This window comes from Coprococcus sp. AF19-8AC (genome assembly GCF_003603115.1).
GTDB lineage: Bacteria > Bacillota > Clostridia > Lachnospirales > Lachnospiraceae > Coprococcus > Coprococcus aceti.
On the sequence record NZ_QTMI01000003.1, the window covers coordinates 115,344 to 230,686 of the forward strand.

The 115,343-nt window shown below is 39.3% G+C and carries 94 protein-coding genes and 6 pseudogenes (2 of these 100 cut by a window edge); 92 read left to right on the forward strand and 8 right to left on the reverse strand.

The features are described 5' to 3' along the window. The 36 genes from DWX57_RS08710 to DWX57_RS08880 form a co-directional block, all read left to right on the forward strand. Positions 1-1,804 carry the 3' portion of an alpha-galactosidase gene (locus DWX57_RS08710; RefSeq protein WP_118758457.1) on the forward strand. 521 nt of this gene lie to the left of the window's left edge, so only the last 1,804 of its 2,325 coding nucleotides appear in the window; its start codon lies beyond the left edge, outside the window; it ends in the stop codon at positions 1,802-1,804. Positions 1,805-2,239: 435 nt separating this feature from the next. Beyond that, positions 2,240-6,049, forward strand: a complete 3,810-nt coding sequence (locus DWX57_RS08715) for an EAL domain-containing protein (protein ID WP_117550416.1) — start codon at positions 2,240-2,242, stop codon at positions 6,047-6,049. A gap of 21 nt (positions 6,050-6,070) precedes the next feature. Continuing rightward, the gene (locus DWX57_RS08720; protein ID WP_015534752.1) at positions 6,071-7,351 is read left to right on the forward strand and encodes an O-acetylhomoserine aminocarboxypropyltransferase/cysteine synthase family protein; all 1,281 of its coding nucleotides are present in this window, start codon (positions 6,071-6,073) and stop codon (positions 7,349-7,351) included. Beyond that, entirely contained in the window at positions 7,348-8,205 is an 858-nt protein-coding gene (locus DWX57_RS08725; RefSeq protein ID WP_118758456.1) for a TrmH family RNA methyltransferase, read from the forward strand. The genes DWX57_RS08720 and DWX57_RS08725 overlap by 4 nt, the downstream gene beginning before the upstream one ends. Positions 8,206-8,336: 131 nt before the next feature. Further along, positions 8,337-9,092 carry a hypothetical protein gene (locus DWX57_RS08730; RefSeq protein WP_120123695.1) on the forward strand — a complete coding sequence of 252 codons (756 nt, stop codon included), beginning with the start codon at positions 8,337-8,339 and terminating at the stop codon, positions 9,090-9,092. Positions 9,093-9,355: 263 nt separating this feature from the next. Continuing rightward, the gene (locus DWX57_RS08735; RefSeq protein ID WP_118016843.1) at positions 9,356-10,069 is read left to right on the forward strand and encodes a CpsB/CapC family capsule biosynthesis tyrosine phosphatase; all 714 of its coding nucleotides are present in this window, start codon (positions 9,356-9,358) and stop codon (positions 10,067-10,069) included. A gap of 55 nt (positions 10,070-10,124) precedes the next feature. Continuing rightward, positions 10,125-10,250: a hypothetical protein gene (locus DWX57_RS14540; RefSeq protein WP_015534756.1), complete on the forward strand. Its 126-nt coding sequence runs from the start codon at positions 10,125-10,127 to the stop codon at positions 10,248-10,250. 28 nt (positions 10,251-10,278) lie between these two features. Then, complete coding sequence (locus tag DWX57_RS08740) at positions 10,279-11,289, forward strand: LCP family protein (RefSeq protein ID WP_120123697.1); 1,011 nt, start codon at positions 10,279-10,281, stop codon at positions 11,287-11,289. Positions 11,290-11,343: 54 nt separating this feature from the next. Next, positions 11,344-12,162, forward strand: a complete 819-nt coding sequence (locus tag DWX57_RS08745) for a YveK family protein (protein WP_118016842.1) — start codon at positions 11,344-11,346, stop codon at positions 12,160-12,162. Further along, positions 12,159-12,911, forward strand: coding sequence for a CpsD/CapB family tyrosine-protein kinase (locus tag DWX57_RS08750; RefSeq protein ID WP_120123700.1), 753 nt, complete (start codon positions 12,159-12,161; stop codon positions 12,909-12,911). Before DWX57_RS08745 ends, DWX57_RS08750 begins: the two co-directional genes overlap by 4 nt. A gap of 93 nt (positions 12,912-13,004) precedes the next feature. Further along, a complete protein-coding gene (locus tag DWX57_RS08755; RefSeq protein WP_055145518.1) occupies positions 13,005-13,775 on the forward strand; it encodes a hypothetical protein in 771 nt (256 codons plus the stop codon). A 246-nt stretch (positions 13,776-14,021) separates the two neighbouring features. Beyond that, positions 14,022-15,473: a sugar transferase gene (locus tag DWX57_RS08760; RefSeq protein ID WP_120123702.1), complete on the forward strand. Its 1,452-nt coding sequence runs from the start codon at positions 14,022-14,024 to the stop codon at positions 15,471-15,473. A gap of 42 nt (positions 15,474-15,515) precedes the next feature. Beyond that, on the forward strand, positions 15,516-16,283 hold the full coding sequence (locus DWX57_RS08765; RefSeq protein ID WP_165852786.1) for a WecB/TagA/CpsF family glycosyltransferase: 768 nt from the start codon (positions 15,516-15,518) through the stop codon (positions 16,281-16,283). A gap of 4 nt (positions 16,284-16,287) precedes the next feature. Then, entirely contained in the window at positions 16,288-17,196 is a 909-nt protein-coding gene (locus DWX57_RS08770; protein ID WP_120123704.1) for a hypothetical protein, read from the forward strand. Next, entirely contained in the window at positions 17,196-17,732 is a 537-nt protein-coding gene (locus tag DWX57_RS08775; protein ID WP_120123707.1) for an acyltransferase, read from the forward strand. Before DWX57_RS08770 ends, DWX57_RS08775 begins: the two co-directional genes overlap by 1 nt. Before the next feature lie 18 nt (positions 17,733-17,750). Then, positions 17,751-18,551 carry a glycosyltransferase family 2 protein gene (locus DWX57_RS08780; RefSeq protein ID WP_120123709.1) on the forward strand — a complete coding sequence of 267 codons (801 nt, stop codon included), beginning with the start codon at positions 17,751-17,753 and terminating at the stop codon, positions 18,549-18,551. Between the two features lie 30 nt (positions 18,552-18,581). Next, positions 18,582-19,733 (forward strand): glycosyltransferase family 4 protein, encoded by a 1,152-nt coding sequence (locus tag DWX57_RS08785; protein ID WP_120123711.1) that lies wholly within the window; start codon positions 18,582-18,584, stop codon positions 19,731-19,733. Between the two features lie 199 nt (positions 19,734-19,932). Next, positions 19,933-21,186 carry a hypothetical protein gene (locus DWX57_RS08790; RefSeq protein ID WP_120123713.1) on the forward strand — a complete coding sequence of 418 codons (1,254 nt, stop codon included), beginning with the start codon at positions 19,933-19,935 and terminating at the stop codon, positions 21,184-21,186. After that, a complete protein-coding gene (locus DWX57_RS08795) occupies positions 21,183-22,391 on the forward strand; it encodes a CDP-glycerol glycerophosphotransferase family protein (protein ID WP_120123716.1) in 1,209 nt (402 codons plus the stop codon). Before DWX57_RS08790 ends, DWX57_RS08795 begins: the two co-directional genes overlap by 4 nt. After that, complete coding sequence (locus tag DWX57_RS08800; protein ID WP_165852787.1) at positions 22,351-23,880, forward strand: lipopolysaccharide biosynthesis protein; 1,530 nt, start codon at positions 22,351-22,353, stop codon at positions 23,878-23,880. The genes DWX57_RS08795 and DWX57_RS08800 overlap by 41 nt, the downstream gene beginning before the upstream one ends. 18 nt (positions 23,881-23,898) lie before the next feature. Beyond that, positions 23,899-24,720, forward strand: a complete 822-nt coding sequence (locus DWX57_RS08805) for a glycosyltransferase family 2 protein (protein ID WP_120123721.1) — start codon at positions 23,899-23,901, stop codon at positions 24,718-24,720. A 48-nt stretch (positions 24,721-24,768) separates the two neighbouring features. Then, a complete protein-coding gene (locus tag DWX57_RS08810; protein ID WP_120123723.1) occupies positions 24,769-25,500 on the forward strand; it encodes an IspD/TarI family cytidylyltransferase in 732 nt (243 codons plus the stop codon). Between the two features lie 10 nt (positions 25,501-25,510). Beyond that, positions 25,511-26,578, forward strand: a complete 1,068-nt coding sequence (locus DWX57_RS08815) for an NAD-dependent epimerase/dehydratase family protein (RefSeq protein ID WP_243106206.1) — start codon at positions 25,511-25,513, stop codon at positions 26,576-26,578. Positions 26,579-26,590: 12 nt separating this feature from the next. Beyond that, positions 26,591-27,709: a polysaccharide pyruvyl transferase family protein gene (locus DWX57_RS08820; RefSeq protein WP_120123726.1), complete on the forward strand. Its 1,119-nt coding sequence runs from the start codon at positions 26,591-26,593 to the stop codon at positions 27,707-27,709. Between the two features lie 180 nt (positions 27,710-27,889). Beyond that, complete coding sequence (locus DWX57_RS08825) at positions 27,890-29,272, forward strand: site-specific integrase (RefSeq protein WP_120123728.1); 1,383 nt, start codon at positions 27,890-27,892, stop codon at positions 29,270-29,272. A 6-nt stretch (positions 29,273-29,278) separates the two neighbouring features. Beyond that, positions 29,279-30,970: a hypothetical protein gene (locus DWX57_RS08830; protein WP_120123730.1), complete on the forward strand. Its 1,692-nt coding sequence runs from the start codon at positions 29,279-29,281 to the stop codon at positions 30,968-30,970. Between the two features lie 174 nt (positions 30,971-31,144). Beyond that, a complete protein-coding gene (locus DWX57_RS08835) occupies positions 31,145-32,806 on the forward strand; it encodes an ATP-dependent nuclease (RefSeq protein WP_120123733.1) in 1,662 nt (553 codons plus the stop codon). A gap of 45 nt (positions 32,807-32,851) precedes the next feature. After that, on the forward strand, positions 32,852-33,934 hold the full coding sequence (locus tag DWX57_RS08840) for a hypothetical protein (RefSeq protein ID WP_120123735.1): 1,083 nt from the start codon (positions 32,852-32,854) through the stop codon (positions 33,932-33,934). Between the two features lie 53 nt (positions 33,935-33,987). Further along, positions 33,988-34,515, forward strand: a complete 528-nt coding sequence (locus DWX57_RS08845; RefSeq protein WP_120123738.1) for a dTDP-4-dehydrorhamnose 3,5-epimerase family protein — start codon at positions 33,988-33,990, stop codon at positions 34,513-34,515. 28 nt (positions 34,516-34,543) lie between these two features. Then, on the forward strand, positions 34,544-35,404 hold the full coding sequence (locus DWX57_RS08850) for a helix-turn-helix domain-containing protein (RefSeq protein ID WP_120123740.1): 861 nt from the start codon (positions 34,544-34,546) through the stop codon (positions 35,402-35,404). Positions 35,405-35,580: 176 nt separating this feature from the next. Further along, complete coding sequence (gene gmd / locus DWX57_RS08855) at positions 35,581-36,633, forward strand: GDP-mannose 4,6-dehydratase (RefSeq protein ID WP_120123742.1); 1,053 nt, start codon at positions 35,581-35,583, stop codon at positions 36,631-36,633. Between the two features lie 66 nt (positions 36,634-36,699). Next, positions 36,700-37,641 (forward strand): GDP-L-fucose synthase family protein, encoded by a 942-nt coding sequence (locus DWX57_RS08860; RefSeq protein WP_334295118.1) that lies wholly within the window; start codon positions 36,700-36,702, stop codon positions 37,639-37,641. Between the two features lie 167 nt (positions 37,642-37,808). Continuing rightward, on the forward strand, positions 37,809-39,119 hold the full coding sequence (locus DWX57_RS08865) for a sugar phosphate nucleotidyltransferase (protein ID WP_120123747.1): 1,311 nt from the start codon (positions 37,809-37,811) through the stop codon (positions 39,117-39,119). Between the two features lie 99 nt (positions 39,120-39,218). Further along, on the forward strand, positions 39,219-40,940 hold the full coding sequence (locus tag DWX57_RS08870) for a phospho-sugar mutase (protein WP_120123749.1): 1,722 nt from the start codon (positions 39,219-39,221) through the stop codon (positions 40,938-40,940). Between the two features lie 64 nt (positions 40,941-41,004). After that, positions 41,005-42,825 carry a phospho-sugar mutase gene (locus DWX57_RS08875; protein ID WP_120123751.1) on the forward strand — a complete coding sequence of 607 codons (1,821 nt, stop codon included), beginning with the start codon at positions 41,005-41,007 and terminating at the stop codon, positions 42,823-42,825. A gap of 65 nt (positions 42,826-42,890) precedes the next feature. Next, positions 42,891-43,820: a type I phosphomannose isomerase catalytic subunit gene (locus DWX57_RS08880; RefSeq protein WP_243106207.1), complete on the forward strand. Its 930-nt coding sequence runs from the start codon at positions 42,891-42,893 to the stop codon at positions 43,818-43,820. Between the two features lie 58 nt (positions 43,821-43,878). Here the strand turns inward: DWX57_RS08880 and DWX57_RS14700 are convergent. Together DWX57_RS14700 and DWX57_RS08890 are read right to left on the reverse strand one after the other, a co-directional pair. After that, positions 43,879-44,734: pseudogene (locus DWX57_RS14700) on the reverse strand (Mu transposase domain-containing protein); the annotation flags it as partial. A 488-nt stretch (positions 44,735-45,222) separates the two neighbouring features. Next, positions 45,223-46,959 carry a hypothetical protein gene (locus DWX57_RS08890; protein ID WP_120123755.1) on the reverse strand — a complete coding sequence of 579 codons (1,737 nt, stop codon included), beginning with the start codon at positions 46,957-46,959 and terminating at the stop codon, positions 45,223-45,225. Between the two features lie 221 nt (positions 46,960-47,180). On the opposite strand from DWX57_RS08890, the gene tnpA reads away from it, so the two are divergent. The 12 genes and pseudogenes from tnpA (at position 47,181) to DWX57_RS08950 (ending at position 60,903) form a co-directional block, all read left to right on the forward strand. Continuing rightward, entirely contained in the window at positions 47,181-47,558 is a 378-nt protein-coding gene (gene tnpA / locus DWX57_RS08895; RefSeq protein ID WP_120123757.1) for an IS66 family insertion sequence element accessory protein TnpA, read from the forward strand. Further along, positions 47,548-47,841 (forward strand): IS66 family insertion sequence element accessory protein TnpB, encoded by a 294-nt coding sequence (gene tnpB / locus DWX57_RS08900; protein WP_120123759.1) that lies wholly within the window; start codon positions 47,548-47,550, stop codon positions 47,839-47,841. The genes tnpA and tnpB overlap by 11 nt, the downstream gene beginning before the upstream one ends. Before the next feature lie 130 nt (positions 47,842-47,971). After that, positions 47,972-48,143, forward strand: a pseudogene (locus DWX57_RS08905) (TnpV protein); the annotation flags it as partial. A gap of 185 nt (positions 48,144-48,328) precedes the next feature. Next, on the forward strand, positions 48,329-51,592 hold the full coding sequence (locus DWX57_RS08910) for a serine/threonine-protein kinase (RefSeq protein WP_120123761.1): 3,264 nt from the start codon (positions 48,329-48,331) through the stop codon (positions 51,590-51,592). Between the two features lie 10 nt (positions 51,593-51,602). Continuing rightward, positions 51,603-53,048: a hypothetical protein gene (locus tag DWX57_RS08915; protein ID WP_120123764.1), complete on the forward strand. Its 1,446-nt coding sequence runs from the start codon at positions 51,603-51,605 to the stop codon at positions 53,046-53,048. Between the two features lie 237 nt (positions 53,049-53,285). After that, positions 53,286-54,248, forward strand: a complete 963-nt coding sequence (gene rfbB / locus DWX57_RS08920) for a dTDP-glucose 4,6-dehydratase (protein WP_120123766.1) — start codon at positions 53,286-53,288, stop codon at positions 54,246-54,248. A 360-nt stretch (positions 54,249-54,608) separates the two neighbouring features. After that, on the forward strand, positions 54,609-54,809 hold the full coding sequence (locus DWX57_RS08925; RefSeq protein ID WP_133300881.1) for a hypothetical protein: 201 nt from the start codon (positions 54,609-54,611) through the stop codon (positions 54,807-54,809). A gap of 705 nt (positions 54,810-55,514) precedes the next feature. Beyond that, positions 55,515-55,736, forward strand: coding sequence for a hypothetical protein (locus DWX57_RS08930; protein ID WP_120123770.1), 222 nt, complete (start codon positions 55,515-55,517; stop codon positions 55,734-55,736). Between the two features lie 27 nt (positions 55,737-55,763). Continuing rightward, positions 55,764-57,857 (forward strand): AAA family ATPase, encoded by a 2,094-nt coding sequence (locus DWX57_RS08935; RefSeq protein WP_120123773.1) that lies wholly within the window; start codon positions 55,764-55,766, stop codon positions 57,855-57,857. A gap of 28 nt (positions 57,858-57,885) precedes the next feature. Next, on the forward strand, positions 57,886-58,377 hold the full coding sequence (locus DWX57_RS08940; protein WP_120123775.1) for a hypothetical protein: 492 nt from the start codon (positions 57,886-57,888) through the stop codon (positions 58,375-58,377). 24 nt (positions 58,378-58,401) lie between these two features. Continuing rightward, entirely contained in the window at positions 58,402-59,874 is a 1,473-nt protein-coding gene (locus tag DWX57_RS08945; RefSeq protein ID WP_120123777.1) for a hypothetical protein, read from the forward strand. Positions 59,875-60,171: 297 nt separating this feature from the next. Then, the gene (locus tag DWX57_RS08950; RefSeq protein ID WP_165852788.1) at positions 60,172-60,903 is read left to right on the forward strand and encodes a toll/interleukin-1 receptor domain-containing protein; all 732 of its coding nucleotides are present in this window, start codon (positions 60,172-60,174) and stop codon (positions 60,901-60,903) included. Here the strand turns inward: DWX57_RS08950 and DWX57_RS08955 are convergent. Next, on the reverse strand, positions 60,890-62,344 hold the full coding sequence (locus tag DWX57_RS08955) for an SIR2 family protein (RefSeq protein ID WP_120123782.1): 1,455 nt from the start codon (positions 62,342-62,344) through the stop codon (positions 60,890-60,892). The genes DWX57_RS08950 and DWX57_RS08955 overlap by 14 nt on opposite strands. Before the next feature lie 606 nt (positions 62,345-62,950). Here DWX57_RS08955 and DWX57_RS08960 point away from each other — a divergent pair. The 4 genes from DWX57_RS08960 (at position 62,951) to DWX57_RS08975 (ending at position 68,661) form a co-directional block, all read left to right on the forward strand. Continuing rightward, entirely contained in the window at positions 62,951-64,519 is a 1,569-nt protein-coding gene (locus DWX57_RS08960) for an ABC-three component system protein (RefSeq protein ID WP_120123784.1), read from the forward strand. A gap of 16 nt (positions 64,520-64,535) precedes the next feature. After that, complete coding sequence (locus DWX57_RS08965) at positions 64,536-65,297, forward strand: ABC-three component system middle component 1 (protein ID WP_120123786.1); 762 nt, start codon at positions 64,536-64,538, stop codon at positions 65,295-65,297. 2 nt (positions 65,298-65,299) lie between these two features. Next, positions 65,300-67,603, forward strand: coding sequence for an ATP-binding protein (locus DWX57_RS08970; protein WP_120123789.1), 2,304 nt, complete (start codon positions 65,300-65,302; stop codon positions 67,601-67,603). 137 nt (positions 67,604-67,740) lie between these two features. Beyond that, a complete protein-coding gene (locus tag DWX57_RS08975; protein WP_055223542.1) occupies positions 67,741-68,661 on the forward strand; it encodes a hypothetical protein in 921 nt (306 codons plus the stop codon). A 99-nt stretch (positions 68,662-68,760) separates the two neighbouring features. Here the strand turns inward: DWX57_RS08975 and DWX57_RS08980 are convergent, their stop codons facing one another. Beyond that, the gene (locus DWX57_RS08980; protein ID WP_120123791.1) at positions 68,761-70,242 is read right to left on the reverse strand and encodes a nucleotide sugar dehydrogenase; all 1,482 of its coding nucleotides are present in this window, start codon (positions 70,240-70,242) and stop codon (positions 68,761-68,763) included. A gap of 209 nt (positions 70,243-70,451) precedes the next feature. After that, entirely contained in the window at positions 70,452-71,555 is a 1,104-nt protein-coding gene (locus DWX57_RS08985; protein WP_120123793.1) for an endonuclease/exonuclease/phosphatase family protein, read from the reverse strand. Between the two features lie 195 nt (positions 71,556-71,750). Here DWX57_RS08985 and DWX57_RS08990 point away from each other — a divergent pair, with 195 nt between their 5' ends. From DWX57_RS08990 to DWX57_RS09000, 3 genes are read left to right on the forward strand one after another with little or no spacing between them, the layout of a single operon-like run. Continuing rightward, positions 71,751-73,385: a hypothetical protein gene (locus DWX57_RS08990; RefSeq protein ID WP_118758432.1), complete on the forward strand. Its 1,635-nt coding sequence runs from the start codon at positions 71,751-71,753 to the stop codon at positions 73,383-73,385. 24 nt (positions 73,386-73,409) lie between these two features. Continuing rightward, positions 73,410-73,982 carry a VanZ family protein gene (locus DWX57_RS08995; protein WP_120123796.1) on the forward strand — a complete coding sequence of 191 codons (573 nt, stop codon included), beginning with the start codon at positions 73,410-73,412 and terminating at the stop codon, positions 73,980-73,982. Between the two features lie 3 nt (positions 73,983-73,985). Continuing rightward, complete coding sequence (locus DWX57_RS09000) at positions 73,986-75,464, forward strand: C69 family dipeptidase (protein WP_120123798.1); 1,479 nt, start codon at positions 73,986-73,988, stop codon at positions 75,462-75,464. A gap of 18 nt (positions 75,465-75,482) precedes the next feature. Here the strand turns inward: DWX57_RS09000 and DWX57_RS09005 are convergent, their stop codons facing one another. Continuing rightward, positions 75,483-76,370 carry an AraC family transcriptional regulator gene (locus tag DWX57_RS09005; protein WP_120123800.1) on the reverse strand — a complete coding sequence of 296 codons (888 nt, stop codon included), beginning with the start codon at positions 76,368-76,370 and terminating at the stop codon, positions 75,483-75,485. Positions 76,371-76,545: 175 nt separating this feature from the next. On the opposite strand from DWX57_RS09005, the pseudogene malQ reads away from it, so the two are divergent. From malQ to DWX57_RS09120, 24 genes and pseudogenes are all read left to right on the forward strand, one after another. Then, positions 76,546-78,024: pseudogene (malQ, locus tag DWX57_RS14705) on the forward strand (4-alpha-glucanotransferase); the annotation flags it as partial. A gap of 48 nt (positions 78,025-78,072) precedes the next feature. Next, positions 78,073-80,322: a glycogen/starch/alpha-glucan phosphorylase gene (locus DWX57_RS14710; RefSeq protein WP_243106216.1), complete on the forward strand. Its 2,250-nt coding sequence runs from the start codon at positions 78,073-78,075 to the stop codon at positions 80,320-80,322. 172 nt (positions 80,323-80,494) lie between these two features. Continuing rightward, positions 80,495-82,012, forward strand: a complete 1,518-nt coding sequence (locus tag DWX57_RS09015; RefSeq protein WP_120124054.1) for a response regulator transcription factor — start codon at positions 80,495-80,497, stop codon at positions 82,010-82,012. A 58-nt stretch (positions 82,013-82,070) separates the two neighbouring features. Further along, the gene (locus DWX57_RS09020; RefSeq protein ID WP_120123805.1) at positions 82,071-83,783 is read left to right on the forward strand and encodes a sensor histidine kinase; all 1,713 of its coding nucleotides are present in this window, start codon (positions 82,071-82,073) and stop codon (positions 83,781-83,783) included. Positions 83,784-84,359: 576 nt separating this feature from the next. Next, positions 84,360-85,661: an extracellular solute-binding protein gene (locus DWX57_RS09025; RefSeq protein WP_120123807.1), complete on the forward strand. Its 1,302-nt coding sequence runs from the start codon at positions 84,360-84,362 to the stop codon at positions 85,659-85,661. Positions 85,662-85,768: 107 nt separating this feature from the next. After that, positions 85,769-87,163 carry a carbohydrate ABC transporter permease gene (locus tag DWX57_RS09030; RefSeq protein WP_120123811.1) on the forward strand — a complete coding sequence of 465 codons (1,395 nt, stop codon included), beginning with the start codon at positions 85,769-85,771 and terminating at the stop codon, positions 87,161-87,163. Further along, complete coding sequence (locus tag DWX57_RS09035) at positions 87,163-88,041, forward strand: sugar ABC transporter permease (RefSeq protein WP_117550505.1); 879 nt, start codon at positions 87,163-87,165, stop codon at positions 88,039-88,041. Before DWX57_RS09030 ends, DWX57_RS09035 begins: the two co-directional genes overlap by 1 nt. Positions 88,042-88,091: 50 nt before the next feature. Continuing rightward, a complete protein-coding gene (locus DWX57_RS09040; RefSeq protein ID WP_120123813.1) occupies positions 88,092-89,789 on the forward strand; it encodes an extracellular solute-binding protein in 1,698 nt (565 codons plus the stop codon). A gap of 2 nt (positions 89,790-89,791) precedes the next feature. Further along, positions 89,792-90,490, forward strand: coding sequence for an HAD family hydrolase (locus DWX57_RS09045; protein ID WP_120123815.1), 699 nt, complete (start codon positions 89,792-89,794; stop codon positions 90,488-90,490). A 266-nt stretch (positions 90,491-90,756) separates the two neighbouring features. After that, positions 90,757-91,557, forward strand: a complete 801-nt coding sequence (locus tag DWX57_RS09050; RefSeq protein WP_004851555.1) for an SDR family NAD(P)-dependent oxidoreductase — start codon at positions 90,757-90,759, stop codon at positions 91,555-91,557. Between the two features lie 375 nt (positions 91,558-91,932). Beyond that, entirely contained in the window at positions 91,933-94,452 is a 2,520-nt protein-coding gene (locus DWX57_RS09055; protein ID WP_120123816.1) for a cation-translocating P-type ATPase, read from the forward strand. Positions 94,453-94,573: 121 nt separating this feature from the next. Continuing rightward, entirely contained in the window at positions 94,574-95,134 is a 561-nt protein-coding gene (locus tag DWX57_RS09060) for a TetR/AcrR family transcriptional regulator (RefSeq protein WP_117550511.1), read from the forward strand. Between the two features lie 61 nt (positions 95,135-95,195). Further along, a complete protein-coding gene (locus DWX57_RS09065; protein WP_120123818.1) occupies positions 95,196-97,046 on the forward strand; it encodes a GGDEF domain-containing protein in 1,851 nt (616 codons plus the stop codon). Between the two features lie 150 nt (positions 97,047-97,196). Next, complete coding sequence (locus DWX57_RS09070) at positions 97,197-99,161, forward strand: oleate hydratase (protein ID WP_120123820.1); 1,965 nt, start codon at positions 97,197-97,199, stop codon at positions 99,159-99,161. 198 nt (positions 99,162-99,359) lie between these two features. Further along, a complete protein-coding gene (locus tag DWX57_RS09075; protein WP_015534100.1) occupies positions 99,360-99,821 on the forward strand; it encodes an NUDIX hydrolase in 462 nt (153 codons plus the stop codon). Positions 99,822-99,871: 50 nt separating this feature from the next. Further along, positions 99,872-100,147: an AAA family ATPase gene (locus DWX57_RS14415; RefSeq protein WP_243106209.1), complete on the forward strand. Its 276-nt coding sequence runs from the start codon at positions 99,872-99,874 to the stop codon at positions 100,145-100,147. A 264-nt stretch (positions 100,148-100,411) separates the two neighbouring features. Continuing rightward, positions 100,412-101,032, forward strand: coding sequence for an alpha/beta fold hydrolase (locus tag DWX57_RS09085; RefSeq protein WP_120123821.1), 621 nt, complete (start codon positions 100,412-100,414; stop codon positions 101,030-101,032). 108 nt (positions 101,033-101,140) lie between these two features. Continuing rightward, positions 101,141-101,659 (forward strand): cysteine hydrolase family protein, encoded by a 519-nt coding sequence (locus DWX57_RS09090; RefSeq protein ID WP_118235345.1) that lies wholly within the window; start codon positions 101,141-101,143, stop codon positions 101,657-101,659. A gap of 23 nt (positions 101,660-101,682) precedes the next feature. Then, positions 101,683-102,231, forward strand: coding sequence for a hypothetical protein (locus DWX57_RS09095; protein ID WP_015554548.1), 549 nt, complete (start codon positions 101,683-101,685; stop codon positions 102,229-102,231). Between the two features lie 207 nt (positions 102,232-102,438). Beyond that, positions 102,439-103,302 carry an AraC family transcriptional regulator gene (locus tag DWX57_RS09100; protein ID WP_117551434.1) on the forward strand — a complete coding sequence of 288 codons (864 nt, stop codon included), beginning with the start codon at positions 102,439-102,441 and terminating at the stop codon, positions 103,300-103,302. Positions 103,303-103,341: 39 nt separating this feature from the next. Further along, positions 103,342-103,578, forward strand: a complete 237-nt coding sequence (locus DWX57_RS09105; protein ID WP_120123823.1) for a hypothetical protein — start codon at positions 103,342-103,344, stop codon at positions 103,576-103,578. 22 nt (positions 103,579-103,600) lie between these two features. Next, the gene (locus DWX57_RS09110; protein ID WP_120123826.1) at positions 103,601-103,861 is read left to right on the forward strand and encodes a hypothetical protein; all 261 of its coding nucleotides are present in this window, start codon (positions 103,601-103,603) and stop codon (positions 103,859-103,861) included. An 81-nt stretch (positions 103,862-103,942) separates the two neighbouring features. Further along, positions 103,943-104,146 carry a hypothetical protein gene (locus tag DWX57_RS09115; RefSeq protein ID WP_120123829.1) on the forward strand — a complete coding sequence of 68 codons (204 nt, stop codon included), beginning with the start codon at positions 103,943-103,945 and terminating at the stop codon, positions 104,144-104,146. A 34-nt stretch (positions 104,147-104,180) separates the two neighbouring features. Further along, a complete protein-coding gene (locus tag DWX57_RS09120) occupies positions 104,181-104,582 on the forward strand; it encodes a hypothetical protein (protein ID WP_119203236.1) in 402 nt (133 codons plus the stop codon). A gap of 94 nt (positions 104,583-104,676) precedes the next feature. Here DWX57_RS09120 and DWX57_RS09125 read toward each other — a convergent pair whose 3' ends face one another. After that, complete coding sequence (locus tag DWX57_RS09125) at positions 104,677-105,519, reverse strand: LysR family transcriptional regulator (RefSeq protein WP_117551440.1); 843 nt, start codon at positions 105,517-105,519, stop codon at positions 104,677-104,679. Positions 105,520-105,648: 129 nt separating this feature from the next. Here DWX57_RS09125 and DWX57_RS09130 point away from each other — a divergent pair, with 129 nt between their 5' ends. Together DWX57_RS09130 and DWX57_RS09135 are read left to right on the forward strand one after the other, a co-directional pair. Then, positions 105,649-107,022, forward strand: a complete 1,374-nt coding sequence (locus tag DWX57_RS09130; protein ID WP_120123831.1) for an MATE family efflux transporter — start codon at positions 105,649-105,651, stop codon at positions 107,020-107,022. Further along, positions 107,015-107,686: a GDSL-type esterase/lipase family protein gene (locus tag DWX57_RS09135; RefSeq protein ID WP_120123834.1), complete on the forward strand. Its 672-nt coding sequence runs from the start codon at positions 107,015-107,017 to the stop codon at positions 107,684-107,686. The genes DWX57_RS09130 and DWX57_RS09135 overlap by 8 nt, the downstream gene beginning before the upstream one ends. 242 nt (positions 107,687-107,928) lie before the next feature. Here the strand turns inward: DWX57_RS09135 and DWX57_RS09140 are convergent. Beyond that, positions 107,929-108,132, reverse strand: a pseudogene (locus tag DWX57_RS09140) (IS66 family transposase); the annotation flags it as partial. Between the two features lie 49 nt (positions 108,133-108,181). Here DWX57_RS09140 and DWX57_RS09145 point away from each other — a divergent pair. The 11 genes and pseudogenes from DWX57_RS09145 to DWX57_RS09195 form a co-directional block, all read left to right on the forward strand. Then, positions 108,182-108,403: pseudogene (locus DWX57_RS09145) on the forward strand (tyrosine-type recombinase/integrase); the annotation flags it as partial. Between the two features lie 68 nt (positions 108,404-108,471). Continuing rightward, positions 108,472-108,774, forward strand: coding sequence for a type II toxin-antitoxin system RelB/DinJ family antitoxin (locus DWX57_RS09150; protein ID WP_015553867.1), 303 nt, complete (start codon positions 108,472-108,474; stop codon positions 108,772-108,774). Next, positions 108,774-109,093: pseudogene (locus DWX57_RS09155) on the forward strand (type II toxin-antitoxin system RelE/ParE family toxin). Before DWX57_RS09150 ends, DWX57_RS09155 begins: the two are co-directional and overlap by 1 nt. A gap of 39 nt (positions 109,094-109,132) precedes the next feature. Then, complete coding sequence (locus tag DWX57_RS09160) at positions 109,133-109,744, forward strand: hypothetical protein (RefSeq protein WP_147323117.1); 612 nt, start codon at positions 109,133-109,135, stop codon at positions 109,742-109,744. A 46-nt stretch (positions 109,745-109,790) separates the two neighbouring features. Beyond that, positions 109,791-111,302 (forward strand): SMI1/KNR4 family protein, encoded by a 1,512-nt coding sequence (locus tag DWX57_RS09165; RefSeq protein WP_117551463.1) that lies wholly within the window; start codon positions 109,791-109,793, stop codon positions 111,300-111,302. Positions 111,303-111,456: 154 nt separating this feature from the next. Further along, positions 111,457-111,885, forward strand: coding sequence for a contact-dependent growth inhibition system immunity protein (locus tag DWX57_RS09170; RefSeq protein ID WP_117551459.1), 429 nt, complete (start codon positions 111,457-111,459; stop codon positions 111,883-111,885). 80 nt (positions 111,886-111,965) lie between these two features. Beyond that, complete coding sequence (locus tag DWX57_RS09175; protein WP_117874922.1) at positions 111,966-112,382, forward strand: hypothetical protein; 417 nt, start codon at positions 111,966-111,968, stop codon at positions 112,380-112,382. Between the two features lie 112 nt (positions 112,383-112,494). Continuing rightward, on the forward strand, positions 112,495-113,229 hold the full coding sequence (locus DWX57_RS09180) for a MerR family transcriptional regulator (RefSeq protein WP_117551455.1): 735 nt from the start codon (positions 112,495-112,497) through the stop codon (positions 113,227-113,229). Between the two features lie 115 nt (positions 113,230-113,344). Then, positions 113,345-113,782 carry a radical SAM mobile pair system MarR family transcriptional regulator gene (locus tag DWX57_RS09185; protein WP_055274716.1) on the forward strand — a complete coding sequence of 146 codons (438 nt, stop codon included), beginning with the start codon at positions 113,345-113,347 and terminating at the stop codon, positions 113,780-113,782. Continuing rightward, positions 113,779-114,468 carry a radical SAM mobile pair protein A gene (locus DWX57_RS09190; protein ID WP_117551453.1) on the forward strand — a complete coding sequence of 230 codons (690 nt, stop codon included), beginning with the start codon at positions 113,779-113,781 and terminating at the stop codon, positions 114,466-114,468. Before DWX57_RS09185 ends, DWX57_RS09190 begins: the two co-directional genes overlap by 4 nt. Continuing rightward, a protein-coding gene (locus tag DWX57_RS09195) for a radical SAM mobile pair protein B (protein WP_118758417.1) crosses the window boundary here: on the forward strand, positions 114,456-115,343 show its 5' portion. 21 nt of this gene lie beyond the right edge of the window; the window shows 888 of its 909 coding nt (coding positions 1-888); the start codon lies at positions 114,456-114,458; the stop codon falls past the right edge of the window. Before DWX57_RS09190 ends, DWX57_RS09195 begins: the two co-directional genes overlap by 13 nt.

Sequence of the window (115,343 nt, forward strand, 5' to 3'; positions counted from 1 at the left end):
ACATCTCACCACTGCTTACAGCATGTGCCTGGATCTCCCTGATCCTGATTACCAGTGGATGCAGCTCTCGGGCGCATGGGCAAGGGAGCGCCACATAATAACAAGAGACCTCGAGCAGGGCTTACAGTCGATAGGCAGCAACCGTGGTCATTCATCCCATGAGCACAATCCGTTCATCGCATTGAAGAGAGAGACAACGGACGAGAACCAGGGAGAGGCGATTGGAATAAGCCTTGTATATAGCGGCAATTTTAAGATACAGGCTGAGGTTGACACGAGAAATACAGCCCGTATTCTGGCCGGAATAAATCCGGATACATTTGACTGGAAGCTCGATGTAGGAGAGCATTTCCAGACTCCTGAGGCAGTTATTGTGTATTCAGACCAGGGACTCAACAAGATGAGCCAGACATTCCACAAGCTGTACCAGAAGAGACTTGCGAGAGGCGAGTGGAGAGACAAGCCAAGACCGATTCTCATCAACAACTGGGAGGCTACATATTTTGATTTCACCAGAGAGAAGCTCATAGCCATCGCACAGAAGGCAAAGGAGTGCGGAGTTGAGCTGTTTGTCCTTGACGACGGCTGGTTTGGAGCCAGAACCACAGACCATGCAGGTCTTGGAGACTGGGTTGCAAATCCAGACAGACTCCCGGAGGGAATCACAGGAATTGCAGAGGATATAGAGAAGGTAGGTCTGAAGTTCGGACTGTGGTTCGAGCCTGAGATGACAAATAAAGACTCAGACCTCTACAGAGAGCACCCAGACTGGATACTTTCAGTTCCAGGAAGACATGACTCACACGGAAGATTCCAGTACGTTCTGGATTTCTCCAGAAAAGAGGTCGTTGACAGAATATATGAGATGATGGCAAAGATACTCAGCACGGCAAAGGTGTCATATGTGAAGTGGGATATGAACAGAAGTATCACCGAGTGTTATAGTGCGGCTCTTCCGGCTGACAGACAGGGCGAGGTGTTCCACAGATACATACTTGGTGTGTACGATCTGTATGAGAGACTTACGAGCACATTTCCACATGTACTCTTTGAGTCATGTGCCAGCGGCGGCGGACGTTTTGATCCGGGTATCCTCTACTATGCACCACAGGGCTGGACAAGCGATGACACGGATGCCATAGAGAGAGTCAAGATCCAGTATGGAACGTCCATGTGTTACCCGATCAGCAGCATGGGAAGCCACGTGTCGGTTGTGCCAAATCACCAGACAAGGCGAGAGGCTCCGCTGAGAACCCGTGCAAATGCTGCATACTTCGGAACATTTGGCTATGAGCTGGATCTAGGCAAGCTTACCGCTGATGAGATAGAGGAAGTCAAGGAGCAGGTCAGGTTCATGAAGGTATACCGTGAGCTGATCCAGTACGGAACATTCTACAGACTTGCAAGTCCATTTGAAGATGAGGAGTGCGGCTGGATGGTCGTGTCAGACGATAAGAAGACCGCCATAGTTGCGTGGTTCAGAACGCTCTACACACCTAACAAATGTTTCACAAGAATGAAGCTTCACGGTCTTGATCCGGATGCGTTATATAGCTGCAATGTGCTCGGAGGACAGGCACTCACAGTGAGCAAGACACCGGATGGAAAGCTGATATATGAGAAAGTGTCAGGAGACAAAGGAGAGGATTCTGCAGTCAATGTCATCGCAGGCCCTTCATGCTATGGCGATGAGCTGATGAACCTCGGACTCATCACCAGCGACACATCGGCGGGAGAGATAGTCGGAGAGGATATGCCTTGCGGAGACTATGATTCCAGACTCTATGTGCTCAAGGCAGAGTAAGCGGGTTTGCGAAAAAAATTTCCTGGATATAGTCCAAAATAATAGAAAGCGTACAAGATTTTTGGATTTTGTACGCTTTCCTGCTTTTTCGGGCAGAAAAAGAAAAAAGGCAGTTAAGATGTGCCTGCGTAAATCGGAGGAGAAAACACAGTATGAATATATTTGACATAATGGGGCCTGTAATGGTTGGACCGTCGAGCTCACACACGGCAGGGGGTGAAGGTGTGTATCGGTGCAGACATGTCCGATACACTGAAGGAGACTGCGCGTGGAGGCCTTGCAACCACTCGCACGGCGCTTGAGGTGAAAAATAGACTAAAAATGTAGATAGAAACTATGGCATTTGTCAAATTGCATAAATAAGGTTTTTTTTAGCCTGCAAACATGATATAATTGCATAAAGAATGTTTAAAAAATGCAGTTGGGGATGATCAGATGAGCAACAGGAAGAGAATATGCGTTATAACAGCACAGGTTGAAGAGAGTACACAGAATCGCTTCATGCAGGGATTTCTGAAGCAGGCATATGATATGAATTACGATGTCTGCATATTTTCCATGTTTTTGAAGTACCAGGATTCAACAGACAGGGAGGTTGGAGATTCAAACATCTACAACCTTATTAATTTTAACCTTTTTGATGCTGTGGTATTGTGTCAGGACACCATACAGACTCCGGGAGTCGTAGAAAAGCTGGAGAAGCGCCTGCAGTCAGAATTTGCAAATGGTGTGGTAGTGGTAGTCGACAAAGAGAATAACATATTCCCAACGGTCATGATGGATCATTATACCCCTATAGTAAAACTCGTGGATCACCTTATAGAGGTTCACGGCCACAAGAACATATATTTCCTGGGCGGACTCAAGGAGCACATACACTCCAAGCAGCGACTCGCCGGTTACATAGACAGCATGAAGGCGCACAACCTGCCGGTTACGGACGACATGATATATTATGGAACATACTGGTACGACAGCGGCGACTACATGGTGGACGAGCTTGTGAAGGATATGGAGCATCTGCCGGATGCCATCGTATGTGCAAATGACTGTATGGCCATCGGAGTGTGCACCGCATTTGACAGATATGGAATAAGAGTTCCCGAGGACATAGCCGTGGTGGGCTATGACTCCATAGAAGACGGAAGAAACAGTCCTGTTCCGATCACATCTGCGGACATACCGGCGGATGACTGCGGGCACTACTGTATGAAATATATAGATGCAAAGCTCAACGGACATGACGTACCGGAATTCAAGTCCAATGTGGAGCTGTACATAGGTGGAACCTGTGGCTGTGAGGGCTGGGAACGAGAGACAGTCAGGATCAGAAGAGACAAATGGGAGACAGACCTCTCAGAGACCGGCTTCTACTCTTGCTTCAACAACATGGCGGATGACCTTGTGGCGCAGACGAGCGTGGAGTCATTCTTTGACACCGTGTCGGAATACGTGTACCAGATAAGACCATTTGAGAGCTTCCATCTGTGCCTGAACGACTACTGGAGAAATCCGGAGGTCATGACCGGTGATGAGGCACTTCGCCATGGTTACACAGATCATGTATACAGACTGATAAAGTGCGGCCCGGATGAAAAAGAAGAGAGACACATACGCTACGACGACGTATTCGAGTCTGCGAAGCTGTTGCCGGAGCTGTACGAGGACAGGGATTATCCTACAGCGTTCATATTTACACCATTGTTCTTCCAGGACAGAAGCTTTGGCTATGCAGTGGTGAACTACGGTGCAGAGCCGAGGGTGTACGAAGATGTATACAGATCCTGGATCAAGACGGTTGCCAGGGACATGGAGTCATTTGCAAGACATCAGGGACTCAATGTACTTCTAAACAAGCTTGAGGCGGATCAGATAAGAGACGGTCTCACCGGAATGTACAACTACAGAGGCTTCATAGGCAGGGCAAATGACATGATAATCCAGGCCGCTGAAGAGAAGTCTGAGATACTTGTGTTGGCGGTGGATCTGAAGAATACACGCCAGATAAACAGCAATTACGGAAGAACAGAGGGTGACAGAGTCCTAAGCTATGTTGCCCAGTCGATAAATGAGATACTTACCCCATACGAGATATCCATGAGGATGGGAAATGACGAGTTCGTCATAGCCACAGTGGCAAAGAGTGGCGATATCTCAAGGGGAGAATATATAGCCGAGGAACTCAAGAAGAAGCTTGAGGCGGCAAACAGTGGCGGAAAGGACGATTACGAGCTCGGTATATATTACGGATGTAAGAAGGCTCTGGTCAAGTCATCTGCCGAGCTGGAGACCCTCATCAACGATACGGTCAACCAGAAGAACCGCATAAAAGAACAGAACAATGCCAAGGGACGCAACAAAGCGACGATAACGAACAGGGATCTGGAGAGAGATGAGATAGTAGCTATGATACTGGACAACAACATGCTCACATATCATTTCCAGCCTATAGTAAGTGCCCGTGACGGAGGCATATTTGCATACGAGGCACTTATGAGGATACTGGTTCCTATGAGAATGTCACCCCCTGAGCTTCTGGAGAGTGCAGAGAGACTGAACAGACTGTACGATGTGGAAAAACTCACACTGTTCAACGTCGTGGAGATCGTGGCATCGAATCCTGAGATGTTCAGGGGCAAGAAGGTATTTATCAACAGCATGCCGGGGCATATGCTCAACGCACAGGACAGAAAAGAATTCCTTTCAAAGGTGAAGATGCTCCAGTGTGCAGGCATAGTCATAGAATTTACCGAGGGAGCAGAGCTGTCGGATGCGGAACTGAATGATCTCGAGGCATTCCTCAGAGGAAATGGCATGGAGATCGCTATAGACGACTACGGCGCAGGCTATTCAAATGTAAACAATCTTCTCAGGTATATGCCTGAGTATGTGAAGATAGACAGAATGCTTCTGACAGGGATCGATGCAGACCCACACAGACAGCATTTCGTCAAGGATATAATAGAATTCACCTCGACCAACGACATCAAGGCGCTGGCGGAGGGCGTTGAGACCACGAAGGAGATGAAGACCGTCATCCAGCTCGGTGCGGATCTCATTCAGGGATACTATACCGCCCATCCGAACGCGGAGGTAGTACAGCTCATATCCCCACAGGTTGTGAATGAGATAGTTCAGTACAACCAACAGGAAGAGGTGGCTGAGAACAGCAGCATATTTGTCATGGAGCATGAGAGAAATGCATCACTTCTGAAGCTCGCATCCCAGGGAATCAGGGAGATAGTTGTGGCACAGAGAGCCGGTGGCGACAACAATGTCCGCATAGTCGGCGCACAGGGCTTCAAGTCAAATATGACACTCAAGATAAAGGATGGTTTCACCGGAACCATAGTGCTGCAGAACGTAAGCTTCTCGGGCGACCGCGACAAGCCTTGTATAGACTGCGGTGAGAATACGGATCTGCACATCGTGCTTGAGGGTAAGAATTTCTGCAGGAATGGCGGAATAAAGATACCGGAGTCGTCCAGAGTGACATTTATCGGAGATGGTGATATAATGGTCCGCGTCAACGGTAACAGCTATTACGGAATAGGCAATGACATTCATTCAAAGCATGGAGTCATGAAGTTCAAGCAGGAGGGCGCCATTAATATAGAAACAAACGGTGTGAACGGAGTGGCAATAGGCGCCGGACTCGGAGGAGATATACGTATAGAGAAGGGCCGATACGACCTGTATATCAACGGCGAGAACGGAGTTGCTATTGGAAGCATAAGCACCCCGGTGAATCTGAATCTCCTGCAGGCGGACATAGACATAACCTATGAGGCTGCAAATGGAGTCGCCATCGGCTCGGTGAGCCAGCACGCAGATATCGCGATAAAGAACACATCCATATCGCTCAGAGGATCGGGCAACAGATACGTGGCGGTCGGAACCCTGGACGGAGATGGATGCAGCGTAGATATAAGCAGAGCACATGTGGACATGAACCTTAAGGGCAATTCGTGCATAGCCATGGGATCTGACCATGGAATAGCAGACATACGCATGACGGACGCCAACTCAAGGCTGGCGGTTCAGGGCGAGGCGTGCTTCGCACTTGGAAGCAGAGACGGCACAGGCATGCTGTCCAGCAATAATGCAGATCTGAATGTGGTTGTCAGGAATTCACTGAACATAGATATATCCGCGGCAGAGCAGGACATACGTCTGGTGAATGGAAGATACATGTTCATTTTGAACAATGAGAATATAGAGCGCAAGGTAGTAGAGCGCTATTAATTCAAAGGAGTATAAAGGATAATGGAAAGAGAGACTATGTGTATACAGGCTGGATACCAGCCTAAGAATGGGGAGTCAAGAATGATACCGATCGTACAGAGCACAACGTTCAAGTACGACACGAGCGAGGATATGGGTAAGCTGTTTGACCTTGAGGAGAGCGGATATTTCTACACCAGACTTGCAAATCCGACAAATGACTATGTGGCAGCCAAGATATGTGCCCTGGAGGGGGGATCGGCAGCAGTGCTCACATCGTCAGGACAGGCAGCAACATTCTTCTCGGTATTCAACATTGCCGGAGTGGGAGATCACGTTGTGGCATCATCCACCATATACGGAGGAAGCTTCAACCTTTTTGCCGTGACCATGAAGAGAATGGGTGTGGAATTCACATTTGTGGATCCTGACTGCTCGGACGAGGAACTTGAGGCAGCGTTCAGACCGAACACCAAGGCCGTGTTTGGCGAGACCATAGCCAATCCGGCACTCATAGTATTCGATATAGAGAGATTTGCAAATGCGGCACATGCACACGGAGTACCACTCATCGTGGACAACACATTTGCCACACCGATCAACTGCAGACCTATAGAGTGGGGCGCAGACATAGTCACACACTCCACCACGAAGTACATGGACGGACATGATGCAACCGTGGGTGGGGCGATCGTGGATTCAGGCAAATTCGACTGGATGGCACACGCAGACAAGTTCCCAGGACTCACCACACCTGATGAGTCATATCACGGAGTGGTATACGCAGAGAAGTTCGGCCAGGGCGGCGCATATATCAACAAGATCGTGGCACAGCTTATGAGAGATCTTGGCCCGATACCTGCACCTATGAATTCGTACATGCTCAATCTTGGACTGGAGTCGCTTCACGTGCGTATGCCACGTCACTGTGAGAACGCACTGGCGGTTGCGAAGTTCCTCGAGGCACACGATAAGATAGCTTGGGTAAATTATCCTGGACTTGAGAGCAGCAAGTATTACGAGCGTGCTAAGAAGTATATGCCGGACGGCACATGTGGAGTTGTGTCATTTGGCGTCAAGGGAGGAAGAGCTGCTGCGGAGGCCTTCATGAAGGAACTCAAGGTTGCGATGATAGCAACACATGTGGCGGATGCACATACATGCGTTCTTCATCCTGCATCAGCTACACACAGACAGATGAATGACGAGGAGCTTCTGGCGGCAGGAGTAAGTCCTGATCTTGTGAGACTGTCGGTGGGCATTGAGAATGTAAAAGACATAATAGCAGATCTTGAAAATGCACTGGATAAGGTACAGATATGAGAATAATAAATATAACCGACCTTTCGGCACCCGAGCTTGATATATATGCGCGCATGTCAGAGAATCAACTGGCGCACATATATGAACCGGCTTCCGGGCTGTTCATAGCTGAGAGTCCAAAGGTCATAGAGAGGGCACTGGATTCGGGTTACGAGCCAGTGTCCATTCTATTGGAAGACAGGCACGTGGAAGGACAGTGCGCGGATATAATAAAGCGGTGCGGAGATATACCGATATACACAGCACCATTTGATGTCCTCACGAAGCTCACGGGATTTGCCCTGACAAGGGGGATGCTGTGCGCCATGAGGAGGGCAGAGCTGCCGTCTGTTGAGAGCGTGTGTGAACATGCAGCCAGAATAGCGGTGCTTGAGGAAGTGATGAACCCGACAAATGTGGGAGCGATATTTAGAAGTGCGGCGGCACTTGGGATGGATGCTGTACTGCTCACGCCGGGCTGCAGTGACCCGCTCTACAGGAGGGCGGCAAGGGTCAGCATGGGAACGGTGTTCCAGATACCGTGGACATATATTACATTTGACACCCTGGGTCTTGCACACAATAAAGCAGATCATGGCATATGGCCGGAGTTTGGGATGGAACAACTTCACAGTATGGGCTTCAGGACGGCATCCATGGCGCTAAGAAATGACACGATAGACATACACGACCCGGAGCTGAAGCAGATCGACAGACTTGCAGTAATACTGGGAACCGAGGGAGAAGGCCTCAAGACAGAGACCATAGATTCCAGCGACTACACAGTGAAGATACCAATGTATCACGGAGTGGACAGCCTGAATGTGGCTGCAGCCAGTGCCGTGGCATTCTGGGAACTTGGCAGACGCTCGTAAAACGTCGAAAAACCTCCCTCAAAAAATACGCATACATATCTACAGGATATGGAAAATATGTTATAATAGTCAGGACGTGAACGGACAGGCTCACAGTCGGCAGAAGGAAAAGACTTAGGAGGATGATAGACATGTTTTATGCTATTTCAGGAATTAACGGGGATTATGAGGCATACAAGAGAGCACTCAAGAAACTCAAGTTTCAGAACCTTGACGATATAAAGGAAGAGGACATCATGAACGAGGAGGCAGTCATCAGCACCCTTGAGGGCGAGGATGTCCTGTATGTCCTTGGCAATATAATCGGAGCAGGTGGCGGATCCATGAAGATACTTCAGGATATGATGAGCAGAGATAATGTCATCGCAGTTGTCGGTGAGAACGAGTACAAGATCACACAGGCACTCAAGGCACTGAATGACCATATCCAGTCCACAGGTGAGGTGCCACCACAGATGCTGGTAGACAAGATAACATCCATGCTTGGAGAAGAGCTCTCAGGTGCGGTGGAGGAGTTCCTGCAGCTTGACGATGAAGAGCGTGAGGATGTCATAGAGTATATAGATGAGATTTCTGAGGAAGCGTTCCTCGAAGTGATGATGACGAGAAAGAAATTTGTGCTGGTTCACGCCGGAATAAGAAACTTCGATCCGAAGAAGGAACTGGATGAGTACGACACAGAGGACTTCATCACAGAGCCAGCAGACCTGGACAAGACATATTACAAGAACAGAACACTCGTCGTTGGACATGTGCCAACCACAGAGCTCGGCGGTGAGGGCAAGATCGTTAAGAAGAACAACAACGTTGCCATCGACTGCGGGTGCGGCAAGGGCGGACAGCTTGGAATATACTGCCTGGGCAACGGCTCGGAGATGTATGTATAATAGAATAAAGAAGAGATTGACACGGCGGGATATGAAATATCATATTCCGCTTTTTTATTATGGAAGAAATTGGATTAAGAAAATAAAGTGGTTTATACAAATTGTATAGTTAAGCAAAAAATCAACGAGGATTTTTGTCGATTTTAAATCGCAAATGGAATTGAAAAATTGTGAAGAAACTGTTAAATTAGGGGGTGAGCATGTATAAAGAATTTTCCTATATAAATATTTATAGTTTTTTATAAAGAAAACAGGAGGAAAACATGGGTGTTATAGATTTTCATTCACACATACTGCCGGGTATAGACGACGGCAGCAGGAATGTCGAGACATCTATAGGCATGCTTCGGATGTGCAAAGAGCACGGCGTTGATATTATGATAGCGACGCCGCACTTTTATGCTGATTCAAATACTGTGGAGAGGTTCATTGATTCAAGACAGAAAGCATATGATAAAGTCATGGCTGAGAATATGGACATACCGCAGATTATAATGGGGGCAGAGGTCGCGTTTTTTGCAGGAATAAGCAGAGCGGAGAAAACGGACGCACTAAAAGTAGAAGGAACTGATATCATGTTGCTGGAGATGCCGTTTGTGACATGGAGTGATTCGGTAGTGCAGGAAGTACGAGACTTAATTGAGAAGAGACATTTCCATATCATACTAGCTCATATAGAGCGATTCTTACAGATACCAGGCAACAAGCCATATGTGAGACAGATCCTTGAACTGCCAGTTACGGTGCAGGTGAATGCGGCGACACTTCTGGATTTCAGACAGAAGGGCAAAATGCTCAAGATGTTCAAGAAAGGACAGGTACACATCATAGGAAGCGACTGCCATGGTATGCATCACAGGGTGCCGAACTTGTGGCTTGGCCGCGAGGTGCTGGAGAAGAAGCTGGGACATGAATTCCTAGAGAACATGGACAGCTACGGAACAAAGCTCCTGAAAGAACATCAGATACACCCATAATCAGCAATAACAACGAAACATGTACAAGATAAACAGATAGATGGAGGACAACAACATGTCTAAGAAGACAGCGATAATCATCAGTATTGTGCTGTTCATAATACTGTGTGGTCTTATTGTGTGCGAGAAGAAGTGGCCTACAGCGGGAACAGACCTGCTTATGCTGAACGTTCTGAGATAGCACATTACATTCCGACGAGGTGATACATATGTCATACAGGAACAGAACACTATCAGAAAAAAAGAGAATATACAAGAAGCTTGGACTTGTGATTGCAGCCATACTGGTCGTATGCATTGCACTGGCGATAGCACTCAGACCGACAAAAGGAAATGCATCACACAATGCATCGGGCACACAGGCGGTCGAAGGCATGATCGAGGCGGACGGAGTTAAATACGTTCCCAAGAAGAATATAGAAACATATCTTTTTATGGGAATCGACAACATGGGCAAGGTTCAGAAAGTCACCGATTATGAGGGGGCAGGCCGATGCGATGTGGTCATGCTGATGGTCAGAGACCTGACAGATGGAACATACAAGACGCTGAGCATAGACAGAAATACCATAGTGGAGCAGGATACACTGGATCCCGACGGAACTTACGTTGCAACGAGCCCGGCACAGCTTGCTCTGGCACATGAGAATGGTGACGGAATGGAGATAAGCTGCGAGAACGTGGTCAAGGCGGTGTCAAACTTCCTTGGCGGCCAGAAGATAGACGGATACGCAGCGGTGAATATGGGGGCCATAGGAACCATCAACAATCTGGCTGGCGGAGTCACGGTTACCATAGAGGATGATTTCTCCAAGGTGGATAAGACCATGAAGCAGGGAGAGACCATCACACTGACCGATGAGCAGGCAGTACATTTTATCCATGACAGATTCGATGTGGGAGATGAATCCAACACCCAGCGAATGAAGCGTCAGGAGGTGTACAAGGCAGGACTCAAGGAGAATTTGGCGGCAAAGTGCAGCGAGGATAACACATATCCACTGACCATATATGACGCCCTGGGAGATTACATGGTGACTGACATCAGCTCACAGAAGTTCTCCAAGCTGGCACTCCTTGTTCTCAAGGAAAAGGACGCCGGAACGGTGTCGATAGCTGGAACAGAGACCGTAGATGATCTCGGATTTGTCGAGGTGGAGCCAGATGCGGATAGCCTTCAGCAGGCAATCGTAGAGCTGTTCTACAAGGAATATAACTAGCATCACACATTTGATGCAGGGGATATAGATACAAAAAACGGATGGAGGGAATATATGAATTCCAACAAGAAAATGGCTGCTGTGCAGGATAAGACCACACAGATAGCCGCAGTGAACACATACAAGAATACAGAGGATGATGAAAACGAGATCGATCTCCTGGACATGGGAATGGCGCTTCTTGAGAAGCTCCCATACATCATACTGTGCTTCCTGATCGGTGCGGTGCTGTTCAACGCATTTGCATACTTCCTGATCAAGCCGACATACCAGTCGACAGCCAAGCTGTACGTGGTATCAGCATCAGATGATTCCATAGTAAATCTCCAGGATCTGAACATCGGTTCATCCCTGACCAAGGATTACGAAGACCTGATACTCAGCTATCCGGTTCTCGACCAGGTCATCGAAAAGCTCGGCCTTGATATGGACTCAGAGGGGCTTGCCAAGATGATAACCCTTGAGAATCCTTCAGACACACGAGTCCTGAAGATCACGGTCACAAGCACTGACAAGCAGCAGGCATGTGACATTGCAAATACACTGGCAAACGTGTCGATAGAGTATCTACCGGATACCATGAGCACAAGCGCACCTAACATAGCCCAGGTTGCAAGGGTAGCAGACCAGAAGGTCGGACCAAGCTACCTTAAGTACACCGCCATAGGTGCATTGCTTGGAGCACTCATCTACTGCCTGATCGTCATTGTGGGATACCTGATGGATGACACGATCCACTCAGCAGACGACATGGAGAAGTATTTCGGAATAGTACCGCTCACGACAATACCTGAGAGCGACCAGTTCAGAACAGACGATTCAGATGAAGAGCCTGGAAAGAAACACAACAGGAAAGAGAGGGTCAGAGCATGAAGAAGCTTAACATAGAGTTTCAGGAACTCCCATATGCAGTGGAGGAGGCGATGAACCGTCTCAGGATCAACATAAAGTTCTGTGGCAAGAACACAAGAAAGATACTCATAACCAGCAGCATGCCAAATGAGGGCAAGAGCAGCGTGGCGATCAACCTGTGGAAGATGCTCGCCGAGGCAGGATTCCCTGCAGTGCTGGTGGATGTGGATCTTCGTAAGTCAGTCATAAAGGACAGACATCACATAAAGGATGCTGACAAGCTTCCGGATCTTGGATATTTCCTTTCGGGACAGTCCGAGATGGAGGATGTCATCTATGAAACACAGGTAGAAAATGCATACATCGTACCTTGTATGAACCTTCTGGAGAATCCATCGGCTCTTCTGGAGGATGCTAGATTTGCAGAGCTTCTTGACAAGCTGGCAGGGACATATAGGTATGTCATTATAGACTCGCCACCGCTTGGCAGTGTGGCGGATGCCGCTCAGATCGCATCACTGTGCGATGGCGCAGCTCTGGTAGTCAGAGCAGGTGAGACATCAAGAAGTCTCATCAAACAGTCATTCCAGCAGCTTGACCAGGTAGGTTGTACGCTGCTTGGAGTCATACTCAACAGAGCCCAGACAACGGGGAGAGCATACAAGAAATACTACGGAAAGTATGGCAAATACTATAGCCAGTACGGCTATGGTTATGGCACTTACGGCAAAGAGGCTGCAGCCTCCAGCGACAGCACCCCGTCAAAATAATTCACTTTGGATATAACGCCATGTATAGTGGCGTGCAGGGCGTTTTATCATATATTCAATACAATAGAACTTTTTTGGAAGGAGGAATTTATTGTGAAGAATTTAAAGAAGCTTTTGGCTATAGTTGTATGTATCGCAATGATGGTGCCAACAGTTGCATTTGCAGCTACATCATCACCAACTAAGGTAAACGTTAAGTCTGCTACAGCAAAGTCGCTTACATACAATGCAAAGAGCCAGACAACAACAATTGTTGTTAACGGTAAGACACTTACCCTGAACAAGGATTTCAAAGTCGTTTCAGGAAGCCTTAAGGCAACAAAGGCTGGTACATACACAGTTAAGATCAAGGGAATAGGTAACTATTCAGGCGATACAACAGTTAAGTACACAGTTAACGCACAGCAGAGCTACAAGGCTACTGCTGCTGCAAAGACATACAATGCTAAGAATCAGACAACCAAGGTTACAGTTAAGTATGGTAACACAGTTCTCAAGAGAGGTACTGATTACAAGATTACTGGTGTAACTAAGGCTAAGAACGCTGGCAAGTATAAGATTACCGTAAAGGGTATCAACAACTACAAGGGTACAAAGACAATTTACTACACAATTAACAAGGCTGCTCAGAAGTCTGTTAAGGTTAAGGTAAATGCTTCTAAGAAGAAGATCACTGTATCTGGTGTTAAGGCAAAGGCAAAGGTTACTTACAAGTCAGCCAATAAGAAGGTCAAGGTTAAGAATGGCAAGATTACTGTTGGTAAGGGTGTCAAGAAGGGCACAAAGGTAAGAATCACTGTTAAGGTTGCTGCAACAAAGAACTACAAGGCATACAGCAAGTCAATTATTTACAAGGTTAAATAATCATCCTGCTATGTTAAATAGTTCCAAGCCCTAGCCGGTGGCGCAAAACGAATGTCCATGCCACAGGACGTTCTGCGCCGCCAGTGTGGGTGATAAATAACAGGCAATTTAATGCGTATCATGGTTTACAGATGAAAAGGTTCAGCCGACAATCACACGGGCTGAGTCATTTCATGTATGAATCAACAGACCGGGTCATGCGGGCACAAATATGACCCTGACGACAGAGAATGAGGAGAGAAAATTATGTATCAGAAAGGCGCAAAAGGGTGGCTGAAGCACTTTGACTTCATGCTGCTGGATCTTATAGTACTTCAATTATCATTTCTTGCGGCATTCCAGATCAGACACGGCATGGTAAATCCGTATGCGAACAGAGACTATCTCGCGCTGGCTATCATCACGGAGCTGGCGGATATAGTAGCCATGATATTTCTGAATACATATGAGGGCGTCATCAGAAGAGGATACTTCAAGGAATTCATATCCAGCTTCAAGAACGGTTTCGTGATAGTTGCACTGCTCCTTCTGTATGTGTTTGTCCTCAAGGATACATCTATATATTCCAGAACTACTATACTGCTCATGTGGGCCATATACGTATATGCTACATTTGCAGTGAGGAGCCTGTGGAAGAAGCATCTTGCGAAATATGCAGAGCATGGCAAGGGCAAGAAGCTCCTGGTCATGACCACCAGACATGTAGCAGATGAAGTGGTGGCAGGCCTCAAGGAGAAGAACTACTCCGGGTTTGATATAGTAGGAGTCATGGTGATAGATGCCAATCTCATCGGTCAGGAGATCCAGGGAGTGCCGGTGGTGGCGGATTACAACAGTGCAGTTGATTATGTGAGAACCGCATGGGTGGACGAGATATACGTGGATGTGCGTGGAGCATACGGATATGCGAACACCCTGATAGACGCATTTATCGAGGGCGGCATCACAGTTCACATGTGCATATCATCCATCGTGAGGACCCACGGCGACAAGCAGCTCATCCAGAAGATAAATGGTGAGACCGTGGTCACGACCATGATGAACTACGCAACACCAAAGCAGATGTTGCTCAAGAGAACGGCAGATATAATAGGTGGTCTGGTAGGTAGCGTATTCACGCTCATCCTCACCATATTCATAGGACCTATCATATACATCAAGTCCCCGGGACCGATCTTCTTCAAGCAGGAGAGAGTGGGACTGAACGGCAAGATATTCAAGATGTACAAGTTCCGAAGCATGTACATGGACGCTGAGGAGCGCAAGAAGGAACTCATGGCGCAGAACACCATGAGCGATTCGAAGATGTTCAAGATGGACTTTGATCCGAGAGTCATAGGCAACAAGATACTGCCGGACGGCACCAAGAAGAAGGGAATAGGTCAGTATATCAGAGACTTCTCCATAGACGAGTTCCCACAGTTCTTCAATGTGCTTAAAGGGGATCTGTCACTGGTGGGCACAAGACCGCCGCTGATCTCTGAGGTGGAGCAGTATGAGATGCACCACAAGAGCCGCCTTGCTACGAAACCTGGAATCACCGGTATGTGGCAGGTGAGCGGTCGAAGTGACATCACGGACTTCGAGGAGGTCGTGAGACTGGATACGGAGTATATAGAGAACTGGAGCTTTGGGCTTGATGTGAAGATAGTGCTGAAGACTATCAAGGTAGTGCTTGGTAGGGAAGGGTCGAAGTAGGATTTATGGATACTTGCGCTATAAAGCGGGAAGGAACAATCTATGGCATATAACAGAAAAGTAGATAAAAAGTTAATTCCGACTTGCAACATTATGGGTGTTAATATTGCAGCGATAAATATGAAATGGCTGATAAATTATATTGAAAAAAACCTTCCGGACATAAAAGGTGATTATATATGTGTCTCAAATGTGCATACAACTGTAACCAGTTTTGAAGATGCGGATTACTGTGCGATTCAAAATGGCGGTTTGATGGCAATTCCAGATGGCGGTCCTCTTTCTACTGTTGGTCAGAAACGCGGTCATAAGAATATGGAGCGCACAACAGGTCCAAGTCTGATGGGAGAGATTTTTGAAATTTCTGCAAAGAAAGGATATCGCCATTATTTTTATGGCAGCAAGCAGGAGACACTTGATTTGCTTGAAGAGAAGTTGAATGCATCATATCCGGGAATTCAAATCGCTGGTTTGTATAGTCCTCCGTTCAGACCACTTACTGAAGAAGAGGATGCTGAGGTGGTTAAGATGATTAATGATGCTAAAGCGGATTTTGTGTGGATTGGCTTGGGTGCTCCAAAACAGGAGAGCTGGATGGCAACACATCAAGGTAAAATAGATGGCCTGATGATAGGTGTTGGAGCTGGTTTTGATTATTATGCAGGAAATATTGAGAGAGCGCCAAAGTGGATGCAAAAACACAATCTAGAGTGGATGTACCGTTTGATGCAAGATCCTAAAAGGTTATTTAAAAGATATTGGAGTACTAATACTAAATTTATTTGGAATGCAATGATTAGAGGAAAGTGATCTAATGGATAACGATAGCAAGATTATAAGAGAGCTAAAAAATGTAGTAAAAAATTTAAAATTTCACATAGACTATCGTGGGTATCATATTATGGATCCCTCAACAGGAAATGAAATTATAAAAGAAATAGTGTTGCAAAATAATCCAACCATGATAGCGCGCTGTGGCGCAACAGAGATGCGTTGTGTTGGAGAGTTTTTATCGACGGGAATCTTTTCAGAAACGATTAAGAAAGAAATATCTATGCTTTCGGGAGTGTTTCCGACTACAGATGGTTTTTTAAAACAATTCTGTGAATATTATATGGATTGTGTTGCTCAGTCCGATATTTTGGCACTTTGGGGGGTAGGCGCAGAATGTAAAGTAGTAAAGGAAAAATGTTGTGATAAAACTAGGTATACTAAATTAACCGCATTAGAACCGTATTATTTCGATAATCCTTGGTCGTCAGCGTTAAAAAATAAAAAGGTGTTAGTTATACATCCATTTGATGAGAGCATAAAAAAACAATATGAAAAAAAGGAAAAGTTGTTTTTAAATTCATTGGTTCTGCCAGATTTTGCATCACTTACATGTATCCGAGCGGTACAGTCTATTGCGGGGCAGAAAACGGAATTTGGGACATGGTTTGATGCACTTGATTACATGAAGAGCCAGATTAAGGCAATTGATTTTGATGTTGCAATAATTGGTGCTGGTGCATATAGCTTACCATTAGCAGCATTTGTGAAACAAATGGGAAAAGTAGCAATCCAGATGTCTGGGGCTACGCAAATTTTATTTGGAATTAAAGGAAAACGTTGGGAGAATATTCCAGAAGTAGCTAAGTTATTTAATGAATATTGGGTTAGACCTGCTGAAAATGAGAAACCAAATAGAAGTGAAAAGGTGGAGGGAGGAAGTTACTGGTAATGAGTTTGATAAGACAACTTAAAGTTCTTCGCTGTAAATTACTCCTTGCCCTCCATAGAAATATATCTATTGGAAATAACACCACATTTGGTAGGGGAACTGTATTTTGGGCACCGAATAGAATGTCTATTGGAAATAATGTGTATATTGGAAAGTATTGCACACTTCAAGCTGATATCGAGATTGGTAATAATATTGACATAGCAAATAGTGTTGGTTTGATTGGAAAGTATGACCACGATTATTCAAAAATTGGAGTCAATATAAAAGATGCTCCTTGGATTGGGGATGAGTCTTATGATTTCAAAGGAAAAAATCAAAAGATTATCATCGAAGACGATGTGTGGATTGGATTTGGTTCTATTGTGTTTACTGGGATACATGTTCACAGGGGTGCTATTATTGCTGCTGGTAGTATTGTTACAAAGGATGTTCCGCCATATGCAATCGTTGCAGGAAATCCAGCACAAATTAAAGGATACCGTTTTAATAGTGAGCAGATTAGTGAGCATGAGAAAGTGCTATATGGAAAGTAATTAGATGGAGGATAAGATATGCTGACAGTGTCGGTTATTATTCCAAATTATAATAATGAAAAGTATTTGAGCCAATGTATCAACAGTGTGTTGAAACAGACATTCCCTATAGAGGAAGTAATCTTATATGATGACTGTTCTACGGATGGATCAATAGATATTTTGAAGAGGTACGAGTTAAAGGATAGTCGTATTCGGGTTATTTATGGTGAATCGAATGTAGGTGTATCTGTTGCAAGAGATAGAGCTATTAAAGCAACAACATCTGATTATGTATGTATGTTAGATGCTGACGATTTCTTCTATTGCAGCACAAAAATCGAGAAAGAAATGAAGAAAGCTCAGAAAATATTTGAACAGACAGGAAAGAAAGTCATCGTTTTTTCGCAAACAGTTGATGTAGACGAGGACGGATCTGCACTTACGGAGTTAAAACCAGTGGATCTTAGTGGTAATGAAAGATTCAAAATTATTACGAGAAAATATAGCAACTATATGCCTAGAGACTTTTGTTTTCCAAGAGATTACTATGATTTATGTGGTGGTTATACAAAAGATTTGGCATTGTATGAAGACTGGGAATTAAATCTTAAATTATTGCATTTTACAAATTTTGTATATTCGGGTGGTTATGGCACAGCATACAGACACAAAGCGGGTGGATTATCATCTGTAAATTACAAAATACAATTGAAAACTAAGATAAATATTATAAAAAAGTTTCGGATTAGTATTAAAGAACGGGTATGCTTTTATGTAATAGCTTATGGCGCGTTTTTGAAAAATGAGATGAAGACTTTCGTATTTCATCATGTGTAAAATAAAGGCAGTTTCAAAGGAGCGGGAGAAATGGTTATAGGGCATTTAAGTGCGTATGATGATAAAGCGGCTAATGGGGTTGTAAAAGTAGTTTATGATTTGACCAGAGAGCAAGTTAAACAGGGACATATCGTATATGTTTATGGTTTTAAAGAGGGAATATTTGAAGTTGATACTATTCACCGACCAGAAGGAGTCATTCTTAAATATTTTCCTCGAGGAAGTAAAAAGAACGGCTTCCTATCTACAATGTTTTTGCGATATTTGAGAGAGAACCCTGATAAACTTGACTATTTTCATTTTCACTCAGTGTATATGCGGATGAATGTGGTTGCTGCAGAATATTGCAGTATGCCTTACATTGTAACACCTCATGGTGGATATGCTCTCATCAACAGAAACAGAAGTTTTTTTACAAAAATAAAGAAGGCAATTTATGAGATTGTTTCAGAGAGAAACTATCTTCGTAATGCTCTGATGATTCAAACGCTAAGTGACTTTGAAAAGAGGGAATTGCTGTCGATTTTCCCTGAACTAGAAAATCAAACTTACACTATTCCAAATGGTACGCCAGATGTTTTATATCAGGCTGAAATCAGTAATTCTAAAACATTGCGAATTGGGTTTATTGGTAGAGTAGCTGTTTATCATAAGGGACTAGATTTATTTATGAATGGGATGTCTGAATATGTGAGGCATGGAGGAAAACGTATTCAGGTAAAAATAGTTGGACCTGGTAATTACGAGGATATTGAACAGTTGGAAAAACTCATTCAAACTAATAACCTTGAAAATTATGTAAAAATAATTGGTCCGTTGTTTGGAAAAGAAAAAGAAAACTTTTTGATGAAAGAGACGGACTTGTTTATTCATACTTCACGTTGGGAGGGATTACCACTTTCTGTGCTTGAGGCATTGAGTTATGGTATACCAGTACTAGTGACGAAGGAAACGAATATGGCTGGGTATGTGAATCAATATGATGCGGGGTGGGTTCTTGAGAATAATTCTGCAGAGTGTATAAATGCTACTCTTGAGGAGATTTTGAACGAGAAAGGTTACAGACAAAAAGGAATTAATGCGAAGAGACTTGCAAATCAAGTTTTTTCATGGGGGGAAGTTACCAAGACGTTGAGTAAGCAAGTACTAATGTGTTTAAATCAAGTTAATGGAACAGAGTGAAAGTAGAGTTTGCTATTTAGTAGAAATGATATTTAAAGTAGTTGTTTTGCGTTAGAAAAAATGTTGCGCATATTTAGGGCTGAGTAAAATACATATAACGTAATGGTTTACAATATTGGAAAAATCAAATTTAGATTTCACGAAATACTTAAAATGATTTAGTTTCTTAGAAAAAAAGAAACAGGGAGAATATTTGCAAATGATCAATAAATCCGCTTTATTACAATACATAGTTATATATGTTATGCTATTAGTACAAGGTACTGCATTTGAAAATACATATCACGATCTATTTCAAGCTGCTATTTTTGTTATAGGAATAGTTTATTGTGTAAAACAGTTTCTATCAAAAAAGAAATTTATTCATATAACTGTACTGGTAATAAGTCTGTTTATTACATATATATTAACCCATGGAAGTTTAACGATTGCTTCATCTATAACATTAATCAATACCTTCCTTCTAGTAGCCTGTGTATATAAAATTTGCCCAGATAAAGTGTCCGATAGAATAATCAAGCTGATTTATGGCTTGTCTATAATTAGTTTAGTGTTTTATGCTATACAAATGATAAATCCTAGCCTGCTAAAAAGTATTTCTATTCCATATACATTTGCATCAGGAGATGCATACTGGGTAAATGGAAAGCGAGTTGACCTTATTATCTATTTCAACTTCCTTTTTTCTTTTAGTCCGTATGCCCAGAGACTGAGAAACTGTGGTATATACACCGAGCCAGGAGTATATGCTATGGTGGTGACTGCAGCTTTATTTTTATTGATTTATAATAAGAAAAAAATGCCAGCAAAAAAGTTTAACAGATATTTGTTTGTGTTTATCATAACGATGATATCTACGCAGTCAACGATGGGACTCATGTGTTTAGGCGTGATATTGCTCTATTTACTGTTCATAAATAGAGCGGATATGGGGAATGTTAAAATAATTTTGATTTTAGCTGGAGTTGTTGTTGCGGTTGTTTCTATTTCTCAAGGGTTAGACAGCTTTATATATAAAAATATACTAAAGAAGATATATGATGTTAATAAAGGTATAATTGACTTGTCTGTTTCTACAGGGGCATCCAGAATAGAATCAATAAGAGCGGATATGAAACTTGCTTTGACCCATCCGTTCGGCGTAGGATATCTTAAATATATTCCTATGTGGAACGCAATTAAGAAGAATATTCCAGATACAGCATCTTGCGTGGGGCTTACAAAAAATCTTGCAGTATTTGGTTTTATTCCAATCATATATACGATTTCCTATTATTGCAATGTGTTTCGAAATAAGAATAAATCTTTTTCAGTAAGTTATTGTGTTTGTTTGCTAATTATGTTTTTTTCACAGCCGAATTTTTTTGCTCCTGTGTTAATGTTGGTTTCTTATATGGCAGATAAGGAGATTTCCTATGAGGAAAAAGATTGTAATTGGAGAGTTGAATCATGAATAGAAAAAAATTATTAACGAAGATTATTAGAACAGGCAGTAAGGTGTTCGATATTGTACCAATAAATAATAAGCGTATATTATTTACTTCGTATAGTGGGAAACAGTTTTCGTGTAATCCCAAATATATATATGAGTACATGAAACTTCATTATCCTAATTACGAATATGTATGGGCATTCAATGATCCAGATAAATATCAGTTTTTGGTGAGCGATAATACAAAAGTTATAAAATATAACAGTTTGAAATTCGTATACGAGTCAATGACTGCAATGTGTATCATTACAAATGTGGAACTTTCTCCTTGTGTTATGTACAGAGGAAATAAACAACTTCGTTTGAACACATGGCATGGTGGAGGCTGTTATAAGCTAGCAGGATATGATACTTTGAAGGTTGGAGCTAATGAAGACCGTTTAAGGCATTCATATGGACTAATAAATACATGGGTTTCCTCATCAAAGTTTTTTTCACAGCATGTTATAGTTGGAGGATTTAGATTCCATGGAAAAATATTGGAAACTGGGATGCCGAGAAATGATATTTTAACAAATGAAATTAGCAAGAAAAAACGTGATGAAATATTAAAAAGACTTGGGCTGAAAGATTACGATAGAAAGATTATATTATATGCTCCTAGCTTTCGTGAATTGAGTGAGTTTAACTCTGTTGATAATCTTATATTTGATTATAAAAAGATACTAGAGTTGTTAAAAGATAGAGATAAAAAGGATTACTATTTTCTGTGCAGAGCGCATCACTATATGAAATCGACGTACAATTCTTTAGATTTGAGTTTAATTGATGTATCTAATTATCCTGATATGCAGGAGTTGTTGAGTGTTGCTGATATTTTGATTACAGATTATTCTTCTGTAATTTGGGACTATTCAATTAGGAATAAGGAAATTTACTTATATACGCCGGATTTGGATCAGTTTGTCGCTACAAGAAGTTTCTATAAAGAAATACATGAGTGGGGATTCCCGGTAGCTGTCAATGAGGAAAAACTTCAAGAATATGTGAGTATGAGAGCAGGTGTCGGATGCGGAAAGCGCCATATTGATATGTTAGAAGGATATGAGTGCGGAAAAGCAACAGAAATGGTAACCAGTTATATCGTTGAAACCATGGATAATCTGGATAGAAAAGGAAAATATGATGGAAAAATCAAGAACTGTTTACGCCAAACGCAACATTAATGCGGGGATTATTTCGCAAGTTATTAATGTAGTATTAAGCTTTATATGCAGGACTGTATTTGTTTATTCACTTGGTGCCAGTTATTTGGGATTGGGTGGATTATTTACGAATATATTGAATGTATTCAATATGGCTGACTTAGGCTTTTCAACTGCTATGATATATAGCTTGTATAAACCTGTAGTAGAAAAAAATGAAGAAGAAATCGTGGCATTGATGACATTTTACAAGAAAGTCTACCGGGTTATTGCTGGAGTGATTCTTGTAATCGGCTTGAGTCTGATTCCATTTTTGGATAAAATTATTAATCTGGAAACAGAAATACAGAACGTAATTTTTTATTATCTGCTTTATCTCTCAAATGCAGTGGTATCATATTTATGTGTTTATAAAACTTCGATTCTTAGGGCAAATCAGGAAGCTTATGTTCTGAATGTTGTCCAGGCTGTGATTACAGTAATCCGGTATACAGTACAAATTATTGTATTGCTTGTATTCTCAAATTATACATTATATTTAATAGTTCAGACAATTGGTACACTTTTGGTAAATATAGTGGGGGCTCACTTAGCAGAAAAAAGGTATCCTTTTATAAAACAACAAGGGGTATTATCGATTAGTAAAAAGAGAGAAATAGGTGACAACGTAAAATCCCTTATGTGTTTTAAGATAGGTTCAGTCCTACTTACGAATATTGACAATATTTTAATATCAACAATTGTAGGTACTATTTGGGTTGGACTGTATTCTAATTATGTTTTAATTGAGAATAGCATAAAGGGTTTTGTCTCCATTATTTTTAATGGATTAACAGCTTCTGTTGGAAATCTAGTCGTTAAAGAAAAAAGAGAAAAACAGGTTAAAATGTTCTATACTATGAATTTCCTGACATGGTGGTGTTACAGCTTTTGTACAATTGCTTTTATAGTTATGTTCCAGCCGTTTATCAAATTTTGGGTTGGAGAAAAGTATTTATTGCCTTTTTGTACAATGCTTGCCATCTGTATTTGTTTCTATGTACAGGGATCGGTAAAAATTGTAGAGGTATTCCGAGAAACAACAGGTGTTTTTAGACAGACGAAATATGTTTATTTACTTGCATCAATTCTAAATGTTATTTTTTCTGTTATATTGGGAAGACAGTTTGGATTGATGGGGATTCTACTAGCTACAATTATCGCAAGATTGCTTACACATGTGTGGTATGAGCCCTTTTGCTTGTTTAAGTTCTTTCAGGAAAGTGTTCGTACATATTTTGGCAAGCAATTAGTTTATCACATAATTTTTGCTATCTGTGCTATTGCGACCTACAAAGCAGCCAGTATTGTAAATCTTTCTATTAGTATTATAAATTTGTTGGTAAAAGGAGTAATTTGTCTGATTATTCCGAACGTATTGATTGTGATTGTTTTTTCGCGGAGTGAAGAATACAGGGAAGGAATTAGACTGCTTGCTGGAGGCAGGTTTTCAAAAATTATTAAAATATAAAAGGGGGGAAAAAGAAAAATGAAAAAAAAGTTGACTGTGATTTTTACATGTTTTAATAGACGAAAGTATACAGTTAGGGCTATGAAAAGCCTTGTTGAAAAAAATAAAAAATTGGACTGGAAGTTTATCATTGTAGACGATAAAAGTTCTGATGGAACAGCAGAAGCAATCAAGGCTTTGAACTACAATACAGAGTTAATTGAAGGGAATGGAAGTTTGTTCTGGTGTGGTGGAATGAGAGTCGGTATTTCACGATATTTGGAAAGCGATGATGGAACAGATTGTTTGTTAATCAATGATGATGTTGATTTTTACGATTCTGCAATTGAAAAACTGGTGAGTATTCAGGCAGGAAGAACAGATACAGTGATTGTTGGTGCTACATGTGATAGTCATGGTAAATTTACATATGGGTTGCGAAAACATAGAGATAATAATAGTATCTGGTTAAATCCGATATTACCTAATAGTGATAACATAAATGGTGACACAATGAATGCTAATTGTGTTTTAATTCCATATAAGGTTATGCATAAAATTGGAAATATGGATGTAGCATACAGCCATTCGTTAGGAGATTATGATTATGGATTTACTATTCGCAGAAGTGGTTTTAATTTGATCTCTAGTGCAGAATATGTTGGCCATTGTGAAGATAATGGATTCGAAAATACATGGAGAAATCCAAATCTAACTCGTATTCAGAGATTAAAGAAGAAAGAGTCACCAAAAGGAAGTCCATTTGGTGAGTGGTGGCATTTTTTGAAAAAGAACTATAATGTGCTTTTTGCAATTAAATATAGCGTGATCCCGTATGTTAAAATATTGATAGGAAGGTAAAGAATACACTTTGTTTTATTGTTTGTAGGCATAAAAAGGAGGAGACGTATGAATATAGCAGTTATTTTTGCAGGCGGTGTTGGCAGTAGAATGCATAGCAAAGAGAGACCAAAACAATTTCTTGAGATGTATAATAAACCGATTATTATACATACTATAGAACATTTTGAAAATCATCCAATGGTTGATGCAATTGTAGTAGTTTGTGTTGAAGATTGGATTGATTATTGTAAATCACTACTTTATAAATTCCGTATCGAAAAGGTTAAAGCTGTTGTTCCAGGAGGGGTAACAGGTCAGATGTCCATTTATAGTGGATTAAAGGCAGCTAAAATAATTTCTGGAGACGAGAAAAGCATAGTGTTAATTCATGATGGCGTTAGACCTTTGATAAATGATAAGGTAATTACGGATAATATTAATAGTGTAGAAGAAAACGGTTCTGCAATAACAACTGCAGTTGTAAAGGAAACAATTCTTGTAGTAAATGATGGAACATCAACAATAGATTATGTTCCGAGTAGAAAGAACTCTAGAGTGGCAAGAGCTCCACAGAGTTTTTGGCTTGATGACATTTTAGCGGCACACGAAAAAGCAATTTCGGAAGAGATAACAGATTATATTGATTCGTGTACAATGATGCAACATTACGGATTTAATTTATTTTTAGTAGATGGTCCGGGGGAGAATATCAAAATAACAACTCCAGAGGATTTTTATACAATGCGAGCAATTTTGGAAGCTAAAGAAAATGCTCAGATTTATGGTTTTGATGAATAGGAGAAACGGCGTGAACAGTTTTTTAAAAAGTAGAGTTTTATTGGAAGACTTGGACTACCTGGTTGATACATTTAGCAAAAAAGACGAACTGAAAAACAGCACTGTTTTGATAACAGGTGCTACAGGATTGATTGGAGTTTCAATAACAAGGGCGTTTTTATATATGAATGAAAAATATGGAACCAAAATCCAGGTGGTAGCATTGGTTCGCAATTTGGACAAGGCTAAGTTAATTTACGAGGACCTCCTTGATAAAACTGATTTATCATTGATTGTGAGTGATGTTACAGAGCAATTTGCCGTATCAAATAAGATTGATTACATAATACATTGTGCCAGTGTGACAGCTTCAAAAATGATGATAGAAAAACCTGTAGAAACCATTTTTACCGCTATAGAAGGCACCAGAAATTTGCTCGACTTGGCAGTGAAGAATAAAGTAAAATCTTTTTTATATGTTTCTTCAATGGAGATGTATGGTTCTTTTGTTAATGGAGCTGAGGACATTACAGAAAAAAAGTTGGGCTATATTGATCCGCTTAAAGTTCGAAGTAATTATCCAGAGAGTAAACGGCTTTGTGAAAATATGTGTGTAGCCTATAATAGTGAATATAGTGTTCCTATCAAAATTGCAAGATTAGCACAGACTTTTGGTGCAGGTATACTACCAGGTGAAAACAGAGTATTTGCCCAATTTGCAAGAAGTGTTATTGATAATAAAGATATTGTTCTACATACGCTTGGAAAGTCAGAGGGAAATTACTGCTATATTAGTGATGCAGTTTTGGGATTGATGGATATATTGGTTTCTGGTGAAAATGGAGAGGCTTATAATATTGTTAATCCCGCCACTCATACAACGATTTCTGATATGGCAAAAATGGTTTGTGATAAAATAGCTAGTGGATCAATAAATGTGATATATGATATTCCTGAAGACAATCAGTATGGATATGCTGCAGATACTAAATTAAAGTTAAATTCAGATAAACTTTGCAGTCTAGGATGGAAACCTCGTATTGACCTTGAAACATCTTATCGAAGATTGATTGAGTACATTAAAGAAACAGAGTGTTAGGGAAGGAGAAAAATGAATATTGGAATTATTGGAATTAATATACACACTGTAGATCTGAATCCTGGTGCTGTACTTCATGCATGGGCTTTCCAAAAGTATATTCAGCGATTTAATGGGATTAAGGATGTAGATATTATTGATTATGTTCCGCAACATGTAAAGGGGAGAATAGGATCAGATTTATTCAAACAGTATCTTAAACAAAAAGATTTAAAAAATGCAATTAAAAGTTTAGTATACAGGAGAGTTTATTTGCACAGATTCAACAAGTTTAACAGCTTTGTTGAAACTCAGATGTGTGTGGGAAAAGAAAAGTTTGATAGTTATGATGGTTGGGAAGGGATAGAAAGAAAATATCAAAGCCTTATTGTTGAAAGCGATGTGGTATGGGCGAAACATAACGGGGAGTTTAACCGTGTATTTTTCTTAAGTCTTCCTTGTATGAAAAATACCACTAGAATTGCATATGCTACAGATATTGGTAATTTGGAAATAGGAACACAGGCAGAAGAGTCGGAATTTATAGAGTTACTTAGTAGTGTAGAACATATTTCATGTAGGGGTAAACATTCGGAAGTTTTCTTAAAACAATATACAGATAAAAACGTTGTGTCATTGATTGATCCAACACTTTTATTAAATACCTCAGATTATGATAAGATTTGTACTCCACGTCGCAGAAGGTCAAAGTATTTATATTGCTATTATATAGATTATGATAAACGATTGATTCATTTTGCTAAGAAATATGCAAAAATGCACGGATTGCAATATATTGAGGCAACATCTAGAATAACAAAAGAGAATATATTCAAATTCGATAGAAAAACATACAATATTGGGGTTGAAGAGTTTATCTCTGAAATAAAATATGCAGATATTGTGATGACTAATTCATTTCACGCTTGTTGTGTGAGTATACAATATCATGTAAACTTTTACGCGTTTCCAAGACGTGATGAATATAAAGTTTTTGATTTAGTAAATCAGATGCAGATGCAAGATAGATACATAACTAGTTATACAATTGATAATGAATCAGATATTGATTATGAAAATGTTGACTTGATTTTGAATAATGAACGAGAAAAAAGTAGAATATGGTTAACCAAGGCACTTGAAATTAGCTAGGGGTATGATGCATAAGGGAACCCAGATCCACATAAATGAGGTATGAACAAAAAAGACTACTTGTTGATATTATTATTTCCTTGAAATAACGATAACTCAGTGTTAGTATAAATATATAAAGGTTATGAATTGAACCTTTATATATTTATTGTTTAAAATCAAAAGAAAGGGATATTTCGTTTGGAAACGACAGGGCGGCAGGATAAGCCATTAGCAAAATTGAAGTCGGAACTGGTAACTAAAAAAGATATAGATTTGGATTGTTATGAACACAATATTTTGCCACTATTTCTCAACAGCTTACATTACACAGATAAGAGAATAAATATAAATAAGCGAAACGGTAAAGTCTGTGATTGTATTATTGATACCAAGATTATAGTAAGGTTTTACAGGAATGAGGGTGAAAAGAAGGCTCTCAGTGAACTTGATGGGATTCTCGATAGCAAGGGGTATGAGTGGGGAATTCTATTGCACAGGAAAGGTATATGGTTATTAAATAGAGATATATACCGGGGAGATGAGTCATTTACTTGTGACAGAATAGTATTTGCAATGTCATTTACAGGCAGTAAGGATAATAACTATTTTAAATATCTGTCATATGATAACTTGGTTGGAGAATCAAGGAATGCCAAGTACTTTGCGGATATAACAGAATATAAGAATAGAAACTTTAGCAGCACGAATAAGGCGAGTTGGGCGGCATATAGTGGTGCTCTTAAGAGATTTTTTAATTACTATGCAGAGAATAGGTACAATTATTCACAAGTAACTTATATGAATATTACATTTAGTGATTTTGAGGAATATGTCAAAGCAAGCAGTAACATAAATTCCGAAACCAGTGCAAAGAATCAGTTTTCTTATATAAAGGGATTTATGATAAGTAAGACAGGTCCCGATGGGGAATTTGCAAGAGGGCGTGACGAATTGCTGGGACGTTGCCAGGATATATTGCGAAAGAAGAATGATGAGTTTGTGGATATTACAGCAGCACAGGTTCGAGAGCTCATAGATGCGCTGGCTAAGGATAGGAATGGAACAAGAAACATAACCTTATTTTTGATGATCATGGGAATGGGGATAGAACGTCGAAAGCTATGTTCACTTAGATGGGATTATGAGATAGCGAAGGATATGACGCATATACAGATGGATGCTCTATCTGTAAAGCTGCCAAGGATATTGGAACAATCCCTTAAGGAACTTCGGATGGAGGAGCCTGAGGATGCGGTATATGTATTTGGTAACTGCACAACTAAATATATGACCCCGTTGAAGGAGGGCAGTATCAATGGAATGCTTGATCGAATAAACAAAACAATTAAAAATCAAAATGGGATTAACATGATAACTCCGGCAGGATTAAGAAGATGGTTGTTTTTGCATTTGCTGGATATGAATGTAAGTCTTCAGGAGATTATGTGCATGATGAATATATCAGTCGATAATCTGAGTAGTTATATTGATGATGCAAAAATGCGGGACAGAGGTAAGACGTTGATTAATTCTTGGGACAGGCATCCTATGGATGAGTTTTTTGAGGGAGTGAAAGGGTGAGGTATAATGGGAATAATAAGTGATTGTTTGACAAATATTGGCTATGAGGCAGCAAAACAATATTCAGAAGTTAAGTTGGACGAATCAAAACTGAAAAAAGAACTAAATGAATTTGTGATTCGACAAAGAAAATACAATGATTTGTGCTTGGCTAAAGATGAATGTGATTTTGAGGGGGTGCTTGAATATATAAAGAATGATTTGATTCAAGAGGCTTATATTCGATTCTTTTCTGCAAAAACAACTGAACGAAAAAGAGCGCATGAAGAAATAATAAAAAAGGCTATACATAATTTTAATGCGACATCAGATGAATCGAAGAAAAGAGTGTCGAGGTGTATTGCAGTAAGCCTTGAAATCATACGTAATTTTTTCAAAAAAAATCTGAAATTAAAAGATTATATTTTGGCTGCGGATATAGTCGATTCAGTTAATGAAAATACTGTTGCTGTTACAAATGAACAAACAGATGTATTATCAAAAAAAATAGATGATTATCAGTCTGGAATATTAGAGGAATTACGCTTTAAAGAGATGTTAATGTTTGGAGAAGATCTGGGGATGGTGGAAAGCACAATTAAAAATGTACTTGATGTCAGATCTACAAAACATCCATTATACCCATACTTTGGATACAGTTATAATGGTAAGAGAATAGTTAGCGTTCCGCTTACAGATGAAAGTCGTGATAAATATCCTGAAAATTATTATATAAAAGGTTCTATTTTAATAAATGGTGAATATTCAAAGGATAAAAACATGGATCCATTGAATTATGCGTATAGACATCAATTAAGATTGACGATGAAAGTTGAAGAGGCGATTAAGTTATTGGGAAATAGTAAAGATCCAATTCAAGGTGAAGCTAAAGATCTTATTGGTAAAGAGATTGTTGCAGTACCACCAAAGTTTCCAGAATCTTTTGCGTGCTCTTTAAAAGTTGGGAAAGAAACTTTTTATAATTATATATTAATTCGTACGCAGGAGATATTAGATGATGGCACATACATACTTGGAAATAAAGAGCAAGAGAATGCAAAAATATATGTTGAAATACATTTGAATTTTAAGAACACCAGTAGTATAGACTTTTTGTTTCATACACAATGTATTAGTAGTGAAGAAAAGTTACAAAATGCGTTATTCAAAGAAGCATTAAGCAAGAAGAAAGATATTCATTTATTTGTATTAAGCTCTCAACAGGACATGATGGCTGGTAATGTAAGTGATTTCAGGATAGAAACGGGATTTGAATCAATAAAAGAAGAAATTGATTTCTTTGAAAGAATTTGTGATATAGAACGGTATTTTAATGTAAAGCTGAATGTCGATGGGGATATATATAAGAAAGACTTTGACACAGTATTTCATCTTTCAGAATTGATAAGAAATGAATCTGTAGAATCAACATGGGATAAATTGGAAATGAAAGGAGTGCTTGACCCAGAATTTAAAGAGTTGTTATGTAAACTGGAAAATCCGTTGCCTCCACTTGCGTGTGAAGATACATGTAAGCTGGTATTATTTAATGTGCCTATAGAATACAAGTTTCTAAGTGTATATAGAAGTCCGTTAATTGCTGATTTTGAAAAGTTTAGGAAAAAACTTGATGCGTTAGAGATTGGAGACCCAATTAAAATTCCTTTTGTGCCAGGAGATGATAATACAATGTATGAGACACTTCATATGCCAGAGTAGCCTTCGGCTACATAGTTTGGTATGGATTGGTGGTGTTAAAATACATTTGGTAGGAGAGGATTAAAAGAGGAGACTTATTGGTATAGCAAAGAAAAATTACTGGATAGATAGTTTCCATGAGCGATCACGGATGAAAAAAGGGAGTTGTTTGAAAGAAATGAGGGGGGATTGTATATGTTCGCAGGAATAAGATTTAAGGGATATAAGGCATTTGCCTCAGACGAGTATACGGAACTTGATGATTTGCCGAGAGTGTCGGTGATAATTGGTAAAAACAATAGCGGTAAGTCTAGCGTAATTGATGTTTTGGGAATGACTTATGATAAAACCTATGTTAAAAGGGAGCAAATTGAAAATTCAGCAAATGAGGTTATTGTTAAGATACCGGTTACTAGAGATATGTGTGAAAGACTGATTGGTAAAAATCAAACAGTTGGAGGATATACAAGTGGTACATTGTGGAATATCACTAAGGAAAGATATATAGGTTATAAAATTTCTTTAAATGATGTGGAAGGCGATGTAGTAGTGTGGGGTGATAAATTACCTATTTTTAATACCGAATATGGAATTTATGTGGAGAAAATGATTCATTCTGAAAGAGAAGATTATGTATTTAGACATGTTGCTGCTGAACGAAACATAATTCCTGAGCAAGGGAGAAAACTAGGGGAAAATTCAGAGAATCTAACAAGTACTGGAGAGGGGGCAAGTAATCTCATAAGGGTATTTATTACTGATAGTAAATATGATGAAACGATAATAGAGGATAAGCTTTTAAAGGCAGTTAATGAAATTATGGCTCCGGAGGCTGTGTTTGAGAGTATTCGAATTCAGCAGGTGAATGATGACAATTGGGAAGTGTTTCTTAAAGAGGAGGGCATGGACAGACGGCCATTGTCACGGATGGGAAGTGGTCTAAAGACAATTATATTAGTGCTCCTCAATCTTTTAGTTATACCTGAATTACGTGGTTACAAGGATAAATATTTGGTGTATGGTTTTGAGGAACTTGAGAATAATCTACATCCAGCCTTGCAGAGAAAACTATTTGAGTACATATATAACTTTGCAATAAAACATAATGTTAAAGTATTTATTACCACGCATTCACATGTGGCTATCAATGCTTTTTATGATAAGGATGAAGCGGGAATATTCCATGTGTATAAGCAGAATGGGAAGGCTCATATTAAGCGTATTGAGTCGTATATTGATAAGGCTCAGATACTTGATGATCTAGATGTGAAGGCCAGTGATTTGCTTCAGTCAAATGGTATTATCTGGGTTGAAGGTCCTTCGGATAGAGTGTACATACAGAGATGGCTTGAATTGTATTATCCTGATCAGTTTATTGAAGGGGTACATTATCAATTTTTATATTATGGTGGGCGGATTTTGGCACAGTATTCTGCACAAGAAGTAACGGATTTAATAAGTGTTATTAAGACGAATAGGAACGCAATCATTGTTATGGATAGTGATAAGAAAAGTAGTAGTGCTCGTCTTAATGAGACAAAAAAGAGAATGATAGAGGAGTTTGATAATCTTGGTATGATGTACTGGGTCACTAAGGGCAAGGAGATAGAGAATTATATTCCGATGGAGGTTATTGAAACTGCTATTGGAATTGAACTTGAGTCTCAGTGTGGACGGTATGAGTTGTTCCAGGATTATATTGAGTCCTATTATCATGGTTTTACATGGAAGAAGGTAAAGTTTGCAAGAATGGTTGTAGGGCATATGACATGTGGGAATATGGATGATATGTTGGATGTTCGCAAACAGGTGCTGGAGATTGGAAAGAGAATTATGGCGTGGAATGGAGAAATATAAGATTAAGAGTTTGAGATTGTATATATACAAAAGAGGTGAATGATAATGAATTCTTTATATGAGTTATTGAATAAAGAGATTATTTCTTTGGGTTTGGATAATTATAGTAATTTGGATTTTTTATCAGATAGAGCTGCATGCGCAAAATTCATAGATACATTAGCAGGACAGTATTGGGATGTGAATAATGAAATTACTGTGCCATATCATGTTGCTCAGAACAGAGCTAGTCATAGTATTATCACGTTTTTAATGGGGCGAGCGTTATGTAGAGTTAGTGGACATATAGATAAAATAAAAAATGATAAAGATGAATATAGTCGATTATGGATGCTTACTTCAATAAATCATGATCGAGGTTATTTTTCTAAGCAGCTGAATAACCCACAAAAAAGTAAAAAAGATTTTGAGAAAGACAACTTATTTTGCCAGAAATACACTGATAGTAGATTGAGTCAGTTTAATGACTTTCAAAAAAAGCATTCTGAATATTTGGCATATACAGTGCCTGAAATAGAAGCTTATGCAGAATATGCAATTTCGTTTCATGCAGAGCAAATAAATGATGATGAGAAACAAGATCATGGAATTTTAGGTGGCTTGTTAATATTTTATTATGGGAAAAATGAGTATATGAAAAACAATTGTTCATCTAAGGAACTTTTATTGATAATGAAATCGGGGTACACAATAGCTCAGCATAATATATTTAAGTCTCCAGATGAAGATACTGATAGTAAGTATCCGCATATATTATTAGAAAAATTGTCTCATGATTCCAAATTTAGAATTGGACAGAATGATACAACGCAGTTGTTGTTACTCTTGTGTTTGGTTGATACTGTTGAGTGCGTAAAAAAGATGGGTAAAGGAGAGGATAGTCATAATTATTTGGAAACAAAAACAGTGTTACAGGGAATAGGCATAGAAGTATGCAATAATGGTATAATACTTGATTATGTTAATCTATACAAAAAAATTCATAGAGATAAAAAACAGGAACAGGTAGATATACTATTTGAAAGGTTAAATAGCTGTTATAACAATGTTAGAAGTTTGCCACAATGGACAGTTTTTGATGTTACAGAAGATGGCGAGCATAGATTGAGAATAGAACTTAAGCAGTGAGTTTGTTATAATTTACTATTTAGAGTAATACGGATTAAAGAGAGAGGTTGGGTATGATACAAGCATTAGATTCAAAACCAATAGTAATGATTATGACATCTTTTGAAGACTTCCGAGGTTATCTGTCAGTACCATATGACCAATCTATGGGAGTGGACTTTCAGGTAAAGCAGATCAATCAGGGCTATAGCAAGAAGGCCTTTACACTTCGAGGACTTCATTATCAGGCTGGAGATGCTGCGCAGGCAAAACTGGTTTCCTGTTTGAGAGGTTCCATATTCAGTGTGGCGGTGGATTTGAGATTTGGCGATACCAGAGGACAGACTTATAGTGAGGTTCTTTCATGGGAGAATAGGAAGATGATGTTTGTGCCGAGAGGATTTGCCCATGGATACCTTACACTTGAGGATGATACTCTTATGCAGTGGTGTGTGGATAATGATTTTTGTGCGGAGGCAGCACGCGCAGTCCGGTATGATGATCCGGATATGATCTGGAATGGTGAGAGCTGGCCTAAAGGAGATTATATAATGTCGGACAAGGATAGGAATGCTATGTCTTTGAAGGATATTTGTATGTAGCAGTTTTATTTGGAAGGAGCGACCATATATGGATGAGCTGTTTTATAGTCATACCCCATCGGTGGAATCGAACAGAATACTTTATACACCGTCAGCATTTGCGAGAATGTCACTTTGCCATTTGCAGGAGGCGGGCTATCTGCAGGCTGTTCATCCGCATACATCTTCCAGATCGAATCTTGTGTCGTATCTGTTTTTTGTAGTATTGTCTGGCAAGGGCCGTTTGGACTATGAAGGCGTTACATATGAGCTGGCGGCGGGGGATTGCGTTTTTATAGATTGCAGGAAATCATATAGCCATTCTACAGGAGAACAGCTGTGGGCGCTCAGATGGTGCCACTTTTACGCCGCATCGCTCCCTGCTATTTATGAGAAATATAAGGAACGAGGAGGGACTTCGGTATTTCATCCGGATAATCTGGATAATTACATTTCAATACTCAGCAATATACAGGATATAGCAGCCTCCAGTGATCATGTCAGAGATATGAAGATTAATGAGCGACTAAATTCATTGCTTACGCTTTTGATGGAGGAGTCGTGGCATCCTGAGAATGGAATGCTTTCCAGAAAGCGTGTCAATCTAAGTGAGATCAAGGCATATCTTGATGAATATTATGCGGATAAGATAGTGTTGGATGATCTTGCAGAGCGCTTTTTTATAAATAAATATTACCTTACGAGAATTTTTAAGGAGACGTACGGAACTACGATTACCAGTTATGTTCAGTCGGTGAGAATCACTCATGCGAAACAGATGCTTAGATTTACTGATATGAGTGTGGACGAGATCGGCAGGGCAGTGGGAATGGATGGTGCCAATTATTTTAGCCGGATATTCCAGAAGGTTGAGGGGATAAGACCGAGTGAGTATAGGAAGAGATGGTAGGTGGGGAATAGTAAAAAATAGAGAGTAGGAAGCTCTCTATTTTTTATGTGTTACAAGTCAATATTGTGCTAATTTATAGCAATATATGTAATTCCTTTTTGAAGTGACAGGTGTTAGAATGCGGATAACAATGATAACTTTACAATACAGAGTACAAAAGGAAAGAGGTAAAAATAATGTCAAAAGTTGCACTTATTACAGGTATCACAGGACAGGATGGTTCATATCTTGCTGAGTTTCTTCTTGAGAAGGGATATGAGGTTCACGGTATAACAAGGAGAGCGTCTATATCAAACACAGCTCGTATTGACCATCTTATTGCGGATAATTCAATTACACTTCACGATGGGGATCTTTCAGATTCATCTTCACTTATCAGAATAATAGGTTTGGTTCAGCCGGATGAGATATACAACCTTGCAGCACAGTCACATGTTCAGGTTTCATTTGATGTTCCTGAGTATTCAGGTGATGTAGATGCGCTTGGTGTTCTTCGTATTCTTGAGGCATGCCGTATCCTTGGACTTACCAAGAAGACAAAGGTATATCAGGCATCGACATCTGAGCTTTTCGGAAAGGTTGAGGAGGTTCCTCAGAGAGAGACCACACCATTCCATCCATATAGCCCATATGCTGTTGCTAAGCAGTATGGTTTCTGGATCGTAAAGGAGTACAGAGAGGCATACGATATGTTTGCTGTAAATGGTATTCTGTTCAATCACGAGTCAGAGAGAAGGGGAGAGAATTTTGTAACACGTAAGATCACACTTGCTGCTGGCAGAATTGCAGAGGGACTTCAGGATCATCTTGAGCTTGGCAACATGGATTCACTCCGTGACTGGGGATATGCAAAGGATTATGTTGAGTGTATGTGGCTCATCATGCAGCAGGATAAGCCAGAGGATTTCGTTATTGCTACTGGCGAGCAGCATACAGTTCGTGATTTCACAGAGAAGGCATTTGCAGCAAATGGAATCACAGTTCGTTGGGAAGGAACAGGAATTGACGAGAAGGGATATGATGCTGAGACAGGTAAGCTCCTCGTATCAGTTAATCCACAGTGGTTCCGTCCTACAGATGTTGATAATCTTTGGGGTGATCCTACAAAGGCAAAGACGGTTCTTGGCTGGAATCCACAGAAGACAAGCTATGCAGAACTTGTAGAGATCATGGCAAAGCATGACCGTGAACTTGCAAAGCGCGAGAAGGCAATGAAATCTGTTCAGTAAGCTGATTTAAGCATTTGTGTTATAGATCATAATTTTTATTATATAGGAAGAAGGCAATTTATCATGATGGAAAAAAATGCAAAGATTTATGTGGCAGGACATAGAGGAATGGTTGGTTCTGCTATAGTTCGTGAACTTGAGAGACAGGGCTATACCAATATAATCACACGTACCCATGCGGAGCTTGACCTTTGTCGTCAGACTGATGTGGAGAAGTTCTTTGCGGAAGAGAAACCTGAGTATGTATTTCTGGCAGCCGCAAAAGTAGGAGGCATCGTTGCAAACCAGGAGGCTCTTGCAGATTTTATGTGGTTCAATATGACACTTGAGATGAATGTTATAAACTCTGCATGGAAGAATGGATGTAAGAAGCTTGAGTTCCTTGGAAGTTCATGTATATATCCACGTATGGCACCTCAGCCTATGCCTGAGAGCTGCCTGCTCACAAGCGAGCTGGAAAAGACAAATGAGGCATATGCCCTTGCCAAGATTTCCGGCCTTAAGTACTGTGAGTTCCTCAACAAGCAGTATGGAACAGATTACATAAGTGTTATGCCTACAAATCTGTATGGACCAAATGATAACTATCATCCAACACACAGTCATGTTGTGCCGGCTCTTATCAGACGTTTCCATGAGGCAAAGGAAGCTGGACTTGAGTCAGTTACATGTTGGGGAGATGGTTCACCGCTTCGTGAGTTTTTATATGTTGATGACCTTGCTAATCTCTGTGTTTTCCTGATGAACAACTATTCAGGAAATGAGACAGTGAATGCAGGTACAGGCAAGGAGCTTACGATCAAGGAACTTACTGAGCTTGTGGCAAAGGTTGTCGGTTATACAGGTGAGATCAAGTGGGATACGACAAGACCAAATGGTACACCGAGAAAGCTGCTTGATGTATCCAAGGCAACAAAACTTGGTTGGGCATACAAGACAGAGCTTGAGGAAGGACTTCGTCTTTCTTATGAGGATTTCTTAAACAACCCTATGAGAGCTGAAAGATAAATTATTGTATAAATTAAAATGGGTCGTTTCATAGCCGGACACTGCATGAAACGACCTTTATTTGAATGTGAAGTGTCAAGTTTTCTGTGAAAACTTGGCATGTAGCGTCAGCCCTTGCCGAAGGCAATTTTCATGGGCTGATGTTCAATAAGAGGAGGATAAAATAAATGAATATAGTATTGTTATCAGGTGGCTCAGGAAAGCGTCTCTGGCCACTTTCAAATGACATCAGGTCTAAGCAGTTTATTAAGATTTTCAAGGATGCTGATGGTGAGCTTGAGTCGATGGTACAGAGAGTGTACAGACAGATCAAGAAGGTTGATTCAGATGCTACAGTGACCATAGCAACATCGAGAACACAGGTGTCAGCTATCCACAATCAGCTTGGTGAAGATGTTGGAATATCAGTGGAGCCGGCAAGAAGAGATACATTTCCTGCTATAGCTTTGGCTACGGCATATCTTGTGGATGTGATGAATATTGATCCCGAGGAGTCTGTTGTTGTATGTCCGGTGGATCCATATGTAAATGATGATTATTTCGAGGCTCTTAAGAGGCTTTCAGATCAGGCTGATAAAGGTGAGGCGAATCTGGTACTTATGGGCATTGAGCCGACGTATCCATCAGAAAAGTATGGATATATCATTCCTGAGAGTGAGGAGCAGACGTCTTCTGTTATGACATTTAAGGAAAAACCAACTGCGGAGATTGCACAGCAGTATATCGATCAGGGAGCACTCTGGAATGGTGGAGTGTTTGCTTACAAACTGAAGTATGTGCTTGACAAGGCACATGAACTTATGGATTTTGTCGATTATCAGGATCTTTACGATAAGTATGAGACCTTGAACAAGATATCATTTGATTATGCGGTGGTTGAGCATGAGGACAAGATTCAGGTGCAGAGATTTGCCGGTGATTGGAAAGACTTGGGAACTTGGAACACTCTTACCGAGGCGATGGAAGACAGCGTCGTTGGAAAGGGAGTTTTGAATGACACATGTAATGGAGTACATATCGTAAATGAGATGGATGTACCTATTCTTGCGATGGGCTTACATGATGTGGTTATCTCGGCATCTCCTGATGGAATACTTGTATCCGACAAGGAACAGAGTTCATATATCAAGCCTTATGTTGATGGCTTTGAACAGCAGGTCATGTATGCGGAGAAATCCTGGGGAAGTTTTAAGGTAATAGATGTTGAGAACAAGAGCCTTACTATAAAGGTAACGCTCAATCCGGGACACTCCATGAACTACCATAGTCACAAAAACCGTGATGAGGTATGGGTAGTAATTGATGGAACTGGAAAGACCATTATAGATGGCGATGAGAGCAATATCTCAGTTGGTGATGTGATTTCGATGAAGGCTGGTTGCCGTCATACAGTGAGTGCGGATACAGAGCTTAAGCTTATAGAGGTTCAGCTTGGTTCTGAAATCACAGTTCATGATAAGGTGAAGCATGAGTTATAAATAGGGCAATTATAACAGGGCAATTATGGCTGTGCTATTCATGGTTGATAATTACTGGAAGAGAAAATAATACAATTCATAAAGAGAGGGGCAATTAATATGAGCTATAAGGATGAATATAACTATTGGCTCAGTTCGGATTATTTCGACGAAGCTACACGGGCAGAGCTTCGCGGACTTACGGACGAGAAGGAGATTGAAGACAGATTCTACAAAGGCCTTGAGTTCGGAACAGGCGGCTTGCGTGGCGTTATGGGCGCGGGCAGCAACAGGATGAATATATATACTGTGCGCAAGGCTACGCAGGGACTTGCAAATTATATATCAAAGACAGGTGTGGAGAGACCATCTGTTGTGATTTCATATGACAATAGAAATAATTCTTCGAGATTTGCACTTGAGACAGCACTGTGCCTTTGTGCATCAGGGATAAAGGTGTATTTATTTGATGAACTAAGACCAACGCCGGAGCTTTCATTTGCAGTTCGTTATCTGAATTGCCTTGCGGGAGTGAATATCACAGCAAGTCATAACCCAAAGGAATACAATGGATACAAAGTTTATTGGAGTGATGGCGCACAGATCGTATCTCCACAGGATAAGGAGATCATAGCTGAGGTAAACGCAATATCTGATTATACTTCAATTAAGACTATGAGTGAGAATGAAGCATTAGAATCGGGCTTGCTTTCATATATTGGAAGCGATGTAGACGACGCATATGCAGCAACTCTTCATAAGCTCATCATGGCTCCGGAAGAGATAGAAGCAGCAAAAGATATTAAGATCGTTTATTCGCCTCTTCACGGAACCGGACTTAAGCCGGTTAAGAGAATGCTTTCAGAGATGGGATTCTCAAATGTATATATCGTAGAGGAGCAGGCTGTTCAGGATGGAGATTTCCCAACACTCAGATCACCAAATCCAGAGTCTCCAGAAGCCTATATTCTGGGCGTAGAACTGGCAAAGAAAGTCGGAGCTGAGCTTGTGCTTGTTACTGATCCTGATGGGGATAGGCTGGGAATGTACAGCCTTGATAAGAAGTCAGGTGAATACAAAGAGTTTACCGGCAATATGTTTGGGGCACTTGTCTGTGATTATGTGCTTATGCAGAAGAAAGAAAAGGGCATTCTTTCAGAGAATCCTGCGGTTACAACGACGGTTGTAATAACCGATATGGTAAAGGATATTTGTCACAAGTATGGTGTGTTATGCGACTATAACAATCTTATAGGTTTCAAATATATAGCGACAAAGATAAGAAATTATGAGGCTGATGGCAGTCATACATATGAATTTGGACTTGAAGACAGCTTTGGCTGCCTCCCTGGAACATATTCGAGAGATAAAGATGCAGTTGGTACTGTCATGCTTCTCTGTGAGGCGGCAGCATACTATGCAAACAGGGGAATGACTTTATGGGATCGTATGTGCCAGCTTTTTGAAGACTTTGGATACTACAAAGAGAAGATCACTTCTGTGAAATTTGCCGGTAAAGAGGGCACCGAAAAGATTTCTTCTATGATCCAGAATCTTAGAGAGAATCCGGTTTCTTCTGTGGGCGATTACACTGTCACAGAAATATATGACTACAAGCTTGGAACTACAACTGATATGTCGACTGGCGCGGTTGTCGAGGGTGGACTTCCTAAGTCGAATATGATCTATTACCAGCTTTCGGATGGCGCATGGTTCCTTGTAAGACCATCAGGAACTGAGCCAAAGATAAAGTTTTATTACGGTGTTAAAGGTTTATCTGCTTCTGATTCCGCAGATAAACTGTCTGAGCTTGGTGATCTCGTTAAGGGCATGTTTGAGTAGATTGGCGTATTCAGACAGGGATCAAAAGCTATAATATAGATTGGCAAATGAGGAGAAATTAATTATGGATTATAGAAAAGAGTATGAGTTCTGGCTTCAGTCTGATTGTTTTAACGAGGAGACCAAGACGGAATTAAGGGTAATTACAGACGAGAAGGAAATAGAGGATAGATTCTACAAGAATCTCAAGTTCGGAACTGGTGGTATGCGTGGAATCATCGGTGCCGGCACAAATCGTATGAATATATATACGATTACAAAGGTTACTCAGGGACTTGCAAACTATATTCTTGAGGTTGGATCTAAGGCTTGTGAGATGGGTGTTGTTATTGCACATGATTCAAGAATTATGTCTCCAGAATTCTGTGAGGCTACAGCACTCTGCCTGAACGCAAATGGTATCAAGACATATGTATTTGATTCGCTTCGTCCAACTCCAGAGCTTTCATTTGCGGTAAGAGAGCTTGGATGTATAGCAGGTATTGTAATAACAGCAAGTCACAATCCACCTGAGTACAATGGCTATAAGGTATATTGGGAGGACGGTAGTCAGATAGTTGCCCCTCATGATAAGAATATACTTGCTCATGTGGCAGCCGTTCCAGGGTTTGATGCTGTTCGAACAATATCAAAGGAAAAAGCAGTTGCAGATGGATTGTTCAATATGGTTCCTGCTAGTGTGGACGAGCATTACTATGAGGAGCTTATCAAGCAGACTATACATGGAGAGATCATACCGGAAGTAGCGGATGATATCACGATTGTTTACACTCCGCTTCATGGAACTGGAAATGTGCCTGTGAGAGAAGTTTTAAAGCGACTCGGCTTTAAGAAGGTTTATGTGGTTGAGCCTCAGACAGTGCCGGATGGCAATTTCCCGACTGTCAAATATCCAAATCCAGAGGAACCGTCAGCATTTGCAATGGGTATTGAACTTGCAAAGCAGGTGGATGCAGATGTCATCATGGCTACAGATCCTGACGCTGACAGGCTTGGTATATATGTTAAGGATACAACAGGCGTGTGGAAGGATACTTCATTTGGACAGGATCCGGCGTATCCATATGTGCGTTTCAATGCTAATATGACAGGTTCACTCATGGCTGAGTATGTATGTAGAGAAAAACTTGCTATGGGTACTCTTCCGGCAAATGGAGCCATTTGTAACACGATAGTCAGCTCGACTCTTCCTGAAGCTATTGCTGCTGAATATAACTTGAAGTATATAGAGACACTCACTGGCTTTAAGTATATAGGTGAACAGATCAAGCTTTTTGAGGAGAATCATACATATAAGTTTGTATATGGCATGGAGGAGAGCTTTGGCTGTCTGGTAGGGGATTACACAAGAGATAAGGATGCCTGTGGTGCTGTAGTTATCCTCTGTGAGATAGCAGCATTCTACAAGAAGCAGAACAAGACTCTCTGTGATGCCATGGAAGAGGTATATAAGAAGTATGGTTATTATTTTGAGGGTGCATATGGCATGACGCTCAAGGGTGTTGACGGTGCCGCACAGATAAAGGCAATAATGACTCAGTTCAGAACTTCAGATATGAAGGAATTTGCAGGACTTAAGGTTGAGGCAGTTCGTGACTATGAGTCAGGAATAAGAACTTCGTTGATCAGTACAGAACCAGATGCTTCAGAGGATGCCAGCTGTTCAGGCACCGGTCAGTCTGGAACACAGGCACAGACTAACATGGGACTTCCGAAGTCTAATGTCATGTATTATGAGCTTGAAAATCATGCATGGTTCGCTGCCCGTCCATCTGGTAATGAACCAAAGATCAAGTTCTACTTTGGAGTTAATGAGGATTCTCTTCATGCTGCACAGGATAGGATTGCTGAGATGCAGGATACAGTAAAAGATATGCTTGCGTAGTTTTGTTGCTATGGGAATATAATGAAAGGTGAGGGATCGTATAATTGAAAAAAGAGATTGTTTTCTTGAATCCAGTATTTACGCATAATATCTGGGGAGGAACGAAACTTAGAGATGAATACGGATACGACATTGAAGGTGATGATATAGGTGAGTGCTGGGGAATAGCGGCTCATGAGAATGGTAACTGTACCGTAAAAGAAGGTATGTACAAAGGAGAGACGCTGGCGGGACTCTGGTCTGAACATAGAGATTTATTTGGCAATATTTATGGAGACAGATTCCCTCTGCTTGTGAAAATCATTGATGCCAAGGCGGATCTTAGTATTCAGGTTCATCCGGATGATGCATATGCGGCCTCACATGAGAATGGCTCTCTGGGTAAGATGGAGTGCTGGTATATTCTTGATTGTAAGGAAGATGCATCACTTGTGGTAGGCCATAATGCCAGAACTCATGAGGAACTTGTAGATATGATACAAGGAAAGCGCTGGAGTGATTTTATCAGAGAGATTCCGGTCAAGAAGGGGGATTTCATTCAGATTGACCCTGGCACAGTTCACGCTATAAAGGGCGGCATAACGCTTCTTGAGACACAGCAGAATAGTGATATCACATACAGAGTATACGATTATGACAGACTTTCTGGTGGTAAGCCAAGAGAATTGCATGTAAAGCAGAGCATGGATGTTATAACGGTTCCTGCAAAGCCAGTTTCAGATAGTGTCGTCAACGTTAGTGCAGGAAAGGCTAATGAACTATCAAAGCTGATCAGTTGTAAGTATTATGATGTGTACAAATTGGATGTTGAAGGTAAGGCAACTATAGACATATCGGATAACCCATTTACAATCATGTCGGTGGTTTCAGGTGAGGGAAGCATTGATGGACACGTTCTTACTAAGGGCGATCATTTTATTCTGCCTTGTAGATATGATACTGCTGAATTTGAAGGATGTATGGAGATTATTGCTTCGACAGTGCCGGTTGCCTGATGGTGTAGTGGTGAAGTGATAAAGGTGCTTTGCGTATAGGGTGTGTTCTCAGTTGTGGTTCCGGCATATGTTCTGTAATGGTGCTGTACTGCCCAAGGCGGCCTTTCAGACGACGGTGGGAAGCAATGCGGTTATGGTTGTAAAAAATTTCAATGGTGGTATCTGTTACCTTTACATCAACTTTCTTTTTGATGTATTCATATGGAACTGAGTATAGCATTCCATCCACAGATATGTGATAATTGAACTGGACAGTGGCTGTCTTCCAGTCACTCAGTTCAAAGCGGGTAGCAGGTAATGGAGAAAGTAATGGCTTTTCATCTTCAAGAAATAAGTCCAACCGGCTGCCCTCTTTCTTTTGAAAGAGCCTCCGATTGAATTGTTCCAGCTTTTCTCTGATTGCATGGTTTAATTCGGCAAGGGAAAAGAACTGTTCATTCCGGAGTGCTGCTGTTATCCGGGTCAATGATTGTTGCAGGATCACCTGCCCAGTCAACCTCGACCTGCTCACTGGGTTTGCGGCTGATGTGCATTGCAGCACGTCGTTTCTGCTCATCCTGTTGGATGTGGTAGCAGAACTGGGAATACATAAGTGGCTCATCGCCGTTGGCGCGGCAGTCCTCCATGTATTCAGTCCACAGGAGTTTCTTACTGACTCCATTGCGGAGCAACTCCTTACGGATGTAATCATAGTCGGGCATACACTTTTGAGAGTGGTCGTTTTGTTTTGGATAAAACAAACTTTCAAGAACTTCATCCGTTTGATTGTCTTCTAGTGGCCAAGAGATATCTAATTCTTGTGCTCGTTTTAAGACCTTTGCTACGGTAGTTCTTGAACACGGAACACTCAATGCTATGTTCCGATTACTAAATCCCAAGCTTGATAATCTTAGGATTTCACGATATTTGATCATAATGATGACCTCCTTCATAATAGATTTACACAGTAGATGTGCATAAATCTATTATAAAACAAGTGGCTCATTGTGACCGGAATGATGGCTCATAGTAAAACGGAATAGTGGCTCACGCCCGCCGGACAGATGGCTCATTTGGACGCAGATTATTCACTTTGTTTTCATACTGCTGTTTCTGCATTCCTGAATAATGGCGGTCCATGTCGCTAGCTGCTGTTCCCGAATAGCAAGGCGTGTTGCCATAATCTACCTCCCGAATATTTGGATTTTTCGCTCTTATTTTCCAACTAGTTGAGGTAATCATCGCAAAATTCGGATAAGATGGGTAGGTACTGGATATGGAGCGTTTACAGAATAACTATTGTGTAAAGTTTTCATCGCAAGTTAATTTTACCACACAAATAGGACCATTCGCTTACGCAAATGGTCCTATTTTTTTAGGAACTTATTTCACAACCCCTCCACATAAATAATATATAACCAAGTTAAAATTTTCCTGATTTAGTCCATGTCTTTGTATATTTTTTTGAATAATCTCCTGAGACAAACTTAAGATTATAAGTATAGCTTAATGCGTCGGCAAGAGAATAAACAATAACCTTATTGTCTTTATTCTTAAGTTTCGTTCCTTTTTTTAATCTGAGCTCATTATTGTATTTTACTTTTGTTTTATCACTCTTAACTTTTACACAATACAATTTCGCCAATTTATTTCCAGCAGCAAGAATACCCTTACCTACCACTCCGGCACCTATTTTTTTGAAAAATGCACCTATTCCCATTTTAAGTCCAGCACTTGTTGTATTAATTATAAATGCTTGAGCATCTTTCTTCTTATTAATTGTATTTGCATCATGCTTTGTCATTTGCTCTGAAATCTTGATGATTGCTGTAGATGGGTCTGTTTCAATCGACATGCCATTAACATCCTCAACTTCCACCCCAACCGTTTTATAGAAAGTTGAACTTGGATCAAGCATAGTTGCAGTTCTAACTGTCATATAATTAATTCTTACATTAACATCATCTACAATATATGTACATGCAGCAAACAGCAGGTTCTTATATGCTTCTGTAGCACCATAACATGTAACTACATTATTTGAAATTACGTCACCATTCAGGACTTGCTTCATATAACTTGCTGCAACATCGCCCCTCACTGGATTTCTATCTTTACTTGAAACACAAAGTTTTTTTACTATTGGATTAATAACCTTTATATAGTCTGTCTTATTGTAACCATTAAATGTATAGTCATTTCTCTGTTTAACATTAAGAGTCTTTAAAACACGCCCAAACTCGTCCTTGATAGTAATTGTGCATTTACGATTAGGCGCCTTTGAATTCAAAGGTACTTTCGCACAATAAACCATCAAGCCCAAGGAATTTGTCCCTAAAGTAATCTTCTTTGTTGCCTTGTAGATTTTTCCATCTTTTGTCTGGTTAACCAAGTATACATAATTACCAGTACACTCAACAACTAATTTATAATTACAACTCATTGGATATGCTGCAACAAATTTGTCTTTCATTCCTGAAATACTGTTACAAGTTGTGCCCCAGAGATTCTGATTTGTCACAAGAATACCTGCTGCATTAAACTCAAAACCATCACACTTATATTTCCCATTATATTTGAACTCTAACTTAGGATAAGTCTTGTCAATTAATTTTTTCTTGCATCTTTTACAATATTTCTTATGGCAGCCCTCTTTAGTTTTTGTAGGATTTTTCTTAGTTTCTGTCCAAACGTGTCCCAGCTTTTTCACTGCTGTTCGTGACAAGATTTTACCACATTTTGTGCATTTCTGAATTTTATATCCACTGCTAGTACATGTTGGTTTTGGATTATATGTGAACTGTCCATTATTAACATGTCTACATATTTTTGGATATATGATGTTTGTATCAATCTTATTACATCTTGTACAAGACTTTGTGTAATATCCTCTTTCACTTTCTGTAGCCGATTTCTGTTCTACTTTCCACTTGTGCCCTAACGCATTACCAGTAGTTTGAGTACTTAATACCTTTCCACACCTAGAACATTTTACAACTTTTTTCCCCTTTTTCGTACAAGTCGCTTTTATTGTACTAATACTTACACTACCTGCATGTGGGCAAGTTGATGCATACGCTTTTACCGGCACTATGCATGACATGATTAAAAATAACGCTGGAAAAATTCGCATTATCTTCTTTAAATAGTTGTTTTTCATATTTGCTCCCTCTTTCCTTTTTATTTGCAAACAACCTATCCGTTATAGCAAACTTTTTATAACAATTCAATAATTTTATTTTGATTTTTTGGTCAATATTAACAAGTTGTGATGTAAACGCTCCATAGCCGGTACCTACCCATATTACCCGAATTTTGCGATAATTACCTCAACTAGTTGGAAAATAAGAGCGAAAAATCCAAATATTCGGGAGGTAGATTATGGCAACACGCCTTGCTATTCGGGAAAAGCAGCTTGCGACTTGGACCACGATTATTCAGGAATGTAGGAACAGTGGCATGAAAACAAAGGACTGGCTTGCTGAAAATAACATATCAAAGGATCAGTATTACTACTGGTTCAAGCAGCTGAGACCTGCGGCGTGCATGCAGGCATCAGGTTCTCAACCAGAATTGCCAGTTGAATCGGAGAAGCCACAGATAGTCAAGTTGGAATGCGCTGATTATCAGAATGACCTTGATTCGTGCAGCAGTTCAAAGATAAGGATAGACCGTGGTAGCAAACACATAGAGATCGCTGGCGGTGCTTCTCCCGCAGTGATCCGCTCCATCGTGGAGGTCCTTGTAGATGCTGAATGACACAATTGGGTTTTCTGAAATATACATAGTATGTGGCAGAACAGATCTGAGGTATGGTATAGACAGTCTTGTTGGAGTTCTCAGATCCCTTGGTATAGAAAACCCTGCAACAGCGGGTACGCTTTATCTATTCTGCGGAAGAAGATCTGACAGGATCAAGGGGCTTGTATGGGAAGGTGATGGATTTCTCCTCCTGTACAAGAAACTTGCAAATGGTTCATTTCAGTGGCCGCGCAATGCAAGCGAAGTTAAAAGTCTAACACCAGGATATCCTAGTAGTTGAATAGTCTTTCTCATACTATTCACTTGTAAGTATACATCAATTGCTTCTTGTTTTTGTTCAAGAGTGTACATAGTGGTACAGGATTTTGTCCGCACCCTCACTGGTAAAATTTTTCATTGACATTTACAACATGAAAAGCACATTTGAAAAATGGGTGGGCCTACACGCTTTGCGCAGACGGAATTTACTATCCAAATCTTGTCAGTACAGATGAAGAACCGCACTATGGGAAATATGGAATGATGCGGAAAACATATCTGAAAGAGCATTGCCCGGCAATGTATTCACTGTATATGTTGGAATACTGACATAACATCTGAATGCTGCGGAAGAGATGGTGTTGGAAGAATTGATTTACAGATAACAACAAGAGCTGGACAGGTGCAGAGACTAATCTGAAATGTTCAGCTTTTATAATATATGATATTATAAGTGAGAGTGATATAATATATATATGTTCATAATTTTTCTTTTAAGGAGCGTAACGATGAGTACATTTAGAGATTGGAAAGTATATAAGAGATTAAAGGATCGAGCGGATACAAATTCTGTAGTGGATGTATTGAAAAATAATAGCACAGGGGATTTAATTGTTAGGAAAATAATATATGGAATCGAACAGCCTTTGTATCAAGCTGTATTTACAAGGGAAATGCGTGCTTTGTATAAACTGAATAAATGTTCGAATATTGTTAATATATTGGGAGATGATTATTTAGCTGTATCAACAACCAAGGAAAAGGTTGGAGTAATATATTTAGAATATATAAACGGAATAGAATTAGGAAAATCATCTATTGAAAATTTTTCTGCAAAAGAGCGATTTTCAATAATAAAACAATTATTAGATGCCATTGAAATATCACATTCAAATGGGATTATCCATCGAGATATTAATCCTAATAATATCATGCTTACCGACGATAAACAGGTCAAGTTAATTGATTTTGGCATATGTAAAATCAATGATATGATCAATTCAGCAACAGTATATAAACTGGGGACTAATGCATACTCAGCTCCTGAAGTTCATCAACATAGTGAAAATGCAACTGAAAAAAGTGATTTATATTCGCTTGGTGCGGTAATTTATTTCCTTTTTACCGGTCAGCAACCTCCATTAGCAGTACAGTTTCAGGATGTATTGAATAGAACTAGTGGAATGGATGTTTCATTAAAGCCGATATTAAAAAAATTAATTGCAGAAAATCCTGATGACAGATATGAAAATATTTTTGAACTGAGAGCTGATTTTTCAAAGCTATTTACACGCTTTTTGAATTTAGATAAAACAATTATTTTGACAGCGGCATACGAACGAATAAAGGAATTGAGAAACCTTAAATTATTACCACAGTCAATAAACATTAAAATGGCAACCGAAACGTATATGCCAGAGAACTTTTTAGATTTGTATGCATTTTGTAGAAAAGAAGAATCAAATGAGAATGAAGAAACGATGATTTACATCTTTTTAGGATTTAATTTCCAGGCAGAATGTGTGTTTGATGATGAGCAAAGCGTGTTTGACGTTGTAAAATTTAGAAAGATTCCTCCAATTGATCGTGATAGACTTAAGAAAAGATTTGCTAAAATTGAGGGTGAAATAAGATTTGTAGATAAAAGAATTGCACATAGAGAATTGAAAAACGATAGTTTCGAAATGAAAAACATTATCTATGATTATTACGAAAATTATATGTCGAACAATAATGTTGATTGTGAATATAAGGAAAAGTATGGAGTGTGGAGAGATTTATTAGAATTAATAAGAGAAGATATCGAGAAAAATGTTATAAGATTACCATATGATTCTTATGAAGTAAAGAATAATCTTTTAAGATTTAAGCTAAAAAAAGGCACTTTTATAGATGAAGAACGTTTGAATAAAGAACAAGTATTTGTTTATGAAAAAAAAGTCGGAAAGAAGAAAGATAAAATAAAGCCTGTGACAGTAGGTACTTATGAAAATGATATTTATGAGAAAAATCATGTAGTTTTAGAAATAAATAAGCAGGGAACAATAGGATTGCCAGCGAGCGGTTTTATTTGTTTAGATTATAGGAAAGATAAAATTAATGTTGAAAGACAGATAGATGCTTTAAATATTCTGGAAAAAGAAGATTATCAGTGCTCTTTTAATTTGAAGAGAATAATTTCAGGTGTGGAGCCCCCGTCTGTAAATGTTATTTCGAAACCGATACATATGTTTAATGAGAAATTAGATTTTCCACAAAGGACTGCGATAAAAAAAGCATTAGATGCAGATTCTATAGCAATTATTCAAGGCCCTCCAGGAACAGGAAAAACGAATGTTATTATAGAAATTATTTTACAAATACTGAAAGCAAATAAAAGGAATCCAGATGTTGAACCTAAGAAAGTGTTACTAGTTTCTCAATCGCATCCGGCAGTAGATAAAATGTTAGAAGATTTAATTAGGGAAAGTGCTGAAAGACCTGATTTGCTTCGTATTGGAAGAGATGAAAAATTAAATGAGGAAATAAGAGAAGAGTATTCTATTAATGATGTGAAAGAAAAATGGTATCAAAATGTTAGAAGAATATGTAATAATTATACTAAAAATGCACTTGAGGAAATTGGAATTCCAGAAGAGGAGTTTGACAAATATTTTTTGAAATTGGAAAATTCAAAGGTGGAAAACACGGATTTTTCTGTAGAAGACAAATTGTTTGTTGAAAATTTTATAAAAAAAACAAAAGGGGTAAAGTCAGAAAGGACAAGAAAAATACTGGAGATTCAGAGAGAATGGACAGAACAATTAAAAAAATGTGATGAAGTAGAACTTTATATCATTAAAAGTACGGTAATTATTGCTGGTACATGTACAGGATTTGTGTCAAACAGGATCATACGTGATGTTGAATTTGACTATGTTATTGTAGATGAAGCAGCTAAGGCAACGTTTCCTGAATTAGCAGTTTCGTTAAATAAGGCATATAAAATTATATTGGTAGGTGATCATCAACAACTACCACCTGTTTTAGATACTGAAATAATTAGAAATAATAAGGAAAAACTTGATGAAGAGGGTTTGGCGCAAGGTATTTTTGAAAGAATGTATAATATGTTTCCAGAGGATAATAAGCATCGTCTTACTATACAATATAGAATGCACCCAACTATTGGTACGTTGATTAGTCATGTGTTTTATAATGATGAGATCCAAAATGGGGTAGAAGCGCAGGATAGAGAGTTGTGTATAGAAGGATATGAGGGAATTGCAATCGAGTGGATTAGTACATCGAAGTATTCGACAAAAGAGCGGTATGAAAAGGAATTTGATAATAATGGAAAAAAATCATATCAAAATTATCTTGAGCGAAATATTATTGAACGAAAACTATTGGAATTAGATTCTAAACTTGTCAAAAAGACTAAGGTTGCAGTAATTACAGGATATGGATCGCAAAAGTACATTTTGCAAACAATGGTAAAACAACATTCCTTTAAGCATATTGAGGTTGACGTAGATACAGTAGATGCATTTCAAGGTAGCCAAAAAGATATTATTCTGTATTCTACTGTTAGAAGTAGTGGAAACAAATATGGTATTGGCTTTTTGAAATCAGAAGCTAGAATTAATGTTGCATTTTCTAGAGCGAGATGCTTGTTGATTATTGTTGGAGATATGAAATTCCTTGATAATTATAAAATCAGAGGAAACAAATTCCCTGAAATCATCAAATATATTACAGAATCTGAAGGGTGTCGCATTATAGAAAAGTAGGAGAAAAGAAATGAAACAATTAGTAGCAGCAGTATCGAGAAAACTCCCCCGGGAGTTAAAAAATTTTCATTTAATTAAAAGACAGAGTATATTTATTCCTTATTGTGAAATAGGTATTACCTGTTTAACAAAGGAAGTAACAGAAATAAATTTGTTTTTTGAAACAATATTAAAATTAATTGATATTGAAGTGGTTGATGTATATGAGATATCTGCAATTATGGGGGTGGAGTTTAAATTATTAAAAGAAACCATAGTAGATATGATTGAACAGAAGTATATTATTACTTCACAGAATAAATTGATTATGACACCTAGGGGGCGAAAAGCTTTAGCGGATAGAAAACAGGTTACTATTCGTAAAAGAAATATAAATGAACTTTCTGTAAATATGATTACGGGTAATATTGAAGAAAGTGGAAAAAATGCATTTGTAAAGCCTTCTAAGAGGGATCTTTGTTTAAGTGAAGAACAAACAATTACAAAAGATTATTTAGAAAGCAATTATGCAATTATAAATGAGATATATCAGCGAAATCAGATTGAATCAAATATTTTTAACACGAAAATTTTACAGAGAGAGTTGTATAAGATATTAGATATTGCTTATGAGAAACTGTATTATGTGAAAGATGAACTTTTTATTTATAAAAATGATAATTCAGAAGATTATGAGTTTATTATTAAAGGTGACATTGGGGAAAGATACCAGAATAGCTTTTATCGTCAAGTACGTGACGTGGTATATTCAGGGATGGAAAACTTTTTTGAAAGAGATTGGGATTTTTCGAAGAATCACTGTGATAAAGGATTTGTCACTCAGGAAGATAGGCAATATACAAAGAGTTTAATTGAAAAATTAAATGTAAGTGAAATTATTTCAGATGAATTAGTAGACCAATACATACACACCCGAGCATTAATTGATGAGACAGAATTAGAAACTATATTTTCATGTAATCAAGAATTTGATTATCAAGGAATAGTTATTTCTTGTGAAAGATTGAAAAAATTGCTAAATCCAGAGATTGTTTCTGCATTAAATGCAATATCTAAGAAAAGAATTTGGTTGTTATATGATCCAAAAGAATATAATGTAAATAAAATTCTTGAACAAAATTTTGGAGATAAAATAAAGAAAAGAGAAGTGTCTGTATCGGAAAAAGAGAGAATAAGTGAGCAATTTATATGCTTCTATCCTAATATTCTGGTTGAGTTTGTAGAGAAGACGGAAAAAGTTTTTGATAGACCAATTACAACTTTTGAAGGTCGAATAGAATTTGATTCAGATGTTATTAAGAACAAGATAGATAAAATAATAGATGAATATGAAATATCGTTTTCGTTATCTGAACCAGAACCGGAGAAAACTGGAAAGAACAAATATAATAGACATACAAAGAAAGGTATAGCTCATACTTATAAAAAGTATAAATATAAAGAGAAAAATAAATAATATACAGTACATAAAAATGCGTATACCTGATCATCCATAGAAGGAAGGTTTAGTTAGAAACAGTCGCGTGTGAACGTTTGATGAATATGTGCGTCTGCTGTTCCAAAATATAATTATTGATGCGTGTTATAAATCTATTTGGAAATTAACATAATTTACTTGAAAAAGTACCCTTTATCCATCTTTATGTTATACTTATACCAAACACAACTTGTTTTGCATAAAGAGGTATAACATATGAAGATTCTTATCACCGGCGGAGCTGGTTTTATTGGTAGTAATTTTATTTTTTATATGATGGACAGATATCCTGAGTATGAGTTTGTGTGCGTGGACAAACTTACATATGCGGGAAGTCTGGATACGATTAGACCTGTCTTGGACAGGTCTAATTTTGTTTTTTATAAGGCGGATATATGCGATAGAGGTGAGATGTATCGTATATTTGAGGCGGAGAGGCCGGATGTGGTCGTGAATTTTGCAGCAGAGTCGCATGTAGACAGATCTATAGATAACCCGGAGGTGTTCCTTGATTCTAATATCAAGGGTGTGTCCGTGTTGATGGATGCATGTATGCGATATGATGTCGGCAGATTTCATCAGATTAGTACGGATGAGGTGTATGGAGATCTGCCCCTTGACAGGTCGGATCTGTTATTCACTGAAGAATCGCCGATTTGTCCGAGCTCGCCGTATAGCAGCTCGAAGGCGGCAGCAGATCTTTTGGTTATGGCTTATCATAGAACGTATGGCTTACCGGTTACCATCAGCAGGTGTTCAAATAATTATGGACCATACCAGTACCCTGAGAAACTTATCCCTTTGATGGTGACAAATGCATTGTCAGACAGACCGCTGCCTGTTTATGGACAGGGGATAAATGTCAGGGATTGGATACATGTGGATGACCATTGCCGTGCCATAGATGCGATATTGACTCAGGGAAAAGTTGGTGAGATATACAATGTGGGCGGTCATTGTGAACGGACAAATATTGAAATTGTAAGGATGATTTGCAGGGAATTGTGTAAGCCCGAGTCACTCATAACATTTGTCGCCGATAGGAAAGGCCATGATCTGCGGTATGCTATCGATTCAACTAAGATTGAACAGACTCTTGGCTGGCGGCCGGAAGTGAATTTTGATGATGGAATACGGAGAACTATCAGGTGGTACGCAGATAGGTTGAGGGGAATGTAGGTTAAGGGAGAGTGAATGGATGACTGTGCTTTCTAATAGTGATAAGTTACGAATTGACAGGTGATTATTGAATCGCAAAAGCTATGCAAAATAGCTGGATAAAACCTAATGTAGCATTTTTGAATTCAGTTCCTTCGGGTGTTCAGACAATGGTTATGCTGCTCATTACAGAGATCGTTACTTCGCTCATGACGAGGAGCTATATAATTGAAAATATGGCGTTGTCTACAGAAATGTATATAACATGATGGTGGTAGACCCGATACGCAAAGGTGATAATGGGTTTATGGATATGCGAGAGTCTTGCCAAATGGAAAAGATGGTGTAATGATTCTGGTGAAGCGCAATGGAAAATATATTTTGTTGAAACAGTTTAGACATGCAATCAGAAGAGACCAGTATGCATGCCCTCGTGGTTTTTCTGATCCAAATTGTACATCGGTTGAAGATGTACGCCGTGAGATCCAAGAGGAACTGGAAGCCGATATCATAGGAGCACCAATAGAATTTGGCCGTATAGCCGACTACAGTGGCCTCACAGGGGGCTATGGCCATGTATAATTCCAAATAAGTATAGGAAATTGAAAGATGTATAGAGATTTAATATGTATCCAGAATCCTGGACATATATTTATGAACTAAGTTGGGCACATGGATGTTATCCTGTATTATTCAGGTGGCATCCAGTTTTTTTCTGAATTCTTCTAAAGGAGAATAGTCTTTTCTGCATCCATAATATTTACCATAACAATTACATTCTCGTGACATGGATTATATAATGAAATGTTCCTGTAAGTCTCATTAAAGATACTTTTTATTTCTTTTAGTTTTTTGATTACGTTCGGCAACTATCGTTCTCGGTATACCTGCAATAACCTTTGAAACCAGTTCAAGCATTTCTTCTTGTTACGTTTAAAAAATTCTGGGCTATGTAAATCAATCATTCTCGTATATGGCTTTTGAGGAAATTTGGAATCAGCCCTTCTGGGATATCGGGATAGAAACCCAGATAATACAATGCAATACACATGTCATATCACATTTAGGTATAGGTGGCTTTTTGTGAAATAAGAACATTAGCGTAAGTGATAATATGAAATGTTTTATAGATGATTATAAAATATTGAAATATATATCAGGAGATGATAATATAGATTTACTATTATATACAGAAAACAGAGAACGAAAATGCAATAATATGTAATTATGTAAAATACATTCAGTAAAGAGGATTATCTAGTTTAGATTTTATGGGAGGAGAAAGATATGGAACAATATAGAAATTATGGGGGCGGCTCAAATGTTAAGTCATATTCTATAGGAGACACATATATAAAAGTTTCATTTAATAAAAGTACAAAGGTGTATACGTATTCTTATAAAAGTGCAGGTGTAGAGAATGTTGAGCAAATGAAAAAACTTGCCAGACAAGGTTATGGTCTAAATTCATTTATAAATAAAAATGTTAAATATGATTATGAGAGATGATTGATTTTACAATTGAGAGGATAAAAGATGCGGTTAAAGATTAGTAATTGTAATAATATTGATAATGGTGAATTTGATATTGTTGAAGGTCGGCTTAATATTAAATATGCTATAAATGGAACGGGAAAGTCAACAATTTCAAAAACAATAGAAGCTTTTGTAACAAATGATCAAGAAAAAAAGCATTCGTTGTTGCCTTTTAAATATTATACTAATGGGGAGGAGAATTCTCCTAAATTAGAAGGATATGATCAATTTACAAAGGTTGCTATTTTTAATGAGAAGTATATTGAAGATTATGTGTATCAAAGTGATGAGCTGATTAAGAATAGCTTTGAGATATTTGTAAAATCTCCAGATTATGATAAGCATTTGAATGAAATAGAAAAATTGCTGGAAGGGATAAATATTACATTTCAAAATCATCCAGAATTAGAGGAACTGATAAAAAAATTCCAGCTATTTATCGATGGATTTGGAAAGGCAAAAAGTGGTTATTCAGCGGCGGGCGCTATAGGAAAGGGAATAGCTAAAGGCAATAAAATTACTAACATTCCTGTTGGATTGGAAGTGTATGAACCATACTTGAAAAATACTGAAAATGTAAAGTGGATTAAATGGCAATTGGAAGGAAGACAATATTTGGACATGGCAGAACAGTGTCCATATTGTACGGGCTCAATAGAGAAAACGAAAGATATAATTTTGAAAGTGGGTGAGGAATATGATGCAAGAGCAGTAGAGCAGTTAACAAAGATGCTGGATGTATTTAAAGACTTGATGCCATATTTTACGATTGATACTGCAAATAAGATAAAAGAAATAATAAATAATGTTTCGGGAATTACGAGTGCTCAAAAAACTTTTTTGTTAGAGATAAAAGCTCAGGTAGATAGTTGCATGCAGCAATTATATGGTTTGAAGGGGATGAGTTTTCACTCATTAAAAAATGCAGAAAAGATTGCTGACGAAATAAAAAAGTATAAAATAGATTTATCATATTATTCACATTTGAATTCAGCTCTGTCTAATGAAAAAGTAAAACTGATTAACAAAACGCTAGATGAGGTCTTGGAAAAGGCAGGAAAATTGCAAGGCGAAATTGCTCAGCAGAAAAAACTGATTAAGAAAACCATTGAAATGTATAGTACAGAAATAAATGATTTTTTATATTATGCAGGTTATAAATATTGCGTTGATATACAGGAAGAAGAAAATAAAACAGATTATCATTTAGTATTAAAACATATTGAAGGTGATAATAATATTCAAATGGCAAATGAACATCTAAGTTATGGAGAAAAAAACGCATTTGCATTAGTCCTATTTATGTATAGCGTCTTGAAGGATAATCCGGATTTAATCGTTTTGGATGATCCTATTTCTTCATTTGATGGAAATAAAAAGTTTGCCATTATTAATATGCTTTTTATGGGGAAACATAGTTTGAAGAACCGTACTGTATTGTTGCTGACACATGAATTTAATACTGTGATTGATGCGATATACAATCTCCCAAGTAAATTTAACCCAAAACCCACGGCGGCATTTTTAACAACTAAGCAAGGTGTATTGAGTGAAAAACAAATTACAAAGGCTGATATAAAATCATTTGGAGATATTGCTCGTACTAATATAAGATCAGATATGGATTTGTTAAATAAGCTAGTATATTTGCGAAGACTATTAGAGCTTGAAAATAAGGATAGTTTAGCATGGCAGTTATTGTCGAATGTATTTCATAAAAGAGAAATTCCAGAATATCATTATCCAGATGATACGCCGGATCGCTTGATGACTCCAGAAGAAATACAGGAAGCAACTGATGAAATAAGAACAAACTATATTTCCAATTTTGACTATGATGCAGTATATCAGAAGACACAAAATACGACATTAATGAAGGAATTATATCATAATAGTGCAAGTAATTATGAAAAGCTACAAATATATCGTATTATGTTTAATGATAATAATTCAAATAGTGTGATTAGGAAGTTTGTAAATGAGACATTTCACATTGAGAATGATTATTTGTTTCAGTTAAATCCGTGTGAATATGATACCGTGCCACAATATATTATTGATGAATGTAATAAAGAAATTTTGGAACTGACATAATGGCAGAGAGTGTGTAAGTAATCTATTTATGATGGATAAAACAAAAAAATGTGTGGTAGAAAACATTAGTAAGGTTTCTAAAAAAAATATATGTAAACTAGTTACAGTGACTGTTATTACAATAATAGTCACAATAGTTCTATTTGTAAGTCCGATATTAAATAGTTCAGATATTTTGGCACTTGGAAATGATTTTCAATTTAATGTATTGAGTTTCTCTGGGGTGATAGCTGGATTTATGTTTACGGGGATAGGTATTTTAATTTCGGCTATTGATAAGGAGCGAATCAGAAGATTATGGGACCATCATTATTTAGATAATTTGTATTATTGCTCTATATTGGGGATATTTTCAAATATAATTGACGTTATATTTGTTTTTGTTATAGTTGGTTTTAATTTATCTTATGAATTGAAAAAATATATTATATATGCTCAAACATTATTTATGATATTGGGATTAGTATATTTTATATGGTGTACATTGAAGCTTGCGAAATTAGTTTCAAGAATGCGATGATATAGTTCGCTGGGGGGAAGAATTATGGAAGTAACATATATGGGATTATTAGAATATTTTCAAGGCTGTATTCCAAGGGCGAAAGATAGGGGATATATATTGATTGTTTCATTAGTTGCAAGATATTCGGATGCAGAAAAGGCATATAGGAAATTGGAGCACGATTGGGCCGCCTTGAATGATCTTACAGGGAACAATATATTATTTTTATTTTCAACTCCTAAAGTAAAAAAAAGAGCTTCCTTTCTGCATATACCGGGACAGCCTGCATATGTAGGTGGAATGTGCCCGTTTGTTGAACTGTTAGATGGAAAAGGGGTCGAAGATAATAGGGGGGAGTTTGAATATGTATACTATGATTATAAAAAGATAGATTGGAAGAAAAAATATGCACAAACTATTGGCGAATTTGCAGCAGAATATGGTATTCCTGAGAAAGATATTCCGTGTTTATTTATATACGATTTGATTCGGGATAGATATATGATAATACCGGTGAGACATGATGCGGACATTTACGCTATGATCAAGAATATTGTTGTTAGAATTTCTGAGTATAGGAAAAAGAAAATGGCTATTGATGCTGAGCTAGAGAGATATAGTGATATTGACAGATATTATACATTATATAGAAAATTGGATGACGAAGCACATAAAGACGATTCCGCACAATCAATAGCAATTTGTAAGATTCTTCAGAATATGGATCTATTTAAAAGTTTAAAAAATGATATTGCTGATCCAACTGTAAAAAGAAATCTAAAAAGAATAGGACAATGGAGAAGGCAATATTTTGATAGGTTTTACAATGATTCTTCAGATAGAAAAAAGTATTTAGAACTGAAAGAAGCAGAAAAAAATGCAGAGAAAATGTTAAACCAAATCTGGGATAGTATGACAGCTGAAATTAAAGTAATTGAAACATGTCAAAAAAAGGATTGTGAGGATAGTATAATCTATGACCTGTTGGCAGTGTGTGTAAAGCTGCAGGCGAACCCTATGTACTATTTAGCAAAGGAGAACAACAGGAATGATTATATAAGAGATATGCTTGAAAGATCAAATTATGAAGTGCTTGATCAGACTAGGCGAGGATTGGCATTAGCTGGAAAGGAGGCTGGAGAAGTTGACTTGCTCATCAAAATAGAGGGGATGCCAGGTACAATAATCGAAGCTTTGAATCTTGATAGTTTGAAAAAAGAATATTTGAGTAGACATATAGATAAGATTTTTTTGTATGATACAGCAGGAAATACGTTTAATATAGTATTAGTGTATGCAAATGTAGTAGATCTGGATGGATTTTGCTATCGTTATTTGCAATATATAAAAGAGCGTGATTATATTTATCAATTAATTAAAGTCGAAGATAAAATTAAAGTTGAAGATCTTGAGTATTCGGATATACGAATAATGAAAACTTTTCATAATAGAAATAGTAGTGTTACTACTCTTTACCATATAATTGTTAAAATGGGTAATAAACCACGCGATTAGAATTGACGAGATTGTGATAAAAAAAGGAGTACATATATAACATTGTAAAGAACAACAATGTAAAAAAGTTTGTAACAAATGCAGAGGACTATAAAAGTTTCTCTGCATTTATTATTGTTTATATATAGAGATATAGATTATATGGACAATGATAAGAAAAACTAAAATAAATGTTGAAATATATGTGTATATAGTATAGTATTTAGTATACGAGTAACAAGAAAATACGAATGGATGATAATTATTAGTTATCTATCACTTATAGTCTAATCAGACAAGAAGTAAATGGAGAGTGTTATGCCACAGGATGATTTTTTTATTTCATATTCTAAAAGTATTTACAACAATTTTGTAAAGAATTTTGTAAAAAAAATTAAAAGCTATGGAATCAATTTATGGTTAGATCAAATAAATGTTCATTTAGGAGATGAAATATTAAGCAATTTATTTAATGTACTTGATTCATTTAAAAAAATAAACTATGGGGTAATTATTATTTTCGATTCAACTTTTTTTAAAAAAAAGTGGTGTATTACGGAACTCGAATATATCAAGCAAAATAAAATAAGTTTTTTCCCAATACTGTTTCATATGGAAAAGACTAATATACCTGAAAAATACAAATATTTAAGAAATTACAATATGGTAACAATTAGAGATGAAAAACTAGATATCGAGAATGCAATTAGCAAAATATTAGATATATATATACAACGAAAAGACTATAAAAAAGTTACTATTCAGACAACTATTTTTGAAGCACTTATTAGAAACTATTACTATGCAGATAAGACAAATGAAATGGTTGTCTTATCTGCAGACAATATTGGACTCTATATTAAAATATGGCATCAAAATAACAATTTATATATTGATAACTTTACCCAAGTATTAATCACTATTATTCATTCTAAACTACTAGCTTATTATAAGACATCATGTATTAGTAACTACGATATTTCATTAGTATGTAATGCTACTAATAAACTCATAATTATGTACGGTGATAATTATTTTACAAAGATTTAATGTATTTAATAATAGCAATTATCAATTCTACCAATTTTTTAGGATTTCTTTCAATCTTTAATTGGTGCAAATAGGGTTTTAAATATGTATACTCGTTAATATTTTTTTCTATTTCAGAAAGAATATATTCAGCACAATAACCTGTTGAACCAACGGGAATTATATACTTATGTTGCTGTTGAGCACGTTGGAAATCATGCAAAACCCCCTGAGATAACTTTAATTCACCATTATAATAATTGTTGCCAAAAAGGAAAATAATTATTCCAGCATTCTCTATCATATTATTTTGAAACATTTTTTTTGAAGATGCATTCATATATTTATCGCTACCTTCAATTAAGGGCAATGGTTTTATAACAATAGTTTTTTCAATATTTAAATTATAATCATTAATTGCATTTAATGCACCATTTATAACTTGGGGACCAACACCCTCAACAAATCCAGAAGATATATGATATCCATTTTTTATTAATTGATAACCTAATTGCGATAAAAACTGGTATGCCACTTCCTTTTTCCATATACCATAATTCCGGCAACTTCCTGCAACAAAAATTCGACTCGTGATATAGTTTTTTTTAATTTTTGATAAAATGAGTGGAATATCACTATAGCTATCAACTAATACAGTTTGTATTCCATACCTTCTCAAATCTTTAATCATGAGTTCTTGATGAATTTTGTCATATAAAAAATCTTCGGTATTTCTTCTCTTTCGCTTTCCTTTATTTGTAACATAATCATCTTCTTTTAGTTCTTTTATAAAACAAAAATGTTCTCTTTGGTTTTCTCCAATTAGTATACGAATTCTACTAAGAATTTGCCATAAATTAGGATCATTAAAGCTATAACCTATAAAAACAAATGTTTTAGAAATCAAATCAGCTTGTAATGCCGTAGTGAATAGTTTGTGAGTTTTTTCAAACAATTCATAGTCGTCTTTTGTGATTATAGCCTTATTGGGTTCGTCAATATCACCATGTATTTTATACACAATAACATCACTATCTTGCCTATTAATGGTAAGACTTTCTTCATTTCTTTTACAATCTACTTTATATTTTGCTTTTTGCTCTAATGTATCTTCGATTAAATGATCGTAGTTAGTTGTCCAATAAGTAGAAATAGGTAATTGAGAAAGTACGTTTAATGTTGAATTATAGTTTATATTTTTAGTAAATTGATTTAATATTTCTTGATTTAATCCATTTCGATTTCCTCCCATTTCATTTTTATAATATTGTGCAACTGAAATAAGATCCGTTTCTTTATCAATATCAAGTCTGATATCAGTTGCAAAATCACGTAATAATTCTTTCCAATTAACAAAGCCTGATTCTCGAGATAATCCAGCACCTCCAAATACGGCTGCATTTCCTTGGCCAATTGCAATTCCAAATTTACGTATAAACCTATCTATAGCCAGTTTATCCATAGAATTATTCTCCCACCCCCAATACTACAATATAAGTGATAGATAACTAATAATTATCGGTAAAAATATATTTGTGGTGATGTAAGGCTGTTTTTATCACAATATAATTTCAGGGATTGGATACAAAAGTCCTTTTGTGTTGCCCCGGTGTCTTAAATATAAAATATGGAATTATTATAATACAGTGTTTATGTGGTTCTTAGAAATCGACATCAGCAGTTGATCGATATATAGAAAAAATTGGGTTAGAATAAGAAAAAATAAGAGGTTTTCTTTAGTAATATCATTGAAAATGATGCATCTGCTTACATTTGTGAGCAGACGTTTTTAATATGGGGGGGGCTATTGAAAATATCCGGATTACATAAACTATATATGCAATTAAATATGACCGAAGCAATATAACGCCTGCCGTACATGATACACAAATTAGAAATATAATGAAAAACTATAATATATAGACCTAAATATAATAAGATGATATAATGCTATGTAAAAATGTAAATAATAAAATAATGATGGTTTTGGTCACCTTGAGCGGATAAATAATTTGAAAAAAGACAATATATTTTAAGTGTATTAGGGATTGATTAAAGGAGTGGAAATATGTCAAAAGATAATCCTGGAGTAATTTTTGATGCATCCAATAGTTGGAACGGATATAACCATCAAGGAAAGTTGGCTATTTGGATCGCTGTTAAACAAATATTACAAGTATATAATAATTCGATTTCAGAGCAAGAAAATAAAGATATTTTAAAAAAATATTTTATTGAAATAGAGTATCTGGAAGATTTTTCACTAGGGGAAATAGTAAATGGCAAAGAGAAATATTATTTTGTTCATCAAGTGAAGAATCAGGTTAAATGTAGTCCCAAGGATTATGATAGCGCATTACTCGGACTTGCTTATCATGTAAAAAATATGCCTGATTTAAAAGGTGCCTATTTGCATGTTACAACTAACATAGATTTCAAAGAAAAAGACTTTCATGATTATGTGAAAGAATTGATCAATTCACCCAAAGACTTGGCTAATATATTAGCCGGGATAGAACGGGTTAGAGAAAATGAAGACGAAAAAAAGGCGTTATATGAGAAAAAGGTAGGACGACCAGAAAGTTTTATTGTGGAATTAAAAAAAGCATTAAGAAAAGTGGATGATAATGAGAGAACTTTAAATACAAATAATATAGATTTAGCGCTTGATGCTTTGGAGGTACAAACAAAAAAACGATTAGATGATATTCGGCATTTAGATGACTATAAAATAAGGAAAATAAATCTGTTTTTGTATAATATTCATGGATGTGAACAGTATTTTTGTAAGGTGGATCAAATTGAAGAATTAATTAAGAGTGAAATAAAGCATAGTATTAATGTTTTTAATTTACCAAAGTTATGGGGGCAAGATAGATATGTAAATAATCGGTATTTGTATCTCCTTGGTAAGTTGGATGAACATATTATAGATAGAAATTTGAACTATCCACTTTATAATAATAATGAAATGGATAGAAAGATTTTGTTGAGCGAAATATTTGACTGGCTTACAAGCGATGAAATTGAGACAGTGGATGAAGAGTTTTATCAATATCATTTAAAAAATAATTTTTTTATGTATGCGCTTGATTATTGTCAAAAATGTAGATTGGGGGAATGCGATACTTGTCTGCTTTTGTCAGCGATAAATAAAATAGGTCAATTGACTAAACAAGAGATGAAAGAATTTCTTATTCTTACCTGTCCTAGTAATTATAAAGGAATTTCCATGGAAACTATTCCCACTTATTTAAGTAAACGTAGAATACAGAATCCTTTTTTTGCGGGATTGAAGGAAATTAAAATTCCGTTTGAAGAGGATAAGCAAGCAATTACATATATTGATGGTGAAACGCAACAATATATTTTGACAACACTTGAAAAGGATGATGAGGAGGATAATGGAGACATATGTACTGATATTTTAAGAAATAAAGAATTATATGAGATGTTGATGGATTATGATTGTTTTATTAGTAAAAATATAAAATGTTCTTCAATTCAGGGCGAGGCAAAGAAACTGGGAAAGAGTATGTATGAAGATATTGATTCAGAAGAGCTGAGTAAGGAACATATTGCACACCTGAAAGATGTAAGCATTATTAAATTGGGTGAGTTTGAGCAGATAATTTGATAGAAGAGGATGAGAAATGGAAATTTTATTAAAAGTTTTAAAAGAATTGAATTTTGATTTTAGAGAAAAATTCAATGTGTATTGTAATCTTAGTGATGATAGGAAAATGACAGTTAGTGTGAATTTGTTGATTTCAAACAAAAACAATACTCAGACATTTCTGGTTATAAATTGTGATAACTCTCAATTGGCGGATTATGTAGATGGCGAAATCATAAAACAAATCGCATCTAAATTTAGAAAGAGGGAATGTCATAGGGCAGATATGGATAAGAATACATCTTTACTTCTGGTTTGTAAGTATCAGGATGATATGGTAGACACTTCTTCAAAGATTATAATTGAAGATGATCCATATTATTTTAAAAAATATGTATTTTCGTATAACGAGAAGGAATTAGAGAGTGCTGCTTGTTGGTTGAAGCAGAATGAAGGAAAAGGCTCTATAATCTCTTTGGTTCAGGATTACATTACGGATACGAGCAATTTTTCGAAATATAAAGAAAATTATTTAAATGAGCCAATCTATGCTTTTTTTATTGAACTTGTTACAAAACTTCATTGTTTTCCTATGAAGGCAGCAGAATCGAAAAACATAAAAACTGTTAACGATTATCTAAAGAAGGAGTTAGATGATCTTAGAAATAAACCGAGAAGGCCCGTTGATATTGATTCAAAAAGAGTAGAATCTTTCATAGAATTGAAGATGGATATCACGAGTGTGGACGATGTGTGTCAAAAGTGGAATTTGCTGTTGGAAGAAGGGAGTGAGAGCTAAATATGATTATAATTAAGAGATTATATGTTGAGAATTACAAGTTATTTTCCAGGAAGGAAATTGATTTTAGTAATGCACTTCTTTCTGTATTTGATGGACCTAATGGTTATGGAAAAACAAGTATTTTCGATGCTGTTGAATTATTGGTTACTGGGAAGATAAGTAGGGTAAAAGATTGTGAGTCAATTGATGGGAAACTGGCATATCAAACTATTTTCTTTGCCCAAAATAGTGAAAAAGATGTAATTATAAAGGCGGAATTTGAAGATGATGAGGTTGATAGGTATTTTGTGTTGGGTGCTAGGGTGAGACCTGCTAATATAAGTGGAAAATTTGCTAATCCTAAGAACATATTTGAATGTATAGAGTTTGGATATTTACCTTCTTATGATATTCCATTTGAGGCGTGGGATGAATACATTCAAAGTAACGATGCAATAGCTACAATTAGAAACCGTGAGTTTGGAAAGCATAATATAGAACAATTTACATTGTTTCATTATATTAGACAAGAAGATAGACTGGCATATTTTAAACAGAGCGAAACGTCAAGATCAACGACTATTGAGGATCTTCTAGGCGTTGCAGCAGAGAGAGAAAAGCAGAAAAACATAAAAGAAAAAAGAAGAGCGGTGGAGAAGCTATTCAAACAGCTTGATGAAGAGATTCAGAGAAAAAGGAAGCGCTTGATCAAAGCAGATACTCCAAATGAGCAGACAGTAGAATATGAATCACTTATAGACGGTAAACAGATGTGGGATCGGGAGGTAATTTATTTTGGAGATTATAATCAAGATAAAGTGTTATCTCAATATCTTTTTGAACTTGAGAAATTAGAATCTTATGTAAAGCATAATGATTATCATGAGAATTACTTCTCGTATGAAAAATTTATGAGTATTTCTGAGAAGATGAGAAGCAATGCACTATTAGCGTTGCTGTTGCTTCAAAAAGATTCGTTATCAATAGATGATATTGATATATATTATCAGAATTTGATTTTCTTAAAACAACAACAAGAAAAGATTGATTTGCAGGAGTATAGTTCTGTTAATTTTTCTAAAGTATGTAATATTATAGGAGTATCAGAGGATGAAAATTTATTATCTGCAATTGATGTATTAAGTAATATATCAAGAAATCAGAGCGAACTACAAAAAGCAGTTAACAATGTACTTCAGATTAGGGAGAATCTTCATAATAACCATTCGCAGATATTGGAAAACGGTGTTTGTCCATATTGTGGTCATGATTGGAATACTTCCAAAGAGTTGGAAACACAGTTTGTTTCCACTAAAAATATACTTTACAATCTCTTGGCTCAGGACGGGGAGTTGTATGCCAAACAATTGGAGATTGTCAAATCCCAAATAGATGAAAAAATTATAGATGGATTAAAATGTAAGATAACCGAATTATCGAATAATGATATTTTAATGGTTTATTCTGAGTTTGACTCCAAAGCAAAATTTGCGAATGCATTAGAAAGCGCAAGACCTTTATATAACATTTGCTTTAATAGTATGGTCGACAGCGGTTTTAGTGCAGAAGATATTAATGAATATTGGGTACAGCTATTAGAAATGTGTTTAAATATTGGGAATTCGATTCCAGCAGAATATTTAGCAGCTAATATGAAATATTCATTTGCTGAAATAAGAAAAAAGTACGCATTAGATTTACTTGATGCTAGTAAATTGAGTAAGGAAAAATTCGCTCTTAAAAGACAATATTTACAAGAGCAGTTTTATAGATCATTTGATAAACTTAAAGAAGAAATTCATAATTTAGAAACAAAGAAGGATACAATAGAAGTAATAAAGTCACAATTAAAAGAATACGAGAATGCATTGGGAAACTCTATTGAAGCATATAAAAAACAAATAATTGATGAAATCGAAATCCCATTTTTTGTTTATTCATCAAGATTGCTTCAATCGTATCAAGGAGGGCAAGGAGTTTTACTAAAAAATGATGGCGAATCAATAAGATTTACGTCTCCTGGAAATGAGCATGATGTTTTATATACGATGAGTTCTGGTCAACTGTCTGCAGTGTTATTGTCATTTTCTCTTGCATTAAATAAAATATACTCAGGACGGGGAATAAAGACTATTTTAATTGATGATCCTATTCAATGTATGGATGATATTAATATGATTTCTTTTGTTGAATTATTGCGAAGAGAATTTTCGGAATGCCAGATAATTTTGTCTACACATGAAGAGAGCTTTTCAAATTTTGTAAGATATAAATTTAAAAAATATGGATTGAATACGCAGGTTATAACATTAAAGGATGCATAATGAAAATACTTATGGAAAATACAACCTTGAAATACCCCACCCGCTTCTATATAATTAAAATATATTATTTATTGCGGAAAATGAACTATTCAGCCCGGTTTTACAGGGCTTAAGTTCAATACCAGGGAGGATTTACTATGAGGTTGGTTACAAGATCGGATTTTGATGGACTTGCGTGTGGCGCACTGCTGAAGGAAGCGGGAATTATTGATCATTGGAAGTTTGCGCATCCGAAGGATCTTCAGGACGGATTGATCGAGGTTACGGAGGATGACTGCCTTGCAAATGTGCCATTTGTTGAGGGCTGTGGACTTTGGTTCGATCATCATTCAAGTGAGCATGAGAGATTGGCACTTGAGGGTAAATACAAGGGGGAGAGTCGTATAACTCCATCGTGCGCTAGAATAATCTATGAGTATTATGGAGGCAGAGAGAGATTCCCACAGTTTGATGATATGATGGAGGCTGTTGATAAGGTTGATTCAGGTAATCTTACCATCGATGAGGTACAGAATCCAAAGGGATGGATACTTATTGGATTCCTTATGGACCCTAGAACCGGACTTGGAAGATTCAGAAATTTCACCATATCAAACTATCAGCTCATGGAGAAGCTTATAGATGCATGTCGTACCATGACCACTGATGAGATACTTGCCATGCCGGACATACAGGAGAGAATAGTTCTGTATAATGAGCAGACAGAGAAGTTCAAGGAGATGGTCAAGGCACATACCATAGTGGACGGTAATCTTATCATAAGCGATCTTCGCGGAGTGGATCCGATATACACCGGCAATCGTTTCATGATATACAGTATGTATCCTGAACAGAATGTGTCAGCGTGGATAGTAAGCGGACGTGGTGGACAGGGATGTTCGGCAGCAGTTGGATACAGTATCCTGAACCGCACAGCGACCATGGATGTTGGAAGCCTTATGCTCAAGTATGGTGGCGGTGGACACAGGAAGGTTGGTACATGTCAGTTCAAGGATGACGAGATGGATACAAGACTTCCTCAGATGCTTGAGGAGCTCAAGGCTCAGGCTAATTCATAAGAAATATTGACAAAAAATAACCGAATGATACAAGTTTTAATTCGTATCATTCGGTTATTTTTTATGTTATAAAAATGTTCTTAAAGGTCTTCTTGAAGATTAGTCTCTCTGGAACAGATCTCTTGTGTATACCTTGTCTTTGATGTCGTCGAGGCATGAATTGTACCTGTTGGCGATGACAGCGTCGGACATGGATTTGAATTTGTCTAGGTCATTTACAACTTTGCTTCCGAAGAATGTGGTTCCGTCTTCAAGGGTTGGCTCGTATACAACGACGGTTGCGCCCTTGGCTTTGATACGCTTCATGACACCCTGTATACTGCTCTGGCGGAAGTTGTCGGAGTTGCTCTTCATCGTCAGTCTGTATACACCTATGACACATTCCTTCTCCTGGGCTGCTGAGTAATCACCGTTATTGTTGTAGTCGTAGTAGCCTGCGATGGAGAGAACGCGGTCTGCGATGAAGTCCTTTCTCGTTCTGTTGCTCTCAACGATGGCGCTCATCATATTCTGAGGCACGTCGTTGTAGTTGGCAAGGAGCTGCTTTGTATCCTTTGGCAGACAGTATCCGCCGTATCCAAATGATGGGTTGTTGTAGTGTGTTCCGATTCTTGGGTCGAGACATACGCCGTTTATGATGTCCTGTGTGTTAAGTCCCTTCATCTCTGCGTATGTGTCAAGCTCGTTGAAGTAGGACACGCGGAGTGCGAGATAGGTATTTGCAAATAACTTTACAGCCTCAGCTTCGGTGAATCCCATGAACAGAGTGTCTATATCTTCCTTGAGGGCGCCCTCCTGAAGCAGTGCGGCAAATGTATGGGATGCCTTAACTATCTTCTCGTCATTCTTGTCTGTGCTGACAATTATCCTTGATGGATAGAGGTTGTCGTACAGTGCCTTGGATTCACGAAGAAACTCTGGGCTGAAAATGATATTTGACGTGTTGTATTTCTTCCTTACGGACTCGGTATATCCAACTGGTATAGTTGATTTGATGACCATGATGGCATCCGGGTTGACCATGAGGACGAGCTCGATAACGGCCTCAACGGCTGATGTGTCGAAATAGTTCTTGTTGCTGTCGTAGTTTGTCGGAGCAGCTATGATTACGAAATCTGCATCCTTGTATGCTGATTTGCCATCGAGAGTTGCTGTGAGATCAAGCTCCTTCTCGGCGAGATATTTCTCAATATAGTCGTCCTGTATAGGGGATTTCTTGTTGTTGATGAGATCAACCTTTTCAGGGATGATGTCAACTGCCGTTACATGGTTGTGCTGTGCCAGCAGGGTCGCAATGGACAGACCAACGTAACCGGTTCCTGCCACTGCAATGTTCAGTGGGGATGGAGACTCGAGCTTGTGTGCGCCAGCATTGATGAACATTTCTGTGAGGTCGAAGTTCAAAACCTCTGACAAACTTTCGAGCTGCTCTATAGAAGGAACAAAATCCTTCTGCTCTATTCTGGAAATGAGTGCTCTGTTGATACCGGTTGCATCGGCGAGCTGAGCCTGGGTCATACCCTTTTCTTTTCTTCCGTTCATGACAGTGTCGGCGAGACGTGACTGTGATAATTTCTTCATGATCAAAATTCCTTTCTCTGATGAGTATTCTCTATTATTCTTAGAAGTATTATTCAAAACTAGCAACAAATGTTAATATTTATAACATTTACAATGCCATAATACATGTAAAAACGGCATAAATCAAGAGAAAAATGTATTTTAAACATAAAGCCATACACAATTAATGTTAATTAAAATAACATGCATAAAACAACTGAAAATATAGTTTATTTCAACGCAACATCGAGTCTTATCGGATTGTGATCGCTGTTTTTAAAATCCAGATCTATGGTCTCTGTGGAGTTGATCTGCAAATTGCTCGATACTATGAATCCGTCGATGACATAATATTGGAAACTCTCGTGGTCATGTCCTTCGTATGGTTTGTCCAGGGATCGGCATGTCGGAGCTGAGGAATCGGTGATGCAGGTGAAGGAATCTCCAAATTCAGATACATCTATACTTCCTGGTGCCCACAGGTCAGCGGATTGCTGAGGGTATGCGGACAGATCCACATTTGAAAAAGTCTGGTTGAAGTCGCCTCCTGCGATAACGTAGTTCCCTGCTGCCGCCTCATTTTGGAGAATGTCGGCGAGCATCCTGGTCTGGGCGGCTTTGCCCTCGCCTGAGTCATAAGCCTCCAGGTGTAGATTTACTATGACGAGTTCGTGTTCACTTCCGGCGATCGGTATTCTGGACACGATCAGGCATCTTTTCAGGTTGCACAGTCTGATCGGATAGGTAAATGGACATGGAAGTTGTATTCTTTCTGCATCCGATACTTCAAATGTGCTGAGAGTCATTATCCCCGATGTCACTCTGCCGATCGGTGGAAGTGGATATGGAACCATGAGTGTTTTGTAGTTGTAGGCGTATGAGCTTGTGTATGACGGCAGCTTTTCCCTCAAAATATCGGCTTCGTTTATCTTGTGGCTTCTGGATGATCGTTCATCGACCTCCTGGAGAAGAAAGATGTCAGCGGCAAGTGAATTCAGCTCTGATGTGATGGCCTCCATATTGTCATTTACCTGCTTTGCGGTGGAAGTGTACACACTGTCTCCTCCGTCCATGAAAAAGTCAGCATTTGCACCGAGGGATCCGTAGCCGAGATTCCATGTCACGATGGATATGGAGTCGCCGACAGATGGTGAAAGCTTGGCTGAGTCGGTTGCATTTTTGCCAAATGTGCTTCCGGATGTGACCTCAAGGGATTCGGAATCGTCTGGCTTGTATTCTGTTATAGTGAGAACTCCTACAAATATTATGGCGGCCGCAAGGATTACGCCGAGGACGATACAAGTTATTTTTAGAATCTTTTTTGCTATTATCATGTTGGATATTTCCTGTTCTATATTTGTTCAGCCCGTCCAAATGGTTAGTTGGACTGACATGTAAAGTATATCAGACGCGGTGGGTGTAAACAATGTGTAAAATGACTGTCAGTTGCAACTGTGATATAATAATTAGTGGAACGTAACGTAATTACCGCAGGGGCGGGAGAATTGTTTTGGGAGTGGGTGATACATATGAAGAAATCTATTAGAATAACACATAGGTTGCGAAATTCAGATTATCCGATAGCAGAATATTTCGTGCCATATAAACCTGATGTCTTACAGAAAATTGTTAAAAGTAAATTGGTAAGTGAAGAATTGGATATAGTGGCAAGTAAATATGGTAGTTTTGAAGAGTATGCGAAATCGAAATCATTAGAAGCGCTTGACTTAAATTTGGAATCAGTGGAGGATGAAGGTGTCTGGATAAATGATGAGTACAATTTAAGTGAAAATAATATGTGGGATTATCTGGCAGATGTGACACTTATTAATGATACGGTCATGCAGGATAATAGTGATAGCGTTGAGGCACTAAATATGGAAGCACTGCAGACATTTGCCAGCAGGATAAAATATGATTACAGGCGTATCGCAATCTCTATTATGATTTATACAGAGAGATATGTGCATGAAGACTACGTAGATTTTAGTGAAAATAAAAAAACTATATTGACAGATATATACAGATTGATAGATAGGGCGAGCAAATGTAAGGTGCATGATATAGGAGAAATAGATGATATACACGAGAAGTTCCTAACAAGTTATAATAAATTTACTGCTACGAGCTGGAATGAAAATTTAGAGTTTGTACTGGAAAGAGCGGATTCCATAATGAAAAGTATGGTCTCAGATATTGGACAGGAAGAGAAAATAGGCTACTATACAAAGACGCTTAATATTATAAAAAAAGAAATTTTGAAAAGTAGCGGAGAGAAAGTGACGTTAAAAAAGAGATATATTAGGTTTATTTCTAATATAGCCCATGCGTTTAACATCGAAACACATGATATGCCAAAAGATGACAGTGCTATTTTTGAAGCTTGTATTTGGAAAGATAAATTAACAGAAATATATAGACATTTTTTTATTTCTCTGTCTCAAATAAATACAAATGATGAATTAGTGTCAACGGGATCAAACAATTTTGAAAGTATGACAAAACAGTTTACGGAAGAGATTGCAAAAATAAAGTCAGCGTTGAAATTAAAAAAGGATTTTAATCTGGTTAATAAATATTCGGGTAAAAAACAAGGCTGTTATACAATATTTGTATTGCCAAATGGAGAAAAGTATTGGGCATTGAGTGGGACAGATTCGTGGGATAGAAACAAAAGATTGCAGATGGAGATGCTGGTAAAATACATATTTGATAACACGTTTGGATTGCATCATGTTACCAATATTTATACAAAAAATCATGGCATCAGATACTGTCCTATTAGGAAGAAAACTATGCGTTATACAGAGGTAATAGAGCCTGATAGTAACAGCAAGATAAAGTATGTGAGTAAAAAAGAGAAGCTGGGGGACGATCTGAAGACGAGAAGAATCGATAAAAGGAAAGATGATTATTTGAGAAAGATTGGACTTACATATGGATGCTGCGAAAGAAAGATAATGTCATATTTATCGGATTTTAATGGTATAACGATATATTCAAGATGGGCTCCATGTGAAAAGTGTATGCCGGCTATATTCGAGTTAGGGAAATATACATATTATGCATATGCAAAGAATTATATGGAATGGATAAATGGTGGAAAACCAATGAAGTTGGAAAAGTACACTGTCGAGAAATCGTATTTGGTTTCAATAGAATAAATATAAAATTACTGAGGGGAATTTATGTTTGAACTTATTATAAAAGATATAATGGAGGTCGCGGGCTACCTTCCGATAGGGATTCTATGCGGATGCATAGCAGTCGTGGTCTATCTCGTGTATACAGTGATCCATGCGGGGAAAAAGGTTAGTGCCGGCGGACGTGTGAAGAAGTCAATAGTGTGGTTCCTGCTGGTGGTGTATCTGGCGGTGATGGCAGTTACTGTGTTCCTGTCCAGAGAGCCGGGCTCAAGGCAAGGCATTGACATGACGCTGTTTCAGACGTGGGGAGTGACGCCCCAGGAGCACGCATTTGTCATAGAAAATATATTGCTCTTTGTGCCGTTCGGCGTGCTTTTCCCGCTGGCGGTGGCTGGAAGTAAGAATGGCGATGGCAGGGCGGTAGACAGGTTGTCCAAATGCACTGTACTGTTTGGATTTTTGTGCAGTGTCTGCATAGAGACGGTTCAGCTTATAACGGAGCGCGGTTACTGCCAGCTCGATGATGTAGTTATGAATACCCTCGGAAGCCTTGCGGGATATATTATATTTTTAATTATAAAAAAGATGAAAAATATTAAAAAAATGGAGGAATAGATCATGCCATGTACAACAATATTGGTAGGAAAAAATGCGTCTTATGACGGTTCAACAATAATAGCGAGAAATGACGATTCGGGTGCCGGTTCGTACACGCCGAAGAAATATGTGGTTGTGAAGCCGGAGGAGCAGCCAAGAATATACAAGTCGGAGATATCCCATGTGGAGATTGAACTTCCGGATGATCCGATGCGTTACACCTGTGTTCCAAATGCGCTGGCGGGCGAAGGAATCTGGGCGGCAAGCGGAGTGAATTCTGCAAATGTGGCTATGACGGCGACGGAGACTATAACCTCAAATCCAAGAGTGCTCGGCGCGGATCCACTGGTGTGCTATGAGCCTGCGGAGGGAGATAAGCCTGAGAAGACTGGAGGTATCGGCGAGGAGGATATAGTCAGCATTACACTTCCATATATAAAGAGCGCAAGAGAGGGCGTGAAGAGGCTTGGCAGCCTGCTTGAACGATATGGAACCTATGAGATGAACGGAATTGCATTTCAGGATGTAGACGAGATCTGGTGGCTTGAGACCATCGGAGGACATCATTGGATCGCGAGAAAAGTTCCTGATGATGTGTATGTTGTCATGCCAAACCAGTTTGGTATGGACGAATTTGATATGGCAGATGCAATGGGAGCGCAGAGCGAGTTCATGTGCTCGGCAGATCTTCCAGCATTTATAGAGAAGTATCATCTGAACGTGGAGAATATGGAGGACACGATCTGTCCACGGGATATATTCGGCAGTCACGACGATGCGGATCACGTGTACAACACCCCGAGGGCATGGTTCATGGAGCGGACGCTCAACCCGAATTCGGCAGTCTGGGACGGACCGGATGCGGACTTTACGCCGGTTTCGGATGACATTCCATGGTGCATGATACCAGAGAAGAAGATAACCATGGAGGATGTGAAGTATGTGCTTTCTTCGCATTATCAGGGAACTCCGTATGATCCGTACGGCAATTACGGCGACAATAAGATGCGCGGGGCATATAGATCGATAGGTGTGAACAGGACGGATTTCATGTCGGCGATCCAGATGAGACCATATGTTGGAGAGGATATCTGCGCTGTACAGTGGATAGCATTTGCATCGAATGCATTCAATGTCATGGTTCCTTTCTATGCAAATGTAGACACGACTCCTGAGTATCTGGCAAATACAGGGGCGGATGCTTCCACGGACAACTTCTACTGGACCAGCCGTATGATCGCGGCGATGGCGGATGCATCTTATGCGAAGTCGGTGTTCCATATCGAAAGGTACGAGGAGAAAGTCATGTCCAAGGCACATGAGATAATATACAGATATGATGATATTATGAATGAACAGCCATTGGGCGAGAAACTCCGCCAGCAGGCCAACCAGGAGACCACAGACATGGTGAGACGTGAGGCAAATGCAACCCTTGGCAGGGTTCTCTATGAACTCAGCAATCAGATGAAGAACTCGTATTCAAGATCTGATGCGTAGTAGGCAATGAGTGGCCGCTTACAGGTTATGATTATCCCTGTATTTACCCGGAGTCACGCCGTATTTCTTCTTAAACATTCTGTTGAAGTAGGAAAGGTTGAAGAATCCGCAGTTCTCCGCAACGGAGAGTATACTCTCGTCATTGGAGGAGAGAAGTCTTGCGGCGACATTCAGCCTGAAGTCGTTCAGGTATGACACAAATGACACCCCCATGGTGTTCTTGAAAAATCGCATAAAATGGGATTCAGAGAATCCACAGTAGGAGGCTATATCCGTTATGGATATGGCCTCTTTGTAATTTTCGTCTATGTAGGAGAGGATGAGTTTTGTTCTCTCCAGATCCCTGGCTCGGTTCTTCCTGTCTGCCTCATCCCTTGCGGTGGAGTTGGCATAGAGAATGTAGAAGAATTCAAAATAGCATCCCTTAAGTGCAAGGTGGTATCCCTTTGGCGTCTCTGAGCAGAGCTTGTCTACCCTGTTAAGACACGCGGAAAGAGACGGATATAATGGATCGTCCCTGTCATAAATACTCTTGATATCCAAGTCGCCCGCCAGCAGAGGCAGGAAAAACTCGCTGTCCAGTGAGTCGTGATTTCTGGATCTGAACATGTCGACGGAGAAAAGAATATTCTCATATTCCATTGAATAGCCTTCGTGCTGGGAGATTCCGTGAATGTGTCCTGGCAGGATAATGACTATGTCACCCTCCTCAACATAGTGAGTTGTGAAGTCCACAGTCACATTTCCCTTGCCTTTTTTGATATAGATAATCTCCATAAATTCATGCCAGTGCAGAGACACAGAATTGAAGTCAAGTGGTATGGAGCACAGGTAAGTATTGTACGGAAACATCGGGTCCGCATGGGTCTTATTCTCCAGAAGATTTTCGTATTCAAGACTGTTCATATAACCATGTGCCTCCTTTTTGTTCATAAATTCGACGATTTTTTACAGCTTTTACATATTGTACATTATCAATATGATAGAATTGTACAATTAATTGCTTATATAATGCAAGCATAAAAGGGGAAATGCTAATAAAATACAAGCCATAACAGGAACTGTTTAGGAGGTATCAGAGATGAATAAAGCGTTGGAGCGTGGCGCAGGAATACTCCTGCCGATAAGCAGTCTCCCATCACCGTACGGAATAGGAACCATGGGAAAAGATGCTTACGAGTTTGTCGATATGTTGAAATGTGCAGGCCAGAAATACTGGCAGGTTCTTCCGATAGGACCTACAAGCTTTGGTGACAGTCCATATCAGTCATTTTCAGCATTTGCGGGCAATCCGTATTTTATCGATCTGGATACATTGATAGAGGAAGGACTTCTCACAAAGGAGGAGGTAGAATCCTACAAATGGGCTGACAGTGATGACGAGATCGACTATGCCAGACTGTACAGACAGAGATTTGAAGTACTCAGAAAAGCATTTGGCAGATCAGAGCACAAAGACAGCAGGGGTTACGCAGATTTCATAAAGGAAAATGAACAGTGGATAGATGACTATGCGCTGTATATGGCGATCAAAGCTGATCATAACAACAGAGAATGGCTTGCGTGGGAACCGGCGATCAAGAAGAGAAAGCCGGAGGCTATGGCAGCTTACAGAGAAAAGCTTGGTGAAGACGTGGAATTCTACAAATTCCTTCAGTTCAAGTTCTACGAGCAGTGGATGCCATTAAAAGAGTATGCCAACAGAAACGGCATAAGCATCATTGGAGATATTCCGATCTATGTGGCACTGGACAGTGCTGATGTGTGGGCGAACACGGGCCAGTTCCAGCTGTCCGGAAGCCTTGCACCGGCGGTTGTGGCAGGATGCCCACCGGACATGTTCTCAAGCTACGGACAGAAGTGGGGCAACCCGATCTATGACTGGGATGTCATGGAGAAGGATGATTTCGCATGGTGGAAGAAGAGGATTGCTGCATCGGCAAAGCTCTACGATGTGATCCGTATAGATCACTTTATCGGAATAGTCAGATATTACAGCATCCCGGCAAATGGCGAGCCGAAGGATGGCTACTACAGACAGGGACCGGGAAAGAAACTCATCGATGCTATAGACAGTGCCATAGGTTCATCCAAGGTTATAGCTGAGGACCTCGGCGTGGTCGTGCCAGAGGTTCAGAAACTTGTGAAGGAATCCGGTTATCCGGGAATGAAGGTGTTGGAATTTGCATTTGACGGCAATACGGCAAATGAATATCTGCCGCACAATCACGCAAAGAACTACGTAGCGTATATCGGAACCCACGACAATGACATGTTGAAAAGCTACATCAGCGGACAGAGTGAAGATCTTCAGGAATATATGATGAAATACCTCATGGCTGACAGTCTGGATGATGTGGCGGAGAAGATGATACACGCGCTTTACATGAGTTCAGCGGACACGGTCATACTTCAGATGCAGGATATTCTTGGCAAGGACAACAGTGCCAGAATGAACTATCCATCAACGCTTGGCGGCAACTGGAAGTGGCGGCTTACCAAGGGAGCAACATGGGAATTTACACAGAAACATATAGATAAATTAAGGGATCTCACCAGACTGTATGGAAGAAACAGGGTGAAGACGTATATTTGTAAGGAGGATATTATGTTAAAGGATATTTGCATGAAGAAATACAACAAGGAGATCAAGGATTGTACAAATGAGGAGATATATTTCGCACTCCTTGATATGACAAAGAAGCTCGCAGACGGAAAGGTTTCAGAGGAGGGACAGAAGAAGGTTTATTACATCTCAGCAGAGTTCCTCATCGGAAAGCTTCTCTCGAACAATCTCATCAACCTTGGTGTATTTGACGAGGTTAAACAGGTGCTTGCTGAGAATGGCAAGAGCATCTATGACATAGAGGAGGTTGAGCCGGAACCATCACTTGGAAATGGCGGACTTGGAAGACTTGCAGCATGTTTCCTCGACTCCATGGCAACCCTTGGACTTCACGGAGATGGAATCGGACTTAACTACCACATGGGCCTGTTCAAGCAGGTATTTGAGAACAACTACCAGAAGGAGACTGCAAATCCTTGGATTGAGGCAGACAGCTGGCTTGAGAAGACAGACGTTACCAACACGATTACATTTGGCAACCTGAAAGTCCAGTCAAGAATGTACGATATAGATGTAACCGGATACGAGAACAGAACAAATAAGCTCCACCTCTTTGATATCGAGAGCGTTGACGAGTCCATCATGGAGCCGGACGGAATTAGCTTCGACAAGACAGACATTGCAAAGAACCTGACACTCTGCCTGTACCCGGACGACAGCGATGAGGCTGGAAATCTTCTCCGTATCTACCAGCAGTATTTCATGGTGGCAAATGGCGCAAAGCTCATCCTTGATGAGGCTAAGGCAAAGGGCTCAAATCTTCACGACCTGGCTGATTATGCAGCAGTTCAGATCAATGATACACATCCTTCAATGGTGATTCCTGAGTTCATCAGACTTCTTACCGCTGAGGGAATATCATTTGACGAGGCTACAGAGATCGTGACAGAGGTGTGCGCATACACCAACCACACTATCCTTGCAGAGGCTCTTGAGAAGTGGCCGCTTGCTTACCTTGAGAAGGTTGTTCCACAGCTTGTTCCTATCATCAAGAAGCTGGACGAGAAGGTTCGTAACAGATACAAGGATGAGAGCGTATATATCATTGACAAGGATCAGAGAGTGCACATGGCACACATCGATATACATTATAGCCACAGTGTAAACGGTGTTGCATACCTTCACACAGAGATCCTCAAGGATTCTGAGCTGAACAACTTCTACAAGATCTATCCTGAGAAGTTCAACAACAAGACAAATGGTATCACATTCAGAAGATGGCTTCTCCACTGCAACGAGCAGCTTGCAGCTTATATCACAGAGCTTATCGGTGACGGCTACAAGAAGGATGCAGAGAAACTGAATGACCTGGCTAAGTTCTATGATGATGACGCAGTCCTTGGCAGGATCATGGATATCAAGAAGCAGAACAAGGTCGTTCTCAAGGATTACCTTAAGGAGACACAGAACATTGACATAGATGAGAATTCTATCTTTGATATACAGGTTAAGAGACTTCATGAGTACAAGCGTCAGCAGATGAACGCACTCTGGGTTATCCACAAGTACTTCGATATCAAGGCAGGAAATCTTCCAAAGACTCCTGTGACTGTAATATTTGGTGCAAAGGCAGCTCCTGCATACACCATCGCAAAGGATATCATTCATCTCATCCTCTGCCTGCAGCAGCTCATCGATAATGACCCAGAGGTGAGCCCATACCTCAAGGTTGTCATGATCGAGAACTACAATGTGTCAAAGGCAGCAAAGATCATACCTGCATGTGACATTTCAGAGCAGATCTCACTTGCATCAAAGGAGGCATCAGGTACCGGAAACATGAAGTTCATGCTGAACGGCGCGCTTACACTCGGAACAAGAGATGGTGCAAATGTTGAGATTGGAGAGCTTGTCGGCGAGGACAACATTTACTTCTTCGGCGAGTCAAGCGAGGCAGTCATCGACCACTATGCAAAGGCTGATTATGTGTCAAAGGATTACTACGAGCAGCCTGAGATCAAGAAGCTTGTTGATTTTATCGTGAGCGATGAACTCCTTGAGATCGGACAGAAGGAAAGCCTTGAGAGACTTCACAACGAACTTATCGTAAAGGATTGGTTCATGACACTCCTGGATGTTGAGGATTATATCAAGACCAAGGAAGGCGTACTTGTAGACTACGAGGACCGTAAGACTTGGGCAAAGAAGGCACTTGTCAACATCAGCAAGGCTGGATTCTTCTCATCAGACAGAACCATCGCTGAGTACAACAAGGACATTTGGAGATTATAATATAAAACTTAGTTTATTTCACAGCAGGGGACGGAGGGGTCAGGCACCTCCGTCCCCTTTTGATTTAGGTTTTGGTGGCGAACAGGAAGTAAGTCGGTTATAATTAAATATACTAAAGTTGGAATGTGATACGAAATCAGTTCACATCAAGAAAAAGAAAGGCAGTGGAGAGATGTATAGAATACTGATCGTTGATGATGAGAGAATAGAGAGAAATGGAATAAGATTCCTTCTGAAAAAGCTGAATATGGAATTTGATATCGACGAGGCAGTAAACGGGCTTGATGCATTGGAGAAGATACGTCAGGCGGATTATGATATCCTCCTCACCGATGTGAAGATGCCTTTCATGGACGGTATAGAACTCATTGACAATGTGGTAAATGAGAAGAAGAAAATGAGATGCGTGATATTCAGCGGCTGCAATGAATTTGATTATGCTAAGAGAGCAATAAGGCTGGGAGTTGTGGATTATATACTGAAACCGGTCGATCCGAAGGAGTTTAAGGAGACGCTGGAGAAGGTTGTGGATGAGCTGGAGGCGGCTAAAGCCTCGGATGAGCTCAAGAGCAAGAGTATGGAATTTCTTTATGAGCATGCGTTGTATATGCTTGTAAACGGCGAGGATATAGACAGTATTAGAAAAGAGTATAACGGGCTGGAACTCAATTTTGCAAAATTCAGAAGGATACTTCTCGTTGAATTTAACCATGATTTCTTTGGCAGGAGAGATGTTGATTTCAAGAAAAATGAGAAGATAACGGCACTGGGAATAGAAAGATATCTCAATCTCAATCAGCAGCAGGAGCTTATATTCCTGGGAGGGGGCGTTGATGTTGTGCAGGCTGCCCATGAACTGGTGAAGATCATCAAGAGTGATTACGATGAGGATTGTTATATAGCCGTTTCATCTGATATAGACAGGCCGGAAGATATGAAGCAGAAGGTAGATGAGCTTGATGAGCTTATGGACAATAAGTTTTATCATCCGGAGATAAAGGTGTTCTACCCAAATATGGAGAGCGATTCGTCAGGAATGATCCAGTTTGATGATGACACTCTCATGAAACAGATGAAACAGGACATCAAGATGAAGGATGTGGAGGCACTCAGGGAACATTTTGACAAATTCTGTGAAAAGTACAGGCACAAGAATGAGTGTTCACAGATATATATAAAGTTTCTCTACTCAAATCTTTTGAAGGACATATACGGCAGTATAGATGGGACCGGTGAGGCGGATCTAAACAAGGATGTTGAAAAGATGTATATGACGACGGATTTTCAGAGTCTTACAGGTCTCGTTGAGGTTGCGATAGACAGACTGGCGGCCTGCTTTGAGGACAAGAGTCAGACCGGACATAAGGAAGTGGAGATGGTAAAGCAGTATATTTACAGGAATTACGGGAGCGAGCTAGGCATAGATATGCTTGCGGATATGGTATATCTTGCCCCAAGTTATCTCAGCACAGTGTTTAAGAAAGAGACAGGACAGAACCTGAGCAAATTTATCAAGTCATACAGAATGGAGCGGGCAAGGGATATGCTTGAGAATAGTATGGCGAAGATTGTAGATATAGGTGCGATGTGTGGTTATCAGAATGTATCCTACTTTTGCTCGAGTTTCAGGGAGTTTTATGGAGTGAGCCCTCAGAAATTCAGGGAGAGCGGTGTTGCAGGCGGTGAGTAGACATACAGCAGACTTGGAAAAGGACGATTGCAGAATTCGTTAAGCAGGGGGATCGTAGATGAACAAAGGTGGAGTCAAGAAGAGATTTCGTGATATGAAGCTGACTGGCAAAATGGTTGTTATTTATCTGCTGGCCGGACTTGTGCCTGTTATGATAATACTGGGTATAACATATATGGAGATGAAAAAGATCCTGTGGGCCCGGGAGACAACAATCTTGGAATCTTATGTCAGCCAGACCACGGATTCCATGGACAATGAATTGGAGATATACAACAACCTCTCTAAATATATATCGTATAACCAGTCGATTGCAAAGATACTGAGCGCAGATCAATCGGCATATCAGAATTATGAGCAGTTCAGTACGGTGATCGATCCTCTGCTGGCATCAATCATGTATTTCCATGAGGATGTAAACCAGGTCACGATATATACTGATGCCAGTGATGTGAAACATGGGTCAACAGTTGCACCATTAAAAGATCTGGCGGATGGAACGCATGCATATGATGATCTGGATAACAATATACACTGGCATATTGATCTGGAAAGCCGAACTGCATTTTCAGTCAGCCGGATGGCTATGCTGGAGCAGAAAGGTGCCAAGGGCGTTTTGTATGTAGGCGTGGATTATGACAGTGTATTTCAACCGTTTTATACAGAGACAATGTTTGATAATTATGGGCTTATCATAGAGGATGAGTATGGACATATGATATTCAACAAGAATACATTTGCCGATGAGCAGTCAGCATATGAATTGGATGTGGATAAATTCGATGTTCTGAGAGAGATGGATAATTCAGGGTATCAATTTATAGATAAGACATCCAAGGCGACCGGCTGGAACATATGTGTATACAAGCCGAACAAACTTATAATCTCATCGGTTCGACCGATACTTATAATAGCGGTGGTGGCACTCTTGGTAAGTATGCTTGCATGTATATTATGTATACATATGGTATCAGAATTTATAACGAAGCGAATCAAAAATCTTCAGAAGACTATGAAGGCCACCGAGACAGGAAATCTGGGCATGGTTATAGGAAATGACAGTACAGATGAGATTGGAGATCTTATAAACGGCTATAACAGCATGAGTAAGCGCCTTGATGAGACTGTCAATGAGGTATATCAGAGCAAGATCAAGGAAAAAGAATACGAGATGAGGGCACTTCAGGCGCAGATCAATCCGCATTTCCTGTATAATTCTCTGTCTATGATTAATTGGAAAGCCCTTGAGGCGGAGCAGGAAGACATAAGCCGGATCACCCTGTCTCTGTCCACATTCTACAGGACAGCCCTGAACAAAGGAAAAAACATCCTGCTTGTCAAAGATGAGATAGCAAATATCAAGTCGTATCTTGATATCCAGCTTGCCATGCATGACAACAGCTTTGATGTGGTGTACGACATAGATGACAGTATTCTGAAGTATGAAACATTGAATCTGATACTCCAGCCGCTGCTTGAAAACGCGATAGGGCATGGAATTGACGTTAAGACTGATGGCAGAGGAGAGATACGCATAGAGGGAAAGGAGAATGGAGATTTTCTTGATTTCACTGTGTCAGACAACGGAGTTGGAATGACAAAGGCCCAGGCCGCCCTGATCCTGTCCAAGTCGTCCAATGGCTACGGTGTGTCAAATGTAAACGAGAGGATCAAGCTATATTATGGAGAGAAGTACGCGGTGAAGATCGAAAGCACCCCGGGAGCCGGCACGAAAGTAATGCTCCACTTCCCAAAGAGAGTAGAAAACTAGAAAAATTATAAAAAATACGAAGAGTGGATGTACCTTTTGAAGCTTATTAAAGCTCAAGAGGTACATTTTTTTATACTTTATAATAACAAAACCAGTTATCGGCGAAAAATAAAACAGAATCTATATATGTAATAAAATCTATATATGAGAGACATAATAACATTGCTAATATTCTTTTGACGAAACCAGAGTATATCTTATATAGCCGCCTTGTGTGATATAGGAGATCCGCCACTGTATATGCGGTCGGGGCGGTAGCGCAGTTGACTGCCATTCGACTGGTTTCTTGCCGGAGCGGCGCCCGCAGCGCCCTTATCGCGGGCAGAGCGCAGTGCAGATAGAAGCCAGTCGAAGGGCGGGCAGACAAGCGTGCTACGGCAGCATATACAGTGGCGGATCTCCGCGGCACACGCCCGCCCATCAAAAAAACAACATATCTAAAAAATCCAACATGATTCTAAAATCATTGATATATACGGATTGGAAACGTTTTCCTATAATAATGACATAAGGTAAAGGTACTGCAAAGGTGTTAAAAACATTCAGTCAAAACTATATTTTTAAGGAGGAACGATTATGAGAGTTAAGAGATTTGCAGCAGTTGCACTTGCGGGTGTAATGGGAATGTCAATGCTGGCAGGATGTGGAGATTCAGGAAAGGATGAGTCAACAACAGCAGCAAAGAGTGATGCAACAGAGGCTACAGATGCAACAGAGGCAGCTTCAGAGGAAGAGGCAATCAAGACAACACTTACAGTATGGGGACCAGCTGAGGATCAGTCACCTGATTACGGCGAGTGGTTACAGACAACATGTGAGGCATTCAAGAAAGAGCATCCAAACTGGGATATCACATTTGAGTATGGTACATGTAGTGAGGGTGATGCAGGAAAGACTGTTACACAGGATGTTTCAGCGTCAGCAGATGTATACATGTTTGCAAATGACCAGTTACAGACTCTGATCGATGCAGGTGCTATCTCAGAGCTCGGCGGAAGCACAGCAGATTATGTTAAGTCAACAAATTCACAGGCAATCGTAGATTCTATCACAGTTGATGGCGGTATCTATGGTGTGCCATTTACAACAAATACATGGTTTATGTACTACAACAAGAAGACATTTACAGAGGATGATGTAAAGAGCCTTGACACAATGCTTGAGAAGGGTAAGGTTTCATTCCCACTCACAAACTCATGGTACATCGCAGCATTCTACCTTGCAAATGGCGGAACATTATTCGGTGATGGTACAGACAATGATGCAGGAATCAACTTCGGTGGCGACAACGGCAAGGCTGTTACAGACTACCTTGTAGATCTTGTAAACAACAAGAACTTTGTAAACGATGAGTCAGGTGTTGGTATCTCAGGTATGACAGATGGTTCAGTATCAGCAATGTTCTCAGGCTCATGGGACTACGCAGCATTACACGATGCACTTGGAGATGATCTCGGAATCGCAGTTATGCCAACAGCCAAGATCGGCGGTGCGGACAAGCAGCTCCTCTCATTTGCAGGATCAAAGGCAATCGCTGTAAATCCTAACTGTGAGTATCCACAGGTTGCCGTTGCGCTTGCACTCTACCTTGGAAATGAGGCATCACAGGAGTCACACTACACAGCAAGAAACATCGTTCCATGTAACACAAGCCTTCTTGAGAGCGATACAGTTAAGGGCGATGCACTTGTAGCAGCTCAGAATGCAACATTCGATACAACAGCATTCATCCAGCCATTTGTTCCTAAGATGGGCAACTACTGGACACCAGCAGAGAACTTTGGTAAGTCTCTCGTAAATGGTGAGGTTACACATGACAACGCAGCAGATATGACAGAGTCATTCAACACATCACTTAACACTGATGTAGCACAGTAAAAAATACTAGTTATATATTTCAAAAACAGGTGCTCCATTCATCTACAGGTGATGGGGCACTTGTAATAAGAAGAGATAATGATTTACTTTGAGACGGAGGTGTTAGGATGGCTCAGGCTATAACAAATAAAAAAAGTAAAATGAAGAAAATACGAAGATCTGATTACCCATATACCGTTGCACAGGCAGTGGCAAATGGAGACATAGCTACCAGAATTTCATTTCTGATCTTGGGGTTTGGAAGCATAGTCAGAAAACAGTTTGTAAAGGGATTTTCGTACCTGGTACTTGAGGTACTGTTTATATGGTTTATGATAAAGCACGGAGCATCACTCCTGGTGGATCTCTTCCATCTGGGTGGTCAGGAACAGCAGAAGGTCTGGAATGATGCAAAGGGTGTATTTGAATATACACAGGGTGACAACTCTCTGCTCATGCTCCTGTACGGTGTGGCAACACTGTTTATAATTTTCGCATTCATCTGCCTTTGGGTAGTAAGTATAGAGAGCGCATACAAAGCGTATTGCCTGTGGGATAAAGGCAAAAAGGTTCCAAAGTTCAAGGACGATGTGAAGAGTCTGTTTGACAGCAATCTTCATGCTTTTCTTCTTCCTCTTCCTGTACTTGGAGTTGTTATATTTACGATATTGCCATTGGTTTTCATGATCTTTATGGCATTTACGAATTACAGCAAGCTTGATTCACATACAGTTATATTCAACTGGGTTGGACTGAAGAATTTTGCAAAGATATTGAACTTTAGTGATGCAATAGGAAGTACATTCTGGTCAGTGCTTGGCTGGACGCTTGTTTGGGCTGTGGCAGCCACATTCAGTAACTACTTCCTTGGAATGATACTCGCAATGGTGATCAACAGAAAGGGAACCAGGGCAAAAGGTATGTGGAGAGCGATTTTCATGCTCTCAGCAGCGGTTCCGCAGTTTGTATCACTTCTTCTGATGAGGACTATCTTCAGTCAGAATGGTATCGTCAATACATTACTTATAAATAACGGAATAATCGACAATGCTATTCCATTCTGGAGCAATGCAACACTTGCCAGAGTCATGGTAATTGTCATCAATATCTGGATAGGAATTCCATTTACCGTCATGCAGGTCACAGGAATTCTCCAGAGCATACCGGAGGAGATATACGAGGCTGCGAGAGTTGACGGCGCAGGCCCGGTAAAGATCTTCTTCAAGATCACTCTTCCTTATATGTTGTTTGTCACAGCACCATATCTGATAACAACATTTGCGGGAAATATCAACAACTTCAACGTTATCTACCTTCTGTCAAATGGAGCGCCTACTCCGGTTGGAAAGACTGCCGGAAAGACAGACCTTCTTGTCACATGGCTCTATAAGCTGACGGTTGATAACCAGTACTATAACTTAGGTGCTGTTATAGGTATCATGACATTCATAGTTCTCGCTGTTGTGTCACTGGTAACTTACCACAACACCGCATCATATAAAGATGAGGAGGGATTTCAGTAATGGCTAAATCAAATAATAATGAGATTAAAGCAAGAAGCAAATGGACACTGGGAGACATCGTGGTTCATATCATACTGGTAATCCTTTCGGTTATCTGGGTACTGCCGATCGCATGGATAATCATGATAAGCTTCAGAGGAGAGAAAGGACAGTATGTTTCAACTCTGTTGCCAAAGTCTTTGACTCTGGCGAACTACACAAAGCTTTTTACAGACACAGGTATCCTGAACTTTATGCAGATGTTCAAGAATACTTTGATAATAGCAATTTTCTCATGTATAATATCAACAGCGTTCGTGCTTGCAGTTTCATACTGTATGTCAAGAATGCGTTTCAGACTGAGAAAGCCATTTATGAATGTGGCACTTATACTTGGAATGTTCCCGGGATTCATGGCTATGATAGCAGTGTATTACATCCTTAAGGTTCTGGGACTTTCAGAAGGCTCACTCATCAGGGTTGCTCTGGTACTCGTATATTCAGGCGGTTCAGGACTTGGATTCTATATCGCCAAAGGATTCTTTGATACTATACCAAAGTCGCTGGAAGAAGCAGCATACCTTGATGGTGCTACAAGATGGCAGTCATTTACAAGGATAATCATACCACTCAGCCGTCCGATCATAGTTTATACGGTTCTGAATTCGTTCCTTGCACCATGGATTGATTTCGTGTTTGCCAAGGTTATATGCAGAGCCAACAAGGACTATTACACAGTATCCATCGGACTTTGGAACATGCTCGAGAAAGAGTATGTGTACAACTGGTTCAACTCATTTGCGGCTGGTGCAGTGCTGATATCCGTACCGATTATCATTCTCTTTATGTTAATGCAGAAGTGCTACAAGGATAGCATGTCTGGAGGCGTAAAGGGTTAAGGATAATATATGAAATTATTTGCAAAACCTAAGTGGAATGAGGAAAGCATATGCCAGCAATGAAGTATCTGAAAAAAATAATAACATGTGTGCTAACAATTACCCTTATAATAATATGTGGCTGCCAGGACAATAACACCCCCTCCAACCCGTCTAAGGCGACCACAGATGCAGAATATGAGTCTGCCATGCATATTGCGGAGACAACGCCGCTTGGAAGGTATCCGGAACAGCTCACCTATACCCTGGGCAAGCTGTCCGGTGCAAATAATTCAAATCTCCCACAGGGAGAAACGTATGAAAATAACGCATACACACAGATATTAAATGAAATCTTAAATGTGCAGAACCAGGATATATTTGAGGCTGCTGATGATCAGTATGATGACAATGTATCCATGGTGATAGCACAGAAGGATCTTCCGGATGTGATGATCGTCCAAGATATGGATGAGCTGCAGTATCTGGTGGAAAATGACATGATCGAGGATCTCACAGACAGTTATAACAACTGCATGAGTGAAACGGTAAAGAACATATATAAGAGTTATGGCAGCAGTATCATGGATGTGGTCACATTTGATGACCGTATCATGGCCATACCTGAGACAAATATATCAGATGGACCAAATCTGATATGGCTTAGAAAAGACTGGATGGATAAGCTGGGACTTGAGGCTCCGAGAACACTTTCGGATGCGGAGGAGATCATCAGGCAGTTTATTGAGAAAGATCCGGGAAATAATGGTGTAGGAAGTACCGTAGGGCTGGTGGCAGACACAAGTCTCTGCGGCGGTTGTGGTTATAGCAGCGAGTACACGCTCGACATTGTATTTGCCGCATATGGGGCATTTCCGAAACAGTGGATAAAGGATGAGGACGGAAATGTCGTGTATGGTTCTGTACAGCCGGAGGCAAAGAAGGCTCTGGAGCATATACATGAGATGTACGAGGAAGGGATTCTGGATCGGAATTTCCTCATGCGGACAAGCAGCAACATAATAGAACTCATAGTGAATGGACAGTGTGGTTCATTCTTTGGACCATGGTGGGCGCCAAATAATCCTCTTATGGACGCTGTAGCGGCCGATCCAACAGCAAAGTGGGAACCATATCTGCTTGCCACAGAGGAAAACGGCTCAACGAGTTATCACACTCAGGTTCCATATGGCAACTTCGTGGTAGTCAGAAAGGGATATGAGCACCCGGAGATAGTGTGCAAGATAATAAGTGTGCTGTTCGACTATGTAAGATATGAGGACAAAGACAATCAGGCTATAAAGGATTACTACAAACTCAATGTGGATCCTACCGCAAGACCACTTGCGATGAACGTGGACTACAACAATGCACTTCAGATATGCTATGGCGAGCTGAACCACGTGTTCTCTGGCATAAGGCAGCCGGATGATCTGAATCTGCTGGAACAGTCTTATTATGAGGCGTGTGAGTCATATCTCAAGAATGAAGATAATGCGTCATCGGAGGACTGGGCGGCATATACATCCCGTATAACTGCATGCAAGATCCTCAATGATGCGCGTACAAATAAAGTCGAATCTCTGTACTTCGGTGAGACTGAGACCATGGTGTCAGACTGGTGGCACCTTGAGAATCTGGAGAGCAATACTTACCTGAAGATAGTTACAGGTGAAGCAGATCTGGATGAATTTGACAGTTTTGTGGACAATTGGTACAAGACCGGTGGAACAACGATCACCAAGGAAGTTCGAAGGGAGTGCCAGTAGATATGATAAGAGCAATAGTATTTGATTTAGATGATACATTATACGACTGCCTTCACGAGAATGATAAGGCAGTGGAAGACACTGTGAGATATGTGGCAAATGAACTTCTTCATATAGATGAAGTGACAGTGATGAAAGCCTTTGAAGAAGGCAGAGACATGGTAAAGGATCAGCTCTCTGCCTGGGATATGGCGGCGCAGCACAATAGGGTGCTGTACTTCCAGAAGATGCTGGAGATCCTGGGGGTATCACCATTTAGATATGACCTGCAGGTGTACAACTATTTCTGGAACAATTTCCTGAACAAGATATCCATATTCCCCGGGGTATTGGAGTTTATAGATGATATGAAAGCCAGAGGAATAAAGATTGGTATCTGTACAGATATGACTGCGCATATCCAGTTTAGGAAGATAGACAGACTTGGACTTACGGGCAGACTTGACGCAATGATAACAAGCGAGGAGGCTGGTATAGAAAAGCCGAACCGCAGGATGTTTGATATGATAGCTACAAAGCTGGGCGTAAAGAACGATGAGGTCATCTATGTGGGCGATAGCTACAAGAAGGATGTCATGGGAGCGAAAAATGCCGGAATGACACCAGTGTGGTATCTGTCGCTGCAGAACAAGACGGACGAGGATGTACTGGCTGCATGCAATTATGCGGAGCTTCGAAATATAGTGAATAAGGTGATATAGAGAGCAGTGCGATAGCTGCACACCAGATTCCATTGATGTCAAACACCATAGGCAGCATCAACACCGCTGCAAGCTGTATCACCAGTGTTCTGAGGAAAGATATGCATAAATATTTTCATTTAAAGGTATGTGAAGGAGTTGTTTTGGGGCGGCCGTGTGGCTATAATAATAGACATGGGCTATGAAATTATAGATATATGTTATGGTTGACAGAAATCTATGCGGTGTGAATAAAGTAGTCATGGCCAGGAAAGGAGTGTACACTTATGGGGTTTTTAACAGGTAAGACAGCGATAATAACAGGAGGCGGACGTGCAGTTCTCAGCGATGGAAGCTGTGGATCCATCGGATACGGAATAGCGACAGCATATGCCAAGGAAGGTGCCAATCTGGTGCTTACAGGACGTAATGTCCAGAAGCTTGAGGATGCAAAGGCAGAGCTTGAGAGCAAATATGGGATCAAGGTTCTTGCAGTCCAGGCTGATGTAAACGCAGGTGCGGACAACGAGAGCGTCGTCAAGAACGTTGTGGAGCAGGCAGTTAAGGAATTTGGAAGAATAGATGTGCTCATCAACAATGCGCAGGCATCTGCATCAGGCGTTACCATCGCAGATCACACAACAGCACAGTTTGACCTTGCCATATATTCAGGTCTTTACGCTGCATTTTACTATATGCAGGCATGCTATCCATATCTGAAGGAGACAAAGGGTTCAGTCATCAACTTTGCATCAGGCGCAGGCCTCTTTGGAAATTACGGACAGTGCGCATATGCGGCAGCGAAGGAAGGCATTAGGGGCCTTACAAGAGTTGCAGCTACAGAGTGGGCAGCTGATGGAATAAATGTCAATATAGTATGTCCTCTCGCATGGACATCACAGCTTGAGAACTTTGAGAAGGCATATCCGGATGCGTTCAAGGCAAATGTAAAGATGCCGCCTATGGGACACTTCGGAGACGTAGAGAAGGAGATCGGACGTGCATGCGTGGCACTCGCATCACCGGATTTCAAGTACATGAGTGGTGAGACGATCACACTTGAGGGCGCAATGGGACAGAGACCATAGTGCAGTCAATATATCAAATATGGCTTATGCTATGATAATAGAATATGACGTAGATGCGGATCCTGATTCGCGGCTTGCATAAAAAATGAGCGTAACACAATAATACCCAGATGGGAAATGTGTTATGCTCATTTTGTTTAGCTGACTCAGTCATCAACTATATCTCAAAACAGATGGTTGTCCGCTTGTCGTTAATAAGACACAAGGTTTCTTAAAAAAATATGAAATATCTGCCATCATCCTTGAATAACCTTACTTGGAGTACTTATAATAGAACTTTGTTAAAGAAATCATGAGATGTCATGGGCAGTCGGTGCAAAATACTGCTCGATACATAACATTTGCCGACCATATACACAGGAAGAGGTGTTTTATTTGGATACAAACTCAGAAAACAATCTGGATACACGGGGAGTCCCGATCATTGGCCTTACATCGGAGGAAGTAAGGGAACGGATCGACAAGGGACTTACCAATCACACGGATATAAGTACGCAGAAGACAGTGGGGCAGATAGTCAAGTCCAATCTGCTCACATACTTCAATCTTATATTCCTCATACTTACGGTGCTGCTATGTATCGTTGGCTCATTCAGGAATCTGACTTTCCTGCCGGTCATCATAGGCAACACGGTTATAGGAATATTTCAGGAGCTGCGTGCCAAAAAGACTCTTGACAAGATGAGTATGTTAAATGCGCCGCATTCGATAGTTGTGAGAGACGGAGAACAGCAGCAGATACAATCAGAGGAACTGGTTAAGGACGATATCATCATTCTGTCGGCAGGCAATCAGATATGTGCTGACGCTACGGTGCTCAGCGGCAGTATATCGGTAAATGAAGCCCTGCTCACCGGTGAGTCGGATGAGATCAAGAAGAAATCAGGTGATCGACTCATGTCCGGAAGCTTTGTGGTGTCCGGACAGTGCTATGCCAAGCTTGATAAGGTGGGCAATGAGTCATACATATCACAGCTCACAGCCCAGGCGAAGGCCATGGGTGACGGCGAACAGTCAGAGATGATCAGGTACATCAACAAGCTTGTAAAATGGGTTGGAATCATCATCATACCAGTGGGAATCATATTGTTCTGCCAGGCGTATATCATGAATGGAGAGACATTCAAGAAGAGTGTTGTATCGATGGTTGCGGCGGTTCTCGGAATGATCCCTGAAGGACTTTATCTGCTCACAACTGTTGCGCTTGCGCTCAGCACAATAAGACTTGCAAAGAAACAAGTGTTACTGCATGACATGAAGAGTATAGAGACACTCGCGAGAGTCGATGTACTCTGTGTGGATAAGACCGGAACCATTACTGAGCCGGGTATGCAGGTTACAGAGCTGGTGATAAGCGGCAGATGCGGCGATACCGAGATGGACAAGAGAGCATTTGCGCACTTGTTGGCGGATTACTCGGCGGTCATTGAGGACAACAATGCCACAATGGAGGCAATCAGAGCCTATGTGGCTAAGAATGAGATAGAGAAGGGCAGCAGGACACTGCTCAAGACACAGCCTTTCACATCGGCGAACAAATACAGTAAGGTGTCATTTGTCGAGGGAGACTATATGCTTGGTGCTCCGGAGTTTATAATGAAGGATAGGTATGAGGAGATATCCGAAGAGATAGAGGAGTACCAGAGCAAGGGATACAGAGTCCTTCTTATGGCGGAGCAGTCAGGTAGCAGTGCTATGGCTGATACAGAAAATGCGGCAGATACAGACAAGTCAGGCCAGCAGGCCCCGGGTGTGAAAGGGGCAGCAGATATGGCATCGAGCCGTGCTGGTATGGTGAGCCCGATAGGATACATAGTTCTCTCTAATCCGATAAGGGAAAATGCGGAGAGCACATTTACATATTTCAAAGAGCAGGGCGTTGCCATAAAAGTCATATCCGGAGATAACCCTGCCACAGTATCAGAGGTGGCAAAGCGGGCAGGCATAGATGGAGCGGAGAACTATGTGGATGCTTCCACTTTGGCGTCTGAGAAGGATATAACTGAGGCTGTGGATAAATATACAGTATTTGGAAGAGTTACGCCTAAACAGAAGCAGCTCATAGTCAGGGCGCTCCAGAAACAGAAACACACGGTTGCCATGACTGGTGATGGTGTAAATGATATACTCGCAATGAAGGATGCTGATTGCAGTATTGCAATGGCATCTGGAAGTGAAGCGGCTGCGCAGGCGGCACAGACGGTGCTTCTGGATTCGGATTTCGGACGTATGCCATATGTGGTGTTTGAGGGAAGACAGGTGGTCAACAATATACAGAGATCAGCAAGCCTCTTCCTTGTTAAGAATATATTCTCACTGCTGATGGCCATATTCTCAGCGATATTTGCGATCACATATCCGCTGGAGCCATCACAGATATCGCTCATAAGCATGTTCACCATAGGATTGCCGGGATTCCTGCTGGCACTTGAGCCGAACAGGAATCGTATAGAGGGAAACTTTATGGTAAATGTCATGTTAAAAGCATTGCCTGCAGGACTCACGGATGTGTTGTCGGTCGGAGCACTTGTAATCTGCGGACAGGTCTTCAACCTCCCGAGTGAGGACATAGCCACAGCCGGCACAATGCTTCTTGCGGTTGTCGGATTCATGATAATAATCAAGATCAGCCATCCGTTCAACAAGATGAAGTATGGTGTACTTCTTATCAACATAATCGGACTGCTGTTCTGTGGCCTTTTCCTCGGCAGGCTGTTTGCCATAGAGTCGATATCCAACATATGTTTCCTGCTCATGGTTGTATTTGCATTTGCGGCGGAATCTATGTTCAGGTATTTGACATTGTTTGTTGAAAAGCTCAGCAGCTTCTTTGGAGACGAGAAGAACAGACGTAAGCTCAGAAGAAAGATAAGGAAATATAACATTTTTAAGTAGAGAATTGTCGAAAAAAGAATATAATAAATATTAAGATATACTCATAAGAAGCAATATTGTTTTTTATGAGTATGTTTGTTTATAAGGATGATATGTACAACTTGGATAACAGGAGGTAAGCATGGCAAATTCAACTAAAAAAGCACTTGAGGTATCTCTGAAAAAGCTTCTTAAGGACAAGCCATTTGACAAGATAACAATAGCGGATCTCACCGGAGACTGCGGGATAAGCAGGATGACATTCTATTATCATTTTCAGGACATATATGAGCTTGCCGAGTGGGTGTGCATAGAGGATGGCAAGCAGGCACTGAAGGATAAGAAGACCTACGATACCTGGCAGGAGGGCATGATACAGGTGTTTGAGGCTGTGCTGGAGAACAAGCCATTTATCGCAAATATATACAGGTCGGTGGATAAGGCTAAGATAGAAAACTATCTGTATAAGCTGTCGTATCAGCTCATAGCGGATGTAGTAGAAGAGAAATGCGAAGGGGATAACCTCTCGGAGGCTGATAAGCAGTTCATAGCAGACTTTTACAAGTATGGATTTGTGGGGATTATGCTTGACTGGGTAGACAAGGGGATGAAGGACGATTATCATAAAATAGTGGAGCAGCTTAGCACCACGCTTCGTGGAAATATAGCAAATTCTATTCATAATTTTGAAATCGAGATGTAAAAGCAGAGGACGGATCAGGATAAAGAAATCTATTACTGTGAGATATGCGGGGAGAGCGCTTATGAGTCAAACATCAGATATGAAAAAGAGATTGCCAGGGATAATATTGATAACGGGGGGAATCGTGCTGGTTGCGATGGTCATCCAGGCGGTCATACTCAGCTTTATCAATAACAGGGGTTTTGACAGGACCTCGCAGGTGCTGTTGGATCAGGTCAGCAATATAATCGAGAAGAATAAGGCAAGTGAGGAAGATCTGATAGACTCCCTCAAGGAAGATTATATGGTCAGGGCTAAGGCTGTGGCGTATATAGTTGATGCAAAGCCTGAGGTGGCAAATGATGTGGAGGAGCTCCGCAAGATTGCTGCACTTATATCTGTTGATGAGGTGCATTTGTTTAATACGGATGGCGTGATATATGCTGGTACCAATCCCGAATATTTTGGATATAGCTTTGATTCCGGGGAGCAGATGGCGTATTTTAAGCCTATGCTGGATGATAAGAATCTCACCATGTGTCAGGATGTCACTCCGAACACATCAAAGGGTAAGAAGATGATGTATGCAATAACATGGAACGACGATGGAACCAAGATGATACAGGTTGGAATCGAGCCGAGAAGACTTCTGAATGAAGTAAAACAGAATGAGATATCCACGGTGGTTGCCAATATGCCTATGTATGATGGACTGAGTGTTGTAGTGGCAGATGGCGAATCGGGAGAAATATATGGATGTTCATATGAACCGGTAGTAGGGCTTACTCTTGATGAGATCGGCATTTCGGTGACTGATGATATGCTGCCGGACGATGAAGACAGTTTTACAGGCATAAGAAGGATTAATGGATTTAGAAACAGATGTGTATTCCGAAGATCCGGAGAGTATGTGATCGGGGTCATATATAGAATGGATGTGAATAGCCGGAGTAATATGGCAATCATGGTTATCATGGCACTGTATCTGTGTTTTGCCGCCGGCCTGGTGGTAAGCATGGTGATGAAGGTGATACATGCGAATCGGGAGAGAAATGAACAGCTGTCAATATTAACATCCATGTCGGGGATGTATTACAGCATGCATATGCTTGATCTTAGGCATGATACATTTGCCCTCTATACCGCAGGAGACCTGATATTGAGGGCTGGTGAGCGGGCAGCAGGGGCGAAGGAACTTATGAGGAAGATCGTTCATAAGGTGGTTGTGGATGAACATCAGGCAAGTGCCCAGGAATTCATGGATCTGGATAGTCTGGGGGACAGACTGATCAAGAAAAAGATTGTATCAGGTGAGTTCATGGTGAAGGATCTTGGATGGTTCAGACTGTCATTTATATCGATAGATGTTGACGAGGACGGACGCCCTTTAAAAGTCATATTTACCACCAGAAACATAGATGAAGATAAGAAACGGGAGCAGAAGCTGATAAGACGGTCTTATACAGATGAGCTCACAAAATGTTATAACAGGAGCGCATATATAGATGATGTCAGGGAGCTGCCGGGAGATTCTGTATATGTGTATGTGTCCATGGATGTAAATGGGCTTAAGCCAGTGAATGATACCCTGGGACATGCGGCTGGAGATGAACTGCTTCAGGGTGCTGCCAAGTGTATGGAGCAGTGTTTTGGAAACTATGGTAAGGTGTACAGGATGGGCGGTGATGAATTTGTAGCCATCATCTTTGTAAATACCAGAAGGCTGAAGAGAGTGCAGCAGGAGTTTGATGACGTTGTGCGTGGATGGTCTGGACAGCTGGTGAAATCCGTATCGATATCATGTGGCTATGTGTCAAGTGATGAGAAGGACTGGGAGTCATTTGACGAGATAGTAAAGGCTGCAGATGAGAGAATGTACGAGAATAAGGCGGCATATTACAGGCAGAAGGGCGTCGACAGGAGGTATCACTAGAGTACATATGCAATATAGGGTTATACAAAACGGGTGGAATGATAAAATTTTTATCATTCCACTTTTTTTGTAAATATGAAATAAAAATTGGGTAAGCTATTATAGGGACATGAGATGGAAATAGACGGCAGACTGAAAGGAGAATTGCTTATGTCAAAGAAGAAATTGGGAATCGGGATAGCAGCGGTGGCAGCAGCCGGCGCAGGAGCAGCAGCTCTCACAGTTAAAAATCGTAATAAGGCAAAAGTTCAGAAGGAGAAGGCTGCGGCTGAACATGCTGAGTACCGCAATACGGAGCGCGGAAAGCATGAGAAGAACAGTAAGGGAATCTATTATACAAATGGAAACTATGAGGCATTTGCCAGACCGAGAAAGCCGGAGGGCGTGGATGACAAGAACGCATATATAGTGGGAAGTGGTCTTGCATCACTGGCAGCAGCTTGCTTCCTTGTACGTGACGGACAGATGCCGGGTTCACATATCCATATTCTTGAGGCCATGGATATAGCGGGCGGTGCGTGCGATGGAATATTTGATCCTGCCAGAGGCTACGTCATGAGAGGTGGACGTGAGATGGAGAACCATTTCGAGTGCCTGTGGGATCTGTTCAGAAGTATACCTTCCATAGAGACACCGGGGGTATCGGTTCTTGACGAGTATTACTGGCTGAACAAGGAGGATCCAAATTATTCACTGTGCAGAGCAACAGTGAACAGAGGCAAGGATGCCCACACAGATGGCAAATTCAATCTGAGCCAGAAGGGCTGTATGGAGATCATGAAGCTCTTCATGACAAAGGACGAGGATCTGTATGACAAGACGATAGAGGATGTATTCGATGATGAGGTATTTGATTCGACATTCTGGCTGTACTGGAGGACGATGTTCGCATTTGAGAACTGGCACAGTGCGCTGGAGATGAAACTTTACTTCCAGAGATTCATACATCACATCTCAGGACTTCCGGATTTCTCGGCCCTCAAGTTCACGAAGTACAACCAGTATGAGTCGCTGATCCTTCCGATGGTGAAGTATCTTGAGGCGGCGGGCGTGACATTCCAGTACAACACGGAGGTCACAAATGTCATATTTGACATGAGAGACGGCAAGAAGATAGCAAAGACCATAGAGTGCAGGGTAAACGGAGCTGAGAAGGGTATTCCACTCACTGAGAACGATCTTGTATTTGTCACAAATGGAAGCTGCACGGAGGGGACTATCTACGGCGATCAGAACCATGCGCCAAATGGTGATGCAGAGGTGAGAACAAGCGGCTGCTGGAGCCTGTGGAAGAACATAGCCGCGCAGGATCCTTCATTTGGCCATCCGGAGAAGTTCTGCTCTGATATATCAAAGACAAACTGGGAGTCAGCCACAGTTACAACGCTTGACGACAAAATCATCCCATACATCGTGGATATCTGCAAGCGTGACCCTAGAACCGGAAAGGTTGTCACGGGTGGTATTGTGAGCTGTCAGGATTCAAGCTGGCTGATGAGCTGGACCATCAACAGACAGGGACAGTTCAAGACCCAGGACAAGGATAAGGTGTGTGTATGGGTATATGGCCTGTTCACAGATGTTCCGGGCGATTATATCAAGAAACCTATGAAGAATTGTACCGGTAAGGAGATCACGGAGGAGTGGCTCTACCATCTGGGTGTGCCAGAAGATGAGATCGAGGAGTTGGCCACAAACAGTGCAGTCTGTGTGCCAACTATGATGCCATATATCACCGCGTTCTTCATGCCTAGAGCAAAGGGCGACAGACCAGACGTAATTCCGGACGGATGCACCAACTTTGCATTCCTCGGACAGTTCGCCGACACTCCTCGTGACACAGTGTTCACCACAGAGTATTCGGTGAGAACTGCCATGGAGGCTGTGTATGGACTTCTCGGCGTGGACAGAGGTGTTCCTGAGGTGTGGGGAAGTGTGTACGATATCCGTGAACTGCTGGACAGCAGCGTGAAGCTCATGGATGGCAAATCTCCGCTTGAGATAAATCTTGGACCTCTGAACAAGCTCAAGAGACCTATACTTAAGAAGATCCAGGGCACGGTGATCGAGAAGGTGCTGAGAGACCACGACATCATCAAAGAGGGTATGCTGTAGGTTGAAGTTAATATAGAGTAATAAGAAAGTTCCATGTGTCTGCACGGTGCAGATGCATGGAACTTTTTATGTGGTGGAGACACTGGGGACGGAGGTACCTGTCCCCTCCGTCCCTCCTGGAAAAGAAATTGACTTTTCCCGTGTATAAAAATATACTTTTGGATATTGAATAAGAAGGGACGTTCCTGGGAGGTTAATATGAAGATGACAACACTTTGTTACATAGAGAAAGATGGAAGATACCTGATGCTCCACAGGACAAAGAAGGAGAAGGACATTAATAAAGGCAAATGGATCGGTGTAGGTGGACATGCCGAGGAGGGTGAGAGCCCTGAGGACTGCCTTCTGAGGGAGATAAAGGAGGAGACGGGACTTACGCTTACATCGTACAGATTCAGAGGGCTGGTGACATTTATCAGCAATGAGTGTGAGAATGAGCTTATGTGCCTGTTCACTGCAGATGGATTTGATGGGGAAGTTCAGATATGCGATGAGGGGGACCTTCAGTGGATAGATAAAGAGATCGTGCCAACACTTCCGACGTGGAGCGGGGATGCGATATTCCTGAAACTGTTGCTTGAAGGGGAGGAGAGATTTTTCTCACTCAAGCTCGTATATGAGGGAAGCGAGCTAGTGGAGCACAGGCTGGAATTCTATTGAGAAGGAACGTCCCCACATGAGGAGGAGTAACAATTACTCCAGGGAATACATTGATTATTCTTGATGAGATCCAGAACGCACCAAAAGCCTTAGAATCCTTGAAATATTTCGGCGAAGAAGTACCAGAATACCATATTATAGCTGCTGGTTCGCTGCTTGGGGTGACAATTCATGAGGGCGTGTCGTATCCGGTTGGTAAAGTTGACCTGTTGGATCTATATCCTCTTAACTTTAGAGAGTTTTTATATGCTATGGGCGAGAAAAAACTGGCAGATGAATTAAAGACAAAAGACTATTCCATTATGTTGGTTTGCTGGGGGCATTAAGTGAGTTGCTAGCGACATCCATATTGGAAGAAAATGATATTTTTATAGAATTTAAGGGTGCGCTTACAGAGCAATTATACCTATTGAAGTAAAGGCAGAAACGAATATAAGGTCGCAGAGTCTAAAAGCATATTGCGATAAATTCCATCCTGAGAAAGCTGTACGTTTTTCAACTCTAAAGTATATGGATCAGGAATGGATGGTAAATATACCACTATATGCGGTATGTAATTTGTAAATTTTGGTTTGAAGGAGTGACAATATATGAAGTATTTATATTTGCATGGACTAGGGCAAAAACCAGACAGTTGGAATAGAGTAATAAAAGAAACGAAGGTATCGGAAAGTAGTGTCAAATTTAGTTTGGCAGAGATGTTAGAAGGAAAATCTGCTACATATAAGGAATTATATTCGGCATTCTCATCAGAATGTGACAAGGTGAACGATGAAATTGTCTTATGTGGGCTTTCTCTAGGCGCTGTTTTGGCACTTAATTATGCGATAGACCACCCAGATAAAGTAAAGTCGCTCGTATTAATTGCAGCACAGTATAAAATGCCTCAAAAATTATTGAAAGTTCAGAATATGTTGTTTCATCTTATGCCGAATTCGGCATTCAGTAAAATGGGTTTCAAAAAAGCGGATGTTATCAGCCTGTGCGGGACGATGGCTGAATTGGATTTCAGTGACTCCCTGCATAAGGTGTCTTGTCCGGTATTGCTCATTTGTGGGGAAAAGGACACTGCAAACAAAAAAAATTCAAAAGAACTTTGCCAATATTTGAACAACGCCTGTTTCCATGAACTTGCGAAAACAGGTCATGAAGCAAACATAGAAGCTCCGGAAGAGTTGGCAATCGTGTTGCAGAGATTTTATGATAATTAACATTCCCGGAACATGGTTCAGTGTTTGATATGAAACCATAGGGAATTAAAACTAAGTGAAAAAGTGCAGTAAGTTTTAATTTGAGGAGGCAAATCTGTGGAAAAAGGAATGAAACTACTTGTGATAGATATACAAAAAGGAATAACAGATAGTAGACTTTTTAATTTTGAAGCGTTTATTGATGATACTATAAGAATTATAAAAGCAGCTAGAGATAATCAAATAGAGGTTATCTATTTTCAACATGATGATGGACCAGGAACGGGATTTTCAATCGGTGATGAAGACTTCGAAATTGCAGAACAAGTGATTCCCAAGGAAGGGGAAAAGATATTTATAAAAAATATCAATAGTTGTTTTGGAAATAAAGATTTCACAGATTATGTTAAAGATGATAATACATTAATGATAGTGGGACTACAGACAAACTTCTGTATAGATGCAACTGTGAAATCTGCTTTTGAGAGAGGATATAAAGTAATTGTTCCACAAGGTGCAAATTCAACATTTGATAACGACTATATGACTGGAGAAGAAACATATAAATATTACAATGATATGATGTGGCCAAAGAGATTTGCTACATGTGTATCTGTTGATGAAGCAATTAAATTGATGGAAAGTTAAATCGGAATTTGGAGGTAAAAAGCATGATGAAGCTCGATAATTTTATTAATATGATGACGGGACACTTTAATAACAAAGAGCAGTTTGATAATATGCAGAGAGAAGGGAAAACATATCCTTATGCAGAACACATTAATACAATCTGTAATGAGAAAATTTTAAACCTTCCTAAAGATTTTAATGGTAAATTTGTTGTTGAAGAAAGCTACTATGAGACAAATGGTAAACGCCATGCTTCCCCACATCTTTTCCTTATTACAGAGAAAGAAGACGGAATTGTGTTGTATTCTTATGAAATACCAGAAGGAGAAGATAAAAGTACGTTTTCATATGATTCTATGAAAAATGCTGACTACACTGAATTGAAAAAATCTGAAAAATTCACTCCGGCGCTCTATCATGAGAAAGATGGAATCTGGGAAGGAGGCAGTACAAGCCAGTTTTCACCGGTAATGACATTTAAGCTTTGGGAAAAGTTTTCTGATAGTTGTCTGGAGGTATCTGAAAGCATGGAAGTTAATGGAAAGAAAACTTTTGGATATGATGAACCAATTATCTATAAGCGAGTATAATCCAAGAATGAAATATTGCGATAAATTCCAGTAAGCTGGTGTGTTTAACCGAGAGACGAATTTGATTTTTACTAATTGTTTATGTAAAGGAATGCCTTGTGATTATATCTGCGATAGTTGTGTAATTGGACAAAAGAGAGCAAAATATGTCGGGACAAAAATATGCTTTGGAGATAAGATGTGTTTTGTAGGAAGGAGTAAATAAGCATGAGCTGGTTGGAAGATATCACTTCATCAATCAAATATATTGAAGGACATCTTACAGATGAACTTACTCTGGAAAAAATTGCTGCAAAGATTAATCTTTCGCCATTTTATTTTCAAAAAGGGTTTTCGATTCTTTGTGGAATTACGGTATCCGAATATATAAGAAATAGAAGATTATCACTTGCCGGCAGAGATTTGCAAACAGATGGTGTTAAGGTTATAGATGTAGCAATGAAATATGGCTATGATTCTCCAGACAGCTTTACGAAAGCCTTCACCAGATTTCACGGTATTACGCCTGCACAGGCGAAGTCCGGAGACGGTGAACTCAAAAACTACCTTCCTCTAAAAATACATGTATCTATGAAAGGTGGATTTGAAATGGAATGTAAAATTGTTAAAAAACCGGCATTTACTGTTGTCGGAAGTGCCAAAATTATTAAAAATGAAGAAGGGTATAAAGAATGCCCACAATTTTGGACAGAGCATTATGAAAAGGGAAACGGTAAGTATATTTGTGGTATGTATGGAATCTGTTTAGATGATGGAGCACCGGAAGGATTCTTCAAGTACATGATTGCTGATGATTATATCCCTTCAAAAGACATACCGGAAGAATTTGAAACGGTAGTTATTCCTGAAAATACATGGGCAGTATTTCCATGTAAAGGATCTATGCCGGAAGCGTTACAAAAAGTGAATACAGAGATTTTTAAGGAATGGCTTCCTGGGAATAGTGATTATGAAATTGCAGGAATGTATAATATAGAATACTACACCGCACCTTGTGATTATCCGAAAGGAAATCAGGATGAGAATTATTATTGCGAAATTTGGATGCCGGTGAAATCAAAAGAACAGTAGATTTTAGAATAATTAGTTAAATTCTTGCGAGGATATGATATGAATAAGGCCAAAAGAATAGTAGATAATATGGATTCTGAAAATGCATTTGCGGTTTGTTCGGAGATTGGAATTATTGATGAAAATGCAACACCGCTTAAGCAGGCAAGATATATTAATGAGCTTTTAAATACCACTGAGAGTATGAAGATATATATGACTGATACTATGCGAAAATGTGGTGGGTGCTGCTTGTCAACCAATGCTATAAAAATAGCAAAAAAAATTATACGCTAAATCTAACGATATAGCAGAATTTTTGAATCTTCTGAATGAAGCAGATATTGGCGGAAGGAACTTACATATTTTTGATGGAAAGATTATTGCTGTATACAAAAAATGTTATTGTAATATACCTAAAAAAGTTGAGAATATGAATAAAAAGTATTGTGAATGTTCTGCTGGTTGGTATATGCGATTGTTCTCTGAGGTTTTTGAAAAGAGTGTAACAGTTACTATTGTTGATACAATTGTCAATGGAGCTTCTGAATGTGTATTTGAAATATCAGATTATGTATAGACAGACAAATTTCAGTTTGTCACATAGTTTGTCAGAATGAAAAATCAAGTGTAGAAGGACACATGACAGGTGGGATTTGGAATGCTTCAGACAAAGAGAAAGATGGATTATGTCCGACCGTTTGAACAGGTATTACAGGAGGAATCTCATCCTGCGAATCAGACAGCATATATTGATATTATCCGGGTACCGGAGAAACTGGCGGAAAATAAATATGAAGGATATTACCTTGTAACAACGGCAGAGGGAAGTTTTAAAGAAAAAGTTCCAAAATCAATGATTTAGGGCTTGAAACTATAGGAAGGAGCAGATTTGATATATGGGTTTATTTAATAAAATGAAAAAATTTTTTTCGTGCTTTAAGTATAAGCTAGACAGAGAGATTTTAAGGGAATATCTCCAGCATACAATTAATTTTGCTGTCGAGAATAAGTTGCCATTTTGTGATGAATTTTATATTGCTGACAGTCTTGATGCAAAGGATAGATTACATGTCGCTATCCTAAATTATGATGTACCGGGAGAGGCTGTTTATGAGATTGAGAAGAGTTTTAAGGGAATAGTTATTTTGGCGAATCACGAGAAATGTTACAATCCGGAAAATGATCATAAGTATATTAATGCGGAAGATTTTATAAGCCGAGAACTTTGCACGTTGCCAGAAGAGTTTTTTGTATTCATGGATATGGCACCGACTATGCTTGAACAGTATGAGATTTAGGGACGTTCCTTTTGGCACGAGGAGTGTCCCTATGATATGTTATAAATAAGACCGGGGGACGCTCGTTGTGACAAAAGGAACGTCCCTGGGAGTGCTATTTTAATTCAGATAAAAATTTTTCTACCTCAACCGGAATTCGCTCATCTCTCCAGGCAAGGAGAATTTCTGTCGAGAGGTTCGTATCCTTAATAGAATAGGCATGAAGACAGGGCTTGAGTTCTCTCATGGAAGAAGGGAGGATGGCAACCCCTAAACCATGTTCGGCCAAAGTTATGGCGGTTCTGGCATCTTCACATTCGCAGTATATGTCACAAGTTAATCCATTATCTTCAAAAGCAGATATAATATACTTGCGATAGCGATGAGAAAGTATCAAGGATTTTTGTGATAGTTCTTTTAATGAAATATTTGTATATCCAATATCAAAAAAGCCAGGGATTGCCATTGCTACTAAATTCTCCTGTAATAAAACGCTGGTGTTGCATTCGTTTAATACAATCGGTGTTCTAAGTATTGTAATATCTACCAGGCCATTTTCTAATTCATTTTTTAAAGCAAATGTAGAACCTTCATGTATATCAAAGTGAATATCAGGATATTTTGAAGCAAATCGAACTAAGTAATCAGACATAATGGAAACACTGGAAGGTGTCAGACCAATATGGAGAGTGGCAGACTGGCTTGCCTTAATTACTTCACGTTTGGTGATATCCGTCATAGTAAGCAGACTGGTGGCTCTGGCATAGAGCACTTTACCGGCTTCGGTTAGAGTAATTCTTTTTGTACCTCTGATAAAAAGCTGTACTTGTAATTCTTCTTCCAGCATTTTCATCTGGTAGCTTAATGGTGGTTGTGTCATGTGCAGAGCTCTGGCGGCAGCACTGACATTTCCCTCGTCTACAATTGCACGAAAGTATTCTAATTGTTTGATCTCCATATGATTTTCTCCTATTGAAAAAGATATATAAATATTGTTGCATTATTGTATAAAAACAATATTTTTTATATATTTTAATTCGTGTTATACTTGGAGTCAAGGGAAAGAAAGCAAAAAAGGAATGAGAGCATGAAACGAATTGATTTTGAACACGGAACAATTACAGGAAATATTTTAGGCGCGGCATTACCGATGTTGGTGGCACAGATATTGAGTCTTTTGTATAATATCGTGGATCGAATTTACATTGCCAGAATTCCAGAAGTCGGAACAACAGTACTTGGAGCGGTGGGCTTATGCTTTCCAATTATTGTGATTATCACAGCATTCAGCAACTTGTTCGGAAGTGGCGGTGCCCCTTTATTTTCCATTAATAGAGGAAAAGGAAATACAAAAAAAGCTGAAACAATTATGAATACATCATTTTCAATGATGTGCATTTGTGGAGTGGTATTGATGGTAATCGGCATGTTGTTTGCAAGTCCGATACTGGTATTATTTGGTGCATCAGAGGAAGGGTTATCTTATGCGTATTCATATATGATGATTTATCTGATAGGAACAGTGCCATCCATGATCGCAACAGGAATGAATCCATTTATTAATGCACAAGGTTATGCTACATCAGGCATGCTGTCTGTAACAATTGGAGCAGTTGCCAATTTAATTTTGGATCCATTATTTATATTTGGATTGCATTTAGGAATAAAAGGAGCTGCAATTGCAACGATTATTTCACAGACTTTATCAGCAGCATATGTATTTTATTTTTTAAGAAAGAAATCGGAGCTAAAAGTTCGAATGCTCTCCAAGGCAGAATGGAAAGTATGTGGAGCAGATGCAAAAAATATCGTGAGTCTTGGTAGTGCAGGATTTATTATGCAGCTGACAAATAGTTTAGTAACAATATGCTGCAACAGTGTGCTGGCAGGTATCGGAGGAGATGTTTATATATCAGTGATGACAATTGTATCAAGCATCCGGCAGATGGTAGAGACACCGATTTATGCTATGAATGAAGGAACTTCTCCAATTTTAAGCTACAATTATGGAGCACAGCGTCCCAAGCGTGTTAGAAAAGCAATTAGAGTAATGACTTGCATGATTCTTATTTATACGGCAATCATGTGGAGTGTGATCATTTTTGCACCGGAATTTTTAATCGGAATTTTCAGTTCGGATAAAGAACTACTGGTAGATGCAGTAGAAGCATTGACGTTGTATTTTGCAGCATTTATATTTATGGATCTGCAATATATTGGACAGACGGTATTTAAATCATTAAATAAAAAGAAACAGGCAATCTTCTTTTCATTACTTAGAAAAGTATTTATAGTTGTGCCATTAACATATTTGTTTCCATATACATTTCACATGGGAACAAGAGGTGTGTTTTTAGCAGAACCGATATCAAATGTAATTGGAGGAAGTTTGTGTTTTATTACAATGCTGGCGATTGTGATGCCGGAGTTAAAGAGAATGAAGGAGGAAAATTATGAGTAAGTTAGATGCGATTCAGGAGTTTTATGAGAAGGATCGGAAAGAAAAAATTGATAAATATCGTATTTTAAATGAAGTGGTTGTAAAGGGACAAATCCTTTTTACAGGGTCATCGTTGATGGAACAATTTCCGATAAATGAATTGTTAATGTCTGAGAAAATGGATTGTATTATTTACAACCGCGGAGTTGGCGGGTTCACAACAGATGATATGTTAGAAAACATGGATGTTCAGGTGTTTGGCACAGAGCCGTCTAAGATTTTTATTAATATTGGAACAAATGATATTAGTAATCCGTCGATTTCTTTTGAGGAAGCACTTAAACATACCATAACAAATTATGAGAAGATTCTGATGCAAATTAAAGAAAAATTGCCGGAAACACAGGTGTATATGATGGCATATTATCCTGTTAAAGAGGATGCTCCGTTGCCAGAGGGGGAATGGGACAGAACAACGTTTAAAAATCGAAATAATACAAATATACCGATAGCTAATGAAGAAGTCAAAAAACTGGCCGATAAATTGGGCTATACGTATATTGATGTGAATAATGGATTGACAGATGTAAATGGAAATTTAAAAGAGGAGTATACGATAGAAGGCGTACATATGTATGCAAATGCGTATAGATGTGTTTTAGAGAATCTTAAGCAGTATCTATAAGGTATAGAGCCATTTGGGGACGGCAAGCGTGATTGCGAATGTCCTATTTATGTTTAAATGCAAGTTCTAAAAGGATACGCAGTGCGTAGCGAATTGGAACTGTAAATCGGAACTTTTTTGCAGAGATCACAGTAAAGTAAATAAGTGCAGAGAAAGGCGGGAGTCATAGAAATGTGGTAAACGCTCCACTGTGGGTACCCCCACTATAATTAGCCGCTCGTCTGAGCGGCTTTATTTCAGTATTATTTCCTGCATTCTGCAGGGAGTTCAGCTGACCAGGGCAGAAGCTTCTCGCAGAAATCATTGTTCTTAGTGTCACACATTACCCAGTTCTTTTTGCCGATACAGAAACTTCTGATACTTTGTTCTGCGGCATTATTATCTATCGGAATCTCTCCGTCATCCACAAATCTTCTGAGATATTTTTCCTGGTTAATTGAATAACTGCTTCACGAATCAAGGTCATTCTGATAATCAGCGCATTCCAACTTGACTAGACTTACTGAAAGCGGTGTGGAGTTACGATTACGAGAAATGGGGAAGAAGTTAGGTGTAGAAAAGGTACACCCACATAAGGTCAGAAGGACTATGGCCACCAGAGCAATTGAGAAAGGTATGCCGATTGAACAGGTACAGAAAATTCTGGGACATGAGCAAATATATACAACGCTCAGATATGCAATGGTTAATCAAAACAATGTGAAGCTATCGCATTGAAAATATATTTCATAGATTGACTGTAACGCAAAAGACGTTACAATAAAAGAAAGATGGAGGTGTATTCTATGGGAAAAACAGCAACATTAAATATAAGAGTAAATCCAGATGTAAAAGAAAATGCAGAAAGTGTATTGGCACAATTAGGGATACCAATGGCTACTGCTATAGATATGTATTTAAAACAAATATCATTAGTAGGAGGAATTCCCTTTTCTATTGTATTACCCAAAGCAGCTAATTCAGTGAATGCAGATATGATGTCTGTTACACAGATTCATCAAAAGTTAGAAAAAGGATATGCCGATATAGAGAAAGGAAATGTTGAGGATGCAGCTAGTGCGTTTGTGGCATTTAGAGAGAGGCATTAATGAAGCAATATAAGGTAGAGATTACAAAAGAAGCTTTGCAGGATATGGAAGATATATACAATTATATTGCTATAGATTTGCTTGCTCCGGATAATGCAATGGGGCAATATAATCGCATTGCTGATGAAATACTTACATTAGACACTTTCCCGGAACGATTTAGGATTATGGATTCTGAGCCGGAAAAGAGATGGAGTTGCGTAGAATGCTCGTCGATAATTATTCAGTGTTTTACACAATCCGTGACGAAAGGGTAATTGTAACGGATGTGTTATACATGGCATCTGATATAGAAGCACGTTTGAGAGGCGAGCTATAAAAGCACGCGTTTATTTGAAGTTGTAGGAAGGGAGAAATGATGAGCGAGAAAGTAAATGATACAATAGCATTGTTTATAAGTAAACTATCGGAGACTACAGGATATAAGTATTTGAAGAGCAGAAGATCATTAAAGAAAACGATTGGTCAGATTGTATTTGAAGTTTTGTTTTTTTCATCAAAATGGAATGATGATAATAATATTGAGATAAATGTTGATTTTCGGGTTTCATACAAAAAATACGGTGCTGCATCAACAGCATATAGTGTTGTAGCAAGTAAAAGTTTTGAAAATAATAAGGAATATTGGTATGATATTTCAAATGAAAGTAAGTTTGATGAGGTAATGAAATATTTTGAAACAGAACTACAAACAACAGCTGTCGATTTGTCTGATAGATTTGATAAAGATTTCACTGCTGCGTGCCAGTACCTTCTCGAAGAAAAGTTCAAAGAATACAATGTGTTTTTTGATTTCCTTGTAGATGTTCTTGGGGAAGAAAAGGTAATGTATCGAATAAATGAATTTATGGAACAATTAAGCGAATTCGACAAGCAACAAATAGCTGATTATAAAAAGGGTGCTAAGGACAAGACTTGGATGCTAAATAGGTCTAATATGCGTTATGTTGCGGATAATGGATATCTATAAATTCCAGTTTTTGAAACTGAGAAATCGGAATTTGTGAGGGAAAGAAATGAAGAAAAATACTCCAAGCGATGATGAAATAAAGAATTATAGCCATAAGAAGATGACATTGCCATTGATGGAACATGCTTCTGAAGAAATGAAGGAACCTGTATGGAAGCTTGTTAAAAAGTTAGCGTCTTATGCTCGTGTACCGGGCGCTATGTCAGATTTTAAGAAAATGGCGGTGTTCGCTGAGGATGATGCAATTGTCGATGTAGTTCTGGATACATTACAGGATATGAAATATCCTTTTAAAAACACAGATTTTATACCGGATATCATGGGCTATTATTACTCGATTGCATTGATTTCGCAAAGCATGCATAGAAGGGAAGAAACGATTAAGCTGTTCAATGAGCTTGTTGATTATGCAATCAGTATTAAATCTAACAGCGCATTGCCACTTGCGAGAAATATGGATGTTTTGTCAAAGGAATATCCCGATCTGTCAGATTTATTTGAAAAAGCAAAGACTATCTATAGATTTGATGCAATAGATAGTATAAAAGAAAGGGTGCCTATACAGGTCAATAAGCTTTATCACGATTATACAAATGCAGATAAAATAGAAGCAGAATACATTAATGTTGAAAATCCTGAGGATGGTAAGGTTTTTGTCGAAGTGGATGAAAATGGATATGTCGTAAGAATAGTAGAAAAGGGGAAAAACATTTATACAAAGATATTTAAACATTATAGCTATGACATGATTAATTATGCGATAGTCAGAGATGTTTTGTTGAGAAAACACATGGAAGAAATGCGAATCAATGATATTGCGGATGCAAGAGTTGTCGAAGCTACGAGAACGGATCTTAAGAAACTGTATAGTGATATTGAGATATCTGTAAATAATAAGGAGTTTGCATATATATTAGATGGGCATGAAAAATTCAATAATACTGATTTACCGAAGGATGTCCAAGACTTTCTGGAAGAAATATATAATGATGAAGACTTGAAAGATGCATTTTTCGATTGTGATATTGAAATCTATGATGAGGCATGGGTTAAGGATCTTGAGGAGGATGATTCGTGGTTTGAAGATCTTATGGGATCGGGAGAATCCAGTTATAAGAATATTAAACCGTTTGCACGTGACGGCTTAGGTGGATTATGGGTAGTGTTAGATGATGAAATGATCGGATATATCGGTACAGAGGGCGAATGTGGAATCATAGCCCGCAATATAAATGAGTTCATGAATATTGTTGCGGTACAGAGAGGATATATAGATGATTTCTGTAATGCTGATATATTAAAATCTGTGGATGCATTTATAGAGGAATATGAAGAACCTCGTGATTCAGATTATAATAGGGAATTTAATAGATTTATAAAGAAGCATGGTTTTACTAAAGATTTAAAGAAAATATATGAATATATTATAAAAGGAGTCACAATAAAACCGTTTTTCCAAGTTGTCGCTACAGATGATGAATATGAAGATTCCTACTCAATACTTGGAAGCGATGATGGACAAGAAGCATTGGAGTCTCTTATAGAGATGCTTGAATAAGTTTGGGTTATTTCCTGTTTTAGGTGGAAAGTTGTAAAATAACTCGATAACTTCCAGTTTTTGAAACTGAGAAATCGGAATTTGTAAATGAGGTGAATTTATGATGTTACATTCATATCCGTTATTAATATCTATATATAAGGGAGAGGGACGAATGTTAATTGTTCCGCTTATTGACCATATTGCAGGATATTCGATTGATTCAGATTGGTTCATAAATTTATCAGATTTGGACAATGCTGTTTCTGTCGGTGAAGGTGTAAAAAGTGCTATTGATTACATAAGAAACAGTCCTTTATCTTCGCTGACGCCTAATGAGCGAAAAGAAAATGCTGCATGGAAGAAAAATACGAAATATAGAAGCCGAGTAGCTTTTTGGAAAAATAATCATTATGTTCGTGTTAAAATCACTGAAGATAATCAGTATATAATACATTCGATGAAAAAATCACATAAAAGACAATATGCATATGATGAAATCATCAAAGAATTTATACTATTTGCTGATGCAGATGCTGAGGAAATAGGCAAAGCGGTTATTGAGTCTTTTATGGAATCAGAACGATATTACAACATGGGTTAGAGTTTGGTTGTAATAATATATCATACATGATATTGGGAGCTTATGCTGAGCCTATAAGTATAAATTACAGGAGGGTTCAAATGGGATTATTTGATAGATTTAAGAGGACATCAAAGGAAAGTTTATTAGGATATTTGCAAAATAGCATTTCAGATAATTCTAGTCTGGAACACATAGTAAGCGTGTTTGAAGAGATGTGTAATATGCCACTTAAAGAAGATATGATTTTATTTGAAACAGGAACCTATTCTTTTACAGGAAAACCTATGTTTAACTTTTCTTTTGTTAGACAATTTCCTAATGATGAGGAAGAGTATTATCAAATTCACGTGGATGTGTTATATATTCCAACGGAAGAAAATAAAGATTTTCAACGAACTATATGGAATGAGGACATTGAAGAAGATATATTCAGCTATATCAAAAAGACTCCTGAGTTTAATTTCTGTAAAGATAAGGTATTCAGCAAAATAGAAATATATTTGGATGAAACCTAACGTGAAAATCGGAATTTATCAAGCTGCTAATTTTGAAAATTTCTTTGAAAAACTATTGACTCCTACGCAACGTAATAGTTTACGATGTGTTTATCGAGAGGAGGAAATGACAATGATGACAGTGAATGAGGTAAGTAAATTAACAGGAGTGAGTATACGCACTCTGCAGTATTATGATACCATTGGTCTCTTAAAACCTATTGAATATACAGAGTCAGGTTATAGGTTGTATGACGATACATCCTTGGAAAGGCTGCAACAAATTTTACTGTTTAAAGAATTGAAATTTCCGCTTAAGGAGATTAAAAAGATAATTGATGCCCCTAACTTTGACAGGAACAAAGCATTAGAGCAGCAGATTGAATTGCTAACTATGAAAAAAGAGCATCTTGAAAATCTTATTAGTTTCGCTCGAGGAATAAAAGGAATAGGAGTGAAATATATGGATTTTAAAGTATTTGATACAACAAAGATTGATGAGTATTCTAAACGAGCAAAAGAACAATGGGGACAAACCTCTGAGTATAAGGAGTTTGAAGAGAAAACAAAGAACTGGACGAAAGACGATGAAGCTACTGTTGCAAATGAGTTTATGCAATTATTTGTTGAATTCGGACAAATGAAAGAAATGGATCCAGAAGATGAACAGGTGCAGTTGCAGGTAAGGAAACTTCAGGATTACATTACAGATCATTTTTATATATGTTCTGATAAGATTTTATGCGGTCTTGGAAGAATGTATGACGGTGGAGGAGAACTTACGGAAAATATTGATGATGTTGGAGGAGTTGGCACAGCAGAGTTTGCAAGTAAAGCTATTGATATATTTTATATGAGCAGAAGGTAACTTCCAGTTTGGAGAATTGAAAAAAATGGAATTTACCTATTAAGACATATAAACTGTTGACAATAAAGCTCCTATATAGTATGTTTTTAATAAACTACTATATAGGAGCTTTTGCATGGAAATGAATGGAGGATTTCTTGTCACCAAAATAAAACAGCTTGGAGACCGGATTTTCGAGAAGATTCTCAGTGAAAAGAATATTGATGCATTTAATGGAGCTCAGGGGCGTATTCTTTATGTGCTGTGGCAGGAGGATGGTATCTCAATCAGGTCACTCTCGACTAAATGCGGATTAGCGATAACATCTCTTACTACGATGTTGGAAAGAATGGAAAATCAAGGGCTGATAAGCCGTGTTCAGTCTGAAACGGACAAAAGGAAAACACTCCTGTTTCTGACTGAGAAAGCACATGCCTTGAAGGGCGAGTACGATTCTGTATCTGATGAGATGGGCAGTATTTACTACAAAGGTTTTTCAGAGGAAGAAATTACCCAGTTTGAGGAATGCCTAGACCGCATCAGAAAGAATCTTGAGGAGTGGCAGAAGTCATGAGTATTTGTATCAAAGATCAGATTCAGAACATGAATATCGTCATTGGCTGCACAGTGGGGTGTACATATTGCTATGCCCGCAACAACGTGAAACGCTGGCATATGATTGATGACTTCTCTGACCCTGAATTCTTTCCGGGTAAGCTCAAGATGATGGAAAAGAAACGTCCGAAGAACTTTCTTCTTACCGGGATGAGCGATCTCTCCGGATGGAAGCCGGAATGGAGAGACGAGGTATTTGCAAAGATCTGTGAAAACCCACAGCATCAGTTCCTGTTCCTTACCAAGCGACCTGATTTGCTGGATTTTGATACCGATCTGGAAAACGCATGGTTTGGCGTTACGGTGACGAGGAAAGCAGAACTGTGGCGTATCGACGCCCTTCGGAAAAATGTCAGAGCAAAACATTACCATGTTACCTTTGAGCCGTTATTCGACGATCCCGGCACAGTTGACCTTTCCGGAATCAATTGGATCGTTGTCGGCACCATGACCGGAGCTCAGAGCAGGAAGATTCATACGGAGCCGGAATGGGCATGGTCTCTGGCGGACCAGGCACATAAGCTCGGCATTCCGGTGTTTATGAAGGAAGACCTTGTCCCTATCATAGGGGATGAAATTATGATTCAGGAAATGCCGGAAGAATTTAATAAAGTGTTAGAGGAACAGAAATCATGGAAGAAGTAATAAATGGAATCCTCATTCGTGAGGTGGAAACAAAGAACATCATGACTAAGTCTAGTCTGCCGGTAGGCGGTTACTCGGTCAATCCCTATGTAGGCTGTACACATGCCTGCAAGTATTGCTATGCTTCTTTTATGAAGCGCTTTACCGGGCACAAGGAGGAATGGGGCACTTTCCTTGATGTGAAGCATTGGCCGGAAATTAAAAATCCGAAGAAATATGCCGGACAGCGGGTGGTCATCGGTTCTGTGACAGATGGCTACAATCCACAGGAGGAGCAATTCGGGAATACCAGAAAACTTCTGGAGCAGCTGATCGGCAGTGACGCAGATATTCTGATCTGCACAAAGTCGGATCTTGTGGTACGGGATATTGATCTGCTGAAGAAGCTTGGACGTGTAACCGTTTCATGGTCGATCAACACACTAGATGAAAATTTCAAGAACGATATGGACTTTGCTTCGAGCATTGAGCGCCGTATCGCTGCTATGAAGCAGGTGTATGAAGCAGGTATCCGTACAGTTTGTTTCGTATCCCCGGTATTCCCTGGTATCACGGATTTTGAAGCAATCTTTGAGCGGGTAAAGGATCAGTGCGATCTGTTCTGGCTCGAAAATCTCAATCTTCGAGGCGGTTTCAAAAAGACAATTATGGATTATATCGCCGAAAAATATCCTGATCTTGTACCACTTTACGACGAGATCTATAACAAGCATAACCGCAGCTACTTTGAAGCACTTGAAGTAAAAGCTGAGAAAATGGCTAAGAAGTATGATTGTGCCTTTGTGGATAATGAAATGCCTTATGGCAGAGTCCCGCAGGGACATCCGGTGATCGTAGATTATTTCTATCATGAGGAAATCCGTGGGACAGAGAAT

Coding starts and splice junctions, on each gene's coding strand:
- DWX57_RS08715 (WP_117550416.1), top strand. CDS start 2,240: ATGAGCAACAGGAAGAGAATATGCGTTATAACAGCACAGGTTGAAGAG.
- DWX57_RS08720 (WP_015534752.1), top strand. CDS start 6,071: ATGGAAAGAGAGACTATGTGTATACAGGCTGGATACCAGCCTAAGAAT.
- DWX57_RS08725 (WP_118758456.1), top strand. CDS start 7,348: ATGAGAATAATAAATATAACCGACCTTTCGGCACCCGAGCTTGATATA.
- DWX57_RS08730 (WP_120123695.1), top strand. CDS start 8,337: ATGTTTTATGCTATTTCAGGAATTAACGGGGATTATGAGGCATACAAG.
- DWX57_RS08735 (WP_118016843.1), top strand. CDS start 9,356: ATGGGTGTTATAGATTTTCATTCACACATACTGCCGGGTATAGACGAC.
- DWX57_RS14540 (WP_015534756.1), top strand. CDS start 10,125: ATGTCTAAGAAGACAGCGATAATCATCAGTATTGTGCTGTTCATAATA.
- DWX57_RS08740 (WP_120123697.1), top strand. CDS start 10,279: ATGTCATACAGGAACAGAACACTATCAGAAAAAAAGAGAATATACAAG.
- DWX57_RS08745 (WP_118016842.1), top strand. CDS start 11,344: ATGAATTCCAACAAGAAAATGGCTGCTGTGCAGGATAAGACCACACAG.
- DWX57_RS08750 (WP_120123700.1), top strand. CDS start 12,159: ATGAAGAAGCTTAACATAGAGTTTCAGGAACTCCCATATGCAGTGGAG.
- DWX57_RS08760 (WP_120123702.1), top strand. CDS start 14,022: ATGTATCAGAAAGGCGCAAAAGGGTGGCTGAAGCACTTTGACTTCATG.
- DWX57_RS08765 (WP_165852786.1), top strand. CDS start 15,516: ATGGCATATAACAGAAAAGTAGATAAAAAGTTAATTCCGACTTGCAAC.
- DWX57_RS08770 (WP_120123704.1), top strand. CDS start 16,288: ATGGATAACGATAGCAAGATTATAAGAGAGCTAAAAAATGTAGTAAAA.
- DWX57_RS08775 (WP_120123707.1), top strand. CDS start 17,196: ATGAGTTTGATAAGACAACTTAAAGTTCTTCGCTGTAAATTACTCCTT.
- DWX57_RS08780 (WP_120123709.1), top strand. CDS start 17,751: ATGCTGACAGTGTCGGTTATTATTCCAAATTATAATAATGAAAAGTAT.
- DWX57_RS08785 (WP_120123711.1), top strand. CDS start 18,582: ATGGTTATAGGGCATTTAAGTGCGTATGATGATAAAGCGGCTAATGGG.
- DWX57_RS08790 (WP_120123713.1), top strand. CDS start 19,933: ATGATCAATAAATCCGCTTTATTACAATACATAGTTATATATGTTATG.
- DWX57_RS08795 (WP_120123716.1), top strand. CDS start 21,183: ATGAATAGAAAAAAATTATTAACGAAGATTATTAGAACAGGCAGTAAG.
- DWX57_RS08800 (WP_165852787.1), top strand. CDS start 22,351: ATGGAAAAATCAAGAACTGTTTACGCCAAACGCAACATTAATGCGGGG.
- DWX57_RS08805 (WP_120123721.1), top strand. CDS start 23,899: ATGAAAAAAAAGTTGACTGTGATTTTTACATGTTTTAATAGACGAAAG.
- DWX57_RS08810 (WP_120123723.1), top strand. CDS start 24,769: ATGAATATAGCAGTTATTTTTGCAGGCGGTGTTGGCAGTAGAATGCAT.
- DWX57_RS08820 (WP_120123726.1), top strand. CDS start 26,591: ATGAATATTGGAATTATTGGAATTAATATACACACTGTAGATCTGAAT.
- DWX57_RS08830 (WP_120123730.1), top strand. CDS start 29,279: ATGGGAATAATAAGTGATTGTTTGACAAATATTGGCTATGAGGCAGCA.
- DWX57_RS08835 (WP_120123733.1), top strand. CDS start 31,145: ATGTTCGCAGGAATAAGATTTAAGGGATATAAGGCATTTGCCTCAGAC.
- DWX57_RS08840 (WP_120123735.1), top strand. CDS start 32,852: ATGAATTCTTTATATGAGTTATTGAATAAAGAGATTATTTCTTTGGGT.
- DWX57_RS08845 (WP_120123738.1), top strand. CDS start 33,988: ATGATACAAGCATTAGATTCAAAACCAATAGTAATGATTATGACATCT.
- DWX57_RS08850 (WP_120123740.1), top strand. CDS start 34,544: ATGGATGAGCTGTTTTATAGTCATACCCCATCGGTGGAATCGAACAGA.
- gmd (WP_120123742.1), top strand. CDS start 35,581: ATGTCAAAAGTTGCACTTATTACAGGTATCACAGGACAGGATGGTTCA.
- DWX57_RS08860 (WP_334295118.1), top strand. CDS start 36,700: ATGGAAAAAAATGCAAAGATTTATGTGGCAGGACATAGAGGAATGGTT.
- DWX57_RS08865 (WP_120123747.1), top strand. CDS start 37,809: ATGAATATAGTATTGTTATCAGGTGGCTCAGGAAAGCGTCTCTGGCCA.
- DWX57_RS08870 (WP_120123749.1), top strand. CDS start 39,219: ATGAGCTATAAGGATGAATATAACTATTGGCTCAGTTCGGATTATTTC.
- DWX57_RS08875 (WP_120123751.1), top strand. CDS start 41,005: ATGGATTATAGAAAAGAGTATGAGTTCTGGCTTCAGTCTGATTGTTTT.
- DWX57_RS08890 (WP_120123755.1), bottom strand. CDS start 46,959: ATGAAAAACAACTATTTAAAGAAGATAATGCGAATTTTTCCAGCGTTA.
- tnpA (WP_120123757.1), top strand. CDS start 47,181: ATGGCAACACGCCTTGCTATTCGGGAAAAGCAGCTTGCGACTTGGACC.
- tnpB (WP_120123759.1), top strand. CDS start 47,548: ATGCTGAATGACACAATTGGGTTTTCTGAAATATACATAGTATGTGGC.
- DWX57_RS08910 (WP_120123761.1), top strand. CDS start 48,329: ATGAGTACATTTAGAGATTGGAAAGTATATAAGAGATTAAAGGATCGA.
- DWX57_RS08915 (WP_120123764.1), top strand. CDS start 51,603: ATGAAACAATTAGTAGCAGCAGTATCGAGAAAACTCCCCCGGGAGTTA.
- rfbB (WP_120123766.1), top strand. CDS start 53,286: ATGAAGATTCTTATCACCGGCGGAGCTGGTTTTATTGGTAGTAATTTT.
- DWX57_RS08930 (WP_120123770.1), top strand. CDS start 55,515: ATGGAACAATATAGAAATTATGGGGGCGGCTCAAATGTTAAGTCATAT.
- DWX57_RS08935 (WP_120123773.1), top strand. CDS start 55,764: ATGCGGTTAAAGATTAGTAATTGTAATAATATTGATAATGGTGAATTT.
- DWX57_RS08940 (WP_120123775.1), top strand. CDS start 57,886: ATGATGGATAAAACAAAAAAATGTGTGGTAGAAAACATTAGTAAGGTT.
- DWX57_RS08945 (WP_120123777.1), top strand. CDS start 58,402: ATGGAAGTAACATATATGGGATTATTAGAATATTTTCAAGGCTGTATT.
- DWX57_RS08950 (WP_165852788.1), top strand. CDS start 60,172: ATGCCACAGGATGATTTTTTTATTTCATATTCTAAAAGTATTTACAAC.
- DWX57_RS08955 (WP_120123782.1), bottom strand. CDS start 62,344: ATGGATAAACTGGCTATAGATAGGTTTATACGTAAATTTGGAATTGCA.
- DWX57_RS08960 (WP_120123784.1), top strand. CDS start 62,951: ATGTCAAAAGATAATCCTGGAGTAATTTTTGATGCATCCAATAGTTGG.
- DWX57_RS08965 (WP_120123786.1), top strand. CDS start 64,536: ATGGAAATTTTATTAAAAGTTTTAAAAGAATTGAATTTTGATTTTAGA.
- DWX57_RS08970 (WP_120123789.1), top strand. CDS start 65,300: ATGATTATAATTAAGAGATTATATGTTGAGAATTACAAGTTATTTTCC.
- DWX57_RS08975 (WP_055223542.1), top strand. CDS start 67,741: ATGAGGTTGGTTACAAGATCGGATTTTGATGGACTTGCGTGTGGCGCA.
- DWX57_RS08980 (WP_120123791.1), bottom strand. CDS start 70,242: ATGAAGAAATTATCACAGTCACGTCTCGCCGACACTGTCATGAACGGA.
- DWX57_RS08985 (WP_120123793.1), bottom strand. CDS start 71,555: ATGATAATAGCAAAAAAGATTCTAAAAATAACTTGTATCGTCCTCGGC.
- DWX57_RS08990 (WP_118758432.1), top strand. CDS start 71,751: ATGAAGAAATCTATTAGAATAACACATAGGTTGCGAAATTCAGATTAT.
- DWX57_RS08995 (WP_120123796.1), top strand. CDS start 73,410: ATGTTTGAACTTATTATAAAAGATATAATGGAGGTCGCGGGCTACCTT.
- DWX57_RS09000 (WP_120123798.1), top strand. CDS start 73,986: ATGCCATGTACAACAATATTGGTAGGAAAAAATGCGTCTTATGACGGT.
- DWX57_RS09005 (WP_120123800.1), bottom strand. CDS start 76,370: ATGAACAGTCTTGAATACGAAAATCTTCTGGAGAATAAGACCCATGCG.
- DWX57_RS14710 (WP_243106216.1), top strand. CDS start 78,073: ATGTTAAAGGATATTTGCATGAAGAAATACAACAAGGAGATCAAGGAT.
- DWX57_RS09015 (WP_120124054.1), top strand. CDS start 80,495: ATGTATAGAATACTGATCGTTGATGATGAGAGAATAGAGAGAAATGGA.
- DWX57_RS09020 (WP_120123805.1), top strand. CDS start 82,071: ATGAACAAAGGTGGAGTCAAGAAGAGATTTCGTGATATGAAGCTGACT.
- DWX57_RS09025 (WP_120123807.1), top strand. CDS start 84,360: ATGAGAGTTAAGAGATTTGCAGCAGTTGCACTTGCGGGTGTAATGGGA.
- DWX57_RS09030 (WP_120123811.1), top strand. CDS start 85,769: ATGGCTCAGGCTATAACAAATAAAAAAAGTAAAATGAAGAAAATACGA.
- DWX57_RS09035 (WP_117550505.1), top strand. CDS start 87,163: ATGGCTAAATCAAATAATAATGAGATTAAAGCAAGAAGCAAATGGACA.
- DWX57_RS09040 (WP_120123813.1), top strand. CDS start 88,092: ATGCCAGCAATGAAGTATCTGAAAAAAATAATAACATGTGTGCTAACA.
- DWX57_RS09045 (WP_120123815.1), top strand. CDS start 89,792: ATGATAAGAGCAATAGTATTTGATTTAGATGATACATTATACGACTGC.
- DWX57_RS09050 (WP_004851555.1), top strand. CDS start 90,757: ATGGGGTTTTTAACAGGTAAGACAGCGATAATAACAGGAGGCGGACGT.
- DWX57_RS09060 (WP_117550511.1), top strand. CDS start 94,574: ATGGCAAATTCAACTAAAAAAGCACTTGAGGTATCTCTGAAAAAGCTT.
- DWX57_RS09065 (WP_120123818.1), top strand. CDS start 95,196: ATGAGTCAAACATCAGATATGAAAAAGAGATTGCCAGGGATAATATTG.
- DWX57_RS09070 (WP_120123820.1), top strand. CDS start 97,197: ATGTCAAAGAAGAAATTGGGAATCGGGATAGCAGCGGTGGCAGCAGCC.
- DWX57_RS09075 (WP_015534100.1), top strand. CDS start 99,360: ATGAAGATGACAACACTTTGTTACATAGAGAAAGATGGAAGATACCTG.
- DWX57_RS09085 (WP_120123821.1), top strand. CDS start 100,412: ATGAAGTATTTATATTTGCATGGACTAGGGCAAAAACCAGACAGTTGG.
- DWX57_RS09090 (WP_118235345.1), top strand. CDS start 101,141: ATGAAACTACTTGTGATAGATATACAAAAAGGAATAACAGATAGTAGA.
- DWX57_RS09095 (WP_015554548.1), top strand. CDS start 101,683: ATGATGAAGCTCGATAATTTTATTAATATGATGACGGGACACTTTAAT.
- DWX57_RS09100 (WP_117551434.1), top strand. CDS start 102,439: ATGAGCTGGTTGGAAGATATCACTTCATCAATCAAATATATTGAAGGA.
- DWX57_RS09105 (WP_120123823.1), top strand. CDS start 103,342: ATGAATAAGGCCAAAAGAATAGTAGATAATATGGATTCTGAAAATGCA.
- DWX57_RS09115 (WP_120123829.1), top strand. CDS start 103,943: ATGCTTCAGACAAAGAGAAAGATGGATTATGTCCGACCGTTTGAACAG.
- DWX57_RS09120 (WP_119203236.1), top strand. CDS start 104,181: ATGGGTTTATTTAATAAAATGAAAAAATTTTTTTCGTGCTTTAAGTAT.
- DWX57_RS09125 (WP_117551440.1), bottom strand. CDS start 105,519: ATGGAGATCAAACAATTAGAATACTTTCGTGCAATTGTAGACGAGGGA.
- DWX57_RS09130 (WP_120123831.1), top strand. CDS start 105,649: ATGAAACGAATTGATTTTGAACACGGAACAATTACAGGAAATATTTTA.
- DWX57_RS09135 (WP_120123834.1), top strand. CDS start 107,015: ATGAGTAAGTTAGATGCGATTCAGGAGTTTTATGAGAAGGATCGGAAA.
- DWX57_RS09150 (WP_015553867.1), top strand. CDS start 108,472: ATGGGAAAAACAGCAACATTAAATATAAGAGTAAATCCAGATGTAAAA.
- DWX57_RS09160 (WP_147323117.1), top strand. CDS start 109,133: ATGAGCGAGAAAGTAAATGATACAATAGCATTGTTTATAAGTAAACTA.
- DWX57_RS09165 (WP_117551463.1), top strand. CDS start 109,791: ATGAAGAAAAATACTCCAAGCGATGATGAAATAAAGAATTATAGCCAT.
- DWX57_RS09170 (WP_117551459.1), top strand. CDS start 111,457: ATGTTAATTGTTCCGCTTATTGACCATATTGCAGGATATTCGATTGAT.
- DWX57_RS09175 (WP_117874922.1), top strand. CDS start 111,966: ATGGGATTATTTGATAGATTTAAGAGGACATCAAAGGAAAGTTTATTA.
- DWX57_RS09180 (WP_117551455.1), top strand. CDS start 112,495: ATGATGACAGTGAATGAGGTAAGTAAATTAACAGGAGTGAGTATACGC.
- DWX57_RS09185 (WP_055274716.1), top strand. CDS start 113,345: ATGGAAATGAATGGAGGATTTCTTGTCACCAAAATAAAACAGCTTGGA.
- DWX57_RS09190 (WP_117551453.1), top strand. CDS start 113,779: ATGAGTATTTGTATCAAAGATCAGATTCAGAACATGAATATCGTCATT.